The sequence below is a fragment of the Methylorubrum populi genome, from assembly GCF_002355515.1.
GTDB classification, from domain to species: Bacteria; Pseudomonadota; Alphaproteobacteria; order Rhizobiales; family Beijerinckiaceae; genus Methylobacterium; species Methylobacterium populi_A.
Genome location: NZ_AP014809.1, coordinates 5393351 through 5507024, shown reverse-complemented (window position 1 = coordinate 5507024; position 113674 = coordinate 5393351). Strand labels below are relative to the sequence as shown.

At 68.5% G+C, this 113674-nt stretch carries 103 protein-coding genes, 2 tRNA genes, 1 other RNA gene and 1 pseudogene (1 of these 107 only partly in view); 66 read left to right on the top strand and 41 right to left on the bottom strand.

Going from position 1 to position 113674, the window contains the following annotated elements:
• Window positions 1–605 precede the first annotated feature (605 nt).
• A pseudogene (locus tag MPPM_RS25625) lies at window positions 606–1934 on the bottom strand (Y-family DNA polymerase); the annotation flags it as partial.
• Window positions 1931–2386, bottom strand: a complete 456-nt coding sequence (locus tag MPPM_RS25620) for a LexA family protein (protein ID WP_096487490.1) — start codon at window positions 2384–2386, stop codon at window positions 1931–1933. The gene MPPM_RS25620 and the pseudogene MPPM_RS25625, both read right to left, overlap by 4 nt.
• 140 nt (window positions 2387–2526) lie before the next feature.
• Here MPPM_RS25620 and MPPM_RS25615 point away from each other — a divergent pair, with 140 nt between their 5' ends.
• The 3 genes from MPPM_RS25615 to MPPM_RS25605 all read left to right on the top strand — a co-directional run bounded on the left by MPPM_RS25615 (window position 2527) and on the right by MPPM_RS25605 (window position 4228).
• On the top strand, window positions 2527–2781 hold the full coding sequence (locus MPPM_RS25615) for a hypothetical protein (RefSeq protein ID WP_096487489.1): 255 nt from the start codon (window positions 2527–2529) through the stop codon (window positions 2779–2781).
• On the top strand, window positions 2781–3014 hold the full coding sequence (locus tag MPPM_RS25610) for a hypothetical protein (protein WP_244573416.1): 234 nt from the start codon (window positions 2781–2783) through the stop codon (window positions 3012–3014). The genes MPPM_RS25615 and MPPM_RS25610 overlap by 1 nt, the downstream gene beginning before the upstream one ends.
• A gap of 257 nt (window positions 3015–3271) precedes the next feature.
• Complete coding sequence (locus MPPM_RS25605; RefSeq protein WP_096487488.1) at window positions 3272–4228, top strand: FkbM family methyltransferase; 957 nt, start codon at window positions 3272–3274, stop codon at window positions 4226–4228.
• Window positions 4229–4351: 123 nt separating this feature from the next.
• Here the strand turns inward: MPPM_RS25605 and MPPM_RS25600 are convergent, their stop codons facing one another.
• A complete protein-coding gene (locus MPPM_RS25600; RefSeq protein ID WP_244573415.1) occupies window positions 4352–5269 on the bottom strand; it encodes an FkbM family methyltransferase in 918 nt (305 codons plus the stop codon).
• A gap of 311 nt (window positions 5270–5580) precedes the next feature.
• On the opposite strand from MPPM_RS25600, the gene MPPM_RS25595 reads away from it, so the two are divergent.
• The gene (locus MPPM_RS25595) at window positions 5581–6963 is read left to right on the top strand and encodes a galactose-binding domain-containing protein (protein ID WP_096487486.1); all 1383 of its coding nucleotides are present in this window, start codon (window positions 5581–5583) and stop codon (window positions 6961–6963) included.
• Window positions 6964–7328: 365 nt separating this feature from the next.
• Here MPPM_RS25595 and MPPM_RS25590 read toward each other — a convergent pair whose 3' ends face one another.
• From MPPM_RS25590 to MPPM_RS25560, 7 genes are read right to left on the bottom strand one after another with little or no spacing between them, the layout of a single operon-like run.
• Complete coding sequence (locus MPPM_RS25590) at window positions 7329–7667, bottom strand: hypothetical protein (protein ID WP_096485353.1); 339 nt, start codon at window positions 7665–7667, stop codon at window positions 7329–7331.
• 4 nt (window positions 7668–7671) lie between these two features.
• Window positions 7672–8088, bottom strand: a complete 417-nt coding sequence (locus MPPM_RS25585; RefSeq protein ID WP_096487485.1) for a hypothetical protein — start codon at window positions 8086–8088, stop codon at window positions 7672–7674.
• The gene (locus MPPM_RS25580) at window positions 8085–8351 is read right to left on the bottom strand and encodes a hypothetical protein (protein WP_096487484.1); all 267 of its coding nucleotides are present in this window, start codon (window positions 8349–8351) and stop codon (window positions 8085–8087) included. Before MPPM_RS25580 ends, MPPM_RS25585 begins: the two co-directional genes overlap by 4 nt.
• Before the next feature lie 2 nt (window positions 8352–8353).
• Window positions 8354–9217 (bottom strand): N-acetylmuramidase family protein, encoded by an 864-nt coding sequence (locus MPPM_RS25575; RefSeq protein WP_096487483.1) that lies wholly within the window; start codon window positions 9215–9217, stop codon window positions 8354–8356.
• A gap of 17 nt (window positions 9218–9234) precedes the next feature.
• Complete coding sequence (locus MPPM_RS25570; RefSeq protein WP_096487482.1) at window positions 9235–9591, bottom strand: septal ring lytic transglycosylase RlpA family protein; 357 nt, start codon at window positions 9589–9591, stop codon at window positions 9235–9237.
• A gap of 54 nt (window positions 9592–9645) precedes the next feature.
• Window positions 9646–11445: a hypothetical protein gene (locus MPPM_RS28290; protein WP_157914296.1), complete on the bottom strand. Its 1800-nt coding sequence runs from the start codon at window positions 11443–11445 to the stop codon at window positions 9646–9648.
• A complete protein-coding gene (locus MPPM_RS25560) occupies window positions 11445–12092 on the bottom strand; it encodes a hypothetical protein (protein ID WP_157914295.1) in 648 nt (215 codons plus the stop codon). Before MPPM_RS25560 ends, MPPM_RS28290 begins: the two co-directional genes overlap by 1 nt.
• Here MPPM_RS25560 and MPPM_RS29110 point away from each other — a divergent pair.
• The 3 genes from MPPM_RS29110 to MPPM_RS25545 are packed head-to-tail and all read left to right on the top strand — an operon-like array spanning window position 12079 to window position 13790.
• Window positions 12079–12327: a hypothetical protein gene (locus tag MPPM_RS29110; RefSeq protein WP_096487479.1), complete on the top strand. Its 249-nt coding sequence runs from the start codon at window positions 12079–12081 to the stop codon at window positions 12325–12327. The genes MPPM_RS25560 and MPPM_RS29110 overlap by 14 nt on opposite strands.
• On the top strand, window positions 12320–12625 hold the full coding sequence (locus tag MPPM_RS25550; protein WP_096487478.1) for a hypothetical protein: 306 nt from the start codon (window positions 12320–12322) through the stop codon (window positions 12623–12625). Before MPPM_RS29110 ends, MPPM_RS25550 begins: the two co-directional genes overlap by 8 nt.
• Window positions 12588–13790: a site-specific integrase gene (locus MPPM_RS25545; RefSeq protein WP_244573414.1), complete on the top strand. Its 1203-nt coding sequence runs from the start codon at window positions 12588–12590 to the stop codon at window positions 13788–13790. The genes MPPM_RS25550 and MPPM_RS25545 overlap by 38 nt, the downstream gene beginning before the upstream one ends.
• Before the next feature lie 77 nt (window positions 13791–13867).
• Here the strand turns inward: MPPM_RS25545 and MPPM_RS25540 are convergent.
• Window positions 13868–13943: transfer RNA gene (locus tag MPPM_RS25540), tRNA-Asn, on the bottom strand.
• A 247-nt stretch (window positions 13944–14190) separates the two neighbouring features.
• Here MPPM_RS25540 and MPPM_RS25535 point away from each other — a divergent pair.
• The 12 genes from MPPM_RS25535 to MPPM_RS25480 all read left to right on the top strand — a co-directional run bounded on the left by MPPM_RS25535 (window position 14191) and on the right by MPPM_RS25480 (window position 28821).
• A tRNA-Cys gene (locus MPPM_RS25535) sits at window positions 14191–14264 on the top strand.
• A gap of 167 nt (window positions 14265–14431) precedes the next feature.
• A complete protein-coding gene (locus tag MPPM_RS25530) occupies window positions 14432–15082 on the top strand; it encodes a protein-L-isoaspartate O-methyltransferase family protein (protein WP_096487476.1) in 651 nt (216 codons plus the stop codon).
• 368 nt (window positions 15083–15450) lie between these two features.
• A complete protein-coding gene (locus MPPM_RS25525; RefSeq protein ID WP_432419835.1) occupies window positions 15451–16986 on the top strand; it encodes a TolC family outer membrane protein in 1536 nt (511 codons plus the stop codon).
• Window positions 16987–17110: 124 nt separating this feature from the next.
• Window positions 17111–17698, top strand: coding sequence for a PopZ family protein (locus MPPM_RS29275; protein WP_173807958.1), 588 nt, complete (start codon window positions 17111–17113; stop codon window positions 17696–17698).
• Window positions 17699–17832: 134 nt separating this feature from the next.
• On the top strand, window positions 17833–20553 hold the full coding sequence (locus tag MPPM_RS25515; protein WP_096487474.1) for a valine--tRNA ligase: 2721 nt from the start codon (window positions 17833–17835) through the stop codon (window positions 20551–20553).
• Window positions 20550–21287 (top strand): DUF2459 domain-containing protein, encoded by a 738-nt coding sequence (locus tag MPPM_RS25510; protein WP_096487473.1) that lies wholly within the window; start codon window positions 20550–20552, stop codon window positions 21285–21287. The genes MPPM_RS25515 and MPPM_RS25510 overlap by 4 nt, the downstream gene beginning before the upstream one ends.
• A gap of 108 nt (window positions 21288–21395) precedes the next feature.
• A complete protein-coding gene (locus MPPM_RS25505) occupies window positions 21396–22910 on the top strand; it encodes a Do family serine endopeptidase (RefSeq protein WP_096487472.1) in 1515 nt (504 codons plus the stop codon).
• 409 nt (window positions 22911–23319) lie between these two features.
• The gene (locus MPPM_RS25500) at window positions 23320–25251 is read left to right on the top strand and encodes a methyl-accepting chemotaxis protein (protein WP_096487471.1); all 1932 of its coding nucleotides are present in this window, start codon (window positions 23320–23322) and stop codon (window positions 25249–25251) included.
• 115 nt (window positions 25252–25366) lie between these two features.
• Window positions 25367–26248, top strand: coding sequence for an aldo/keto reductase (locus MPPM_RS25495; protein WP_096487470.1), 882 nt, complete (start codon window positions 25367–25369; stop codon window positions 26246–26248).
• Window positions 26249–26355: 107 nt separating this feature from the next.
• Complete coding sequence (locus tag MPPM_RS25490; protein ID WP_096487469.1) at window positions 26356–26805, top strand: hypothetical protein; 450 nt, start codon at window positions 26356–26358, stop codon at window positions 26803–26805.
• A 98-nt stretch (window positions 26806–26903) separates the two neighbouring features.
• The gene (locus MPPM_RS25485; protein ID WP_096487468.1) at window positions 26904–27983 is read left to right on the top strand and encodes a tartrate dehydrogenase; all 1080 of its coding nucleotides are present in this window, start codon (window positions 26904–26906) and stop codon (window positions 27981–27983) included.
• Window positions 27984–27996: 13 nt separating this feature from the next.
• A complete protein-coding gene (locus MPPM_RS25480; protein WP_096487467.1) occupies window positions 27997–28821 on the top strand; it encodes a 3-oxoadipate:acetyl-CoA acetyltransferase in 825 nt (274 codons plus the stop codon).
• A gap of 7 nt (window positions 28822–28828) precedes the next feature.
• On the opposite strand, the gene MPPM_RS25475 is transcribed toward MPPM_RS25480, so the two are convergent.
• Window positions 28829–30181, bottom strand: coding sequence for an MFS family transporter (locus MPPM_RS25475; RefSeq protein WP_096487466.1), 1353 nt, complete (start codon window positions 30179–30181; stop codon window positions 28829–28831).
• Window positions 30182–30658: 477 nt separating this feature from the next.
• Between MPPM_RS25475 and MPPM_RS25470 the strand changes: the two genes are divergently transcribed.
• Together MPPM_RS25470 and lexA are read left to right on the top strand one after the other, a co-directional pair.
• On the top strand, window positions 30659–31525 hold the full coding sequence (locus tag MPPM_RS25470; protein ID WP_096487465.1) for a DUF1236 domain-containing protein: 867 nt from the start codon (window positions 30659–30661) through the stop codon (window positions 31523–31525).
• A 166-nt stretch (window positions 31526–31691) separates the two neighbouring features.
• Window positions 31692–32417 carry a transcriptional repressor LexA gene (gene lexA, locus MPPM_RS25465; protein WP_096487464.1) on the top strand — a complete coding sequence of 242 codons (726 nt, stop codon included), beginning with the start codon at window positions 31692–31694 and terminating at the stop codon, window positions 32415–32417.
• Here the strand turns inward: lexA and MPPM_RS25460 are convergent.
• Window positions 32411–34681, bottom strand: coding sequence for a ComEC/Rec2 family competence protein (locus MPPM_RS25460; RefSeq protein ID WP_096487463.1), 2271 nt, complete (start codon window positions 34679–34681; stop codon window positions 32411–32413). The two genes, lexA and MPPM_RS25460, sit on opposite strands and share 7 nt — an antisense overlap.
• Window positions 34682–34837: 156 nt before the next feature.
• On the opposite strand from MPPM_RS25460, the gene gltX reads away from it, so the two are divergent.
• Window positions 34838–36262 (top strand): glutamate--tRNA ligase, encoded by a 1425-nt coding sequence (gltX, locus tag MPPM_RS25455; RefSeq protein WP_096487462.1) that lies wholly within the window; start codon window positions 34838–34840, stop codon window positions 36260–36262.
• Window positions 36263–36740: 478 nt separating this feature from the next.
• Window positions 36741–38030 carry a citrate synthase gene (gene gltA / locus MPPM_RS25450; protein ID WP_096487461.1) on the top strand — a complete coding sequence of 430 codons (1290 nt, stop codon included), beginning with the start codon at window positions 36741–36743 and terminating at the stop codon, window positions 38028–38030.
• Between the two features lie 45 nt (window positions 38031–38075).
• Here gltA and MPPM_RS25445 read toward each other — a convergent pair whose 3' ends face one another.
• The 12 genes from MPPM_RS25445 to MPPM_RS25390 form a co-directional block, all read right to left on the bottom strand.
• The gene (locus MPPM_RS25445) at window positions 38076–38558 is read right to left on the bottom strand and encodes a YaiI/YqxD family protein (RefSeq protein ID WP_096487460.1); all 483 of its coding nucleotides are present in this window, start codon (window positions 38556–38558) and stop codon (window positions 38076–38078) included.
• The gene (gene lpxB / locus MPPM_RS25440; RefSeq protein WP_096487459.1) at window positions 38555–39715 is read right to left on the bottom strand and encodes a lipid-A-disaccharide synthase; all 1161 of its coding nucleotides are present in this window, start codon (window positions 39713–39715) and stop codon (window positions 38555–38557) included. Before lpxB ends, MPPM_RS25445 begins: the two co-directional genes overlap by 4 nt.
• Complete coding sequence (locus tag MPPM_RS25435; protein ID WP_096487458.1) at window positions 39712–40560, bottom strand: LpxI family protein; 849 nt, start codon at window positions 40558–40560, stop codon at window positions 39712–39714. The genes lpxB and MPPM_RS25435 overlap by 4 nt, the downstream gene beginning before the upstream one ends.
• An 11-nt stretch (window positions 40561–40571) precedes the next feature.
• Entirely contained in the window at window positions 40572–41378 is an 807-nt protein-coding gene (gene lpxA, locus MPPM_RS25430) for an acyl-ACP--UDP-N-acetylglucosamine O-acyltransferase (protein WP_096488031.1), read from the bottom strand.
• Window positions 41379–41383: 5 nt separating this feature from the next.
• The gene (gene fabZ / locus MPPM_RS25425; RefSeq protein WP_096487457.1) at window positions 41384–41845 is read right to left on the bottom strand and encodes a 3-hydroxyacyl-ACP dehydratase FabZ; all 462 of its coding nucleotides are present in this window, start codon (window positions 41843–41845) and stop codon (window positions 41384–41386) included.
• A gap of 264 nt (window positions 41846–42109) precedes the next feature.
• Window positions 42110–43336: a molybdopterin molybdotransferase MoeA gene (locus MPPM_RS25420; RefSeq protein ID WP_096487456.1), complete on the bottom strand. Its 1227-nt coding sequence runs from the start codon at window positions 43334–43336 to the stop codon at window positions 42110–42112.
• Window positions 43333–43818, bottom strand: coding sequence for a cyclic pyranopterin monophosphate synthase MoaC (gene moaC / locus MPPM_RS25415; RefSeq protein WP_096487455.1), 486 nt, complete (start codon window positions 43816–43818; stop codon window positions 43333–43335). The genes MPPM_RS25420 and moaC overlap by 4 nt, the downstream gene beginning before the upstream one ends.
• The gene (trpC, locus tag MPPM_RS25410) at window positions 43815–44672 is read right to left on the bottom strand and encodes an indole-3-glycerol phosphate synthase TrpC (RefSeq protein ID WP_096487454.1); all 858 of its coding nucleotides are present in this window, start codon (window positions 44670–44672) and stop codon (window positions 43815–43817) included. Before trpC ends, moaC begins: the two co-directional genes overlap by 4 nt.
• A gap of 34 nt (window positions 44673–44706) precedes the next feature.
• A complete protein-coding gene (gene trpD / locus MPPM_RS25405) occupies window positions 44707–45720 on the bottom strand; it encodes an anthranilate phosphoribosyltransferase (RefSeq protein ID WP_096487453.1) in 1014 nt (337 codons plus the stop codon).
• A 167-nt stretch (window positions 45721–45887) separates the two neighbouring features.
• Window positions 45888–46490: an anthranilate synthase component II gene (locus MPPM_RS25400; RefSeq protein ID WP_096487452.1), complete on the bottom strand. Its 603-nt coding sequence runs from the start codon at window positions 46488–46490 to the stop codon at window positions 45888–45890.
• A 221-nt stretch (window positions 46491–46711) separates the two neighbouring features.
• Window positions 46712–48232, bottom strand: coding sequence for an anthranilate synthase component I (gene trpE / locus MPPM_RS25395; protein ID WP_096487451.1), 1521 nt, complete (start codon window positions 48230–48232; stop codon window positions 46712–46714).
• Window positions 48233–48240: 8 nt separating this feature from the next.
• Window positions 48241–50145 carry a peptidylprolyl isomerase gene (locus MPPM_RS25390; RefSeq protein ID WP_096487450.1) on the bottom strand — a complete coding sequence of 635 codons (1905 nt, stop codon included), beginning with the start codon at window positions 50143–50145 and terminating at the stop codon, window positions 48241–48243.
• Window positions 50146–50371: 226 nt separating this feature from the next.
• On the opposite strand from MPPM_RS25390, the gene tpiA reads away from it, so the two are divergent.
• Entirely contained in the window at window positions 50372–51136 is a 765-nt protein-coding gene (gene tpiA / locus MPPM_RS25385; protein ID WP_017483435.1) for a triose-phosphate isomerase, read from the top strand.
• Here tpiA and MPPM_RS25380 read toward each other — a convergent pair.
• Window positions 51124–51630 (bottom strand): cysteine hydrolase family protein, encoded by a 507-nt coding sequence (locus MPPM_RS25380; protein ID WP_096487449.1) that lies wholly within the window; start codon window positions 51628–51630, stop codon window positions 51124–51126. The two genes, tpiA and MPPM_RS25380, sit on opposite strands and share 13 nt — an antisense overlap.
• A gap of 22 nt (window positions 51631–51652) precedes the next feature.
• Window positions 51653–51934 carry a hypothetical protein gene (locus MPPM_RS25375; RefSeq protein WP_096487448.1) on the bottom strand — a complete coding sequence of 94 codons (282 nt, stop codon included), beginning with the start codon at window positions 51932–51934 and terminating at the stop codon, window positions 51653–51655.
• A gap of 249 nt (window positions 51935–52183) precedes the next feature.
• Between MPPM_RS25375 and secG the strand changes: the two genes are divergently transcribed.
• From secG to MPPM_RS25350, 5 genes are all read left to right on the top strand, one after another.
• Window positions 52184–52654 (top strand): preprotein translocase subunit SecG, encoded by a 471-nt coding sequence (secG, locus tag MPPM_RS25370; protein WP_096487447.1) that lies wholly within the window; start codon window positions 52184–52186, stop codon window positions 52652–52654.
• Window positions 52655–52846: 192 nt separating this feature from the next.
• Window positions 52847–54475 carry a CTP synthase gene (gene pyrG / locus MPPM_RS25365; RefSeq protein ID WP_096487446.1) on the top strand — a complete coding sequence of 543 codons (1629 nt, stop codon included), beginning with the start codon at window positions 52847–52849 and terminating at the stop codon, window positions 54473–54475.
• A 17-nt stretch (window positions 54476–54492) separates the two neighbouring features.
• Window positions 54493–54891, top strand: coding sequence for a DUF350 domain-containing protein (locus tag MPPM_RS25360; RefSeq protein ID WP_017483440.1), 399 nt, complete (start codon window positions 54493–54495; stop codon window positions 54889–54891).
• A 4-nt stretch (window positions 54892–54895) separates the two neighbouring features.
• Complete coding sequence (locus tag MPPM_RS25355) at window positions 54896–55528, top strand: DUF1190 domain-containing protein (RefSeq protein WP_096487445.1); 633 nt, start codon at window positions 54896–54898, stop codon at window positions 55526–55528.
• Complete coding sequence (locus MPPM_RS25350) at window positions 55528–56694, top strand: glutathionylspermidine synthase family protein (RefSeq protein WP_096487444.1); 1167 nt, start codon at window positions 55528–55530, stop codon at window positions 56692–56694. Before MPPM_RS25355 ends, MPPM_RS25350 begins: the two co-directional genes overlap by 1 nt.
• Window positions 56695–56754: 60 nt before the next feature.
• Here MPPM_RS25350 and MPPM_RS25345 read toward each other — a convergent pair whose 3' ends face one another.
• Window positions 56755–57063: a hypothetical protein gene (locus MPPM_RS25345; RefSeq protein WP_096487443.1), complete on the bottom strand. Its 309-nt coding sequence runs from the start codon at window positions 57061–57063 to the stop codon at window positions 56755–56757.
• 159 nt (window positions 57064–57222) lie between these two features.
• Between MPPM_RS25345 and MPPM_RS25340 the strand changes: the two genes are divergently transcribed.
• From MPPM_RS25340 to MPPM_RS25320, 5 genes are all read left to right on the top strand, one after another.
• Complete coding sequence (locus MPPM_RS25340; protein ID WP_096487442.1) at window positions 57223–57675, top strand: DNA polymerase III subunit chi; 453 nt, start codon at window positions 57223–57225, stop codon at window positions 57673–57675.
• A 71-nt stretch (window positions 57676–57746) separates the two neighbouring features.
• Entirely contained in the window at window positions 57747–59402 is a 1656-nt protein-coding gene (locus MPPM_RS25335) for a S10 family peptidase (protein ID WP_096488030.1), read from the top strand.
• Window positions 59399–59761 carry a hypothetical protein gene (locus MPPM_RS25330; RefSeq protein WP_096487441.1) on the top strand — a complete coding sequence of 121 codons (363 nt, stop codon included), beginning with the start codon at window positions 59399–59401 and terminating at the stop codon, window positions 59759–59761. The genes MPPM_RS25335 and MPPM_RS25330 overlap by 4 nt, the downstream gene beginning before the upstream one ends.
• Before the next feature lie 59 nt (window positions 59762–59820).
• Entirely contained in the window at window positions 59821–60948 is a 1128-nt protein-coding gene (locus tag MPPM_RS25325) for a carboxylate-amine ligase (RefSeq protein WP_096487440.1), read from the top strand.
• Window positions 60949–61034: 86 nt separating this feature from the next.
• Window positions 61035–61577, top strand: coding sequence for a DUF4142 domain-containing protein (locus MPPM_RS25320; RefSeq protein WP_096487439.1), 543 nt, complete (start codon window positions 61035–61037; stop codon window positions 61575–61577).
• A gap of 101 nt (window positions 61578–61678) precedes the next feature.
• Here the strand turns inward: MPPM_RS25320 and MPPM_RS25315 are convergent, their stop codons facing one another.
• Window positions 61679–62725 carry a threonine aldolase family protein gene (locus tag MPPM_RS25315; protein ID WP_096487438.1) on the bottom strand — a complete coding sequence of 349 codons (1047 nt, stop codon included), beginning with the start codon at window positions 62723–62725 and terminating at the stop codon, window positions 61679–61681.
• Window positions 62726–62997: 272 nt separating this feature from the next.
• On the opposite strand from MPPM_RS25315, the gene MPPM_RS25310 reads away from it, so the two are divergent.
• A complete protein-coding gene (locus MPPM_RS25310) occupies window positions 62998–63675 on the top strand; it encodes a GntR family transcriptional regulator (protein WP_096487437.1) in 678 nt (225 codons plus the stop codon).
• A gap of 64 nt (window positions 63676–63739) precedes the next feature.
• Here MPPM_RS25310 and MPPM_RS25305 read toward each other — a convergent pair whose 3' ends face one another.
• On the bottom strand, window positions 63740–64564 hold the full coding sequence (locus MPPM_RS25305) for an enoyl-CoA hydratase (RefSeq protein WP_096487436.1): 825 nt from the start codon (window positions 64562–64564) through the stop codon (window positions 63740–63742).
• A gap of 25 nt (window positions 64565–64589) precedes the next feature.
• Complete coding sequence (locus MPPM_RS25300; protein WP_096487435.1) at window positions 64590–65810, bottom strand: CaiB/BaiF CoA transferase family protein; 1221 nt, start codon at window positions 65808–65810, stop codon at window positions 64590–64592.
• Window positions 65811–66171: 361 nt separating this feature from the next.
• Between MPPM_RS25300 and MPPM_RS25295 the strand changes: the two genes are divergently transcribed.
• Together MPPM_RS25295 and MPPM_RS25290 are read left to right on the top strand one after the other, a co-directional pair.
• Entirely contained in the window at window positions 66172–66639 is a 468-nt protein-coding gene (locus MPPM_RS25295; RefSeq protein ID WP_096487434.1) for a hypothetical protein, read from the top strand.
• Window positions 66640–66705: 66 nt separating this feature from the next.
• Complete coding sequence (locus MPPM_RS25290; protein WP_096487433.1) at window positions 66706–67128, top strand: FKBP-type peptidyl-prolyl cis-trans isomerase; 423 nt, start codon at window positions 66706–66708, stop codon at window positions 67126–67128.
• Between the two features lie 55 nt (window positions 67129–67183).
• On the opposite strand, the gene MPPM_RS25285 is transcribed toward MPPM_RS25290, so the two are convergent.
• The 3 genes from MPPM_RS25285 to MPPM_RS25275 form a co-directional block, all read right to left on the bottom strand.
• On the bottom strand, window positions 67184–68197 hold the full coding sequence (locus MPPM_RS25285) for an adenosine kinase (RefSeq protein WP_096487432.1): 1014 nt from the start codon (window positions 68195–68197) through the stop codon (window positions 67184–67186).
• A 76-nt stretch (window positions 68198–68273) separates the two neighbouring features.
• Window positions 68274–68840, bottom strand: coding sequence for a Uma2 family endonuclease (locus MPPM_RS25280; RefSeq protein WP_096487431.1), 567 nt, complete (start codon window positions 68838–68840; stop codon window positions 68274–68276).
• Between the two features lie 45 nt (window positions 68841–68885).
• Window positions 68886–69206, bottom strand: a complete 321-nt coding sequence (locus MPPM_RS25275; protein WP_096487430.1) for a hypothetical protein — start codon at window positions 69204–69206, stop codon at window positions 68886–68888.
• A 116-nt stretch (window positions 69207–69322) separates the two neighbouring features.
• Here MPPM_RS25275 and ligA point away from each other — a divergent pair, with 116 nt between their 5' ends.
• The 10 genes from ligA (at window position 69323) to MPPM_RS25225 (ending at window position 82274) form a co-directional block, all read left to right on the top strand.
• Window positions 69323–71770 (top strand): NAD-dependent DNA ligase LigA, encoded by a 2448-nt coding sequence (ligA, locus tag MPPM_RS25270; protein WP_096487429.1) that lies wholly within the window; start codon window positions 69323–69325, stop codon window positions 71768–71770.
• A gap of 54 nt (window positions 71771–71824) precedes the next feature.
• Window positions 71825–72227: RNase P RNA component class A (rnpB, locus tag MPPM_RS25265), an RNA gene on the top strand.
• A 464-nt stretch (window positions 72228–72691) separates the two neighbouring features.
• Window positions 72692–73747 (top strand): 16S rRNA (cytosine(1402)-N(4))-methyltransferase RsmH, encoded by a 1056-nt coding sequence (rsmH, locus tag MPPM_RS25260; protein ID WP_096487428.1) that lies wholly within the window; start codon window positions 72692–72694, stop codon window positions 73745–73747.
• Window positions 73744–74175, top strand: coding sequence for a cell division protein FtsL (gene ftsL, locus MPPM_RS25255; RefSeq protein WP_096487427.1), 432 nt, complete (start codon window positions 73744–73746; stop codon window positions 74173–74175). The genes rsmH and ftsL overlap by 4 nt, the downstream gene beginning before the upstream one ends.
• 193 nt (window positions 74176–74368) lie before the next feature.
• Window positions 74369–76078 carry a peptidoglycan D,D-transpeptidase FtsI family protein gene (locus MPPM_RS25250; RefSeq protein ID WP_432419865.1) on the top strand — a complete coding sequence of 570 codons (1710 nt, stop codon included), beginning with the start codon at window positions 74369–74371 and terminating at the stop codon, window positions 76076–76078.
• 57 nt (window positions 76079–76135) lie between these two features.
• A complete protein-coding gene (locus tag MPPM_RS25245) occupies window positions 76136–77599 on the top strand; it encodes a UDP-N-acetylmuramoyl-L-alanyl-D-glutamate--2,6-diaminopimelate ligase (RefSeq protein ID WP_096487425.1) in 1464 nt (487 codons plus the stop codon).
• Complete coding sequence (locus tag MPPM_RS25240; RefSeq protein ID WP_096487424.1) at window positions 77596–79071, top strand: UDP-N-acetylmuramoylalanyl-D-glutamyl-2,6-diaminopimelate--D-alanyl-D-alanine ligase; 1476 nt, start codon at window positions 77596–77598, stop codon at window positions 79069–79071. Before MPPM_RS25245 ends, MPPM_RS25240 begins: the two co-directional genes overlap by 4 nt.
• Before the next feature lie 103 nt (window positions 79072–79174).
• Window positions 79175–80257, top strand: a complete 1083-nt coding sequence (mraY, locus tag MPPM_RS25235) for a phospho-N-acetylmuramoyl-pentapeptide-transferase (RefSeq protein WP_017483463.1) — start codon at window positions 79175–79177, stop codon at window positions 80255–80257.
• Window positions 80258–80282: 25 nt separating this feature from the next.
• Window positions 80283–81659: a UDP-N-acetylmuramoyl-L-alanine--D-glutamate ligase gene (gene murD, locus MPPM_RS25230; RefSeq protein WP_096487423.1), complete on the top strand. Its 1377-nt coding sequence runs from the start codon at window positions 80283–80285 to the stop codon at window positions 81657–81659.
• A 66-nt stretch (window positions 81660–81725) separates the two neighbouring features.
• Window positions 81726–82274, top strand: a complete 549-nt coding sequence (locus MPPM_RS25225) for an acyl-CoA thioesterase (RefSeq protein WP_096487422.1) — start codon at window positions 81726–81728, stop codon at window positions 82272–82274.
• 29 nt (window positions 82275–82303) lie between these two features.
• Here the strand turns inward: MPPM_RS25225 and MPPM_RS25220 are convergent, their stop codons facing one another.
• Window positions 82304–84208 carry a cation:proton antiporter domain-containing protein gene (locus MPPM_RS25220; RefSeq protein WP_096487421.1) on the bottom strand — a complete coding sequence of 635 codons (1905 nt, stop codon included), beginning with the start codon at window positions 84206–84208 and terminating at the stop codon, window positions 82304–82306.
• 299 nt (window positions 84209–84507) lie between these two features.
• On the opposite strand from MPPM_RS25220, the gene MPPM_RS25215 reads away from it, so the two are divergent.
• The 5 genes from MPPM_RS25215 (at window position 84508) to MPPM_RS25205 (ending at window position 89427) form a co-directional block, all read left to right on the top strand.
• A complete protein-coding gene (locus MPPM_RS25215) occupies window positions 84508–85731 on the top strand; it encodes an ATPase (RefSeq protein WP_096487420.1) in 1224 nt (407 codons plus the stop codon).
• Window positions 85732–85755: 24 nt separating this feature from the next.
• A complete protein-coding gene (locus tag MPPM_RS25210; protein ID WP_096487419.1) occupies window positions 85756–86409 on the top strand; it encodes a glycoside hydrolase family 25 domain-containing protein in 654 nt (217 codons plus the stop codon).
• A gap of 151 nt (window positions 86410–86560) precedes the next feature.
• Complete coding sequence (locus MPPM_RS28280) at window positions 86561–86932, top strand: hypothetical protein (RefSeq protein ID WP_157914293.1); 372 nt, start codon at window positions 86561–86563, stop codon at window positions 86930–86932.
• Window positions 86916–88367: a hypothetical protein gene (locus tag MPPM_RS28275; RefSeq protein WP_157914291.1), complete on the top strand. Its 1452-nt coding sequence runs from the start codon at window positions 86916–86918 to the stop codon at window positions 88365–88367. The genes MPPM_RS28280 and MPPM_RS28275 overlap by 17 nt, the downstream gene beginning before the upstream one ends.
• 208 nt (window positions 88368–88575) lie before the next feature.
• Window positions 88576–89427: an AAA family ATPase gene (locus tag MPPM_RS25205; protein ID WP_096487418.1), complete on the top strand. Its 852-nt coding sequence runs from the start codon at window positions 88576–88578 to the stop codon at window positions 89425–89427.
• A 21-nt stretch (window positions 89428–89448) separates the two neighbouring features.
• Here the strand turns inward: MPPM_RS25205 and MPPM_RS25200 are convergent, their stop codons facing one another.
• Complete coding sequence (locus tag MPPM_RS25200) at window positions 89449–90429, bottom strand: catalase family peroxidase (RefSeq protein ID WP_096487417.1); 981 nt, start codon at window positions 90427–90429, stop codon at window positions 89449–89451.
• Between the two features lie 203 nt (window positions 90430–90632).
• Between MPPM_RS25200 and MPPM_RS25195 the strand changes: the two genes are divergently transcribed.
• The 6 genes from MPPM_RS25195 (at window position 90633) to MPPM_RS28620 (ending at window position 100441) form a co-directional block, all read left to right on the top strand.
• Window positions 90633–91613 (top strand): aldo/keto reductase, encoded by a 981-nt coding sequence (locus tag MPPM_RS25195; protein ID WP_096488029.1) that lies wholly within the window; start codon window positions 90633–90635, stop codon window positions 91611–91613.
• Window positions 91613–92140, top strand: coding sequence for a SixA phosphatase family protein (locus MPPM_RS25190; RefSeq protein WP_173807954.1), 528 nt, complete (start codon window positions 91613–91615; stop codon window positions 92138–92140). Before MPPM_RS25195 ends, MPPM_RS25190 begins: the two co-directional genes overlap by 1 nt.
• A gap of 92 nt (window positions 92141–92232) precedes the next feature.
• Window positions 92233–93525 carry a hypothetical protein gene (locus MPPM_RS25185; RefSeq protein ID WP_096487415.1) on the top strand — a complete coding sequence of 431 codons (1293 nt, stop codon included), beginning with the start codon at window positions 92233–92235 and terminating at the stop codon, window positions 93523–93525.
• Window positions 93526–93976: 451 nt separating this feature from the next.
• Window positions 93977–97459 (top strand): non-ribosomal peptide synthetase, encoded by a 3483-nt coding sequence (locus MPPM_RS25180; RefSeq protein WP_096487414.1) that lies wholly within the window; start codon window positions 93977–93979, stop codon window positions 97457–97459.
• Between the two features lie 11 nt (window positions 97460–97470).
• Window positions 97471–100077, top strand: a complete 2607-nt coding sequence (locus MPPM_RS25175) for a condensation domain-containing protein (RefSeq protein WP_096487413.1) — start codon at window positions 97471–97473, stop codon at window positions 100075–100077.
• A 196-nt stretch (window positions 100078–100273) separates the two neighbouring features.
• On the top strand, window positions 100274–100441 hold the full coding sequence (locus MPPM_RS28620; RefSeq protein ID WP_173807953.1) for a hypothetical protein: 168 nt from the start codon (window positions 100274–100276) through the stop codon (window positions 100439–100441).
• Window positions 100442–100543: 102 nt separating this feature from the next.
• Here MPPM_RS28620 and MPPM_RS25165 read toward each other — a convergent pair whose 3' ends face one another.
• The 5 genes from MPPM_RS25165 to MPPM_RS25145 are packed head-to-tail and all read right to left on the bottom strand — an operon-like array spanning window position 100544 to window position 105854.
• Window positions 100544–101716, bottom strand: coding sequence for a glycosyltransferase (locus tag MPPM_RS25165; protein WP_096487411.1), 1173 nt, complete (start codon window positions 101714–101716; stop codon window positions 100544–100546).
• Between the two features lie 11 nt (window positions 101717–101727).
• On the bottom strand, window positions 101728–102606 hold the full coding sequence (locus MPPM_RS25160; RefSeq protein ID WP_096487410.1) for a WecB/TagA/CpsF family glycosyltransferase: 879 nt from the start codon (window positions 102604–102606) through the stop codon (window positions 101728–101730).
• Window positions 102599–103537 carry a GDP-L-fucose synthase gene (fcl, locus tag MPPM_RS25155; RefSeq protein WP_096487409.1) on the bottom strand — a complete coding sequence of 313 codons (939 nt, stop codon included), beginning with the start codon at window positions 103535–103537 and terminating at the stop codon, window positions 102599–102601. Before fcl ends, MPPM_RS25160 begins: the two co-directional genes overlap by 8 nt.
• An 11-nt stretch (window positions 103538–103548) precedes the next feature.
• Entirely contained in the window at window positions 103549–104520 is a 972-nt protein-coding gene (locus MPPM_RS25150) for an NAD-dependent epimerase/dehydratase family protein (protein WP_096487408.1), read from the bottom strand.
• Entirely contained in the window at window positions 104517–105854 is a 1338-nt protein-coding gene (locus MPPM_RS25145) for a nucleotide sugar dehydrogenase (protein ID WP_096487407.1), read from the bottom strand. Before MPPM_RS25145 ends, MPPM_RS25150 begins: the two co-directional genes overlap by 4 nt.
• A 453-nt stretch (window positions 105855–106307) precedes the next feature.
• Between MPPM_RS25145 and MPPM_RS25140 the strand changes: the two genes are divergently transcribed.
• From MPPM_RS25140 to MPPM_RS25105, 8 genes are all read left to right on the top strand, one after another.
• Window positions 106308–106517 (top strand): hypothetical protein, encoded by a 210-nt coding sequence (locus MPPM_RS25140; RefSeq protein ID WP_244573413.1) that lies wholly within the window; start codon window positions 106308–106310, stop codon window positions 106515–106517.
• 340 nt (window positions 106518–106857) lie between these two features.
• Entirely contained in the window at window positions 106858–109785 is a 2928-nt protein-coding gene (locus tag MPPM_RS25135) for a monovalent cation/H+ antiporter subunit A (RefSeq protein ID WP_096487405.1), read from the top strand.
• Window positions 109785–110153: a Na+/H+ antiporter subunit C gene (locus MPPM_RS25130; RefSeq protein WP_096487404.1), complete on the top strand. Its 369-nt coding sequence runs from the start codon at window positions 109785–109787 to the stop codon at window positions 110151–110153. The genes MPPM_RS25135 and MPPM_RS25130 overlap by 1 nt, the downstream gene beginning before the upstream one ends.
• The gene (locus tag MPPM_RS25125) at window positions 110150–111802 is read left to right on the top strand and encodes a monovalent cation/H+ antiporter subunit D (RefSeq protein ID WP_096487403.1); all 1653 of its coding nucleotides are present in this window, start codon (window positions 110150–110152) and stop codon (window positions 111800–111802) included. The genes MPPM_RS25130 and MPPM_RS25125 overlap by 4 nt, the downstream gene beginning before the upstream one ends.
• Complete coding sequence (locus tag MPPM_RS25120; protein ID WP_096487402.1) at window positions 111799–112287, top strand: Na+/H+ antiporter subunit E; 489 nt, start codon at window positions 111799–111801, stop codon at window positions 112285–112287. Before MPPM_RS25125 ends, MPPM_RS25120 begins: the two co-directional genes overlap by 4 nt.
• The gene (locus tag MPPM_RS25115) at window positions 112284–112568 is read left to right on the top strand and encodes a K+/H+ antiporter subunit F (RefSeq protein WP_096487401.1); all 285 of its coding nucleotides are present in this window, start codon (window positions 112284–112286) and stop codon (window positions 112566–112568) included. The genes MPPM_RS25120 and MPPM_RS25115 overlap by 4 nt, the downstream gene beginning before the upstream one ends.
• A complete protein-coding gene (mnhG, locus tag MPPM_RS25110) occupies window positions 112565–112906 on the top strand; it encodes a monovalent cation/H(+) antiporter subunit G (protein WP_096487400.1) in 342 nt (113 codons plus the stop codon). The genes MPPM_RS25115 and mnhG overlap by 4 nt, the downstream gene beginning before the upstream one ends.
• A 363-nt stretch (window positions 112907–113269) precedes the next feature.
• On the top strand, window positions 113270–113674 hold the 5' portion of the coding sequence (locus MPPM_RS25105; RefSeq protein WP_096487399.1) for an OmpA family protein. Its footprint extends 684 nt past the window's final position; only the first 405 of its 1089 coding nucleotides appear in the window; its start codon is at window positions 113270–113272; the stop codon falls past the right edge of the window.

Sequence of the window (113674 nt, the reverse complement as noted above, 5' to 3'; positions counted from 1 at the left end):
GATGCATAAAGGGAATTTTAAGCGTCCCCCGCACCCTGACTGCAGCTTCGGACGAGAGTCGATGAGGCATTCAGAGACTGCCACCCACGCTCATTTCCCACATCACAGCTGCATGGCAGTCGGAGATCAAGGAACTTCGAGACGCGTCCGATTCACGAGGGCGGCAGCATGCTCAATGGGATCTTGAGCGCCGCGATCTTCGTGGCCTCCGTGGTGCGAACCGCCCTCATGCCAACGAGTTGATCCAAGCATGGGGTCAACCGCGCGGTAGTGCGCTGCTCGTTCGGACGAGCGCTGATTGCATCCAAAGAGCCGCCTCGCCGCGCTAGCCTGTCGGAATGTCTGATACTGCCCTCACCGTCGGCGAGCTCTGTAAGGCCAAGGCCGTCACCGATGACGAGGTGAGCGTGGCAGTCGCCGCATATTTTGCGAACCCCGACGCCACCGCCTACCCGATCGCCGTTGGCGACGTGCTCGACTTCGCCGCGGCCGTCGCCGAGCATGGATAGGCGAATCAGGTCGTCGCCAAACGCGAGAGCAGCCCGAGCCTGAAGCGCGGGGCGGTGCGCGCAGCGATCCTGCTCGCGTGGATGCGGAAGGCGTGACGCGTGCGCTGTCGGCAACTCGTCCACCTGCGTCGTATAGCGCGGCGTGCGCATCTCGAACTTCGTCGTCCAGGTGCGCCGCTGCCGCTCCAGCCCGGCCCGCGCCGGCACCACCGCGCCCCGGCCCCAACGGGCGTTGCAGGCATCCATCGCACCCATGAGCCGGCCAGCACGGTCACGATCAAGCCGACCGATCAGCGCCCGCTGCGAGGTGGTGAGCGGCACGAGGTCGACCGTGACCACGCCTGCTTTCGAGTAGCGCCACGGCTGACTGCCCTGCTCGCGCCAGGTGCGGGCCACGCCGTGAAGCGCCGCCGGGATCAGCGCCAGCGTGTCGTTCGTCGCCTCCGGCAGCCTCACCACCGTCGAGACCGAGCGCATCGGCTCTCCGCGGTCGTGCTCGCTCGTGTGATAGAAGACAGTGATGTGATCGGTGCCGAGACCCTCCCGCCGCAGCTTTTCGCCGAGCCGCGTCGCGTGCGCCGCCGCCGCCTGCTCCAGCTCGGCCCTCTCCGTCACCCGACCGGAGAACGAGCGGGTCACGGCGCAGCCCTTGCGCCGCGCCGGCACGAGTTCGAGCCCGAGACAGGAGACGCCGCGCAGCTCGTGGATCATGCGCTCGCCGACCACCGTCAGCGCCTTGCGCACCGGCCGCGGGTCGATGTCGCGCAAGTCCGCCACGGTGTCGATTCCCATCGCCTTGAGCTTCGGCAGCGAGGCGCGACCGACGCCCCACAGCTCGCCGACGTGGATCCGGCAGAGCCAGTGGTCGTAGGCCGCCGGCTCGGTCAGATCGCAGACACCTTCGAGCTCTGGCACCGTCTTGGCGATGTGGTTGGCGAGCTTGGCGAGCGTCTTGGTCGGGCCGATGCCGACGCAGGTCGGGATGCCGGTCCAGGCTCGCACGGTGGCGCGGATGTCCCGGGCGAGCGCGACCCGGTCCCGGCGCACGAAGGCGGTCAGGTCGAGGAAGCTCTCGTCGATCGAGTAGACCTCCACGTCGGGCGTGGCGTCGCGGTAGATCGCGTTGATGCGCGCCGACATGTCCCCGTAGAGGGTGTAGTTCGAGGAGAACACGCGCACGCCCTGCGCCTCGCAGAACCCGCGGATCTTGAAGTAGGGGTCGCCCATCTTGATCCCGAGCGCCTTGGCCTCGGGCGTGCGGGCGATGGCGCAGCCGTCGTTGTTGCTCAGCACGATCACCGGAACGCGGGCGAGCTTGGAATCGAACACGCGCTCGCACGAGCAGTAGAACGAGTTGCCATCAATGAGAGCGAGGGCCCGGCCGCCGCCGATCCGGTCGCGAAGGCGGGCCTCTGCGCTGCTCATCGGCCTTGTCCGGCGCGGGCGACGTGCCAGCGGACGGTGAAGCGCACCACGCCCCAGACATCGACCTCGGCCAGCTCTTCCAGCGCGAAGACCGGCAGATCGGCGTTGTCGAATGCGAGCCCGGCCCGGTTGCCCTCGACGACCATGCGCTTGATCGACATCTCGCCGTCGATGGCCGCGACGACCACGCTGCCGTGACCCGGCTTCAGGCTGCGATCGACGCAGGCGAGATCGCCGTCGAAGATCCCAGCGTCTCGCATCGAATCGCCGGCGATGCGCCAGAGGAAGGTGGCCGGCGGGTTCGGTACGAGCCAGCGCGGCAGCTCGAGCGCGTTCTCGACGAAGTCGTCCGCCGGCGAGGGGAAGCCCGCGCACAGCGACGGACCCATGAGCGGCACACGCACGGTGGAGAAGCCTTGATCCGGTAGTTCGTCGACCCGAAACAGGCTCACGCCGTATCCCTTCCCGCGATAGAACGAAAAGAGAACAAGCAGCCGGGCGGCTCCGGGTCAACGCGAGCGTAATCGTGACCGTCCCGCCCTGTGGAAAACGTGGACAGCGCCCGATTGGGGCTTGGCGGAGCGAATCACCGATGACGGTGCGGACGACCTACCTCGTGCAGACCTTCGTGCTGAAACGGAAGCGGCTGGTCCCCGGCGATCGGCAGGCGTCGCCGACGAGCAGCGGTGCGATGAAGCGGGCCGAAGCGATGGCCGCGCGCATGCCGGGCACCGCTGCCATCCAGATCGTGGCCGATAACGAGACGGGCGAGCTCGAGAGCGCGACGATCCTGAGCCAGTACGGCGAGGTGCCGGAGGATTTCGCCGAGAGCTTGAAGGCAGCGTGATGCGAACTGCGGAAGCGATCGCGGCGCTACCCTACAGCCTGAAGGAAGATGGCGGGCCGGACCGCTTCGCCGTCCTGGTCGGACGCGACGTGGCGGGCCACGTGAGCCCTTGCAGCGAGCATCCCGGCATGTGGCGCGCCGACGGCCTGACGCGTCTCATGGGACGCACCTATCATCGCGAGGAGGCCGCTGCCTTTCTTGCTGCTTGGCACAATGCACGGGATGATGCGTGAACCTAAGTGGTCCGCCGAGGTGCGAAAGCGGATGCTCGCGGCGGCAAGATCGTAGGAGTTGCGCTTCGCACACGGTACGACAAAAATTCCAAAACGAAACCTTCTACCAGTGCTCGACGTGGCACCCGCTGTCATACCCTTCGGCTGGCTCATGCGTCCTCTAAGGTGCCTTATTGGCAAACATAGAGGTGCGAGTCGATAACTCTGCCGACCTACTCTGTCAGTTAAGTTTAGAATGATTAGATGGGAGTTTTAAGATGTCTTCCGAAGTCCAGTCCGAAATAATTGCCACCTTACGCCTAGTCACGGAGCACCACAAGAAGAAAACAGTCGGGACAATTTATCCCTGGCTCGATGTAGCCAATGAATACGTCACAAATACGCATTTATTTCAAAAGGCCTTTGACCGTCTTGCTGACGACGAATCTCGTCAAACATTTTTATGGTTGCTGCGATATAGAATGGCTGGGTATCTCACACAATCGAGAGATGCGGCCGATGAGGTTGCGCCATTTATCATATCGCCACGCGCATGGGCAGATATGAAGAGAATTGCTTCTGAGATGCCAGAGAATGCCATGGAAGGGCATTTGGATCTCGACATTGTAGAAAACTTTGTCCTTGGCGGCTACGATTTGCCTGGCATCTGTGGCGTAGAAGCAGGAGATACGGTTCTAGATCTCGGCGCATTTAATGGAAATTCGACTGTAGTACTTGCGCGGGCGGCAGGAGATAACGGTAAAGTCTTTGCATTTGAGCCCAACCCAAGCACGCGTGAAATGTTGGCTCGAAATATGGAGTTACTCAAAATCAACAACGTTGCAATCATAGGGGCGGGCGTATCAGACGTGAAAGGTACCGCCCGGTTCACACAATCAGGGGCAGCTTCCCGCTTCGACCCAAATGGTTCAATTGAAGTGCCGATCACTACGATTGATCAGTTTGTGAACGATAGCAACATAAGCGTGGACTTCTTGAAATTTGATATTGAAGGTTTCGAAAACCCCGCGCTCGAAGGAACAGTCAAAACAATCGTTCGCGATCGCCCAAAGATGGCTATCAGTATATATCATCTCCACTACGATGCGCACCGTATTCTTAATTTCATAGACTCAATTTGCCCCTGGTATGAATATTACATCCGACACAACAATCACGGCGAGGGGGAGGTGGTTTTGTTCTGTAAGCCAATATCTCGCTTCTACAAAAAATAACATAAAAATAGCCCCGAGGCCGGAGCCTCGGGGCGGCAATGCTGTCAAGGACTGCAAGCGATGACCGTCACAAAAGTACGTGCCGATCCAGTAGCGGCAGTATTAGCTTTATTGAATTGATTGCTAGTATGACCGCAACATCTCAATATCATGGCCACGACAACAATCTCTGAACACGTCCAATTTTTCAACGGGCACAAAAGCATAATTCCAGCCTTTGTCCGGCACAATAATTTTAGTGTATATCACAGCATCTGATCGCATACGAAATGGAATATATTCCAGACGCTCAAGCATCTTCGAGAGATCGAAAAGAGTTTTGTAAGCTCCGCTCAGAACTTCGGCATAAACAATCGGCCGATCCTCGGCTAAGGTCCTGGTTGCGCCGCGCAGAAACGCCGCCTCGTGGCCTTCGATGTCCGCTTTAACTACCGCCAACTTCCGCTGAAGCCTCAAGCTGTCAAGCGTCCGAATTGGCACTTCAATCGTATTTGCGACCGCTTTGAAATCAGCCTCGAGCGATGCGCTTGTTTCGAGTAGACCGTGCCCCGGATCTGGCAGGTGCAAAGCCGCAGTGCCCTCGGCATCGCTTAGAGCGCACTCGCTAATCTCAACCTGATGCAAGACACCGTTCAGCCGCAGGTTATCCGTCAAAACCTTACGGGCCGCTGGCAGGGGTTCGAATGCATAGATGTGCGCGTCGCTTTTGGTCTTCGCTGCCAAAACAGAATATATGCCAATATTAGCTCCCACGTCGCAAAATGCTCCTTCGGTCCGGGAGACAGTTGCCATTAAAAGTATGGGGAGAGGAGTTTCGTACGCTCCAGCGGCAAGGCTTTCGACCGATAAGATCGTCCCAGGATGTTCCGCAAGCTTTAATGAACGGCCAGCGAATGAAAAACTATAGAACTCTGAACCATCTTCACTCCGTTCTTTAGTGTAATTCGACATGTCGTAAACCCCGGGGATGATTTGATCGTCAACGTAATAAAGGGCGACGCCGCCGCGAGCAAGCGCATCGCCCCCCTCTTTCCGACGCACGCGACATTGAACGCGGTGAGTCAACCAGGGAGGCATAGCTGGGCGTAATCCCCGCAACACGCATGCAGCCTCAGCTCGTCGCCTCGCTATCGCTAAGCGAACGTATGGAACGTGATGCGACTCGATAGCGAGATCGACCGCCCTCAAGGTCTGCCGCAGCGAATGGCGGTGACGCGTTGCGCCCAACCATGCTAGCTCGGGCGAACCGGGTGGAGCGCGAATGGAGCGCGTGTCCGTCGCTGCCCACGGGGGCCAAACGAATTGCAGCGTCTACGCCAGTCTGAGCGGATGACGCGGCAAAGGGGCTTTTGATGTCGAAGTATCAGCACGCCATCCTCAACACCTCTCGCTGGGAAAGCGAGACGATTGTCGAATGGTTGCAGTATTATATTTCGCTTGGGTTCGACCACGCTTATATTTATTGCAACGATGATGATCCTTTTGAGATGTATGAAAAGTTGCGTCCTTACATTGAGGGCTCAAATCCTTTCGTTACCTTCCATCACATTCCCTTTCAAGGCCAACAACCAGCTTGCTGGATTCACTTTCTCGAAAACTACAAGCATGAGACTGAGTGGTTTCTGTTCATTGATGCGGATGAATTTCTCGCACTGAAGCCACACAATAGCATTAAGCATTTCATGCTGGAATTTGAGCGAGATTTCGATTGCATACACTTTAACTGGATTTGGTTTGGGCCAGAGAACTTCGACGAAAGACCCAAGGGTAGTACACTACTTCAATTCACCCACCGCGAGGATGAGCGGCGGCAGATGAATTATTTCACGAAGACGATCAATCGCAGCGCCGCCATTGATCCTCGGAAAATCGGACGCCCACCGATTGACATGCTCAACCATCGATGGCCGGCGACAATCTCCGCCAGCTTGCGAGAGGCTAATGTTCTCGGCGAATCTATGGCTGAATTCATGTCGAACTTCCCAGCATCAGCCGAGCATTTCATGTCGGACATCGGCCGACGAGAAAGCATCGTCGCGAAGGCCGTGCTCTATCATTACCTCTTTCGCTCAAAGAAAGACTTCCAACGACGTGTCGAGCGTGGCACTCTTGGGGCTTACTACTTTCAGCCCATGTGGGGCAGCCTTCCGAGCAAGCAGGAAGAATTCGCTGCATTCCTTGGTGGACTTGCGGCTTGTGAGGATTTGTACCTTCACAATTATTGGCAAGGTCAAGTCGAAGCTGTTCGCAGACGATCAAGGGCGACCTCTATTGTTAAGCCACATGGAGGTGCGAACCTTGCGCGATCGGCACGTGCGACTCAGAGTTCAATCTGCCAGTGGTCGAAGGGGCAGACTGTCGAAGAAGATGCACGCGGTGCGATCAACGGCATCATCACTGGCGCCGATGGGTTTCACACCCAGCATGAGCCGAACCCTTGGTGGAGCGTCGACCTCGGCGCACCAGCTTCTGTCGACGAGATAAGGGTTTACAACTCGCTTAAAGATCCAGGCATGGCTGCCCGCGCATACCCGCTGGTGATCGACACCTCGTTAGATGGGCATACGTGGGATCGTCTGTTCTTCAACGCCGGCAGTTCCCCATACGGCGGGGCTGATGGCCACCCGCTCATCGTCCGCGTAGGGCGCGACATTCAGCACGTTAAGCTCTGGCTTGATGCGACCGACTTTTTCCACCTCGACGAGGTCGAGATTTACGGCAAATCCGGAGCTTAGCGACACGGTCATGGATATGGGGTGCAGACCCTGACAGCTTAATTTTTTCCTGCAATGGCTATTGAACGCTCCTAATTAACCGACCACTAAAAAAGGGTCAGTTCGCAGGCATTTTCGCAAGCCTTGATGCGTCCAATGATGCAAGTTCGGTGATCAGCGCTATTCGTTTGCTCAAGGCGACAATCGAGCGATGCGAACTGGCGGATGCCACTGAGGGCGAACCTACAATGCCCGCACTACCGCCCAGGCGGACACAGTAGGCGTTCAGTTTCCCTCATATCGACCCGGCTTGGCGTCACACACGTGAAAAAGGCCCCGGGGCGGAAGCCCCGGGGAGGTGTGTGGACGGATGTGGATAGGGTGGATCAGCCGCCACGCTTGGGCGGCCCATGGCGCTCCTGCCGCGTCTCCCGCAGCAACTCGATCATCATCGACATCTTCTCCTCGATCCGGCCGAACCGCTCCTCGAGCTTCGGCAGCCGGTCCCGGTCGCGCTCCAGGCTCGCTAGGCGCTCGGCGAGGCGGAGATCGTTCTCCGTGAGGCCGGCGATCTTGCTGTCGAGCCCAGCCGTATAGGTGCCGGCCCAGAAGACTTGCCCGCCGAAGGCCAGCGCGAGCCCGCACACCGCCCAGAATGGCGCACGCCGCGGCAGCGTCACGATGCCGTCGGGCGCCTCGCCGGCTGCCTGGATGGTGTCGGACATCGGGTCAGGCTTTCAGCAGGCGGGCGGCGCCGGCACGGGCCAGCGTCGTGAGCGGGGAGGAGACGAAGAACGCCGTCAGGATCGTGGCCTCGATCGGTACGTACTCGGGCGGCAGCGGCTCGATGGGCCAGCCGAGGGCGAAGGTCTTCGAGAGGCAGATCGCCCCGAAGTGGACGGCCGGCGGGATGCCGATGCCGTAGATTAGCCCCTTGAAGGCCGGCGCGATTGCCGCCTTCGCCTGGTTGGCTGCGATCTCTGCCTGCACGACCTGCACCGCCACGTCGCGCTGGGTGTTCTGCCCGTTCTCCATCCCCTTGAGGATCGGCTGCAGGACCGAGTTGCCGAACACCTTGATGATGCCGGAGCCGACGGTGCCGAGGAGGCTTCCGATTGGGTTCGAGAACCAGCCAAGGAGGCTCATCGGGGCAGCTCCCGCGACGGCATGGCCGTCAGCTTCGTCGCATAGGCGCGGGCGGCGAGCCGGGCGACGGCGAGGAAAGCGGCCACCTTCGTACCCGGCAGCCATTCCGGCAGCAGCGGCGCGAGATCGACGCCGGGCAGCGCATCAAGGACATCCGGCAGGGCCATGATGCCGGCGAGCAGGTAGACGCGCCAGCCGGAGGCCGCGCGCCAGCAGCGGCGCAGGCCGAGGCGGGCCCGCGCGAGGAGGGGGAGGCGTGCCATGATCAGGCCTTCCGGAACGAGGTGTGGATCAGATCGTAGAGCCCGGCGAGGCCGGAGCGGACCGCGCCGCCGGTCGCATGGATCCCGGAACGAAGAAGCCCGCCGGTGGGGGCGGGCTGGGAGGAAAGCTTAGGAGGGGAGTTGGGCGCCGAAGGAGGGGAGCTCGACGACGGCGCCGCCGTCATCGGCGCCAGCGGGTCGGCGACCGGCTCGCCCATGCCGGGCGACCAGGGCGTGTCCTTGATCTTCGACCACTTGGCGAAGGCCGCCGCGAGCTTCTTGTCGTAGCCGTGCTTCGCGTACTGCGCCCCGTTGTAGCCGCGGGCGAACCCGGTCCAATCGTGCCGGCGCAGCTCGTCGTCGAGGCCGTTGGTCACGATGAATCGGACCATCGCCGCCAGGTGCTCGGCCTCGCCGCCGTTGCAGAAGGCGAGGACCATCGCCTGCGGGGTCGCGTAGCCGGCCGCGCGGTGGTTCTCGGCGAGGATCTGGCCCAGCCCCCAGGAGGACGCCTTCAGCGCGGCCGTCTCGTTGATCGCCATCGCCTGCATGAGGCGGGGATAGCTGTCGCTCGGATAGGCGCCGGGCTTCCAGGCCGCGTAGGCGAGCCCGAGGGAGACCGCGCGGGTGCGCTCGGCGCCCGAGAGGTTCCGGTAGAAGACGTGCGGCTCGAACAGCATCTTCGGCCGCTTGAGCCGGTCGAAGCCGCCGCCGGAGGCCTCCACTTCCATCACGGCGTGGATCTCGTCCTCGCCCACGCCGATGCTGTGGCCGATCCGGGGAAGGTCGTAATCGGTCAGGCGAGCGGCGGCGCAGACGAAGCCGGCCGCACACAGCTGCGCGAAGGTGGTCGCGTTGGGCGACATGGCACAGGATCTCCGGATCAGAGGACCGACACGCGCACCCGGGCGAGCCCGCGATGCGTGATGCCGAGGGCGCGGGCCGCGCCGAGCGAGAGGTCGATCAGCCGGCCGAGCCGGGGATGCGGGCCGCGGTCGTTGACCCGCACGTCGACGTGGCGGCCGGTGGCGAGGTCGGTGACGCGCACCGGAGTGCCGAGAGGCAGGGTCCAGTGCGCGGCGCCGAGCGCCTCGGGCGTGAACGGCTTGCCATCGGCCCGGAGGCGGCCGGACTCGTGCCCGTAGAAGGACGCGGTTCCGGTCCAGTCGCCGCGGGCGGGCGCGCTCACGAGCACGAGGCAAGCGAGAGCAGCCCGCACCGCGAGGCGTTGCAGGAGCATGGTGGGTCCGATTGTCGAGGAGAGGCGCTCGGGCCGGATGGCGCGGCGAGCGAGTTAGTTGTCGTAGATCACGATCGACACATCAGTGGGGTCCTTCAGAGATGAAGGCGTATCGAAAAGCCGGACTTGCAGTTGGTTTGTATTCTGCCCGAACTGCACCGGCATGACCGGATTGTCGGCGAACACAACCGCTGTCTTCCTGGGGCTGGCGGTGATTTCCGCGAGAGTAATATTGTATGTACCGGCTGAAGATTTGCTGACGCTGGCAACACCGCTCGAACTGATAAGCGGAATGTTTCCACTTGCAACTGTTGTGGGATTGAAGCGAACGCGACCTAATACTCGATTGGTCGGGATCGTAGGATACTCTTGGTTTGCTTGATAAAGAGCACCAGCATCGTTCAGGGTTACAAGGCTGCCTGCTGTAAATGAGATATATGGCCTGCTGCTCGATGGCTGATAATTGTTGTAGCCGCGGAAGGCAGTGCCGGGAACATTGACGACAGCGCTCGCAGAGCCGGCCGGGCTTTCAACGCGAATTGCGTTCGTAGCAAAAAAGTCATCAACGCGGTTGAAGTGGCTTCCAAACACGTTGAGCGTCACAGGGTACTGGCCCATCGACATGAAAAGGTCTGCGCGACCCTGATTGGCCTCAAAGTACACGCCTGTGAATGTCGCGGCGACGCCGCCTTCTCCACCGGGGTTTTCAAGAATGACGCCACCCCGCTCATTACTAGAGCCACCAACACCATTGCCCTCGATTGAACCTCCCGTGTAATTCAGAGAACTTCCACCGACGAGCTTGACTGCGTATTCTGCGTTCAGCCCAAAACGATGCCCGAAGAAGGATAGGGCATTCGGGCCGGAATTGGTTGTCCGATCGGCGTAAAGCCCATAGGTATTGAAGGTTGCCGTTCCTCCAAACCATCGGGTCGAAAGCGTATCTCTGAGAAAGTAGGCATATTTCAAACTTTGCATAAAAACGTCACGAAACGTCAAATCAGCAAGCTTTGAGGTGCAAATACCACGCCCGATGTTACTTGTGCCGGAAATCATCAAATCCGCCACGGTGGCGTTGGCGTGGCCCGCAAAGGCGCTGGCGCCGATTAAATTCAAGGCGCAGACATCGGCGCCGCCAACCCACTTCAGCATCGAGAGCCCGCGACCGGCTCCGGAAATGTCGAACCGCCCAATCTGATCGTCGCCGCGGGCGGAGATATCGACAGTGACGGTGTTCGCGAGCCTCAGGGTCCCCGGTGGGATGAAGAGTTTGGCTCCCCAGACGACAGCCTGATTTGAGGCGGACTGCAAAGCAGCGGAAACATCCGCAGCCCCCGTCAGGTCCAAACAGTATGCGCCCGCATCGAGTACGCCGACCTTGGCAAGTTGCCACCACGCACCGCGGGCGTCTTGAACCGCCATGGGCCCGGTAGATGCCCCGCGGACATAGGCGCTGCCGCGACCGCTATCTCCCTCCACAGTGCAACCGGAGACGGTGAAACGGTTGACGGTGGTCGGGATCGAAACCTGACCGACCTGGCTGCGGAGGATGCCCTGCAGTTGCTGTCCGTTCTTCAGATCCCCCATCCACTGCGCGAGGAGCCGCGCATCGCCGACACCGTCGGCCTTGACCGAGAAGCTGCTGCTATCGCCGGTCGATCCCTCTCCGAGGATCTGCAGGGTGTCCGGCGTGATGACGGTCTTGTTGCCCTGGCGCTTGCCGAGCTTCAGCGCGTTGCCGAACGTGATGTCGCCGTTGGAGCGGATTTCGCCGGGCGGAAGGGCGCGGGTCTGGGCGAGCGCAGGCGCGGCGAGGGCCAGCAACGCGAGGAGAGGGGCGAGGAAGCTCTTCATCACAGGCGGATCCACAGGTTGGCGGCGCCGCGGCGAAAGCGGACGGCCTGATAGGGGGCGAACAGGATGAGTGTCGAGTTCTCCGCGCCGCCGATGGCGTCACCGGTGCTGGGGCCCGGCTGGATGGTGATCGTCAGTGTGTCGGAGCACGCGCCGCTCTCGTCGGCGATCACAAGATCCTGGCCGAGCGGGAAGCTATCCACGTCGGGAAGAGAGAGGACGCGCGGCGCCGTCAACGCAATCACGCCGACCTGAACATCGGTCGCGAGGATCTGATAGTTCGCATCCGAAACTAACGTGTGCCCGAGCTTAGCCGCTGCCGCAACCGCCTTCCCGACCGAAGCCGGGGCGGTGCCGTACGTCTTCCAGGCTGGAAGTCCGCCCGGGCCAGACGCGATCCAGGCCACGGAGTAGATCTGCCCCGGCATGACGTCGCCTGCGGCGAAAACGGCGCCGTCAGCGTCGATCCATTGCCGGGGCTCGCTTCCGTCCACGGACAGGACAGGCCCGGCCGTATTCGTGCGGTCGGCCGTGAAGCACACGGCGACACCCGGCTTCATCTCACCGAAGCTGGAGTTCGTGGCCACCGTGTAGAAATTCCCGACGCCGCCCGAGATCAGCGCGCCGCCCTGGTTGTCCTTCGGCAAGAACCGCAACGCTTCGTGGGTCCATTTCGACATCGCGAAGGGCAAGCGCGCCTTAGCGATCCAGGCCGGCGCGATCGAGACCGATCGCTACGGAGCAAGCTACTTCGATGCGCAACGACGCGGAAACGCCCGTCACGTCGAGCGGATCGAACTTCTACGCAATCGCAACGGCCTGCCGCCCAACGGCTTCCTCGCCGTTTCATCCACCAACACCGCACGAGGTCCCCGTGGGTAGCGCTCGCACCTCGGCTCCGGCCCAGGAGCCATCCTGCCTGTATCCCGACGAGGCCGAACTCGCGCGCGTCGTGCTCGGCCCGAAGCGCGCGAAGGCGTGGGGCGGTCTCGCCGCCGTCCTCGAGCGCAGCGGCCTGCCGAAGGTCGATCCGATGATGGGCGGTCGCTACTGGCCGGCCGTCCGAGAATTTCTGGACCGCTACCACCATACCGGCGACCATGCCTCCACCCGGCAGCAGAGCCGGAGGGAGGAAGGTGTCCATGCCAGCGGAGCACGAGTTGCACGCGCCCGGTCTTAAGCGGATGAAGCGCCACAACGGGCGCGTCGATCTCTATTGGGTGGCCGACGAGAAACTCGTGGCCAAGGGGTTCACGCCGAAGACGGTTCGCCTGTTCGGGGACTGGCCCTCGCAGGAGATCGCGTCGCGCTGCGCGATCCTCCAGGCCGAGATGCTGGAATGGGCCGCCGGCCGCGAGCCGGGCCGGAACGCATTCGCGCTTGGCACCATCGGCTGGATCTGCCGCGCCTTCGAGACCGACCCTGATTCGCCGATCCATGAGCGTCGCCGCGACACGCGCGTCTTCTACGGCAAATATATCCGCCACCTCGTCGAGGCTGCCGGCGACGAGCACATGGCCGACATCATCGGCCGCGACGTGCGCCGCTGGCATCGGGCCTGGACGGACGATCTCGGCGAGCGCGGCGCCTATGCCTGCATCCAGACGCTCCGCCGGGTCGTGAACTACGGCTGCGAGCTGCGGGACCGGGACGCGATCGAGTTGGCGACCGTGCTGTCGAAGACGACGTTCCGGCAGCCGCGCGCCCGCAAGCTCCGCCCGAGCCACGAGATGATCGTCGCGCTTCGTGCCGCTGCTCATGAAGCGGGCCGGCCGAGCATCGCGTTCGCGGTGACGCTGCAGTTCGAGCTCGGGCTTCGTCAGAAGGACGTGATCGGGGAGTGGGACCGCCCGGACGCGGAAGCAAGGGCACGAATCGCTGGGGCCATCACGGACGGCGCATGGGTCTGGGATTGGGGCCTCGTCTGGAACCACATCGACGGGACGATCCTGCGCAAGCCGACGTCGAAGTCGAACGGCAACGAGGTCGCCGAGCACGATCTCAGCCACTACCCCGAACTGCTGGCCGAACTGCCGCCCCGCGGCGTCGGGCCCCTGGTCATCGATGAGCGATCCGGCCTGCCCTGGAGGCGCTCGCATTTCAGCCGGACGTTCCGCGAGATCGCCCGAGCCTCCGGTTGGCCCGACGGCATCTGGAACATGGACAGCAGGGCAGGGGCGGTCAGCGAGGCGTTTGAGGCGGGCGCGGCGCCGGCCGACGTAATGCGCACCGCGACGCACACGCAGATGTCGACGACGATGCTTTATAATCGCGGATCGGTGGTTCAGTCGGGCCGCGTGGCCGAGCTACGAACGGCGCGGCGGAAGACGAAGCCGGCAGGCTGAAAACACCCCGAGAACAACGACGGTAACAGGCGCGGTAACACGCCTCTGCCGGTGTCTAGCTAAGTGCTTGAAAGAATTGGCTCCCCGAGCAGGACTCGAACCTGCGACAAAGCGATTAACAGTCGCTTGCTCTACCAACTGAGCTATCGGGGATCACCCGGCCGCCTCGGCGGCGCTGGCGGGTCATTAGCCTTCGGCGGGGGCGGGCGCAAGGGTGCTTTCGGCGGTTTTTGCACCTTGGTGAGCCGGCGAGGCGATTTTTCCACCGCACCGGCATCGAACCCACCGCCTTCATGTCGATCATGCGACAAGACCGTTGCCGAGCGGGCCGAGCCTCTGCTAGAGACGCCTCGCTCCGGTGCGGCCGCTCGGCCCGGAGCGTTGCGCCTCGGCGCGACGAGGCCTCGTGGCGGAGTGGTTACGCAGAGGACTGCAAATCCTTGCACCCCGGTTCGATTCCGGGCGAGGCCTCCAAAAATTCGCGATCATCCCCCGACAATCCGGCTCGTTCTCTAAGGTGCAGAGCGCTCGCGCGAGCCTTGCAATTCCGGAAGCGATCCACGACAACCCGACCCGCTCGAACCGGGGCCGCTCGACGGGCGAGCAGACCAGCGTCCGATGCGGCAGGGAATGGACGGCTCATGCTCGATTATGCTCAGGCGCGGCGCCTCATGGTCGATTGTCAGCTCCGGACCTTCGACGTGAACGACGTCGCGGTGCTCGACGCCTTCGACTCCGTGCCCCGCGAGCGTTTCGTCCCGCCGGGCCGCGAGGATTTCGCCTATATCGATCAGACCCTGACCTTCGATGCGGGCGATGACGGGATCCGCGCCATGCCCGCCCCGATGGTGCTGGCCCGCATGATCCAGGCGCTCAAGATCCGCCCCGGCTCCCGCGCCCTCGATGTCGGCACTGGCTACGGCTACGGCGCAGCCATCCTTCACCGCCTCGGCGCCGAGGTCGTCGCCCTCGAATCCTCGGCGGATCTCATCGGCGCCGCGCGCGAGCGTCTGGGCGAGACCGCCGACCTCGTTCAGGGCGCCCTGAACGCCCCGGTCAAGGGGGCGCCCTTCGATGCCATCCTGGTCGAGGGCCGCGTCGAGGTCCGGCCCCAGTCCCTGCTCGATCAGCTGGCCGATGAGGGCTGCCTGGTCTGCGTGCTCGGTCCGCACCGGAACGCCAAGGCGACCCTGTTCGTGCGGGCGGGCGATGCCTTCGGATCGCGCGCCCTGTTCGACGCCTCGCTCCCGGCCCTCAAGAGCTTCGCGACCGAACCCGGCTTCGCGTTCTAGGCCGCGCCTCCACGCTTCCTTCCGCCGGAGCGGGAACGATCGACGGCCGGGACGTCCGTGCGGTGCCCGGACGCGGCCTCGACCCCCGACATGCGGCGGAGCGGCGTTCCATCGGAGCATCGCTACCGCACACTCGGAGCGCAGCATCGCGCTTCGCGCCCCTCGCTCACATCGCCATGCACCGGAGGCCGGGGCGGGTCGCTGCGCGGTCCTCGGGGCAATGAGGGATTAAGCCTGTAGGGGTGTCGCTTTTTTGAGGCACCCAGCGCCAATCCAACGCCGCGGCGCGGGAAACTCTGTCGCTGACGGCTCAAGCTCGGCTACTCTGATGCACGAGGCGGGCTGGCCATTCCATCGCACGGGTGTGCATGCGGCACCCCGGTCGCGCCCCTCACGGAGCGGGTCGTCCGGCAGAGGTCCCTAGGGCAACTGCGACGACGACGAACCGGAGCGGACACGGCGGTGCGGCGGGACGGCAAATCGAGAAACCGCAAGGGCTGATCGACGTGAAAGAACGGAACCCTGCGGCGCGGTCCGCGCTTCGGCTGGCTGGTGCCGTCGCATCGGTACTGGTCGTCGCTTGTCCGGCCGCCGCCGAGACCCTTGAGAGCGCGCTGTCCCGCGCCTATCAGGCGAATCCGGCGCTGAACGCGGCGCGGGCGAACCTGCGCGCGACCGACGAGGACGTGAATCGGTTCCAGGCCGGATACCGTCCGAACGCGGCGATCTCCGCGGATATCGGCGTCCAGCAGTTTCAGGGCTCGATCTCCGGACAGCAGATCAACGGCCGCCGCGGGCTCACGGTGCCCGGCGGCGCCGGCCTCACCGTCAACCAGAATCTCTTCGACGGCTTTCAGACGGATAACCGCGTCCGGGCGGCCGAATCGACCGTGCTCGGAACGCGCGAGGGCCTGCGCCAGACCGAGATGAACACGCTGTTCAACGCAGCCCAGGCCTATATGAACGTCCTGAGCGACACCGCGACGCTCGAACTTCAGCGCAACAACGTCGAGGTGCTCGAAGAGCAGTTGCGTCAGACGCGCGACCGCTTCAACGTCGGCGAGGTGACCCGCACCGACGTGGCCCAGGCCGAGGCGCGCCTCGCCGGGGCCCGCTCGCAGGTCAGCGCGGCAGAGGCGGCACTGCGCGCCTCGATCGGTATCTTCCGGCAGATCATCGGCGTCGAGCCACGTCAGCTCGCTCCCGGCCGGCCCCTCGACCGCTACGTGCCCGCCTCGCTCGATCAGGCGATCCTGATCGGTCTGAAGGAGCATCCGCAGATTCTCGCCTCGCTGCACTCCGTGGACGTGGCGGAGCTGCAGGTGAAAGTCGCCGAGGGCGCGCTCTACCCGCAGGCACAGGTGACCGGCGCCGTACAGCAGCGCTACGACCAGCAATTCCCCGGCGACAACGGCGTCACCGCCTCGATCGTCGGACGGGTCAACATTCCGCTCTACCAGGGCGGCGGCGAGTACGCGGCGATCCGGCAGGCCAAGGAGAATGTCGGGCGCGCCCGCCTCATCGCCGATCAGGACCGCGACACGATTCGCGCCTCGATCGTGCGGACCTGGGGCAACCTCGAAGCGTCGAAGGCGCAGGTGATCGCCTCGCAGGCGCAGGTTCAGGCCAACGAGGTGGCGCTGAACGGCGTGCGCGAGGAGGCCCGCGTGGGCCAGCGCACCACGCTGGACGTGCTGAACGCGCAGCAGGAGCTTCTCAGCGCGCGCGTCGCTCTGATCCGCGCGCAGCGCGACCGCGTCGTGAACTCCTACGACGTCGTCCAGGCAGTGGGCCGGCTCACGGTGCGCTTCACCAGCTTGCCGGTCACGCCTTACAGCGCCCGCGAGCACCTCGATCAGGTCCGCGATCTCTGGTTCGGCGTGCGGACGCCCGACGGCCGCTGACGCGCGCGCCGAGACGGCCTTTTCCTGTTGGCCGGCCGCGGACCATGGTTGATGCCGGGCGAGGCGATGAAATAGTTCGTTAACCTAATCATCGTCTTGTCAATCGTCACCGAGTATCGTCCCGATGAGCGCAGCGAGCCCTAAGGTTCAGGACAAGACGCAGGAACCCTCCATGGAGGAGATCCTCGCCTCGATCCGCCGCATCATCGCCGACGACCAGGCGCCGAAGCCCGTCGAGGCCAAGGCGCCGCCCCCGCCGGCTCCTCCGCCGCCGGACGACGACGTGCTCGACCTCGCTGAGGTCGCTGAGCCGCTGCGCAAGCCCGAGCCCGTCGCCTTCGACATGCCCGAGATCGATTTCCGCATGCCGGAATTCGAGTCGGAGCCGGAGCCCGCCTTCGATCCTCCGCCGTCGCAGCCAGACCCGTTCGACTTCGAGCCTGAGTCGCCTCCGAGAGCGAGCGAGCGGATCCGCGCGGCGGTCGAGGAGGAGGCGACGGAGAGACTCGTCTCGTCGAGCACCGTCGAGAGCGTCGGTCAGAACTTCCAGCTCCTCGCCCACACCGTGCTGTCCCAGAACGCCCGCACGCTGGAGGATCTCGTCCAGGAGATGCTGCGGCCGATGCTGAAGGGCTGGCTCGACGAAAACCTTCCGCACATGGTCGAGCGGTTGGTCCGGGCCGAGATCGAGCGGGTCGCCCGCGGGCGCTGACCCGGACGCGATCGCGGGCGGACCGGTCGAACCGTCGGTATGACCCGGCCGACGGTTGACGGCGGCACCGCGGCGGGCCGATAGCGACGGCGAGATTTCTTCAGATCGCCGCTTCGAAAAGCCCGCCTTCGCCCATGATGGACAAGACCTTCGACCCCGCCGCCGTCGAGGCGCGCGTCTCAGCGGCCTGGGAAGAGGGCCAAGCCTTCCGCGCCGGCCGTCCCGAGCGGGCCGGCGCCGAGCCCTTCAGCATCGTGATCCCGCCGCCGAACGTGACGGGCTCGCTGCATATGGGCCACGCGCTGAACAACACGATTCAGGACATCCTCGTCCGCTTCGAGCGGATGCGGGGGAAGGACGTGCTGTGGCAGCCCGGCACGGACCATGCCGGCATCGCCACGCAGATGGTGGTCGAGCGCCGGCTGATGGAGACGCAGCAGCCCGGCCGGCGGGAACTCGGCCGCGAGGAGTTCCTGCGCCGGGTCTGGGCCTGGAAGGAGGAATCCGGCGGCACGATCATCGGTCAGCTCAAGCGGCTCGGCGCCTCCTGCGACTGGTCGCGCGAGCGCTTCACCATGGACGAGGGTCTGAGCCGGGCCGTGCTCAAGACGTTCGTCGACCTGCACGCGCAGGGGCTGATCTACCGCGACAAGCGCCTCGTGAACTGGGATCCGAAGTTCCAGACCGCGATCTCCGACCTCGAAGTCCAGCAGATCGAGGTGAAGGGCCATCTCTGGCACTTCGACTATCCGGTCGTGGACGAGGCCGGCGCGGAGACGGGCGCGGTCATCACGGTGGCCACCACGCGCCCCGAGACGATGCTCGGCGACACGGCGGTCGCCGTCCATCCGGACGACGAGCGCTACCGCGATCTCGTCGGCAAGCGCGTGCGGCTGCCGCTGATCAACCGGCTGATCCCGATCGTCGCCGACGCCTATTCCGATCCGGAGAAGGGCACGGGCGCGGTCAAGATCACCCCGGCCCACGATTTCAACGACTTCGAGGTCGGGCGCCGCAACGGCTGCCGGCCGATCAACGTGCTCGACGCCGAGGCGCGGATCCAGATCGCCGGAAACGCCGATTTCCTCGCCGAGTCGCAGCCGGACGCCGACGCGCTCGCGCTCGACGGCCTCGACCGGTTCGAGGCGCGCAAGCGCGTCGTCGCCCTGATGGAGGAGCGCGGCCTACTGCGCGCGGTCGAGCCCAACACCCACGCAGTGCCGCACGGCGACCGCTCGGGCGTGGTGATCGAGCCCTACCTGACCGACCAGTGGTACGTGAACGTCAAGCCGCTGGCCGAGCGCGCGCTCCAGGCGGTGCGCGACGGCCAGACCAAGTTCGTGCCCGAGAACTACGAAAAAATCTTCTTCCAGTGGCTGGAGAACATCGAGCCGTGGTGCGTCTCGCGCCAGCTCTGGTGGGGCCATCAGATCCCGGTCTGGTACGACGCGGAGGGCGGCATCTTCGTTGCCGAGAGCGAGGCGGACGCCGTCGCGCAGGCGACGGCCAAGCACGGCCGTGAGGTTGCGCTGACCCGGGATCCCGACGTGCTCGACACGTGGTTCTCCTCCGCGCTCTGGCCGTTCTCGACGCTGGGCTGGCCGGACAAGACGCCGGAGCTCGCCCGCTTCTACCCCACCAACACCCTGGTGACGGGCAAGGACATCATCTTCTTCTGGGTCGCCCGGATGATGATGATGGGCCTGCACCTCACCGATCAGGCACCGTTCGAGACCGTCTACCTGCACACCCTCGTCCGCGACGAGAAGGGTGCGAAGATGTCGAAATCGAAGGGCAACGTCGTCGATCCGGTCGATCTGATCGACCGCTTCGGCGCCGATGCCCTGCGCTTCACACTCGCCGCCCTCGCCGCGCCGGGGCGCGATATCAAGCTCGGGCCGCAGCGGGTCGAGGGCTACCGCAACTTCGCGACCAAGCTCTGGAACGCGGCGCGATTCGCCGAGATGAACGGCTGCGAACTCAAGGCCGACTTCCGGCCCGAGGCCGTGCGCGAGACGCTCAACGCCTGGGCGCTCACCGAAGCCGCCAAGGCGGTGGCGGAGGTGGCGCAGGCCATCACCGTCTACCGCTTCAACGATGCGGCGGCCGCCGCCTACCGCTTCGTCTGGAACGTGTTCTGCGACTGGTATCTCGAACTCGCCAAGCCCGTGCTCCAGGGCGAGGGCGTGGATCCGGCCGCGCGCGCCGAGACGCAGGCCACCGTCGCCTTCCTCCTCGACCAGATCGCCAAGCTGCTGCACCCGTTCATGCCCTTCCTCACGGAGGAGCTTTGGGCGATCAAGGGACAGGCGCTGCCGACACCCCGCGGCCTGCTCGCGCTCGAATCCTGGCCGGAGCTGTCGGCCTATCAGAATGCGCAGGCCGAGGCCGAGATCGGCTGGCTGGTCGATCTGATCTCCGAAATCCGCTCGGCCCGCTCCGAGACGAACGTGCCGGCCGGCGCTCAGGTGCCGCTGGTGCTGGTCGCCGCCGACGCCTCGGTGCGCGCCCGGGTCGAGCGCTGGAGCGAGACCCTGACCCGTCTCGCCCGGCTCTCGGAGATCGGCTTCGCCGAGACCGCGCCGAAGAACGCGGTGCAGCTCCTCGTGCGCGGCAGCGTGGCCGCGCTGCCGCTGGAGGGCATCGTCGATCTCGCCGCCGAGGTCGCGCGCCTCAAGAAGGAGGCGGGCAAGGCGACGGCCGAGATCAGCAAGATCGAGGGCAAGCTCGGCAATGCCGACTTCCTCGCCCGCGCTCCCGAAGAGGTGGTGGACGAACAGCGCGAGCGCCGCGACGCGGAAGCCGCCCGTCTCGCCAAGATCGAGGAAGCCCTGGCGCGCCTCAGCGACGCATGAGAGGGCTGCGGCGGCTGGCTCTGGCGCTTGCCAGGCTCGCCGCCGCGCTTCTCGCGCTCACGTTTTGGACGGCGCGGCCCGGCGATCCGAGCCTCTACCCGCCCTCCGACACGGACGGGGAGACGGTGTTCCTCGTCAGCCACGGCTGGCATTCCGGACTCGTCCTGCGCCGCGAGAGCCTGACGGGGGAGGGGGCCGGTGCGGCGCTGCGCAACATCGCGACGCGCTTTCGCGCCTACGATGCGCTGGAATTCGGCTGGGGCGAGGCGCGCTTCTACCGGGCGACACCGACGCTCGCCGCCTTCGACTGGCGACTCGCCCTCTCGGCCCTGTTCACGCCCGGCGGGAGCGAGGGCGTGATCCAGGTGGTCGGGCTGTCGCGCCCAGCGCGCGAGAGCTTTCCGCAGGCCGAGATCGTTCCGGTGCCGCTTTCGCGAAGGGGGCTTTCGCGGTTGCTCGCCCGTCTCGACGCCGGTTTCCGTCTCGCCGACGGTCAGCCCGCGGCTCTCGGGCCGGGGCTCTACGGTCCGAGCCTGTTCTACGCGGGAGAGGGCCGCTTCTCGTACAGCAACGTCTGCAATCATTGGACGGCCGGTCTGCTGAACGCCGCGGGATTGCCGATCACGCCGGTGCTCGACACGCATCCGGCCGGCCTCCTCGCCGACCTGCGCTGGCGGGCGGGCCTGCCCCGCGCGGCGGCCTTAGAGGCCGGTCCGTACCTGTCCAAACCGTAATCTTCACGCCATCCGGCGGTCAGGCTGGGGGCCCTAGGACTCCCTCCACGGATCGCTGCCCGATGCTGACGGGCGGCAGACCCCACGTTCTGTCCGTCGGAGAACCTTATGACCATGACCGTCCGTCGCCGCGCCTTCGCCTCCGTCGCCGCGGCCGCCCTCGTCGCGGGCGGCGCCGCCGGCTTCGGCCTGACCGAGCCCGCCACGCCCGCCTACGCTCAGGCCCTGCCCAAGACCCCGATCGAGGCGCCCGAGCACCCGCCGGGATCCTTCGCCAACGTCGTCGACAAGGTGAAGCCCGGCGTCGTCGCCGTGAAGGTGAAGCTCGACAACAGCCTCGACGACGATGACGACAGCTCCGGCAACCCGAACCTCCAACAGGTGCCGCCGCAACTGCGCGAGTTCTTCAAGCGCTTCGGCCAAGGGGGCGGACAGGGCGGCCCCGGCAGTCGCGGCATGCCCCAGCGCGGCGAGCGCGGCGCGGTCGGCTCCGGCTTCATCATCTCGGCGGACGGCTACGTGGTCACCAACAACCACGTCGTCGACAAGGCCAAGACCGTGCAGGTCACCCTCGACGACGGCCGCACCCTCGATGCCAAGGTGATCGGCAAGGACCCCAAGACCGACATCGCGCTGCTCAAGATCAATGAGAGCGGCAGCTATCCCTACGTCCAGTTCGGCAAGGGCGCCCCCCGCGTCGGCGACTGGGTCGTGGCCATCGGCAACCCGTTCGGCCTCGGCGGCACCGTGACCGCCGGCATCGTCTCGGCCCGCGGCCGCGACATCGGCGCCGGCCCCTACGACGACTTCCTGCAGATCGACGCGCCGATCAACAAGGGCAATTCCGGAGGCCCGACCTTCAACGTCAACGGCGAGGTCGTCGGCGTGAACACGGCGATCGCCTCGCCGTCGGGCGGCTCGGTCGGCCTCGCCTTCGCGATCCCCGCCGAGACCGTGCAGACGGTGGTCGATCAGCTCCGCACCGACGGCAAGGTGGTGCGCGGCTATCTCGGCGTGCAGGTGCAGCCGGTGACCAAGGACATCGCCGAGGGTCTCGGCCTCGACAAAGCGAAGGGCGCCCTGGTCGATCACGCCGAGAGCGGGACGCCGGCCGCCAAGGCCGGGCTGAAGTCGGGCGACGTGATCGAGTCGGTCAACGGTGCGCCGGTCAACGATGCCCGCGACCTGTCGCGCCGCATCGCCGGCCTCAAGCCGGGCACCGAGGTGAAGCTGGCCTACCTGCGCGGCGGCAAGAGCGACGTGGCCACCGTCGAGCTCGGCACGCTGCCGACCGATGGTAAGGTGGCGAGCCGCGGCGACAGCTCATCCGGCGGCCAGCCGCGCCTCGGCCTGAGCCTGGCCCCGGCCAGCGAGATCGGTCTCGGTGACGAGGGTGTGGCGGTGATGGACGTCGATCCGGACGGCCCGGCGGCGGCCAAGGGCATCGCCCAGGGCGACGTGATCCTGGATGTCGCCGGGACCAGCGTATCGAAGCCCTCCGACGTGCAGGCGCAGATCCGCGCGGCGGAGGCGAACGGCCGCAAGGCGGTGCTGATGCGGGTGAAGAGCACCAAGGGCCAGACCCGCTTCGTCGCCGTCGCGCTCAACAAGAAGGAGGGCTGATCTCCTTCGCTCTAGAGCGGAACCAATTCGGCTCCGCTGCCCTTTCTCCACATCCCCTCACTTGGCGCCCGCTCCCTGAGCGGGCGCTTTTTCTTTCTGTCCCCAAGATTGGGCCGTCCTTCGCTCGGCTCGCTCGAGATGCAGCGCGGACCGCCCCGATTGAGACTGAGAAAGGCGGAGCCAAGTTCGATATTCCACCAGGTTGCACAATAACCTTGAAGTATAATCAGCTCCCTTGCTAGGCGATTGCATCATTTTATAGCGAGCACCAGCCTATGTTAATTAACCCGAAAGACATGGATGTGCACAATGTAATTAAACTCGATTAAATGGCTGAAATACAATGAAAGCAAGCATTCGCGCACGTTTGTACGGCGGATTTTCCTTGTTGGTCGCAATATCCTGCGGCATGGGCACATTCGCCTACACGCAGCTCCAAAGTCTCGACGATATGTTTCGGGCAAGGGCTCAGCTCGAGACAGCCGCTAGAAATCTCTACACGATCAATGGGCTATCTGATCGATTGGTCGGCCAAGCGGCTCAGTACAGACTGACCCAGGAGCCGGATCACACCACGGGCATGTTTGCTTCCCTCGATGGGATCCGGCAGAAGTCCGAGCAGCTCATCGCAACCACGCCGAGCGCGGAGCGCCGGGCAGCCTACGAGCGGCTGCGGGAGCAATCCATGGAACTCCGCCAGACGCTGCCGAGGCTGGTCGAGCTCGGCGCCCAGATCCGGGAGAACCGCGCCAGCGTCTACGTGAACGGGGACGAATTGACCAAGGCCTCCGGCGCCCTGATCGCCCAGATGCGGGCCACCGGCCAGGACGCGGTGATCGCCCAGGCCGTGGAGGTCGAGCGGACGCTGCTCCTCTTCCGCATCATGAACTGGCGCTTCCTCGCCACGAAGGATCCCAAGGGGCGGGGCCTCTCCGCCGGCGCCTTCGCCAATGCCGAGGCCGCTCTGGCGAAGCTGAATGGTCTCAACCTCACCGTTGCCGACCAAAAGACGCTGAAGGTCGTCGGCGAGGCCCTGAATCGGCTCAACTCGAGCTTCGTCGCCGCGTCCCGGGCCATCGTCGAGAGCGAAGCCTTGTTCGACGAGACGCTGAAGCCGAAGGTCGACGGCATCAATGCCGTTGGTCTGGCCGTGCGCGGCAAGCTCGAAGCGGCGCTGAAGGAAGGGGTCGATCAGAGCAACGCCCTGATGCAACGGGCCATGACCGTTCAGCTCGTCCTGCTCGGCCTGATCCTGGCCGCGGGCGCCGCACTGGCCTTCCTGATCGCGCGAAGCCTGATCCGGCCGATCGCGGGGATGACCGCTGCCATGAGCCGCCTCGCCGCGGGCGAGACGGCGATCATGGTCCCGTCCCAGGATGCAACCGACGAAATGGGCCAGATGGCCCAGGCCGTGGAGGTGTTCCGCCAGAACGCAGTGGCGCGCATCGCGCTCGAAGCGGAACAGGTCTCGCAAACCTCCGCTCGCCAGCGCCGGGCCGATCGCGTCGACGGGCTCGTACGCGGCTTCGAGGAGAGGATCGCCGCATCCATCGCGATCGTGACCTCGGCCGCGACCGAACTGGACTCCACCGCCCGCTCGATGTCGCAGGTCGCGGAGAGCACCAATGGCCGGGCGGTCTCCTCCAGCGCCGCGGCCGAGGAAGCCACAATGAACGTGCAGACGGTGGCTGCGGCGGCCGAGGAGATGGTCGCCTCGCTCGCCGAGATCGAACGGCGTGTCCAGCAATCCAACGACGTGGCCAGCCACGCCAGCCACGAGGCGCGCGCGACCACCGTCTCGATGACCGAACTCACCCAGGCGGCGGAGAAGATCGGTGAGGCGGTGACGATGATCTCGGGGCTTGCCGGCCAGACGAACCTGCTCGCCCTCAACGCCACCATCGAGGCGGCGCGGGCCGGGGAGGCGGGACGCGGCTTTGCCGTCGTCGCCACCGAGGTCAAGGAACTCGCCGCGCAGACCGCGCGCACGACGGAGGCGATCTCCGATCAGGTCACCGCGATCCAATCGGCATCCGCACAGGCGCTCGGCGCGATTCAGCAGATCAACCGGACCATCGTCTCGGTCAACGACATCACCGGGTCGATCGCGGCGACCGTCGTCCAGCAAACGGCCGCCACCAACGAGATCGCCCGCAACGCCTCCGAAGCGGCCCGCGGCACGCAGGACGTCTCGATGAGCGTCGCGCAGGTACAGGCGCTGTCAAGCGAGACCGGATCGGCGGCGCAGCAGGTGATGATGGCCTCGTCCGAACTCTCGACCCAATCCGAGAACGTGCGGCGCGACGTCGAGGATTTCCTCGCCGCGATCCGGGCCGCCTGAGGGGCCCGCCCCGCGCCCGGCCCGCCGGTTTGCAGGCTTCGATCCGACGGGCGGACCCGGCATCGCCGTTCCGGGTTCTCCCCCTCGACGGGCACTCTGCGAGAGGAAGACAGGCATGGCGAGCGTCGAGGCATCGGGCACCTTCGCGATCGGCGGAGATCTTACCGTTCACCGGCTCGGATTCGGCGCGATGCGCATCACCGGGGCGGGCATCTGGGGCGATCCGCCGGATCGCGAGCGGGCGAAGGCGACCCTGCGCGCGGTCCCCGGCCTCGGGATCGACCTGATCGACACCGCCGACAGCTACGGCCCCTTCGTCAGCGAGGATCTGATCCGCGAGACGCTCCATCCCTACAAGGGTCTCGTCATCGCCACCAAAGGCGGCCTGACCCGGCACGGCCCCGACATCTGGCGGCCCGTCGGCAATCCCGACTACCTGCGCCAATGCGTGCTGATGAGCCTGCGGCGCCTCGGGCTCGAGCGCATCGACCTGTGGCAGCTCCACCGGATCGGGCCGGACTGCCCCCGCGAGGTGCAGTTCGAAGCGATCGCCCGCATGCGGGAGGAGGGGCTGATCCGACATGTCGGCCTCTCCGAGGTCGCCGTCGAGGACATCGAGGCGGCCCGGAAATACTTCCCCGTCGCCAGCGTGCAGAACCGCTACAACCTGGTCGATCGGACCAGCGAGGCCGTGCTGGCCCATTGCGAGCAGCACGGCATCGGCTTCATCCCCTGGGCTCCCCTCGACAAGGGGTCGCTCACCGGCCCGGGCTCGGCGCTGGAATCGATCGCCAGGCGTCTCAACGCGAGCGGCGGCGCGGTGGCGCTCGCTTGGCTCTTGAAGCGCTCGCCGGTGATGCTGCCGATCCCCGGGACCGGCGATCCGGACCACCTCGCGCAGAACGTGGCCGGCGCCGAACTGCGCCTGAGCGACGAGGATTTCGCCACCCTCGACCGCGCGGGCCAAGAGGCGTGGCAGAGCCAGAGCGCCGGATAGGTAAGACGTGCTGAGACACACGTCGCGGCCGGGAGCGGACGGAACCTGACTTGGCGCGATTCTTTCTTGTCCGAGGCGGCGCGGACCGCCGGGAGGAAAGAAGCGACATGACATCAGCCGGCCACCTCGCTCGAACCGGGTTCCTCGGTGGTCTCGCGCTTCTCCTCGCGGCCGCTGTTCCGGCCTCGGCACAGCCGCGCTGGATCGCCGGCACCTACATCTATGCCGACCTCTGCACCGTGGCGGGGGACGGCGCCCGAACCGGCCGGCGCATCACCCTCAAGCGCTGGCCAGGGGGCGACAATCTCGTCTACGAGGGCGCCGGCCTGCCCGCGCCGATCGAGGCGGCCGTGACGATCGACGACAGCACCAAGGCCGTCGCCTTCCAGGTGGAGACGAGCGCCGGCCCCGTCAGCTTCCGCGGCACCGCCGGCCCCGACGCGCTCGTCGGCACCGTGGACGGCGCCGACGGAACGCAGCCGCTGCGCCTGAAGCGCGTGCTGCGCGCGCGTGCGCAGGAGATCTGCCCCGGCGAGATCACCGGCTCGATCAACTGAGCCGACGCCGACTGCTCGCGCCCGACTTTCTCGCTTACCATTGACGCCGACGGCTGCCGGCGCGAGTGAGGCGCGGGGGTCGAGACGAGGCAACGAGCATGGGCGAGACGAAGCGCAGCTACCGGATCGCGGTGATTCCCGGCGACGGCATCGGCAAGGAGGTGGTGCCGGAGGGCGTGCGGGTGCTGGAACGGGCCGCCGCCCGGCACGGCTTCGAGATCGTTCAGGACTGGTTCGATTTCGCTTCCTGCGACTACTACGAGGCGCACGGGCGGATGATGCCCGAGGATTGGAAGGAGCGCATCGGCTCGCACGATGCGATCTTCTTCGGCGCCGTCGGCATGCCCGAGCGCGTGCCCGACCACATCTCACTCTGGGGCTCGCTGATCCAGTTCCGGCGCGAGTTCGACCAGTACGTCAATCTGCGCCCGGTGCGGCTGATGCCCGGCGTCGCCAGCCCGCTCGCCGGCCGCAAGCCCGGTGACATCGACTTCTGGGTGGTTCGCGAGAACACCGAGGGCGAGTACTCGAATGCCGGCGGGCGGATGTTTCCGGGCACGGAGCGCGAGTTCGCGGTGCAGGAATCGATCTTTACCCGCTTCGGCGTTGATCGCGTCCTGAAATTCGCCTTCGAGCTGGCCCAGAGCCGGCCGAAGAAGCATCTGACCTCGGCCACCAAATCGAACGGCATCTCGATCACCATGCCGTACTGGGACGAGCGGGTTCGGGCGGTGGCGCAGGACTACCCCGATATCCGCTGGGACCAGTACCACATCGACATCCTGACCGCGCATTTCGTGCTGAACCCGGACCGGTTCGACGTGGTAGTGGCCTCGAACCTCTTCGGCGACATCCTCTCCGATCTCGGACCGGCCTGCACCGGCACCATCGGCATCGCGCCGTCCGGCAACATCAATCCGGACAGGCTCTTCCCGTCGGTCTTCGAGCCGGTGCACGGCTCGGCCCCCGACATCGCAGGGCAGGGGATCGCCAACCCGATCGGCCAGATCTGGTCGGGGGCGATGATGCTGGAGCATCTCGGCGAGTGCGAGGCCGCGGCCGAGATCGTCGCCGGCATCGAGCGGGTGCTCTCCGAGCAGGCGCTGCGCACCCGGGACCTCGGCGGCAACGCCGACACGCAGGCCTGCGGCCGCGCCGTCGAGCAGGCCCTGGGCTGAAGGGCTGGCAGCGATGAGACCCGTCGTCGTCACCGTGGCGATCACCGGCTCAGTCGCGCGCAAGGCCGACAACCCGACCGTGCCGATCACGCCGTCCGAGCAGATCGAATCCACCCACGCCGCCTACGAGGCCGGCGCGGCGCTGGCGCATATCCACGTGCGCGCGGACGACGAGAGCCCGTCACTCGATCCGGAGCGGTTCGGCCGGGTGCAAGAGGGCATCCGCCGGCATTGCCCGGATATGATCGTGCAGTTCTCCACGAGCGGCGGCGGCTCGGACCCGTTGGAACGGGGCGCCTGCCTGATCCACCGCCCCGACATGGCTTCCCTCACCACGGGCTCGGTCAATTTCGGCGAAGGAGTCTACGAGAACCCGGCGGCGTCGTTCACGAGCCTCGCCCGGCGGATGCGCGAGGAGGGGGTGGGCCCTGAGATCGAGGTGTTCGATCTCACCCACATCCACAACGCCCGCCGCCTCGTGGACGAGGGCGTGATCGGGGCGGCTCCGCACGTGCAGTTCGTGATGGGCATCCGCAACGCCCTGCCACCGGATCCCCATCTCCTCGACATCCTCCTCGCCGAGACTCGGCGCCTGCTGCCGGGTGCGACGTGGGGCGCTTTCGGTATCGGCCGCTTCCAGAGCCCGGTGATGGGCTGGGCGCTGGCGCGGGGCGCACAGGGCGTGCGCACCGGTCTCGAGGATAACGTCCGCCTCTCCAAGGAGCGGCTCGCCGACGGCAATGCCGCCCTCGTCCGGCTGGCCGCCTCGATCTGCGCCGAGCACGGGGCGCGACCGGCGACGCCGACCGAGGCGCGGGCGATGCTGCGCCTCGGCTGATCGTCGGTCAGGCCAGGGCGGGGCGTGTCTTGCGCTGCAGGGCCTCCTCGACGGTGCCGTCACCATCGAGATAGCCGTGGCGCTTCGGGTTCGGCATCAGCAGCGAGGCGACGAACGCGACCGCGAGCATCACGGCGACGTACCAGAAGAAGCTGCTCTCCGCGCCCACCTGCTTGAGCCAGAGCGCGATCGCCTCGGCCGTGCCGCCGAACACCGAGTTGGCGATGGCGTAGGACAGCCCGACGCCCAGCGCCCGCACCTGCGTCGGGAACAGCTCCGCTTTCACGATGCCGCTGATGCCGGTGTAGAAGCTGATGACGACCAGCCCGGTCATGATCAGGCAGAAGGAGAGGATCGGGCTGGTGGTGGCGCCGATCGCCGTCATCAGCGGAACGATCATCACCGTGCCGAGCCCGCTGAACAGGATCATGCTCGTCTTCCGGCCGATGCGGTCCGAGAGCCAGCCGAAGAAGGGCTGGATCACCATGTAGACGAACAGGGCCACCGTCGTGAGCTGCGAGGCGGTCACCTTGTCCATATGGGCGGTGTTGACGATGTACTTCTGCATGTAAGTCGTCAGCGTGTAAAACGAGAGCGATCCGCCGGCGGTGATGGCAAACACGACGGCGAAGGCGCGCCAGTGCTTGAACAGTCCGGCGAAGGTGCCCGATTCCTTCGAGTCCCTGTTCTCCTCGCTCATCGTCTCGGACAGCGAGCGGCGCAGGAACAGGGCGACCACCGCCGCCAGGGCCCCGATGACGAAGGGGATGCGCCAGCCCCAGGCGGTGAGCTGCTCCGCCGTGAGCAGACCCTGGAGCACGACGAGCACCAGCGAGGCGAGAAGCTGGCCGCCGATCAGCGTGACGTACTGAAACGAGGCGTAGAAACCCCGCTGCCCCTTGGCGGCGACCTCGCTCATGTAGGTGGCGCTGGTGCCGTACTCGCCGCCGACCGAGAGGCCCTGCACCATGCGGGCGAGGACGAGAAGCACCGGCGCGAGATGGCCGACGGTGGCGTAGGTCGGCAGCAGGGCGATGGCGAGCGAGCCACCGCACATCATCAGCACCGAGATCATCAGCGAGGTCTTGCGGCCGAGCCGGTCGGCGATGCGCCCGAACAGCCATCCGCCGATCGGCCGCATGAAGAAGCCCACCGCGAAGACCGCCGCCGATTTGAGAAGCTGCCCGGTGCTGTCGCCTTCGGGGAAGAAGACCGGAGCGAAGTAGAGCGCGAAGAAGGCGTAGCAGTAGAAGTCGTACCACTCGACGAGATTGCCCGACGAGGAACCGACGATCGCCATGATGCGGCGCCGACGGTCGGCCGCCTCGTCCTGCGCCGCCGTCGCAGTAATGTCCTGCATGCGCTGTCCCTGATCGGCCGGCCTCGCGGCCCCGTGATCCCTCTCGCGGCTGCGTAACTAATCGTGAGTGGCACGCTGCCGACGCGGCACGCGCCCGTTCCGTGACAGAAATCGGCAAACGTTGCACCCGGCCCATTCGATCGCTCCGAAGCCGGCCGGAGGAACCTGTGACGCGGGCGAAGATCCTCTGTGCGGCGCGCCCGTTTCGCTCAGCCGCAGACCGGCACAAGCGAGCATCGGCACGTCGCTCGATAATATTCTGCAAGAAACATGAATGATCTTTGGAACGTTGATCCACCGTTCCTCGGACAATCATTCGGTATCGAACAAAGTCATACACGCATTGCCACGCTTATCCCGAACAACACGGCGCTCGGCACGGTGCAATGCATCTTTTCGGAACGGTTTTCCCCGGTCCGCCGTTGCGAGCCGGTTCTCGGCGCCGCGTCGGCAGCCGGCAGAAGACAGGGATGGAACATGACCAAGTTCTTTCGCAGCACGGCGACGGCCGCGATTCTTGTGCTCGGCGCGGCGACCGCTCTCGCTCAGGGTGGCGGCGCCGGCGCAGGCGGTGCCGGCGGGGGCGCGGCCGGAGGAGCAGGCGGGGCCGCAGGGGGCGGTGCCGGGATGGGAGCCGGCGGCGCGGGCGGCGCCGGGGGAGCGGCCGGAGGAGCGGCCGGAGGAGCGGGCAGCGGGGCGGCGAGCGGCCCGCGCGGCGGAGCCGGTGAAGCGGGCGGGGCCGGTGGCGCCCGCGGCGGCGAGGTCGGCGGCGGCGCACGCGGAGGCGAGACCGGCGGGGCGGCGAGCGGCGCCGGTCGCGGCGGCGAGCCGGGAGAGGCCGGGACACGCGGAGGCCGCGAAGGCGGCCCGGCCCGCGCCGGAGAGACGGGTGATCGCGGCAACCGCGACGGCAACCGCGACACGGGCCGGGACGGCGCCGGCGAGCGCGAAGGCCGGGGTGGCCGTGACGCGGCCGGGGAGCGCGGCAACCGTGACACGGGCCGCGACGGCGCGGGGGAACGCGGAGCACGCGACGGGGCCGGCGAGCGGGGTAGTCGCGGGGCCGCCGCCGAGGCGCGCGGGGCCTCGAAGAGCCTGAGTTCGACCCAGCGCACCGAGTTCCGGCAGTCGATCACCCGCTCCAATGTCCGGGCGGTCACGAACGTGAACTTCGCGGTCCGCGTCGGCACGGCGATCCCGCGCTCGGTTTCGCTGCACCCGCTTCCCCCGGCGATCCTCTCCCTGGTGCCGGCCTATCGCGGCCTGCAGTTCATCCTGGTCGGCGACGACATCGTCATCATCGATCCCGACACCTACGAAATCGTGGACGTGTTCCCGGCCTGATCCGGCCTCTGCCACATTGCAACGGAGGGCGGTGGCGCTGCGGCGTCGCCGCCCTTTGCGTGTTCGGGCTCGTCTTGCGGAACAGGAGAGGAACGGCTAGGCTGTTCGTGCTTTGTTTTCAACGATTCTGCGGCGCCCCCGGCCCGCGGTCGACAGCAGGTGCCGCATGCTGACCCGCAAGCAACTCGAACTGCTCCAGTTCATCCAGCAGAGGATGCAGGAGAGCGGCGTGCCGCCGTCTTTCGACGAAATGAAGGACGCGCTCGATCTCAAATCCAAATCCGGCATCCACCGCCTGATCATGGCGCTGGAGGAACGCGGCTTCCTGCGCCGCCTGCCGAACCGGGCCCGTGCCATCGAGATCCTGCGCATGCCCGACCTAGCGGCAGCCAAGTCCGCGCCCGCCTCCGAGCCCCGCCGATTCACCCCGAGCGTGGTCGAGGGGGGCTTGTCGGGCAAGCCGCCCGCGCCGAAGCCGGCGATGCTGCAGGCCCATGACGGCAACGGCCAGTCGGTGATGGTGCCGGTGATGGGCCGGATCGCCGCCGGTACGCCGATCTCGGCGATCGAGAGCCAGAGCCACTCGATCTCGATGTCTCCCGACTTCCTCTCGGGCGGCGAGCACTACGCGCTGGAAGTGCGCGGCGACTCGATGATCGAGGCCGGCATCCTCGACGGCGATCTCGTGGTGATCCACAAGCAGGACACCGCCAATAACGGCGACATCATCGTAGCGCTCATCGACGACGAAGAGGCGACTCTCAAGCGCCTGCGCCGCCGCGGCTCCTCGATCGCCCTCGAGGCGGCCAATCCGTCCTACGAGACCCGCGTGCTCGGTCCGGATCGGGTGCGCATCCAGGGCAAGCTCGTGAGCCTCGTGCGCCGCTACTGAGGGACCTCGGCCTGCGGCAGGTCCGACGGATCCGTCGCGCTCGGGTCGCTCGATGATTGCGGTTCCGACCGGGCAGCCGGTGTCTCCGTGCCGGTCGCTTTGGACTGTAAGGCCGGCTGCCACGGCTTCGGTTGGCCGGTCCCGCGAGCGGTGGCAAGTTCCGGCCCCGCCGTTCCGAGGCGGATGGCGGTGGCGCCCTGCGCAGCCAGGAAGGTGCGGTCGGCGATCAGCGGCGCGGCGCAGCCCGGCGGCGCCCGCAGGCGGGTGATCAGGATGTCGGCCCGGGCGCAGTCCTCGGCGAAGGCGCGCTTGTCGGTGACGAGCGCGACGGCGCGGCCATCGACGGCCACGAGCGTGCAGCCGAGACGGTCGCAGCGCGGTCCAGGATCTCCGGTGAGGGATTCCGGGCGGCGCCCGTCGCCGTCAGCCTTCAGCCACTGTTCCAGCACGAAGCCGGGCGGACGGCCGAGGACGACGAGGCGGCCGTCCCTACCGCGGACCGCGGCGCCGGCCCCGTCCCGGTCGATGTAGATGTCGTAGCGCGACGGGCTCGCGGCGAGCGCGATGCCGACCCCCGCCGGCAGCAGGGCGAGCAGCCGCAGACGCGACACCGGCAGGGTCGCGAGGAGCAGGGCGGCCGCGAGAAGCGTCAGGGCGCCCGTTCCGAAGGCCGGCAACACCACGTTGGCCTGTCCGAACCCGGCGATCCAGGCCGAGATGTCGAGCATGCCGCGCACCGCGAGCCCCATCAGCCACCAGACCGGACGATCAAGGGCGAACGGGTAGGCCAGCATCCCGAGCACTGCCGCGGGCATGACCGCCAGCGATACGAGGGGCAGCGTCAGGGCATTGCCGACGAGGCCGAAGGGCTGCACGGTCTGGAAGTGGTAGGTCGCGAAGGGCGCAGTGGCGATCTGTGCCACCAGCGTCGTGGCCAATGTGCCGACCACCGCCGTCGCCAGCCACGATGCGGCCCGTGCGACGCGGGAGGAACGCTCGGTTCGGAAGACGCGCCCATCGATGAGCGGCGCGCAGGCGATCAGGCCGGCCACCGCCCCGAACGACATCTGGAAGCTCGGACCGAGCAGTGCCTCCGGCTCGCGGGCGAGTGCCAGGATGGCAGCGAGCGCGAGATTGCGCATGCTGAGCGCCGGACGATCGACGAGGATCGCGCCGAGCATCACAAGCGTCATGATCAGCGCCCGTTCGGCCGCGACATCCCAGCCGGAGAAGGCGCAGTAGGCGGTCACGCCCAGCATCGCCGCGCCGGCCGCGATCTTCTTGATCGGCCAAGCGAGGACCAGCACCGGAACCAGCGCGAGCCCGGCCCGCACCAGCCAGAACACCACGCCGGCCGCGAGCACCATGTGGAGCCCGGAGATCGAGACGACGTGATAGATGCCGGCCGCCCGCAGGATGTCGTTCGTCTCGTTCGCGATCAGTCCGCGCTTTCCCGTGACGAGCGCGGCCGCGACGGCGCCGGCCTGGCCGCCGATCGCGTCGGTGATCCGGCGGGTGAAGGCATTGCGGGCCGCGTCGATGTCGGCCCCCAGTCGCAAGGACCAGGGGAGCGGTTCGGCCGGCGCCCCGATCTCGACCTTGCCCACCAGCGATCCCACCGCGCCGATCCCGCGGAAATACGCGTCGCGCGCGAAGTCGTAGCCGCCCGGCCGCACCGCCTCGGGCGGTGGCAGCAACCGTGCGGTGGCTCGGATCGTGTCGCCCGGCCTCACCGCCTGCGCCGCGCGGTAGGACACGCGCACCCGGCGCGGACGTTGCGCCGGGGCGAGGTCGCCGAAGCTCTCGACGCGGACGATCAGCCGCGCGCCGCCCTCCCGCTCTTCGAGTCCCTCGACCAGGCCGGCGAGCGGCGCGATGGTCACGCGGCTCAGCACCGGCCCTGCGACGGAGGCGACCCTCCAGACGGCGGCCGCATAGCCGAGGAAGAGGGCAGCGAGGGCGAGCGTCAGCGCGAGTGCGATCGGGCGCGCCCGCAGGGTCAGCGTGACGAGAAGACAGAGGGCGGCGGCGATCAGCGGGGCAGCGAGGAGGGCCTCCCCGTCGGCGGCCGTGAAGAAGACCAGGATGCCGGCCCCGAAGGCGACGGCAAGCCACGGAAACAGCCGGCGCTGCTCGGCCTCGCGGGCGAGACCCGCGCCCAGTCCCTCGATCGTCGCCCGCCAGAGCTGCGACAGGGCGGGAACGCGGCCGGCGAGGAGGGCTGGAGCCGCCCCGCTCACCGCTCTGCCGCCGCCCTGCGCCATGCCCCGCCACGTCCCGAGACCTGCGATGCCCGCGCGACGGGCACACGTGACGGATTCTTAACGCATCCGCTCGCTCGTGCTACACGCCCGGCGAGACCGGCTGCGGCCGCCCTCGCGCCATCCCGCACTTTTTTCGAAGAAGCCTCTCAGCCGCCGATGTCGTCACCGGTCGTCACGCGCTTTGCGCCCTCGCCCACGGGCTTCCTGCATATCGGGGGAGCGCGCACGGCCCTGTTCAATTGGCTCTACGCCCGCCGGTTCGGCGGCCGAATGCTGCTGCGCATTGAGGACACCGATCGGGAGCGCTCGACGCAAGGAGCGATCGACGCGATCCTCGACGGGATGCGCTGGCTCGGCCTCGATTGGGACGGCGAGGTAATCTATCAGTTCGCCCGCGCCGAGCGCCACCGCGCGGTGGCGGAGAGCCTGCTCGCCTCGGGCAACGCCTACCATTGCTACGCCAGCGCCGAGGAGCTGGCGCAGATGCGCGAGACCGCCCGCGCCGAGGGCCGTGCCCCGCGCTACGATGGCCGCTGGCGCGACCGCGACCCGTCCGAGGCGCCTCCCGGCGTGAAGCCGGTGATCCGCCTGCGCGCGCCGACCGAGGGCGAGACCGTGGTGGAGGACGCCGTGCAGGGCCGCGTCACCTGGGCGAACCGCGATCTCGACGATCTCGTGCTGCTGCGCTCCGACGGCACTCCGACCTACATGCTCGCCGTCGTGGTGGACGATCACGACATGGGCGTCACCCAGGTGATCCGCGGCGACGACCATCTCACCAATGCCGCGCGCCAGAGCCAGATCTACCGGGCGCTCGGCTGGGACGTGCCGGCGATGGCGCATATCCCGCTGATCCACGGAGCGGACGGGGCCAAGCTGTCCAAGCGACACGGCGCGCTCGGGGTCGAGGAGTACCGCGATCGCGGCTACCTCCCGGCGGCCCTGCGCAACTACCTCGTCCGACTCGGCTGGAGCCACGGCGACCAGGAAGTCTTTTCCACCGAGGAGATGATCGCCGCCTTCGACCTGAAGGCGATCGGTCGCTCGGCCGCGCGCTTCGACTTCACGAAGCTGGAGAGCCTGAACGGGCTCTATATCCGCGGCAGCGACGACGCCGTTCTGGTCGATGCGGTCGACGCGATTCTGCCGGCCCGCGGTCCCGAACGCGGCCTGCCGACCGCCCTCACGCCGGATCTGCGTGAGAAGCTCCTGTCCGCGATGCCGGGGCTGAAAGAGCGCGCCAAGACGCTCGTCGAACTCCTCGACAGCGCCTACTACCTCTATGCCCCCCGTCCGCTCATCCTCGACGCCAAGGCGGAAGGCCTGCTCGCCGGCGAGGCGCCGGAGCGGCTGCGCGCCCTTCTTCCCGCCTTGGAGGCCCTGCCCGAGTGGAGCGCCGCGTCGACGGAGGCCGCCGTGCGCGGCTTTGCCGAGAGCCAGGGCGTCAAGCTCGGCCAAGTCGCTCAGCCGCTGCGGGCCGCGCTCACGGGCCGCGCCACCTCGCCGCCGGTCTTCGACGTGATGGCCGTGCTGGGCCGTGACGAAGCGCTCGCCCGCCTGCGGGATCGCCTTCCGGCCTAACGCCCGACCACGCGACGGATCAACGCATCTGACCGCAGGACGCGTTGATCCACCCTGCGCCGCCGACCGCCGTGACGCCGATGCCGCCATGCGCACGACGAGCGGAGTGACAACTCGACATAAATGACAGCACCGATCTTCCGCAGCTGACCGTCACGCGGCCCGAAGGCGGAAAGTCTTGTCCTTTCCCGCGTTTTGGCATCATCTTCGAGCCAGCGGTACGCTCGGACCGCGCGAAATCCGGGGGATGAGGCAGATCAGAATCGACGCCATCGTGCTCCGACAGTGACAGAGGCGGCCCGTTCTTCGCATATGCGAAGAAGCGGAAGGCACCCTGCCGTTGCTGGGCGTCGACCGATCCGTTAACCCGGTGCTTCAGTGAGCGGGCGCAGTGCTCTGCTGCGGCGCCACAACGGAGCGGGAGGCGACGCCTTCCGCTCCCGTGCTGTTCCCGTCGCGAGAAAGGGTCCGCGATCCCATGAGCGCTTCCGCCAGCACCATCATCGTGGGCGACAAGAACGTCGAACTGCCCATCAAGACCGGAACGATCGGCCCGGATGTGGTCGATATCGGCAAGCTCTACGCCCAGACCGGGAAGTTCACCTTCGATCCCGGCTTCACCTCGACCGCCTCCTGCGAGTCGAAGATCACCTATATCGACGGCGACGAGGGCGTGCTGCTCTATCGCGGCTACCCGATCGAGCAACTCGCCGAGCAGGGCGACTTCCTCGAGACCGCCTACCTGATGCTGTTCGGCGAATTGCCGTCCTCCGCCCAGAAGGCCGACTTCGATTACCGGGTCACGCGCCACACCATGGTGCATGACCAGATGAACCGCTTCTTCCAGGGCTTCCGCCGCGACGCCCACCCGATGGCGGTGATGGTCGCCTGTGTCGGCGCACTCTCGGCCTTCTACCACGACTCGACCGACATCTCGGACGAGTCGCAGCGGATGATCGCCTCGCTGCGCATGATCGCGAAGATGCCGACGCTCGCGGCGATGGCCTACAAGTACACGATCGGCCAGCCTTTCGTATATCCGAAGAACGATCTCGACTACACGTCGAATTTTCTGCGGATGTGCTTTGCCGTTCCGTGCGAAGAGTACGCGATCAATCCGATCTATGCGCGGGCGCTCGACAAAATCTTCATCCTGCACGCGGACCACGAGCAGAACGCCTCGACCTCGACGGTCCGGCTCGCCGGCTCCTCGGGCGCCAATCCCTTCGCCTGCATCGCCGCCGGCATCGCCTGCCTGTGGGGTCCCGCCCATGGCGGCGCCAACGAGGCGGCGCTGAAGATGCTGATGGAAATCGGCCACCCCGAGAACGTGCAGAAATACGTCGCCAAGGCGAAGGACAAGAACGACCCCTTCCGCCTGATGGGCTTCGGCCATCGGGTCTACAAGAACTACGACCCGCGCGCGCGCATCATGCAGAAGACCACCCACGAGGTCTTGAACGAGCTCGGGCTGAAGGACGACCTGCTGGAGGTCGCGGTGCAGCTCGAGAAGATCGCCCTCGAGGACGAGTACTTCATCGAGAAGAAGCTCTACCCGAACATCGACTTCTACTCGGGCATCACCCTCAAGGCGCTCGGCTTCCCGACCTCGATGTTCACGGTGCTGTTCGCGCTCGCCCGCACCGTCGGCTGGATCGCGCAATGGGCCGAGATGATCGAGGACCCGTCCCAGAAGATCGGCCGCCCGCGCCAGCTTTATATCGGCCCGGACCGCCGCGACTACATCCCGATCGGCCAGCGTGGCTGATTAAGCCCTCGCCCCCGAGCCTCGCGGCCCGGGGGCATCACGGCCTCAGAGCCCGAGATCGCGCTTCAGTCGGACCACCGCCCGGTCGAGAGCGCCGAGAAAAGCGGAGCGGTCCTTCGGCGAGAACGGCTTCGGGCCGCCGGTGATGGCCCCGGCCTCCCGCAGGTCCTGCATCAGGTTGCGGGTGGCGAGCGCGAGACCGACCGAGGATTCCGTGAAGGCCTTGCCGTTCGGCGCGATCGCCGCCGCGCCGGCCTTCACGCAGCGGCTGGCCAGGGGCACGTCGGCCGTGACGACGATGGCGCCGCGATCCGCCCGCTCCGCGATCCAGTCGTCGGCCGCGTCGAATTTGTCACCGACGATCACCCGCTCGATCCAGGGCTCGCGCGGCAGGTTCAGAAAGCTGTTCGAGACGACGAAGACGTGGAGGCCGTAGCGCCCGGCGACACGGTACACCTCGTCCTTCACCGGACAGGCATCGGCATCGACGAAGATCCGGATCACCAGCATCGCCGCCTCCTCGCTCATGCCGCCCGCCGCGCCTCCAGCACGATCCGGGCCGCCGCGCGGCTCGGCTCCTCGTCGCCGGCCAGCCGCATCCGGCCGTCGATGCGGGCAAGCGCCTCGAGCTGGGTCCGCCGCGCCGGGCCGCCCGCGAGAAGGGGCGCCAGCGTCCCGGCCAGCCGCTCCGGCGTGCAGTCGGCCTGCACGAATTCCGGCATGGCGTTCTCGGACAGGATCAGGTTCGGCAGAACGATCGTCGGCACCTGGATCAAGCGCCGGGCGATCACCTCCTCGACCCGCGAGACCTTGTAGGCCACCACCATCGGCACGCCGGCAAGCGCGAGCTCGAGCGTCACGGTGCCGGAAGCCGCAAGCGCGGCGCGCGCCCGGCGGAAGGTGGCGTATTTGTCGGCCTCGCCGTGGACGACCCGCGGATGCCGCTCCCAGGCGGCGGCGAGCCGCTCGATCAGGGCGCGGTGGCGGCTCACCGCCGGCAGCTCCACTTCGAACGGGCCGATGCGCCGGGTGAGCTCCGCGACGGTGCGCCCGAAGACCGGCATCAGCCGCTCGATCTCCGAGCGGCGCGAGCCCGGCAGGACAGCGAGGACGGGCGGGCGCCCCTCGCGAATCGCCGCCTCCTCGGGGGAGGGGCGCAGTTCGGCCAATCGCTCGATCAGCGGGTGGCCGACATAGGAGCAGGGCGGCCCGCCGAGCCGCCGATGCGCCTCCGGCTCGAAAGGCAGTAGGGCGAGCACGTGGTCGATGAAGGGCACCATGCCCTTCGCCCGCCAGGGCCGCCACGCCCAGACACTCGGCGAGACGTAATCGACGATCGGCAGCTCCGGCAGGCGCTTGCGCACGCGGGTCGCCACGGCATGGGTGAAGCCGGGGCTGTCGATGATCACGAGCACGTCGGGCCGTGCCGCCACGACATCGTCCACCGTCTCGCGGATGCGCCGCAGCAGGGTTCGGGCGCGGGCAAGAACGGGCAGGTAGCCCATCACCGCGACGTCATCGATGGGGAAGAGCGAGCGGAAGCCTTCCGCCTCCATCGCCTCGCCGCCGACGCCGCCGAGCGTCGGAGGCTCGGACGAAAGCGCCCGCAAGGCCCGGATCAGCTTGGCGCCAAGTTGATCGCCGGAATCCTCGCCCGCGACGAGCCAGATCCGCCGGTGCGTCACGGGGCGACCTCCACGCCGATCAGGAACAGACCGAGCGCATCCGCGGCCGCGACGGTGCGCTCGGCGTCGATCACCAGGGTATGGCCCGCCCCAATGGCAATCCCGGCGCAGCCGGCCTCCGCCGCGCGGCGGACGGTGCGCGGCCCGATGGCCGGCAGATCGATGCGCAGATCCTGTCCGACCTTCGGCAGCTTGACGAGCACGGTGCCCTTGGCGGGCGCACCGCGCCCGAACGGCTTGCGATTGAGCGAGCGGGCACGGGCGAGCATGCGATCCGTGCCCTCGGGCCCTTCCACGGCGATGACCCGCTCGGCCGCCACCACGGCGGCCTGCCCCACATCGAACGGACTCAAGGCGGCGAGCATCGCACGTCCGGTGGCGATCGAGAGGGCTGCGTCGGAATCGGGCTCGCACCTGCCGAGGCGGCCGAGACGACCGAGGAGGTCGGGCGCGACCTCGTGGACGCCGAGCACCCGGTGCCCGTTCTCCTCCAGCAGCGAGAGCACGGCCCGCAGCAGCCTGTCGTCGCCGCCGGCGAGGCTCTTCAGGAGGTCCCGGTTGCGCACCGCATGCGCGGCATTGAGGAGGGCGGCCGGGCTCGGGCGGGTGACGCCGCCGGCCGGTACCACGGCGGCAGGCGCCCATTCCTTCAGGATGCGCAGGGTGCCGGGGATGTCGAGGAGATCGACCACCGCGTCCGCACGCCGCCGCATCGCCCGCTCGGTGAAGCCGCGCACGGCGAGGATCCTGAACGGCCGGCGCGCCCGATCGAGGGAGGCCGCGACCAGTTCCGGCAGATGGCCCGCGCCGGCCACCAGGGCGAGGGGCCGGGCGGGATCGATCACGGCGCGTCGCCTCAGGATGCCGCGGCGACGGCGCGCGGCGTGCAGATCGAGCGCTTTCCGCCCGCGCGGATGAAGGTGACGATCTCGTGGATCGCCGGATGGGTGTCGAACTCGGCCGCCACGTCCTCGACCCGCTCCATCAGCGTGCCTTCCTGGGCGAAGAGCAGCCGGTAGGCCCGACGGAGCGCATGGATGTCCTCGCGCGAGAAGCCGCGGCGCTGCAGGCCGATGATGTTGAGCCCCGAGAGATAGGCCCGGTTGCCGAGCACCATGCCGTAGGGGATGCAGTCGTTCTCCAGCCCCGAGAGGCCGCCGACGAAGGCGTGGTCGCCGACGCGGGCGAACTGGATCACCGCCGCACCGCCGCCGAGGATGGCATAGTTGCCGACCGTGCAATGGCCGGCGAGCATGACGTTGTTGGAGAAGATGACGTGATTGCCGACCCGGCAATCGTGGCCGACATGGCTGTTGGCGAGGAAGGCGCAGCCATTGCCGACCACCGTCTCCAGGCCGCCGCCGGCCGTTCCGGGATTCATCGTCACGCCTTCGCGGATCAGGCAATCCGAGCCGATGGCGAGCGTCGAGGGCTCACCGCGGAACTTCAGATCCTGCGGCGGGTGGCCGATCGAGGCGAAGGGATAGATCTTCGTGCGCGCGCCGACCGTGGTGCGGCCGGCGACCACGACGTGGCTGATCAGCTCGCAACCGTCGCCCAGCACGACGTCGGGCCCGACATGGCAGAACGGGCCGATCCGCACGCCGTCCCCGAGCCGGGCACCGTCCTCGACGACGCTGCTCGGGTGAATGTCTTCCCGCACCGCGCTCACTCCGTCACCAGCATGGCGCCGATCTCGGCCTGCGCCACCAGCGCGCCGTCGACGCGGGCCTCGCCGCGGAACCACCACATGGTCTTGCGCTGGTTCATCTTCGTCATGTGGAAGCGGACCTGGTCGCCGGGCACGACGGGCTTGCGGAACTTGCACTTGTCGATCGTCATGAAGAAGACCTGCTTGGTCTTCAGCTCGTCGCTCATGATGTGGCGGCAGCAGATCGCGCCCGCCGTCTGGGCCATGCCCTCGATCAGGAGCACGCCGGGGAAGACCGGGAGGCCCGGGAAGTGGCCGGTGAATTGCGGCTCGTTCGCCGTGACGTTCTTGATGCCGATGCAGCTCTCGTCGCGGTCGATCTCGATGATGCGGTCGATCATCAGGAAGGGATAGCGGTGGGGCAGCAATTCCAGCACCTTCTGGATATCGGCCGAACCCAGCTCCCGCGTCTCGCTCATCGGTCCCAACGCTCCCCGCCCATGCTTGTCCGGCGGCATTTGCCGCGACCCGGTGGCCTCTATCCGGTGAAGGCCGCCCTCTTCGGCAGAAAATCGGGCGGATGCAAGACTTTTACACCCTACGACGCGACCGGCGGCCCGGCCTCGAAGCGGATTGGCGCCAAATCCGGTCGATCCCGCCGGGATGTTCGGATTCAGGGTTCGCCCGCGCGCGACGCGGGGAAAAGCCGATCCAGGGCCCGCTTCGGTCGAGCGGCGGCCGGCTCAGACGATCCGCCGGTCCAGCCGGATGATGCGGCACGGATCTCCCGCCCTGGCCGGACCGGCATGCGGCGGGCGGATCAGCAGGGCTTCGCTGGAGCCGAGCACCGAGAGCATCGAGGAATCCTGGCGCGTCTCGGGATGGACGACCGGCAACCGGTCGGGTGCCGTGTCGAGGCGCGCGCGCAGATAGTCCTGGCGGGCGTCGTTTACCGGCATGTCGCGGCCGAGAAGAGCCGGCTCGCTGCGATCCTGGCCCGCACGCGGATCGCCGAGGAGCGCTCGGATCGCCGGCACCACGAAGAGCAGGCCGCAGACGATCGAGGAGACCGGGTTGCCCGGCAGGCCGATCACCGTCATCGCCCCGATCCGGCCGTGCATCAGCGGCTTGCCGGGGCGGAGCGCCACCCGCCAGAAGCCGAGCTCCATTCCCTCCGCGCCGAGGGCCGCCTGGACGAGGTCGTGGTCGCCGACCGAGGCGCCGCCGAGCGTGACGAGCAGGTCGGCCTCCGCCGCGCGGGCCCGGCCGACCGCCTCGCGCAGGGCGCCGAGATCGTCGCGGACGATCCCGAGATCGATGACCTCGCCCCCCGCTTCCCGGCTGAGCGCGCCGAGCGCGAGGCCGTTCGAGGCGACGATCTGGTCCCACGCCGCCGGCTCGCCCGGCCGCACCAGCTCGTCGCCGGTCGCGAGCACGGCCACGCGCGGCTTGCGCCGAACCGGCAGCACGGCGTGCCCGGCGCCGGCCGCCAGCGCGAGGCGGCGCGCGTCGAGGGTGTCGCCGGCCCGCACGAGCGTCTCGCCCTCGCAAAAGTCGAGTCCGGCCCGACGCAGGAAGCGGCCCGCCGCCACGGGGTCCTGCGCGGTGACGGTCTCACCCTCGGCCTCGGCGTTCTCCTGAATCAGGATGGCGTCGGCCCCCTCGGGCACGGGTGCGCCGGTGAAGATGCGCACCGCCTCGCCCGGCTCCAGCGTTCCGGCATATCCGTGCCCGGCCGCGCTGGTGCCGATCAGGCGCAGGCGCGCCGGAACGGTCGCCACATCGGCGGAGCGCACGGCGTAGCCGTCCATGGCGGAGGCCGGGAAGGGAGGCTGGGTGCGCCGGGCCGTGAGATCGGCGGCGAGGGTGCGGCCGGCGCCTTGGGCGACGGGGATCTCTTCCATCGCCACCGGTCCGGGGATGGCGGCAAGGATCTTCTCGAGCGCTTCGGCGACTGCGAGCAGGCTCATGAAGCGGCGCTCCAGGCGCCGGACTTGCCGCCCTCCTTCGACAGGAGGCGAATGCCTTCGATGCGCATGCCGCGGTCGGCGGCCTTCACCATGTCGTAGACGGTCAGGCAGGCCACCGAGACGGCGGTCAGCGCCTCCATCTCGACGCCGGTCTGGCCCTGCACCTTCACCTCCGCGGTCAGCCGCAGGCCGGGCAGGGAATCGTCGGGCTCGCAGGTGAGGCGCACCTTGGTGATCAGCAGCGGGTGGCAGAGCGGGATCAGCTCGTGGGTGCGCTTGGCCGCCATGATGCCGGCGAGCCGGGCGGTGCCGATGACGTCGCCCTTCTTGGCGTCGCCCTCGCGGATCAGCGCCAGGGTCTCGGGCCGCATCACCACCACGCCCTCGGCGATCGCCGTGCGCGAGGTCGCGGCCTTGTCGGAAACGTCGACCATGTTGGCCGCGCCGGTCCGGTCGATGTGGGTGAGGGTGGTGCCGCTCACCGGCCCTGATCTCCGAACAGCAGCGCCCGCGTCGCCGCGGTCACGTCCGACTGCCGCATCAGGCTCTCGCCGACGAGGATGGTGTCGAGACCGTGCTCCCGCAGCCGTAACACGTCGGCATGCGTGCCGATGCCGCTCTCGGCCACCGCGATCCGGTCGGCCGGGATGCCGGGCTTGAGCCGGATCGCCGTCTCGAACGAGACCTCGAAGGTCTTGAGGTTGCGGTTGTTGACGCCGACCAGCCGGGTGCCGAGCGGCAGGGCCCGCTCCAGCTCCTGCGCGTCATGGACCTCGACCAGCACGTCCATGCCGAGATCATGCGCCGTCTCGGTGATGGCGGCGGCCTCGGCATCGTCGAGGCAGGCCATGATGACGAGGACGCAATCGGCGCCCCAGGCACGGGCCTCGTAGACCTGATACGGCTCGAACAGGAAATCCTTGCGGAGGACCGGCAGGTCGCACGCGGCGCGGGCCTCGACCAAGAATTCCGGCGCCCCCTGGAAGGACGGAGTATCGGTCAGCACCGAAAGGCAGGTGGCGCCGCCCTCGGCATAGGCCCTGGCCAGCGTCTTCGGATCGAAATCAGCGCGGATCAGCCCCTTGGAGGGCGAGGCCTTCTTGATCTCGGCGATCAGGGCCGAACGGCCCTCGCCGACATGCCGGGCGATGGCGTCGGCAAAGCCGCGGGGCGCCTCCGCCTTCGCGACCTGCTTCTCCAGCTTGGCCAGCGGCAGCCGCAGCTTCGCCTCGGCGATCTCACGGCGCTTGTAGGCCTCGATTCGCGCCAGCACGCTCGCCCGCTCCGGAGCCGTCGCGGCGGGCCCGACGGTCACGTCGGCCACGATGTCGTCCATCGGTGATGTCCCTGGAACCGTTCGAGGCCGTCTATCACGCATTCGACACGGCGACGAGACGCGCCAGCGTCCCCCGCGCCGCGCCGGAGTCGATTGCCGCCTGCGCCCGCGCAACGCCCTCGGCGAGCGAGCCGGCGGCGCCCGCCACCACGAGGCCGGCACCGGCATTCAGCACGGCGATGTCGCGATAGGCGTTGCGGGCGCCCTCCAGCACCGCGCCGAGCGCGGCGGCGTTGTGCTCGGGGTCGCCCCCGCGCAGGTCGTCGAGGGTCGCGAGCCGCAGGCCGACGTCGCGCGGATCGATGGTGAACCGCGAGAGCGCGCCGTCCTCCAGCGCGACCACCGCTGTGGGACCGGTGGTGGTGATCTCGTCGAGACCGTCGGAGCCGTGCACGGTCCAGACCCGGCGGCTGCCGAGCGTCGCCAGCACCCGCGTCAGCGGCTCGGCCCAGGCCGGCCGCGAGACGCCGAACACCTGCGCGGTGACGCCGGCCGGATTCGAGAGCGGCCCGAGCATGTTGAAGATGGTGCGGAACGGCAGTTCGGTGCGCACCGGCGCGACGTGACGCATGGCGCCGTGATGCGTCTGCGCGAACATGAAGCAGAGCCCGGCCTCAGAGAGGCAGCGCGCCAGGGCGTCGGGCGGGAGCCCGATTTTCACGCCGAGTGCCGACAGCACGTCGGCCGCGCCGGAACGGGAGGTGGCGGCGCGGTTGCCGTGCTTGGCCACCGGCACGCCGCAGGCGGCGGCGAGGATCGCGGCCAGGGTCGAGACGTTGTAGCTGCCCGAATGGTCGCCGCCGGTGCCGACGATGTCGATGGCGCCCTCGGGAGCCGCCACGGGAAGCATCCGCGCCCGCATCGCCGAGACCGCGCCGACGATCTCGTCCTCGCTCTCGCCGCGTACCGACAGGGCGGTGAGGAAGGCACCCGCCTGGATCGGCGTGACCTCGCCGGAGAGCAGGTCGTCGAAGGCGGCGCGGGCCTGCTCGCGGCTCAGCGGAGCGCCGGAGGCGACGGCCGCGAGATGAGTTTTGAAGGACTCCATGGATCCAAGGTCATCCGTTGGAAGCCCTCTCCCCTCCGCGGGAGAGGGTGGCCCCGAAGGGGTCGGGTGAGGGGAGCGACGTGTCCGGAGGCGTCGCCCCCTCTCCCGCCTCGCAGAGGGGGAGGGAATAGGGTAAGCCCCGTCAATGCACGCCGCGGCCGGCCTTGTCACGCTCGGGCCGCGGACTCCTTGCGCCAAGCGGCGGCGATATCGAGGAAGTTGCGCAGGATCTGCGTGCCGTGGTTCGAGAGGATGCTCTCGGGGTGGAACTGCACGCCGTGGACCGGCAATTCGCGGTGCTGGAGCCCCATGATGAGCCCGTCGGCCTCGGCCGTGACCGCGAGATCCTGCGGGCAGCTCGCGCGGTCCACCACCAGCGAGTGATAGCGGGTGGCGGCAAAGCCCTCGTTGATGCCCCGGAACACGCCCTTGGCCTCGTGGCGGATGGTCGAGACCTTGCCGTGCATGGGAGAGGGCGCGCGCACCACGTCGCCGCCATAGGCCTGCCCGATGGTCTGGAGCCCGAGGCACACGCCGAAGATCGGGAGCTCGGCGCCCAATTCCTTCACCGCGTCGAGGCAGATGCCGGCCTCGTTCGGCGTGCAGGGTCCGGGCGAGAGCACGAGCGCGTCCGGCGCCCGCTCGCGGATGCCGGCGACGTCGATCTGATCGTTGCGCACCACATCGATCCGCTCGCAGAGCGGGCCGATCAAGTGGACGAGATTCCAGGTGAAGGAATCGTAATTGTCGATGACGAGGACGTTGGACATCGAACTCAGCCGTAGCGCCTTGCGTCCCGCTCACATCCGCATCCCGAGATGCCGCGTCGGCGGCCTCGTCGGATCCTCCTGGGATCGCGCGGGATCCGGAACATCCTTCGAGGCCGACGCTTGCGCGCCGGCATCTCGGGATGCGGGTGAAGAAGGGATAACCGTTCTCAGAAGGGGTGGCGACGGGAAGCCGGCAAGTCAAGGCGGTTCACCCGCGCCGCCTACTGCCCGCGCTTCGCCCGGCTCGCGAACTGCACCGCATCCTCGGCTGCCCGGAACAAGGCCTTCGCCTTGTTCACGCATTCCTGCTGCTCCGACTGCGGATCGGAGTCGTAGACGATGCCGGCACCCGCCTGCACGTGCATGCGGCCATCCTTCACGATCGCCGTGCGCAGGACGATGCAGGTGTCCATCTCGCCGCGTGCGCCGAAATAGCCGATGCAGCCGCCATAGGGCCCGCGCTTCTCGCGCTCCAGCTCGTCGATGATCTCCATCGCCCGAACCTTCGGCGCGCCGGAGACGGTGCCGGCAGGGAATCCTGCGGCCAGCGCCGAGAGCGCGTCGTGCCGCGGGTCGAGATCGCCCTCGACGTTCGAGACGATGTGCATGACCTGGGAATAGTATTCGAGGAAGAACGAGTCGGTGACGGTGACGCTGCCGATCTTCGAGACCCGGCCGACATCGTTGCGGCCGAGGTCGAGCAACATCAGGTGCTCGGAGCGCTCCTTCGGATCGGCCAGCAGCTCGTCGGCGAGCGCCCGGTCCTCGGCCGGAGTGGCGCCACGGCGGCGGGTGCCGGCGATCGGGCGGATCGTCACCTTGCCCTCGCGCACGCGAACGAGGATCTCCGGCGACGAGCAGACAACCTGAAACGCCTCGAAATCGAGGTAGCACAGGAACGGTGCCGGGTTGGTGCGGCGAAGGCTGCGGTAGAGCGCGAAGGCCGGCAGGGTGAAGGGCGCCTCGAAGCGCTGCGACAGCACCACCTGGAAGATGTCGCCCGCGACGATGTACTCCTTGGCCTTGGCCACCATGCCGAGGAAGGCCTCGGGCTCGGTATTCGAGACCGGAGAGGGCAGCGGGAGGCTCGATGCGTCCAGGCGAGCCTCGACCGGCAGGGGGCCTTCGAGGATCTCGGCGACGCGATCGAGTCGGGCCTGCGAGGCCTCCAGCGCGGCGCGCGCGCTCACGCCATCGGCCGGGCGCACGGGGGTGACCACGGTGAGCGCGTCGGCGACCGCGTCGAACACCACCATCACCCGCGGACGCATCAGGATCGCGTCCGGCACGCCGAGCGGATCGGGGTTCGGCTCGGGGAGCCGCTCCATGGCACGGACCATGTCGTAGCCGAGATAGCCGAAAAGGCCGGCCGCCATCGGCGGCAGCGCGGCGCTCTCGGCATCGTCGCCCACCGCGCTCTCGGCGATGAGGGCGCGCAGCGAGGCCAGCGGCGCCTGCGCGTCGGGCACGAAGTCGGTGAGGCTCGCGTCGCGGGCGATCTCCGGGCGCCCGTCGCGGCAGCGCCAGATCAGGTCGGGGTCGAGGCCGATCATCGAGTAGCGCCCGCGCACCGCGCCGCCCTCGACCGATTCGAGCAGGAAGCCCGGACCGGCATGTCCCGCCTTCAGCTTGAGGAAGGCGGCGACCGGGGTCTCCAGGTCGGCCACCAGGGTCAGGCCGAGCAGGCTCGCCCGTCCGGCCTCGTAGGCGCGCGCGACCGCCTCGTGCGCAGGCTCGGTCATGATCGGCCTCAATACTCGCCGCCGAGCGCCCGGCGCAGGGCGGTCTGGTTCACGTTGACACCCGCATTCTTCTGCACCTCGGCGATGAACTCGCCGAGCAGGTCGTCGGCGAGCGCCGTGCGCAGGGAGTTCACGAGCTGCCCGTCGCTCGGCGTGCCGGGAACGAAGGCCGGCACGGTCGCGGCGGTGACCTTGAACACCGCGCGGCCCTCGCCGGCGGGCGCCGAGGCCGCCTTGCCGACGGGCGTCGTGAAGATGCGCTCGACGATATCGGACGAGAGATCGTCCTTGTTCTGGTTGCGGGCGATCTCGGTGACGGTCTTGAGCGGGAGACCCGCCTCCTGCGCCACGGTCTCGATCGCCTCGCCCTTGTCCAGGCGCTCGGCCAGCTCCTTGGACTTCGCCACGAGGCGCTTCTCGATCTCGGCCCTGGTCCAGCCCTTCACCGCCTCGTCGCGCACCTCCACGAGCGGCTTCTCGTGCGAGGGATCGATCTTGACGACGTCGTACCAGATCGCGCCGCCGGTCTTGGTGCGCAGCACCTCGGTGTCGTTGCCGACATCGGCGCGGAAGGCGGCCGGCAGCGTGGTCTCCTTGTCCGGAATACCGGCGACCGGCTGGCCGGACGGGTCGTTGCCCTGGCCGTCGACCGCCGGGATGCTGAGCAGCGTCAGCCCCTGGTCCTTGGCGATCTCGGCCAGCGGCTTGGCGGCCGAGCGGGCATCCTCGATCGCGTCCTGCACCTTGTCGAAGCCGCCGTCGCGCACCCGCCGCAGGGCGATCTCCCGACGGATCTCGTCCTTCACCTCGTCGAACGGCTTGACCGTGCCGGGCTGGATCGCCGTGACGCGCAGGAGCACGGTGCCGAAGCGGCCCTTCACGGGCTCGCTCACCTTGCCCTGCTCGAGGGCGAAGGCGGCGTTGCCGACCGCCGGATCGAACAGCTCCGCCTTGGTCAGGGTGCCGAGGTCGAGCTGCTTCGGGTCGAGCCCGCGCTCGGCGGCCACCGCCTCGAACGGCGTCTCGCCGCTCTCGATCTTGGCCCGCGCCTCTCGTGCGGCGGCCTCGTCGGGGAAGCTGATCTGCTGGATGGTGCGCCGCTCGGCCTGGCCGAACCGGCTCTGGTTGGCATCGTAGACCTTGCGCGCCTCCTCCTCGGAGACTTCGTCCGGCTTGGCGAGGGCGGCGGGGTCGAGCACCAGCAGGTTGAGGCTGCGGTATTCGGGGGCGCGAAACGAGGACTTGTTGTTGTCGTAGTAGACCTTGAGCTCGTCGTCGGTCGGCGCGGGGATCTCGCCGGCGGCGGAGGGCGCCAGCGTCAGCACCGCGGCGTCGCGGCGTTCGGTCGAGTAGCGGTGGACCGCGTCGCGCATGGCCTGCGGCACAGGCGGATCGGCGACGATGGCGTCGGCCAGCTGCAGGCGGGCGATGACGGAGCGCTGCTCGCGCACGAACATCGCCTCGTTCAGGCCCGCCCGCTGGAGCGTCTGGAAGAACAGCACGCGGTCGAAGCTGCCGTTGGCGTTCTTGAAGCTCGGCTCGTCCTGGATCGCCCGCAGCACCGCCGCGTCGGAGACGGCGAGTCCGAGATCGTGGGTCTTCTGGTCGAGCGCCGCCTCGGTGATGAGCTGAGCCAGCACCTGCCGCTCCAGGCCCATCGCCCTGGCCTGATCCGGCGTCAGCGTCCGCTTGAGCTGGGACTGGTAGCGCTGGAGCTGGTTCTGGTAGGCGGTGCGCACCTCCTCGGCCGAGATCGGCGTCTTGCCGACCGTGGCAACCGTCGTGCTCGAGCCGCCGCGGAAGAATTCCTCCACGCCGAAGATCGCGACGCCCGCGATCAGGAAGGTGAAGATCACCGTCAGCACGACCTTGCCGAGCCAATGCTGGCTGGCACTGCGAATGGACTGGAGCATCGGACGCCCGGGCCTAGATTTCTTCAAACCGCCCCGACCCGCGGGACGGGGAACCACATTCGAGCCCCGCGATAGACGATCGGGGCGGCGGCGCAAAGGGCATGTGTCCCGCGCGCCGGAACGGAGACGGGATGGCCGCAAAGGTCGTTTGCGCGCCTAAGCTTGCTCTGCTAGGTCCCCGCACACGTTGAAGCCCTTGGATCGAGACACGGAGAACCGGGACGCCATGGCAAGCGAGGGACGCCGTCCGCTGGTTGCCGGCAACTGGAAGATGAACGGTCTGCGCTCCTCGGTTCCGATCGTCGAGGCGATCCGCGACGGCCTCTCGCCCGCGCTGACCGACAAGATCGACGTGCTGATCTGCCCGCCCGCGACGCTGATCTCCTCCTGCGTGGCCGCCGTCTACGGCTCGCCCGTCGCCATCGGCGGCCAGAACCTGCATGCCCGCCCGAGCGGCGCCTTCACCGGATCGATCTCGGCGGAGATGTTCGCCGATCTCGGCGCCACCTACGTCATCGTCGGCCATTCCGAGCGGCGCGCCTACCATTACGAGACCGATGACGGCGTTCACGCGAAGGCGCTGGGCGCCCGCCGGGCAGGCTTGCGCGGCATCATCTGCGTCGGCGAGACGATGGAGGAGCGCCAGCAGGGCCGGGCGCTCGACATCGTGCGCGCGCAGCTCGCCATCGGCCTGCCGAAGGGCGCCACCGGCGAAGACACGGTGATCGCCTACGAGCCGGTCTGGGCGATCGGTTCGGGCCGCACGCCGACCGCGAAGGAGATCGCCGAGGTCCACGCCTCCCTGCGCGAGATGCTCGACAAGCTCGTCGGCGAGGAGGCGCACAAGATCCGCATCCTCTATGGCGGCTCGGTGAAGCCGGCCAATGCCCGCGAACTGATGGCGGTCGAGAATGTCGACGGCGCGCTCGTCGGCGGCGCCAGCCTCGTGGCGGAGGATTTCCTGGGAATCTGCCGCGCCTACGAGGGGTAGGGCAGGGGCTCCAGACCGAGCTGCAACTCCTCGGGGCCGTCCAGAACGCTGCCGAAATGATGGCGCCAGATCGCGGCGCCGAGAGCGGCCGAGCGGTCGAGGGACGATCCGACGCTGAGCCATCTGAGCAGGGTCGGCTGCAGGCCCGCATCGAACAGCATGAAGCCGGCCGCGAGGCAGCAGGTCTCGGCCTGCACCCCGCAGACGAGGACGCGCTCGACGCCGAGCGCCCTGAAATGCTCGATCAGAGCGGGCGGCGGCAGGTAGCCGTGCTTCACGAAGAGGCGGTCGGCCGGGACCAGCGGCGCCTCATCGACGGGCGGCCTCCAGCCGAGCTGCCGCGCGAACGGCGTCACGGCCTCGTCGTGCCGCTCGACGGTCGCGACCGTGTGCAGACTTCGGCTCAGGGCGGCGATGCCCGCGACCACCGCCTCTGGCACGCCGAAGCTCGCCTGGACATCGACGACGAGAAGGGCCTGTCGTTCCGGCGCCATGCGAGCGGGGTCCGGCCCGCCCTCAGCCCTGGCGGGCCGGCGCCTTCGCCACGGCCTCCCGGGTCCGCTCGATCATCGACAGCACGGCGACGTAGAACGCCTGCTGCAGCGGACTCATGCCGTCCGGTCGGATCCGATCGGAGAGGGCGGCCTGGATCTGGTCCATGGCCTGCGCACGCCCGGCCGGGTCGGGCCGCTGGAGGGCGACCCGCAGGAGATCGGACTGGATGGCGGCCATCTCCTCCCGGTCGGCGCGGTCGATGAAGGCGGCGAGCCGCCCGGCTTCGTGCTGGAAATCGCTCATCCCCGACCCTCGCACGGGCCGGGCCCCGATGGCCATGCGCGGTACGGCGTTTTCCCGGGCGCTCGGCCGCTCGCGCCGCACACGAGCGACGCTTGTCCCGCCCCGAACGCGCGAAGGCCGGTTGGCGCGGGTGGGCAAACGGTGTAGGAGCCCCCACTTCGTGCAGCGGATACGCGGGCGCGCTGCTTTTGCGCGCGCCTCCCGTCCGGCACACCGACAGCGTCCGCGCGAGCGGGCACCGGAATCGCTATGCAGACCGTCCTCATCGTCGTCCACCTCATCATCGTGCTGGCGCTCATCGCCGTGGTGCTGCTGCAGCGCTCGGAGGGCGGGCTCGGGCTCGGCGGCGGCGGAAGCGGCGGCGTCTCGGGCTTCATGACCGGCCGGGGCCAGGCGAACGCGCTCACCCGCGCCACCGCGATCCTGGCGGCCCTGTTCTTCACCACCAGCATCGCCCTGGCGATCATGGCGCACCGCAGCGCCGCGCCCCGCTCGATCCTCGACGAGGCCGGAACGCAGCAGGGTCAGACGCCGCCGGCCAACAAGCCGGTCAACGCGGACAACCTCCTCGACACGCTGCGCGGCGGCGGGGCGCAGGGTGGCCAGCCGGCCTCGGTTCCGACCGACGCGCCCGCCACGCCGGCAACGCCCGCACCGGCGCCCGCTCCGAGCGCGCCGCCGGCCGCCCCGGCCACGCCTGACGCACCGCAATCGCGCTGAGTGCGGCGCGGCCGAGCCGCACCGCCTGCGGATAAGACCCTTGCGGCCGGCGCATCGGCCGCGAGGACGTGAAAGACGAATTCCTCAACGGCATGAGGGGCATCGCCCCATGCCGCCTCCCGTGCGGCCAGCGGGGTGCGGCAACCGTTGCGGTTTGGCGAATCGCTTGAGCCCCTTTATGGACCAAAGCCCATGACGCGGTACGTCTTCATCACCGGCGGCGTGGTTTCCTCCCTCGGCAAGGGTCTCGCCTCCGCAGCCCTCGCGGCCCTGCTCCAGGCCCGCGGCTACCGGGTGCGCCTGCGCAAGCTCGACCCCTATCTCAACGTCGATCCGGGCACGATGAGCCCGACCCAGCACGGCGAGGTGTTCGTCACCGACGACGGCGCCGAGACCGACCTCGATCTCGGCCATTACGAGCGCTTCACCGGCCTGCCTGCCTCGCGCGCCGACAACGTGACGACGGGCCGGATCTATCTCGACATCATCACCAAGGAGCGGCGCGGCGACTATCTCGGCGCCACGATCCAGGTGATCCCGCACGTCACCAACGCCATCAAGGCGTTCGTGCTCGACGGCAACGACGATTACGACTTCGTGCTGGTCGAGATCGGCGGCACGGTCGGCGATATCGAGGGCCTGCCCTTCTTCGAGGCGATCCGCCAGATCGGCCAGGAGCGCCCACGCGGCAGCGTCTGCTACCTACACCTGACGCTTCTGCCCTACATCCCCTCCGCCGGCGAGCTGAAGACCAAGCCGACGCAGCACTCCGTCAAGGAGCTGCGCTCCATCGGCATCCAGCCCGACATCCTGCTCTGCCGCTGCGACCGGCCGATCCCGGTGGACGAGCGGCGCAAGCTCGGACTGTTCTGCAACGTGCGGGAGAGCGCGGTCATCGAGGCGCGCGACGTCGACACGATCTACGCCGTGCCGCTCTCCTACCGCGAGGCCGGGCTCGACCGGGAGATCCTGGCGCATTTCCAGATGGAGCCCGAGGGCGAGCCGAAGCTCGACCGCTGGCAGAACATCCTCGAGCGGGTGCGCAACCCCGAGGGCGAGGTCACCATCGCCATCGTCGGCAAGTACACGGGGCTGAAGGACGCCTACAAGTCGCTCACCGAGGCGCTGACCCACGGCGGCATCGCCAACAACGTGCGCGTCAACCTCGAATGGATCGAGGCGGAGGTGTTCGAGCGCGAGGACCCGGCGCCGTTCCTCGAAGGCCTGCACGGCATCCTCGTGCCCGGCGGCTTCGGCCAGCGCGGCGCCGAGGGCAAGATCCGCGCGGCCCGCTACGCGCGGGAGCGCAACATCCCGTATTTCGGCATCTGCTTCGGCATGCAGATGGCGGTGATCGAGGCGGCGCGCTCGCTTGCCGGCATCACGGACGCGAACTCCACCGAGTTCGGCGACACGCGGGAGCCGGTGGTCGGCCTCCTGACCGAGTGGATGCGCGGCAACGAGCTGGAGCGGCGCGCGGCCGAGAGCGACCTTGGCGGCACGATGCGGCTCGGCGCCTACAAGGCGACGCTCGCAACCGGCACGAAGATCGCGCAGATGTACGGCGACACCGAGATCTCGGAGCGCCACCGGCACCGCTACGAGGTCAACATGGCCTATCGCGAGTGCCTGGAGGCCAAGGGCCTGCGCTTCTCCGGCACCTCCCCGGACGGTCTCCTGCCCGAGACGGTTGAACACGAGGGCCATCCGTGGTTCATCGGCGTGCAGTTCCACCCGGAGTTGAAGTCGCGCCCCTTCGAGCCGCACCCGCTGTTCAAGGGCTTCATCGCCGCCGCGATCGAGCAGAGCCGCTTGGTCTGACCTGAGAGGGAATCCGGTTGACGACGATCTCGGGCCTGCCGGCCTTTCTCGCCTACTTCGTCGTCTCCCTCGGCCTCACCGCCCTCTACCTCGTGACCTACCTCACCGCGACGGCGCACCGGGAGATCGCCCTGGTGCGCGAGGGCAACCTCGCCGCCGCCCTGGCGCTGGGCGGGAGCCTGCTCGGCTACTCGATCCCGCTCTCGGCGGCGGTGCGCTACGCCGGCTCGCTCCTCGACTGCATCGTCTGGGGCCTGGTCGCGCTGGTCGTGCAAGTCGCGATCTACTGGCTGATGCGGCCGCTGCTGCCGAACCTGTCGCGGCGCATCGACGAGGGCGAGACCGCGCCCGCGGTCCTGCTCGGGGCCGCCTCCCTGGCGGGCGGCCTCGTGAACGCCGCCTGCATGAGCTACTGAGACCGTGGCGGACGACCGCGAGGCTCAGGCCGATTTCGGGCGGCGCAGACCGGCCGAGCCGGCACCGGCCGTCACGCCGCCCGACAGGAGCGCGAGCAAGCGCTCGCAGACCGTCTCCACGGTGCTGGTGGCGAGTGCGGGCCTCGCCGCACTCGGCCTCGGCTCTCTCGACCGGACCGCGCCGTCCAAGGATGTCCTCGTCTACGTCGACGCGGCGGCCTGTGCCGCCAACGGCATCCGCCCGGCGGACGAGTGCCGCAGCGACTATGCCACCGCCCGCGCCGCCTATCCCTCGACCGCACCGCATTACGGCTCATCGACGGAGTGCGAGGGGCATCACGGGACGTCGCACTGCCTGCCCGATCCGAATGCGCCGACGCAATTCGTTCCCCGCATGGCCGGATACCTGCTCGGGCGCCGCGCCGCCGACTGGGTGACGCCCGAGCCCGTCTACGACCACCGCCAGGGCTACGGCAGTCATCACGGCAGTTACTGCACCGGGTCGGGGGGCAAGGTCTCGACCGGGAGCGGAGGCCACGCCTCCTCGGCTAAGCTCAAGCCCGCCGCCGCGAAGGCAACCTCTTTCGGCGGCTTCGGCGGAAGCGGCAAGAGCTTCTCCTCCTTCGGCAGCAGCTGATGCGCCGCTTCGCCTGCGGAGAGCGGCCGGGCTGGCGGGAGATCGCACGGGAGGCAGGCTTCGCCTTCCACACCATCGACGGCGCCCCCTACTGGGACGAGAGCCACGCCTACGCCTTCACGCTCACGGAGATCGAGGAGGTGATCGAGGCGCCGAGCGGGGAGTTGCACGCCCTCTGCCTCGCCTTCGCCGCCGACGCGGTGGAGGACGAGCGCATCCTGGCCTCGCTCGCCATTCCCGAACCGGTCCGGGACACGGTGCGGGCGAGCTGGCGCCGGGGCGATCCGAGCCTCTACGGGCGCCTCGACTTCTCCTATGGCGGCTCGGGCCCGGCCAAGCTCCTCGAATACAACGCGGACACGCCCACCGCACTCTACGAGACCGCCGTGTTCCAATGGCTCTGGCTCGAACAGGGGCTGGCGGAGGGGCGCCTGCCCGCGGGCAGCGACCAGTTCAATGCGGTTCACGAGCGGCTGATCGCGCGGCTGAGGGAGATCGCGCCGCCGGGCCTGTTCGCCTTCGCCGCCGATTCGAGCGGCCCGGAGGACCTCGGCACCGCCAGCTACCTTCAGGACTGCGCGGTGCAGGCCGGCTGCGAGACGATCCTGCTCGACCTCGGCCAGATCGGCCTGCGCGCGGACGGCGCCTTCTGCGGCCCGGACGAGCGACCCTTCGCCGCCCTGTTCAAGCTCTACCCGTGGGAATGGGCGTTTCAGGACGCGTTCGGCCCTGCGGTCGTGGCCGCGCCGACGCGCTTCCTCGAACCGCCCTGGAAGATGGTGCTCTCGAACAAGGGCCTGCTCGCCCATCTCTGGGCCCGCGAACCGGGCCATCCGAATCTGCTGCCGGCCTATTTCGAGGGCGATCCTGCCTGCGCGAGCCTGGGCGCCTTCGTGCGCAAGCCACTGCTCTCGCGCGAGGGTGCCAATGTCGAGATGTTCTCGGCCGAGGGCACGCGGCTCGCCGGCGAAGCGGGGCCCTACGGCGCGGAGGGCTACATCCGGCAGGGTCTGGCAGAACTGCCCTGCTTCGACGGCCGCCGCCCGCTCCTCGGCGCCTGGATCGTCGGGGATGCGCCGGCCGGCCTCTGCATCCGCGAGTCGGAGGGCCCGATCACCGGTGACGGCGCGCTGTTCGTGCCGCACCTGATCGAGCCGGCTCGATGAGGGTCACGAAAAGAGGGGCCGGATAGGCTCCGGCCCCTCACGTGCTCGCCTGTCTGTCGCTCAGCGGCCAGCGGCGCTGTTGCCGCCCCCGGCGCTGCCGGCGCCGCCGCCCATGGTGCCGCCGGGCGCATTACCGGTCGCACCGGTCGTCGAGCCCGTCGTGGCGCCGGGAGCCATGGTCCCGGTCGAGCCGGCGGTCGCGCCTGTTCCCGTCGTGGGCCGCATGCTGTTGCCGGTGTTGTTGCGCATCGGGCTGGCACTGTCCGTGGTGCCTCCGGTCCCGCCCTTGCCGGTGTTCGACTGGGCGAGGGCCCCGCCGGACACGGCAAGGGTCAGTGCGGCGGCCAGGGCGATGGTTTTGGTCGGCATGGCTCGTTCCTTCCCTGTTATCGATCGTGGAAGGCGAACCCGCCGCTGGCGGCATTGTTCAGAGCAGACGCCCTCGCGCGGTGCCGGTCCGGGACGGAATGGCCGCGACGCTGCGTCCGCCCTGCCACGGCGTCGCCGAACCCTATATGCAGCGGAGCCGTGACCGAGATTCTGTTCTACCACCTCCAGCGCCAGCCCCTTGAGAAGGTGCTGCCGAACCTCCTCGAGAAGTCGCTGGAGCGCGGCTGGCAGGCGGCCATCCAGGCGGTAAGCGAGGAGCGGCTCCAAGCGCTCGACGACGGCCTCTGGACCTACACGGACGAGAGCTTCCTGCCCCACGGCACGGATCGCGACGCGGACGCGGCGACACAGCCGGTGGTCCTGACCCTGCGGGAGACCAATCCCAACGCCGCCTCGATCCGCTTCCTCGTCGAGGGCGCGGAACTGCCGGAGGATGCGGGGAGCTACCAGCGCATCTGCATCCTGTTCGACGGCACCGACACCGACGCCCTGCTTCATGCCCGCGAGCAGTGGCGCGGCGCCAAGGCCGCCGGCCACGCCGTCGCCTACTGGCAGCAGGACGAGAGCGGGCGCTGGACCAAGAAGGCGTGAGATCAATGCGCCGTCCGACGGGAAGGCGCGACAACACGCACGAGCAACCGCCCGAGGATCGCGAGAACCCGATGACGCCAGCCCTGTCTCCCTCTTCCCGGACCGCGACGAGCCGGCTCTGCCTCGCCGGCCTCCTTTCCCTCGCGGTCGGGCTGGGACCGCTGCCGGCCCTCGCCCAGCACGGTCCGCAGGGTGATGGGCCGGGCCAGACGCAAGCGAAGGGACAGGCTCAGCCGCCGCGCAAGGCGCCGGAAGGGCGCCGCCTGCCGCCGGACGCCACCACCGAGCACAGCATCGACCTGTCGAACGGGCGCACGCTCGCCTTCACGGCCACCGCCGGCAGCCTCGCCCTCGTGGACGAGGAGGGCAAGCTCCAGTCCGAGATCGCCTTCATCGCCTACACCAAGGCGGGCAAGCCGGAGGAGCAGGCCGCCCGGCCGGTCACCTTCGGCGTCAATGGCGGGCCGGGCGCGGCCTCGGCCTATCTCAATATCGGCGCGATCGGCCCCTGGCGCCTGCCGACCGACGGCGCCTCGATCAGCCCGTCGCAGACGATCGCACTCCAGCCGAACCCGACGACCTGGCTCGACTTCACCGATCTCGTCTTCATCGATCCCGTCGGGACCGGCTACAGCCGCGCGGCCGACGGCGACGGCAAGAAGTACTGGAGCGTCGATGCCGACGCCTCCGTGCTGGCGGCGGCCATTGCCCGCTATCTTCGCCAGAACGACCGGCTCGCCTCGCCGAAATTCTTCGTGGGCGAGAGCTACGGCGGCTTCCGCGGCCCGCTGATCGCGCAGAAGCTGCAGCAGGATGTCGGCGTCGGCCTGTCGGGGCTGGTGCTGCTCTCCCCCGTGCTCGACTTCGCGTGGCTGCAGCCGGCCCGCACCACGCCCTGGGGGTTCGTCACCAAGCTGCCCTCCTTCGCCGCCGCGGCGCTGGAGCGCGCGGGCACGACGCCGAGCCGCGAGCTGATGAAGGAGGCCGAGACCTACGCCACCGGCGCCTATCTCACCGACCTCCTCAAAGGACCGTCCGACCGCGAGGCCGTTGCGCGGCTCGCCGAGAAGGTCTCGGCGCTGACCGGGCTCGATCCGGAGACCGTGCGGCGTCAGGCCGGGCGGCTCACCGCCCACAGCTACCAGCGCGAGATCGGGCGGGATGTCGGCCGCGTCCTCTCGGCCTACGATACCGGCGTGACCGGTTGGGATCCGGACCCGACCGCCCCGCAATCGGGCTTCGAGGATCCGGTGCTCGACGCGCTGCAGGCGCCGCTCACCACCGCCATGGTGCAGCTCTACCAGACCCGCCTCGGCTGGCGCGTCGAGAACATGCGCTACGAACTGCTCAACGGCGCGGTCAACCGCGGCTGGACCTGGGGCTCGGGCCGCTCGGCCCCGGAGGCGATGGGTGCCCTGAAGGACGTGCTGGCGCTCGACGGGCGGATGCGGGTGCTCGTCGCCCACGGCTTCACCGATCTCGTGACGCCCTACTTCACCTCGAAGATGCTGCTCGACCAGATGCCGGTCTACGGCTCGGCGGACCGGCTGAAGCTCTCGGTTTATCCCGGCGGCCACATGTTCTACACGCGGCCCGACTCGCGAAACGCCTTCCACGACGACGCCGCCGACCTGTTCGCCCGGGCGCTGGAAACGCGCTCGAACGGAAGCGCGAAGGGCGAGGGCGCGTCGGGCGCGACCGTGCCGGAGAAGAGACCGACGCCTTGAGACTGATTCTGGGACTTCTGCCCGCCCTGCTGCTGGCGGGCTGCAACAGCGCCGAGCGCCGCGAACCGATCCAGCCGCCGCCTCCGCCGAGCGCGGTGCTGCCCGCGGCGCCGGCCGCCGCCCTCGGCCCCGTGCTCGACGGGAACGGCGCCTGCACCGGCCCGGTACCGGGGACGGCCGCCGCCATCGAAACCGGCATCGGCGAGTGCGATCTCGTGCGGCTCAAGGGCCGCCCGCCGACCGACGTGCTGGTCGGGGAGGGCCGGTCCGGCCGCGAGGTGCAGGTGCTCTACACCGAGCCCGGCGCCAAGGAGCTGTATTTCTTCGTGAACAACCGGCTCGATCGTATCGTTCGTTAACGCGCGGATCGATTGGGCCCGCACTTGCTTCCGCTCCGGACGGGCAGGCGGGACTCACGATGGCACACGCGTATCGGTTCGGCATCGAGGAAGAGCTGTTCCTGGCGAGCAGCCGGACCCGGGCCGCGCCGCGCGAATCGGTCTCGGCCTTCCACAAGGCGGCGCGCAGCCGCCTGGAGGGCGTCGAGCGAGAGATGCTGGAGAGCCAGGCCGAGATCTGCTCCAAGCCCTCGGCGAGCTTCGCGGAGACGCACGAGGCGCTGGCCAAGCTGCGCACCGGCCTGTGCGCCATCGGCCGCGAGCACGGCCTGAAGGTCTTCGCCGCCGGCACCCATCCCACAGCGATCTGGACCGACCAGCGCGAGACCGCCAAGGTCCGCTACCGCAAGATGATCGAGACCCTGCAGATGGTGGGGCGCCGCTCCATCGTCAGCGGCCTGCACGTCCATGTCGAGGTGCCCGATCCGGACCAGCGCATCGACCTGATCAACCGGCTGATGCCGTTCCTGCCGGTGCTGCTCGCGCTCTCCACCTCCTCGCCCTTCTACGAGCGCCACCGCACGGGGCTCGCCGGCTACCGCCTGCGGGCCTATGCCGAGCTGCCGCGCACCGGCCTGCCCGAGCTGTTCGATGGGGCGGGGGATTTCGAGCGCTACGTGCGGGTGATGACCCAGGCAGGAGCGATCGAGGACGCGACCTATCTGTGGTGGCACATCCGTCCGTCGATCCGCTACCCGACCCTCGAATTGCGGGTCGCCGATAGCTGCACCCGGCTCAAGGACACGCTCGCCATCGCCGCGCTCTACCGCTGCCTCGTGCGACTCTGTGTGCGCCGGCCCGACCTCAACGGCACGCCGACCGGCGCCTCGCGGGGCTTCGTGATGGAGAACCTCTGGCGGGCGCAGCGCGACGGGATCCACGCCGCCCTGATCGACGAGGTCAAGGAAGAGGCGGTGCCGGTGCGCCGGCTCGTCGAGCAGGTGCTCGACCTCGTGGCGGAGGATGCCGCGGCCCTCGGCTGCGCCGCCCAGGTCGCCCACGCGCTCACCATCGCCGAGTGCGGCTCCAGCGCCGACGGGCAGATCCGCGCCTACGAGGCATCGCTCGCCGCGGGCGGAAGCGAGCGCAAGGCGCTCTCCTGTGTCATCGACTGGCTCGCCCGCGAGACGGCGAACTGCGACGCGTGACGGCGCCTGGCCAGAGACCCTTTCAGGAACATCGCACGCCCGCTCAGGTTGCTCCGACAGGTCTGAATTTGCCTGAGGAGACGTCCATGAGAACGACACTCACCGCCGCCGCCTGCCTGCTCCTGCTGGGCGCGGCGGGGATGCCGGCCCATGCCCAGTCCGTCGGCGAGAAGACCGGCGTGAACTCGCTGATCGGCGTCGCCCCTTCGAGCCAGGATTTCGTGACGCAGGCCGTCATCAGCGACATGTTCGAGAACCAGTCGAGCAAGCTCGCTCTTGAGAAGTCCGACGAGAAGACCAAGGCCTTCGCCCAGAAGATGATCGACGACCACAAGAAGACCTCGGACGAGCTGAAATCCGTGGTCCAGACCGGCGACATGAAGCTCACCCTGCCGACCGAGCTGGATTCGAGCCACCAGAGCAAGCTCGACAAGCTCAAGAGCCTGAGCGGCGAGGACTTCACCAAGCAGTATCACGACGATCAGGTCACGGCGCACAAGAACGCCACCGACCTCTACAAGCGCTACGCCGAGGGCGGCGACAACGCGGCCCTGAAGGCCTTCGCCATCAAGACCAAGCCGCATCTCGACGAGCACCTGAAGATGGCTCAGGATCTCAACAAGAAGTAGATTTCTGCCATTCGGGCGGCGCCCTTCGGAGGTGCCGCCCACCGTCGAGGCTCAAACGGGCCAAGCCCGCATAGGCCTGGAGTGAAATCGGGGAGCTCCCGTCACTCGGCCCTTGCCGCGAACTGCGCCGCCTTCGCCCGGATCACCTCGGCGGCGCGATCGATGCCGGCGCCGTCCACATCGAGATTGGCGGTGGCGCGGATCTGATGGGTGCCGATCGCCCGCACCCGCACCCCCTCTTCGAGACAGGCGTTGGCGAAGGTCGATGCGGTGATGCCGAGCGCCTCCACCGTGAAGCACAGGATGTTCGACTGCCCTGCCGTCGGGTCGAAGGCCAGCCCCGGCGCGTCGGCGATCGCCCGGTGCAGCCGGCCGGCATGGGCGTTGTCCGCGGCGAGCTGGGTCATGTGGTGGTCGAGGGCGTAGAGCCCGGCCGCGGCCAGCACGCCCGACTGGCGCATGGCGCCGCCGAGCCGGTACTTCCACTGCCACGCCTGCTCGACGAAGTCCCGCGTGCCGCAGAGAACCGCGCCGACCGGACAGCCGAGCCCCTTGCTGAGATCGATCCAGGCGCTGTCGAACCCGGCAGCGTAGTCCGCCGCCGGGATGCCGGTCGCCACCACCGCGTTGAGCAAGCGCGCCCCGTCGATATGCGCCTTGAGGCCCCGCGCCTGGGCGTAGTCGCGGATCAGGCGCATCGTGCCGATGTCCCAGACGGTGCCCCCGGAAAAGCTCGTGGTCTGCTCGATCGAGACCAGCCGCGAGCGCGGCGCCGTGCGCTGCGGAACCCGGATCGCCCCTTCGACCTGGGCGAGGGTGAACAGGCCGACCCGCGTCGGCAGGGGCTTCACCGAGACGCCGCCGATCGCCGCGGCGCCCGCGGCCTCGGTGTTGTAGATGTGGGACTGGTCGTCGACGATGATCTCGTCGCCGGGCCGGCAATGGACGAGGATCGAGGCGAGGTTGCACATCGTGCCCGAGGGCATGAACACGGCCGCCTCCTGACCGAGCATTTCGGCCACCCGCTCGCACAGCGCGTTGGTGGTCGGATCGGATCCCGACTGCTCGTCGCCGACTTCGGCCCGGGCCATGGCCTCGCGCATGCCCGGCGTCGGCCGCGTCTGGGTGTCGCTGAACAGGTCAATCATGGTGCATCCATGCGGTGTTGGACGTCCGGCCGGCCCCGTCATCGCCCTCGAAGCCGAGGCTTCCATGCCGCGGCTAAATGCATGAAAAATTCAGTTGATCGCAAGCCGCCGCGACCGCGGAGTCGGGCCCTCCGGATCGATCGCGGCCTGACGGCGCAACACTTTCCATGTGGCTCACGAAGGTGGGAACGGTCACGTATCTCGACAGGCGGTAGCCGCAAGCCTAGAAATTACGATGCGAAGTCTCGCATTTAAAATTCTTTGAGAGCTCGATGAATAGAATTGAGCCCAGTATCGGGATCAGCCGCCGCTACCTTCACGACGAGGTGGCGGACCGGATGCGTGAACTGATCAATGAGGGCGAACTGGAGCCGCGCGCGCGCGTCAACGAAAGCGAGCTGACCGAACGGTTCGGGATTTCCCGCACGCCCCTGCGCGAAGCGATCAAGATCCTCGCGACGGAAGGGCTGCTGGAACTGCTGCCCAACCGCGGGGCGCGCGTCGCGAGCATCTCGCGCAACGAGCTCGAGGAGATGATCGAGGTCATCGCTGGGCTGGAGGCGACGGCCTGCGAACTCGCCTGCCGGTCGGTGACCGAGGAGGAGCTGACCGCGATCGAGGCGATGCATCGCGACATGGTAGCGGCGTGGCAGGGGCGCGACGAGGCGAACTACTTCCGCCTCAACCGCGAGATTCACGAAGCCATCATGCTGGCGAGCCGCAACAGCAAGTTGCGCAGCCTCTATCTCGGCCTCACCGGCCGCATCCAGCGCTCCCGCTACAGCGCGCACCAGACCGAGGCGCAATGGGCGCAGGCGGTCGAGGAGCACGAGCGCATGATCCCGCTGCTGCGCGCCCGCGACGCCGACGGCCTCGCCGCCCTGATGCGTCGGCATATCCGGGCGAAGAAGCCGGTGATCGCGGCGATGTACGGCGAGGAGGGGAACTGAGGCGGCCCTGGAAGGGCGCCGCCGTCGCGCTGCGGAGCGGAAGCGTTGACGCGGACGAAGCGCCCTATCGCCCCTTGAAGTTCGGCGGACGCTTTCCGAGGAAGGCTTCCATACCCTCGCGGAAGTCCTCGCTCATGTAGGTCATCAGGATCAGGTCGTCGCCGGGCCGTTCGCCCTCGCCGGGCTCCGGCGCGCCTTCCTCGGCGATGCGGCGAAGCCCTTCCTTGGTCGCCTGAAGGGTGAGCGGCGCGTGGCTCGCGAGCAGGGCGGCGAGCGCGTCGGCGCGGGCCGCGACGGCGGTGGCATCCTCCACCACCTCGTTGACGAAGCCGATCGCCAGCGCCTCCTGCGCCTCAACGAGCCGGGCGGTGAACAGGATGTCCTTCACACGAGGACCGCCGATGAGATTCGCGAGGCGCCGCAGGGTGTTCTGCGACAGGCAATTGCCGAGCGTCCGGGCGATCGGAAAGCCGAAGCGGGCGTCACGGCTGGCGATGCGCATGTCGCAGGCGGCGGCGATGGCCGCGCCGCCGCCGGTGCAGGCCCCGGCGATCGCCGCGATGGTCGGTACCCGCAGCCGCTCCAGCCCTCCGAGCACCCGGTCCATGAAGCGCTCGTAGCCGATGGCGTCCTCCGGTTTGCTGAAGCTGCGGAACTGGGCGATGTCGGTGCCGGCCGCGAACGCCTTGTCGCCGGCGCCGGTGATGATCACCGCCTTGACCGCGCGATCCGCCTCGATCCGCTCGCACAGTTCGACCAGCCCGCGATACATGGCGAAGGTCAGGGCGTTGCGCGCCTTCGGCCGGTTGAGCGTGATGCGGGCGATGCCCTCCGCGTCCACCGCGAAGAGCAGTTCGTCGGTCGAGGCGGTCTCGGCGTCGGCGTTCATGCAGCGGCTCCTCGTCAAGCGTCTCTCAGGCCGTCGTCTCGCGCACGACGCCCCGGGCGATCAGATCGTCGATCGCCGCCCCGTCATAGCCGGCTTGCGCCAGGATGGCGCGGCTATGTTCGCCCAGCAGCGGCGCGGGGCCGTGCACCCGTCCCGGCGTCGCGGAGAACTTCACCGGAAGGCCGAGGGTGCTCATCCGCCCGGCGCGACCGTGCTCGACCTCGACGACCATCTCGCGGGCCCGCGCCTGCGGGTCGGCCTGCATGGCGAGCACGTCGAGGACCGGCCCGGCCGGCACGCCGCCGGCCTCCAGCCGCGCGAGCCAATCGGCCGAGGACGCGGTGCGGAAATGCGGGGCGAGCGCCGCGGCCAGCGCTTCCCGGTTCGCCATGCGGTCGCGGTTGGTCGAGAAGCGCGGATCGTCGGCGAGATCCTCGGCGCCGAGCACCGCCAGCAGCCGCAGCCAGTTGGTCTGGTTGGCGGCTCCGATGGTGATCCAGCCGTCCTGCGTCTCGAACGCCTCGTAGGGCGCATTGAGTGGATGGGCCGAGCCCATCGGCCCCGGCGCCGTGCCGGTCGCCATGGCGATGGCTGATTGCCAGTAGGTGAGGGTGATGCCGGCCTCGAACAGTGAGGTGTCGACGATCTGCCCCTCGCCGGTTTTCAGCTTGTGGACATGAGCGGCGAGCACGCCCATCGCCGCCAGGATGCCGGCGGTGATGTCGGTGACCGGCGGCCCGCACTTCATCGGCGGGCGACCCGGCCGCTCGCCGGTGATGCTCATCAGCCCGCTCATGCCCTGCGCCACGAGGTCGAAGCCCGCCCGCTCGGCGTAGGGGCCCGATCGGCCGAAGCCGGAGAGGGAGCAGTAGATCAGCCCCGGAAATTCCTGGCGGAGCACCTCGTAGCCGAGATCGAGGCGCTCCATCGTCCCCGCGCGGTAGTTCTCAATCAGCACGTCCGCATCGGCGAGCAGGCGGCGCAGCACCGCCTTGCCGTCCGCGCTCTTGAGGTCGAGGGCGATCCCGCGCTTGCCGCGATTCATCATCATGTAGGCGGCGCTCTCGCCCGCGATCGCGGGGGGAACGGAGCGGCGGGTGTCGTCGCCGCCCTCGATCTTCTCGACCTTGATGACCTCGGCACCCATGTCGCCGAGCATCAGCCCGCAGACCGGGCCGGCCATGATGTGAGCGAGTTCGACGACCTTCACGCCGACCAGCGGGCCGGATTTCAAAGCCTCCGTCATCGGCTCAGCCGCGCGCCGCGACGAGTTCGCACGCACAAGGCGAGTCGCCAGTTCCCTCGGATGCCTGACAGCAATCCATCGGACGAATCTCCCGTTCTGAGCGAGCCGTCCCGCGGCAGCGCCGTTTGCGGTCCCGCGCCCCGCTGGACTCGCCCGCATTTTGAATTGTTTTTACGGGTCGCTCCGAGGTCAAGGCAACCCGTTTTGCATGCGATTTGCGGATCAGGGATCGGAGGCCTGTCACGCAAGCTGCGATCGATGGAACGCGTGGGCCGGCTCCCGGTTGTCGGCGAAAGCGTGGCCGTCGGGAAGCGCACCTTTCCGGAGTCGGCGAGCGTCGGGTGAGCGAGCGGAGGGATTGATGCGTAAGTTGAGCACGGCACTCGGACTTGCGGCGGCCCTCGCCGTTGCGGCGACAGGGATTACGTCCGCGGACGCGTCCTGCGCCCGGCGCATCGTCAACAAGTCGGGCTACATCGCCCTCGTCAGCCGCGACGGCGGCCCCTGGGTCGCGGTGCGGCCGGGCCGCTCGCAGACGATCAACTATTACCAATCCGGCCGCATCGACGTGGCGCTGACCTGCGGCCCCGGAGCGTTGCCGGAGCAGGCCGCCTACCGGGCGAGCTACGACACGGTGGCGATCATCGACCGCTGCTACATCCGCTTCGGCGACGGCTTCTTCGAGGACCAGCTCGGCGGCGGCTTCATCGGCCGGAAGGAGACGGGACCGCTCGCCCTCAACAATCCGCGGCAGGGCGACCTCGTCGTCGGCCCGCAGGCCGGCGCCTGCCCGGCGATCGAGCGAGGGGCCGTCAGCGCCCGCTATTAGCCTTGCGGCCGGGCGCGTGCTAACCCGCGCGCCCCGTCGTCAGCGACGACGCGCCGAGACGAAACCATGCGCTCGATCCTTCCCATAGCCGGAGCCATCGCCCTCGCCATGACCAGTGCCGCTTCCGCCGCCCAGCCCGTGACGCTGCCCTCGGGCCTCAGCTACACCGACGAGGTGATCGGCACCGGCCCCGAGCCGAAGACCGGCCAGCAGGTCACCGTCCACTACACCGGCTGGCTCGACGAGGGCGGCGGCAAGCGGGGCAAGAAGTTCGACTCGTCGCGCGACCGCGGCCAGCCCTTCTCCTTCACCATCGGCGCGGGCCAGGTAATCCGCGGCTGGGACGAAGGCGTCGCCACGATGAAGGCCGGCGGCCGCCGCATCCTGACGATCCCGCCGGCGCTCGGCTACGGCGCCCGCGGCGCCGGCGGCGTGATCCCGCCGAACGCGACGCTGATCTTCGACGTCGAGCTGATCGGCTCGCGCTGATCGTCGCGTCCCGTCCGGCGCCCCTAAAGGGCGCCGGATCCCGTCAACGGGGGCCTCAGATGAGCCGGTGCTCGCGGGCCAGGGCCAGAAGATCCCGCTGCGGCCGGGCGCCGATATGCTCGATCACCTCGGCCGCCGCGAGCGCACCGAGACGGGCCGAGGCCACGTAATCGATGCCGCGGGTGTAGCCGGCCAGGAAGCCCGCCGCGAACAGATCGCCCGCTCCCGTGGTGTCGACCACCTCGCGCGCCGGGAAGGCGTCCACCGCCCGCACCTCGCCGCCGCGCACCACGAGCGCGCCCTGAGCCGAGCGGGTGACGAGGCCGAGCAGGTGCGTGCCCTTGACGCCGCGCTCCTCGCGCAGCGCCGCGACCGCCGCATCCGGGTCGTCCGTTTGGTAGAGGCTCTGCAGCTCGCCGATATTGGCGAACAGGATGTCGATGCTGCCGTTGCGGATGAGTTCGAGGAACTCGTCGCGGTAGCGGCCGACGCAGAAGGCGTCCGACAGGGTCAGCGCGACGGCGTTGCCGGCGGAATGCGCGACCTTCACCGCCTTGCGGAACGCATCCTTGGCGGCGGGCGGATCCCACAGATAACCTTCGAGATAGGTGACGCGGGCCGAGCGGACCGTGGCCTCGTCCACGTCGTCGGGGGAGAGGCCCTGGCAGGCGCCGAGATAGGTGTTCATGGTGCGCTCGCCATCGGGCGTCACCAGGATGAAGCAGCGGGCGGTGGCCGGGCCCTCGGTGGCGGCGGGCACGTCGAAGCGCACGCCGGTCGCCTTCAGGTCGTGGCTGAACAGCCGGCCGAGTTCGTCCTCGTGCACCTTGCCGACGAAGCCGGTCTTGGCGCCGAGCAGCGCCGCGCCGACCGCCGTGTTGGCGCCCGAGCCGCCAGAGACGACGGTGGCCGGCCCCATCACCTCGAAGAGGTTCTCGGCCCGCGGCTCGTCGATGAGCTGCATCGCGCCCTTCGCCACGCCCTGCTGGACGAGGAAATCCTCGTCGGCATGGGCGATGAGATCGACGATGGCGTTGCCGAGGACGAGAAGGTCGAGGGATTGGGACATCGGGCCGTCCGGTCTCGCGTGACAGATGGGCCGGGCCTGTCGCACCCCGCTCGACGAGCGTCAAGCAAGGGCCGCCTCAAGGCTCCGCGAACAGGGCCGCGACGGGGAGCGTGAGCCCGGGCGGATCGAGCGAAAGATCGCCGGATGCGACGATCCGGGTCTCGATCAGATCGCCTGTGCTGCGGCGGTGGTGGATCACCGTGCGCCGCTCGGTGTCGAGGATGAGGTAATGGCGCAGGCTCGGCAGGCGGAAGTAGCCGAGGAGCTTGGCGCCGGTATCGACGTGCTTCGTGCTTGGGGAGATGACTTCGACCACGATCACCGGCGCGTCGGCTTCAATCGCGCTGTCCGCGAGACGCTCGCCGCAGCGGACGAGGGCATCCGGCTCGAAGGACGTATCGTCATCGACGCGAACGACCATCCCGTCGGGAAACATCTCGCACGGCAGGCCGGCCGCCGCGATCGCTCGGTCGAGGGCACGATGAACCCGATACTTCACGCGGGCATGAACCGCCCGCTGGGGCGACATCGCGAATACCTCACCATCGAGGAGTTCGTGCCGCCCCGGCCGGCCCTCGGCCCAGGTCAGGAACTCATCGACGGTCATACGGGCTGTCGGCCCGACCTTGGGCTGCACGCTCATAGGCTTGAGCCTATCACCATTCCCGATGCCGGCGAAGGCGGGACGCTACTGCTGCAGCGCCTTCACCTCGCACTGCGCGTAGTCCGAACTCGCCTTCACATACGCGTTGAGCTTCTGGACGTAAGCCCCTGCGATCGATTGGAAAGCCTGGGCCTGGGCGTTGTAGGCCTTGATCGCGTCGTTGTAGCTGTAGGCCTCCCAGCCGGGGCAGCCGTCCTTCTTGTCGAGGCAGGCGGGTTTTTCCGGAAGCTTCGGCTTTTCCGGCCGCGCCTCGGCCGGCGGGGGCGTCGGCGGGATGCAGGGGGCGGCGAAGACCGGCCCCGCGAGGCCGGCCAGCGCCAAAGCCGTGAAGATGCGTCCTGCCATGATCCGTCCCCGAGCCGTTCCTGCGACGGTTCTGGCCGCCGAGTTGTGGCGGGAATGGGGTCGCCCCGGCGCCAGCGTTAACGCACCGTCGCGCGAGATCGGTTAGAACGCGTTCCATGCCGCGCACGCCCCCCTCCGCCGCCGTCGAATCCCTGAGCGAGGACGCCGCCCAGGCACGCCACGCCGAGCTGTCCCGGGCGATCGAGCGGGCAAACCACCTCTACTACAACGAGGACGCGCCCGAGCTGACGGACGCCGAATACGACGCCCTGCGCCAGGAGCTGGAGGCGATCGAGGCGCGCTTTCCCGCGCTGACCGGCACCACCGAGGCGAGCGCGGGCGTCGGCGCCAAGCCGTCGGAAAAGTTCGCCAAGGTCCGGCACGCGGTGCCGATGCTCTCGCTGGGCAACGCCTTCGCCGACGAGGACGTCGAGGAATTCGTCGCCCGCGTGCGCCGCTTCCTCAACCTGACGGCCGACGAGCCCGTCGCCTTCACCGCCGAGCCGAAGATCGACGGGCTGTCGCTGTCGCTGCGCTACGAGGGGGGAAAACTCGTCACGGCGGCGACGCGCGGCGACGGCGAGGTCGGCGAGAACGTCACTGCCAACGCGCTGACGGTGGAGGACATCCCCGAGACGCTGTCGGGCGAAAACATTCCCGAGGTGCTGGAGGTGCGCGGCGAGGTCTACCTATCGCACGCCGATTTCGCAGGCATCAACGCGCGCCAGGAGGCGGCGGGCAAGCCGCTCTTCGCCAATCCGCGCAACGCGGCGGCCGGGTCGCTGCGCCAGCTCGATCCGGCGATCACCGCCTCGCGGCCCCTGCGCTTCTTCGCCTATGCCTGGGGCGAGGTCTCCGAACCCTTCGCCGACACGCAGTCGGCGGTGCTCGAGCGGTTCCGCGGCTGGGGCCTGCCGGTCAATCCGCGGACCAAGCTGTGCCGTTCGGCGGAGGAGATGATCGCCCATTACCGCGCCATCGAGGCGGAGCGGGCCGGTCTCGGCTACGACATCGACGGCGTCGTCTACAAGGTGGACGATCTCGGTTTCCAGCGACGCCTCGGCTTCGTCAGCCGGGCGCCGCGCTGGGCGCTGGCGCACAAATTCGCGGCGCAAGAGGCGATCACCGAACTTCTCGCCATCGACATCAATGTCGGCCGCACCGGCTCGCTCAACCCGCTGGCCCGCCTCAAGCCCGTCACCGTCGGCGGCGTCGTGGTCTCGAACGCGACCCTGCACAACGAGGGCTACGTCCAGGGCGTCGGCGCGGATGGCGAGCCGATCCGCGAGGGCCGCGACATCCGCGTCGGCGACACCGTGATCGTGGTACGCGCCGGCGACGTGATCCCGAAGGTCATGGACGTGGTGCTCGACAAGCGCCCGGCCGACGCCGTGCCCTACGTCTTCCCCGAAACCTGCCCGGCCTGCGGCAGCCGGGCGGTGCGCGAGTTGAACCCGCGCACGAAAAAACTCGATGCGATCCGCCGCTGTACCGGCGGTCTGATCTGCCCGGCGCAGGGGGTGGAGCGGCTCAAGCACTTCGTCTCGCGCAACGGCTTCGATCTCGAAGGGTTCGGCCAGACCTATATCGAGGTGCTGTTCGAGGCGGGCCTCGTGAAGCAGCCCGCCGACCTGTTCCGGCTCGAATTCGAGCCGCTGAAGGCCGCCATCGTCGCCCGGCGCGAGGCCCTCTCCGCGCAGCGCCGCGCCGAGGGCGAGCCGGCGCCGAAGAAGCCGACCAAGAAGAAGGGCGAGGAGGAGGACAAGGCGATCAAGAACCTGCTCGCCTCGCTGGAGGCGCGCCGGAAGATCCCGCTCAACCGCTTCCTGTTCGCCCTCGGCATCCCGCAGATCGGCGAATCGACCGCCAAGGCGCTCGCGAAGCGCTTCCCCGACATGCCCGCGCTGATGGCGGCCCTCGACGCGGCGACGCGGGAGCAGGCGGGCCGCGACTGGCTCGAACTCTCGGCGCTGCCCCGGATCGGGCCCGGCACCCGCGACCGGCTGTTCGAGACACTCGATCCGCTGCCGGGCGAGGCGATGCAGGACCTGAGCCTCGGCGCCCGCCTGCGCGGACGGCTCACCCCCTCGCAGCGCGAGGCGGTGCTCGCCCATTACGGGAGCGAAGCAGAGGCCGACGCGGCGCTTGAACGGGCGGCCTCGCAGCGGCCGGGCGACGCCTACCGGCTGTTCGCCGACGATGGCGAGATCGGCCCCGTGGCGACGGATTCGCTGATCCAGTTCTTCTCCGAACCCCACAACGATGCGGCGGTCCAGGCGCTGCTCGAAGAGGTCACCACGGAGCCGCTGGCCGCCCCGACCGCCTCGGCCGCGGCCTTTGCCGGCAAGACCGTGGTCTTCACCGGCACCTTGGAGAAGATGACCCGCAGCGAGGCCAAAGCCACCGCTGAGCGGCTCGGCGCCAAGGTCTCGGGCTCGGTCTCGGCCAAGACCGACCTCGTGGTCGCGGGGCCCGGCGCCGGCTCGAAGCTCAAGGACGCCGAACGGCACGGGGTGAAGGTGGTCTCCGAGGACGATTGGCTGGCGATGCTGGCGAAGGTGTAATTTCGGCCTCCAGCCTTGACCCCGCGTCCCCCGCGGCGCAATCCGTGCCCCGGATCAGCCGGCCGGGCGGCCGCTCCGTCGTCAGACGGGGAGGAAAGTCCGGGCTCCATGGAGAGGCGGTGCCGGATAACCTCCGGCGGGGGCGACCCCAGGGACAGTGCCACAGAGAGCAGACCGCCCCGCAAGGCTCGTCCTTCGCGGGGTCAGGGTGAAAGGGTGCGGTAAGAGCGCACCGCGGACGCGGCAACGCGGACGGCACGGCAAACCCCACCGGGAGCAAAACCGAATAGGGGCGACACGCCTTCTCCGCGAGGAGAGGGCAGGCCCGCTCTCCAGGCTCGTCGCCCGGGTTGGTTGCTCGAGGCGGCCGGCAACGGCCGTCCCAGAGGAATGGCTGCCACGTCCGTGGGCTTGCCCACGGGCCCTACAGAACCCGGCTTACAGGCCGGCTGATCCACCCGGCGCATGCCCCAACCGCGCGAAGAGTGCTTTCCATTTTTGGCGCGTCGAAGTGCTTCCCGGACTTCGCGAAATCCGGCAGCGCGGAACCGGCTCCGAAGCATGGGTTGCCGCTCGCCCCGCTTGGTAAACCTCAAGAAAATGTCGGTGCCATTGACGCTCGGTTAACCTTGATGCGGTCAGATCAGAGCAGCCTGCACGGTCAAGCTCGTTGACGCGTTTCGAGGGCCCATGTTACCCCGAGCCATCCCGTTGACGCCCTATTCTGGATCGGCCAACACTCGCTCAGGTTGCCTCGCGGGGCTGCGCGCGCATGGCCGGAACCCCTCGCGGATCGGCGTCGCCACATCCGACCGGGTCGCCCTCCGGTCCGTCCATTCAGCAGGCCCTCATGACTCGTCCCTCGCCGGATGGCGCCCGAGCTTTCTCCGGATTCCGCGAGAGCGGCGCGGGGCAGCGCCGATGAGCCGGGCGCCGCGGACGGCGAAGGGCGAAACGGCCAGGACCGAATCCGCCCGCCACGTTCCCGTGCTCCTCGCCGAGGTTCTCGCCGCGCTCGCCCTCGACCGGCCGGGACTGGCCGTGGACGGTACCTTCGGTGCGGGCGGCTACACCCGCGCGCTGCTCGACGCCGGGCCGGAAATGCGCGTCATCGCCATCGACCGCGACCCGACCGCGATCCGTAGCGGCGCGGATCTGGTCGAGGCCTCCGGGGGCCGCCTGCGGCTGGTTCAGGGCCGCTTCGGCGATCTCGACACCCTGCTCGCCGACCAGGGCGAGGCGCAGGCCGACTGGGTCGTGCTCGATATCGGCGTGTCCTCGATGCAGCTCGACGAGGCGCATCGCGGCTTCTCGTTCCGGCAGGACGGGCCGCTCGACATGCGCATGGGTGGCGAGGGACCGTCCGCGGCCGACCTCGTGAACGGCGAGGAGGAGAGCACGCTTGCCGACATCCTCTACCATTTCGGCGAGGAGCGCCGCTCGCGGGCGGTGGCCCGAGCCATCGTCGAGGCACGCCGCCGCGCCCCGATCGAGACGACGGCGCAGCTCGCCGACCTCATCGCCGGCGTGGTGCGGCCCGAGCCCGGAAGCCCGATCCATCCGGCGACCCGCAGCTTCCAGGGCCTGCGGATCGCGGTGAACGACGAACTCGGCGAACTGGTGCGCGGCCTGCACGCCGCCGAGCGGGTGCTGAGGCCCGGCGGCCGTCTCGCCGTGGTGACGTTCCACTCGCTCGAAGACCGCATCGTGAAGCAGTTCTTCTCCGCCCGCAGCGGCCGGGCGGCCCAGGCCTCCCGCCACCTGCCGGGCGTCGAGCGGCCGGCGCCCAAGAGCTTTCAGCTCGTGACCAAGGGGCCGGTCCTGCCCTCGGAGGCGGAGACGGACGTCAATCCGCGGGCGCGCTCGGCCAAGCTGCGCGCCGGAGAGCGGACCGAGGCACCGCCGCCGCCGCCGCTGAGCGCCATCGAGACGCTGGCAAGCCTGCCGGCTCCGCAGGGACGGGGGGTGCGGCGGTGATCCGGCTTCTCAACGTGCTGGCGATCGTCGGCCTGATCGGCTCGGCGGTCTACGCCTACTCGATCAAGTACGACACGCTCTATCAGGCGGGCCAGGTCTCCAAGCTGAAGACCGCCCTGCACAAGGAGCGGCAGGCCATCGCCGTGCTGCGCGCCGAATGGCAGCTCCTGACCCGGCCCGACCGGCTCCAGGCGGCGGTCGAGCGGCACCTCACCCTCGAGCCCATCGGGGACGGGCATCTCGCCCGGCTCTCCGACCTGCCGAACCGGCCCGACCGCGGTGACGAGATCGGCCGCCTCCTGGCCTCCACGGCGACCCCGACCGCGACGCCGAAGGACAAGCCGGCGAGCGCCCGCGACGAGCCGCGCACGACGGGCTCGGTCACCACCCGCACCGTCTCCACCCGCCCGCCGGCGGTTTCGAGGTAGCGTTCCCGTGTCCCAAGATCCGTCGCACGATCCCTCGCACGATCCGTTGCCTGCTCCCTCGCACGATCCGTCGCCGGAGGGGTCGAGCGCGGTTGCGCAAGATACCGCCCTCTCGCAGGCCGCTCCGGACCCGATTCCGGAGCGCGTGGTGACGAGCGAGCCGCCGGCCACGGCGCTGACGCGGGTCGCCCGGATGATGTTTCGCCTCGCGATCGAGCGGTCGCATGCCCGCGTGGCGCTGGTCGGCCTCGCCTTCACGGCGGTGTTCATGACGATCGGCGTGCGGCTGATCGTGATCGCGGCCACGCCCGCCAACAACAGCGACGAGCACCGCGTGGCGGCCGCCGCCACCACCGCGATCCGTCCGGACATCATCGACCGCAACGGCGAGATTCTGGCCACCGACATCCGCACCGTCTCGGTCTTCGCCGAGCCGAAGCGGATGGCGCGCACCTTCGACACCGACGAGGCAGTGGAACTCCTGACCGCGGTTCTGCCGGAGCTGAACGCCGCGGAGTTGCGCTCGAAGCTGTCCTCGAAGAAGGGTTTCGTCTGGATCAAGCGCGAGATCACGCCGAAGCAGCAGCTCGAAGTCCACCGCCTCGGCATTCCCGGCGTCGGCTTCCTGCCCGACCACAAGCGCGTCTACCCGAACGGGGTGGCGGCGGCGCACATCATCGGCGCGACCAACCTCGACAATATCGGCATCGCCGGGATCGAGAAGTACATCGACAACCGCGGCAACAAGGCGCTCAACGAGTTCGGGCTCGTGGCCAAGCAGACCGACCTCTCGCCGATCCAGCTCTCCCTCGACCTGCGCGCCCAGTTCGCCGTGCGCGACGAGCTCGTGAAGGGCGTGGAGAAGTTCAAGGCGAAGGCCGGCGCCTCAATGATCCTCGACGTGACCACCGGCGAGGTGATCGCGCTCGCCTCCTACCCGGATTTCGACCCCAACGAGCCGAAGGACGCGCTGTCCGACGACCGCATCAACCGGATGAATGTCGGCGTCTACGAGATGGGCTCGACCTTCAAGGCGATGACCCTCGCCATGGCGCTCGATTCCGGCAAGTACAACGTCAACTCGACCTTCGACACCCGCGGCGGCGTGCTGCATTGGGGCCGGCAGAAGATCCACGACTACCACGCCACCGGCCGCGTGCTGACCATGCCGGAGGTGTTCACCCACTCCTCCAACATTGGCTCGGCCAAGATGGCGCTCGGCGTCGGCGTGCCCGGCCACCGCGCCTTCCTCAAGAAGATGGGCCTGCTCGACCGGATGCGCACCGAGCTGCCGGAATCGGCCGCGCCGATCCTTCCGCCGCGCTGGGCCGAGATCAACACCATCACGATCGCCTTCGGCCACGGCATCGCGGTGGCGCCGATCCAGGCGGCGGCGGCGGTGGCGGCGATCATCAACGGCGGCGACCTGATGACGCCAACCTTCCTCAAGAGCGACGAGGCGACCGCGCGGGCGAAGGCGAGCCACGTGCTGAAGCCCGAGGCCAGCGAGGCCATGCGCTTCATCATGCGCCTCAACGCCACCGAGGGCTCGGCCAAGAAGGCGTCGGTCCCGCTCTACTATGTCGGCGGCAAGACCGGCACGGCGGAGAAGGTCATCAACGGGCGCTACGCCAAGAACCGCCTGTTCACGACCTTCATGGCGGCCGCCCCCATGGACAAGCCGAAATACCTGTTCCTGACCATCATGGACGAGCCGCAGGGCCTGCCCGAGACCGGCGGCTACGCCACCGCCGCCTACAATTCCGGTACGGTGACGGGCAAGATCATCGAGCGGGCCGCGCCGATCCTCGGGCTGGCGCCGCGCTTCGACCCGCCGGTCAAGCCCTTCCCGCTCATGGTGAAGCTCGGCGCCTACCATGCGACCATGGTGGACGGACAGTGACGATGGCCTGTACCCGGTCGGCCTGACCCGCACGGACTCTTCCGAGGATTCTTCCCGATGAGCCAGCCGACGCTTGCTGACCTGTTCCCGGAGGCGGACCCGGCGATCGCCGCCCGACCCGTCGCCGGCCTCACCGCCGACAGCCGCCGGGTCGTGCCCGGCGGCGTGTTCGTGGCCGTGCCCGGCACGACCGCCGACGGCCGACTCTTCGCCGCAGCCGCGGCAGCGGCCGGGGCGGTCGCCGTGGCCGGGGAGGGGAGGCGCCCGGCGGACCTGCCCGAGGCGACCGCCTGGATCGAGGTGGCGGAGGCCCGCCGGGCGCTCGCCCTCGCCGCCGCCCGCCTGTCCGGGCGCCAGCCGGAGACGGTGGTGGCGGTCACCGGCACGAGCGGCAAAAGCTCGGTCGCCGATTTCGTACGGCAGATCCTGTCGCGGCTCGGCCGGGACGCGGCCAGCCTCGGCACCGTCGGCATCGTCACGAACCGGGGCGCGGCCTACGGCTCCCTGACGACCCCCGATCCCGTGACGCTGCATGAGACCCTGGCGCGGCTGGCGGAGGAGGGCATCACCGATCTCGCCATGGAGGCCTCCTCCCACGGCATCGAGCAGCGCCGCCTCGACGGGGTCGCGCTGACGGCCGCCGCCTTCACCAATCTCGGCCGCGACCACCTCGATTATCACCCGACGATCGAGGATTATCTCGAGGCCAAGCTCCGGCTGTTCACGACACTGCTGCCGAAAGGCCGCCCGGCCGTCGTCAACGCCGACGGCGCCTATGCCGAGCGCGTCATCGGCACCGCCGATGCCGCCGGGCACGCGGTCCTGACCACCGGACGCGGCGGCGACTTCATCCGCCTGATCGACGCCGGCACGGCTGGCTTCTCGCAGAGCCTGACGCTGGCCCATGGCGGCCGCGATTACCGCGTGCGCCTGCCGCTGGTGGGCGGCTTCCAGGTCGAGAACGCGCTCGTCGCGGCAGGTCTCGCGCTGGCGACGCCGGCGGGCGCGGCCGATCCGGCGGGCGTCTTCGCCGCCCTCGAAGGGCTGACCGGCGTGCCGGGCCGGATGGAGCGGATCGGCGAGGCGAACGGGGGCCTGTGCCTCGTCGACTACGCCCACAAGCCGGAGGCGCTGGAGCATGTGCTGACGGCTTTGCGTCCCTTCGCCAGCGGGCGCCTCGTCGTGGTGTTCGGCTGCGGCGGCAACCGCGACGCCGGCAAGCGGCCGATCATGGGCGCCATCGCCGAGCGCCTCGCCGACCGGGTCATCGTCACCGACGACAACCCCCGCAACGAGGAGCCCGCCGCGATCCGCGCCGCGATCCTCGCCGCGGCGCCGGGCGCGGAAGAGATCGGCGACCGGGCCGAGGCGATCCGGGCCGGCGTGCGCGCTCTGAGCGCCGGCGACGTGCTGGTGGTGGCCGGCAAAGGTCATGAAACCGGCCAGATCGTCGGGTCACGCGTGCTCCCGTTCTCGGATCACGACACCCTGCGCGCCGCGATCGCGGAGTTGAACGGATGAGCGACGCCCCCCTCTGGACCCCGGATTCCCTGGAAGCGGCCACCGGCGGACGCCTGATCGGCGCGCCCCGCGCGGTCACCGGCGCGTCGATCGACACCCGCAGCCTGGAGCCCGGCGACCTGTTCTTCGCCATCCGCGGCGAGGCGCGGGACGGCCACGACTTCGTACCGGCTGCCCTTGAGAAGGGCGCGGGCGCCGCCGTGGTCGCCGCCTCGCGCGCGGCTGAGTTCGAAAAGATCGGTCCGGTGCTGGCCGTGCCGGAGGAGGGCGACGATCCGGTTCTGGAGGCGATGCGCCGCCTCGGCCTGGCCGCCCGCGCCCGCACCGGGGCCGCCATCGTCGCGGTGACCGGCTCCGTCGGCAAGACCGGCACCAAGGAGGCCCTGCGCCACGTGCTGTCGGCGCAGGGGAAAACGCACGCCTCGGTCGCCTCCTACAACAATCACTGGGGTGTGCCGCTGACGCTGGCGCGGATGCCGGCGGACAGCCGCTTCGGCGTGTTCGAGATCGGCATGAACCACGGCGCCGAGATCCTGCCGCTCACCGCGATGGTGCGGCCGGACGTGGCGCTGATCACCACGGTCGAGCCGGTGCATATCGAGCATTTCCGCTCGCTCTCGGCCATCGCCGACGCCAAGGGCGAGATCTTTTCCGGGTTGAAGCCCGGCGGCGTCGCGGTGATCAACCGCGACAACCCGAACTACGAGCGGATGCTCGCCCACGCCCATGCCTCGCGGGCCGGACGCATCATCACCTTCGGCGAGCACGCGGCGGCGGATGTGCGGGCCAACCGCATCCTGACCCGGCCCGACGTCTCGGTGGTCGATGCCACAGTGATGGGCGTTCCCGTCACCTACCAGCTCGGCACGCCCGGCCGGCACGTGGCGATGAACTCGCTCGGCGTGCTGGCCTGCATCCACGCCCTGGGCGCCGACCTCGCCCGCGCCGCCCTGTCGCTGGCGGGCCTGAAGCCGCCGGTCGGGCGCGGCGAGCGCACGGCGCTCCGGATCGAGCAAGGGGCTGGGGAAGCCGAAGCCTTCCTCATCGACGAGAGCTACAACGCCAACCCGGCCTCCATCCGCGCCGCCCTGGCGACGCTCGCCGGTATCGAGACCGGCGCCAGGGGCCGGCGCATCGCCGTGCTCGGCGACATGAAGGAGCTGGGCGCGGCGGGCGAAACCCTCCACCGCGAGCTTGCGGAGGCGGTCGCCGCGAACGGCATCGATCTCGTCTTCGCCGTCGGCCCGCAGATGGCGCACCTGTTCGAGGCGCTGCCGATGCCGGTGCGGGGGGCGGCCGGCCTCACCGCCGCGGACGTCACCGACGCCGTGCTCGCGACCCTGCGTCCGGGCGATGCGGTGATGGTGAAGGGCTCCAACTCCATGCGCATGGTCCGCATTGTCGAAGCGGTCAAAGCCCGCTACGCGGTCGCGCCGGACCCGCGCGAAGCCTCGCTGAACGCGGTCCGCTGACCGTCATCCACCGACCGGGCCACGCGCCCGGCCGTTCCTTCCGGCCGCGCGCGACGCCGTGCCGGGCGTGTCGACAAAGAACCTGCCGCGGGCGGACGAACGCATGCTCTATCTGCTGTCGGAACTGAGCGGCACGCTCACGCCCCTCAACGTGTTCCGCTACATCACCTTCCGCACCGGCGGCGCGCTGTTCACGGCGGGCTTCTTCGTGTTCTGGTTCGGCCCCTGGATCATCTCGCTGCTGCGCCTGCGCCAGGGCAAGGGCCAGCCGATCCGCGAGGACGGCCCGGCGACCCACCTGACCAAGCGCGGCACCCCGACCATGGGCGGCCTGATGATCCTGGCCGGCGCCGTGGTCTCGATCCTGCTCTGGACCAACCCGCACAACCACTACGTCTGGGTGACGCTGGCCGTGACCCTCGGCTTCGGCGCGATCGGCTTCTATGACGACTACCTCAAGGTGACGAAGCAGTCGCACAAGGGCTTTTCCGGCCGCTTCCGCCTCCTGCTCGAGTTTGCGATCGCCGGCGCGGCTTGCCTGATGATCTCGATCTACTCGCCGCCCGCCCTGCAGAACCAGCTCGCCTTCCCCGTCTTCAAGGATGCGCTGCTGAATCTCGGCTGGTTCTGGGTGCCATTCGCCGCCTTCGTGATCGTGGGCGCGGGAAACGCGGTGAACATCACCGACGGCCTCGACGGGCTCGCCATCGTGCCCGTCATGATCGCCTGCGCCACCTTCGGCGTGATCGCCTACCTCGTCGGCAACGTCATCTACGCCAGCTACCTGCAGGTGAACTATGTCCGCGACACCGGCGAGCTCGCCGTGGTCTGCGGTGCGGTGATCGGGGCGGGTCTCGGCTTCCTCTGGTTCAACGCACCGCCGGCGCAGATCTTCATGGGCGACACCGGCTCGCTCGCGCTCGGCGGCCTGCTCGGCTCGATCGCGGTGGCGGCCAAGCACGAGATCGTGCTCGCCATCGTCGGCGGCCTGTTCGTGCTCGAGATCATGTCGGTGATCATCCAGGTCCTGTCGTTCAAGCTCACGGGCAAGCGCGTCTTCCGCATGGCGCCGATCCACCACCACTTCGAACAGAAGGGCTGGAAGGAGCCGCAGGTCGTGATCCGCTTCTGGATCATCGCCGTCATCCTTGCGCTGGTCGGGCTCGCCACGCTGAAGCTGCGCTGAGCGCCGGGAGCGCGAGGGACGAACCATGACGCCAGCCACCACCTTCGCCGGCCGGAAGGTCGCCCTGTTCGGCCTCGGCGGCTCCGGTCTCGCCACCGTCCGCTCGCTGCTCGCCGGCGGCGCGGACGTGCTGGCCTGGGACGACAACGCGGGCAGCCGCGACCGCGCCCGCGAGCAGGGCATCACCGTCACGGATCTCAACGAGGCCGATTGGTCGGGCTTCACCGCCCTGGTTCTGGCGCCCGGCGTGCCGCTGACTCATCCCGAGCCGCACTGGACGGTCGGATTGGCGCGGGGGGCCGGCATCCCGATCATCGGCGACATCGAGATCTTCTGCCGCGAGCGCGCGGCGCTGGCGCCGGGGGCGCCGTTCGTGGCGATCACCGGCACCAACGGCAAGTCCACCACCACCGCGCTCACCGCCCATCTGCTGCGCCATGCCGGCCGCGACGTGCAGATGGGCGGCAATATCGGCACCGCAATCCTGTCGCTGGAGCCGCCGGCGGCGAACCGCGTCCACGTGGTCGAGCTGTCCTCGTTCCAGATCGACCTGACCCCGTCGCTGAAACCCGGCGTCGGCATCCTGCTCAACCTGACGCCGGACCATCTCGACCGTCACGGCACCATGGAGAACTATGCCGCGATCAAGGAGCGGCTGGTGGCGGGTGCGGATCTCGCGGTCATCGGCGTCGACGATGCCTATTGCGCCGCCATCGCCGGGCGCCGCACGGGCGAACGCATCCGCCTCCATGTCGAGGGCCACGGCGACGCGGCGGGCGACTATGTCTGCGCCGCCGGCAGGGTGCGCGATTCCGACGGCGCCGTGATCGCGGAGATCTCGGGCATCCCATCCCTGCTCGGCGACCACAACCTCCAGAACGCCGCCGCGGCCGTCGTCGCCGCGATCCGGCTCGGCCTCTCCCGCGAGGAGATCGCCGCCGGCCTGAACAGCTTTCCGGGGCTCGCGCACCGGATGGAGCCCCTGCGCCGGATCGGCCCGACGCTGTTCGTCAACGATTCCAAGGCGACCAACGCCGATTCCACCGAGAAGGCGCTGCTCGCCTTCCGCGACATCCACTGGATCGTCGGGGGCAAGGCGAAGGAGGGCGGCATCGAACCGCTCGCGCCGCTCTTCGACCGCGTCACCCACGCCTATCTGATCGGCGCATCGAGCGACGCCTTCGCCGCGACGCTGGAGGGACGCGTCCCCTTCACCCAATGCGGCACGCTGGAAGCCGCGACCGCCGCCGCCGCGGACGCCGCCCGCACGTCCGGCACGGAGGCGCCGGTGGTGCTGCTGTCGCCGGCCTGCGCCTCCTACGACCAGTTCCCGAACTTCGAGGTCCGCGGCGACCGGTTTCGCGATCTGGTCTCCGCCCTGTCCGACGAAAACGCGGTTTAGCACTGGACAAAGCGCGGCCGCCGGGGGAGGTGCCGGATCCTGTCCGGCCCACCACCGTCGTGATTCATGAACCTCTGGCTCCGCCTCCTCTGGTTGATCGCCACCGCATGGCGGCGACCGAGGATTGACCTGCCCTTCGCCCACTCGTCCCTGAGGTTCCGCGTCTGGCCGCACGACCTCGACACCTCGCTGCACCTCAATAACGGCCGGTACTGGACCCTGATGGATCTCGGCCGGACCGACCTGATGATTCGATCCGGATTGTGGCGCCCCGTGCTGCGGAACGGCTGGACCCCGGTCGTCAGTGCCGGACAGATCCGCTTCCGCCGGGAGCTCCGTCCCTTCCAGGCCTTCGATCTGGAAACACGGCTGCTGCACTGGGACGCCACCCGTGTCGTCATGGAACATCGCCTGATCGCCGCGAAGACCGACACGATCGCCGCGATCGCGCTGGTTCAGGCGGGCCTGTACGACCGGAAGCGGCGAAGCTTCGTCCCCGTGCATCGTCTGATGGAAGCGATCGGCGTCGTGGCGCACAGCCCGCAAGCGACGCCGGAGGTCGAGGCCTTCCTGTCCGCCGGAGACACCCTGCGCCGGGCTACCGCCTCGGACTGAGCATCCCGCTCTCCCGACGATCGGCGCGGTCAGGCGCTCTTCCCGATCGGCCGCGCCTCGACCGGCGCCTCGCTGGCTTTGTGGTCGGCGGCGCTCTCGCGCTCGGCCGGACGCGTCTTGCCGACCGTGCGGCGCGCGCGGAAGACGGGCCGCGTCTCCGCCTCCTTGCGCTTCAGCATGGTGCGGAACTCGTCGCGTCGCTCGTGGATCGAGGCGATGACGTGGCCCATCGGCACGCCGACATCGACCAGCACCGCCTCCGAGAGCTGCAGCGAGGCCTCGATCGTCTCCGGCACCGCGTCGTCGACACCCATCTCGTAGAGCTGCGTCGCGTGGCGCGCGTCGCGGGCGCGGGCGACGATGGTCAGATCCGGCCGCTCGGCGCGGGCCGCCTGAACCACCGCCTCCACCGCGCGGGGATTGTCGAGGGTGACCACGAGGGCGCGGGCCGTGGCGATGTCGCAGCGGCGCAGCATCTCGGTGTTGGCCGAATCGCCGAAATAGACCGGGCTGCCGAGCCGGCGCTGCTCGGCGACCCGGACGGGGTCCGAGTCGAGGGCGATGTAGGCAATGGCGTGGCGCTTGAGCATCTCGCCGACGAGCCGGCCGACCCGGCCGTAGCCCGCGACGATCACCCGGTTCTGCTGCGGGTCCGGCACCGGCTCGGCCCGCGCCCGGCCAAGCCCTTCCTTCGGCACCCGCCGTCCGATCCGGCGGCCGAGGGACGCAAGGCCCGGAATCGCGATCATGGTCACGGTGGTGACGATGAGGGCGGCGCCGCCCACCGGCTCCGGAACGAGGCCCGCGATCATGGCGCCGCCGATCAGCACGAAGGCGAACTCGCCGCCCGGACCAAGCAGAAGCGCCGTCTCCAGCGCCACCGGGCCCGGGATCCCCATGATACGCCCGCCCGCCAGCACCACGGCGCCCTTGATCAGAAGCAGCCCGAGCGACAGGCCGAGAATCGCGCCCGGCGCGGCGACGAGCTGGGCCGGGTCGAGGTTCATGCCGACCGAGACGAAGAACACGCCGAGCAGCAGGCCCTTGAACGGGTCGATCGTCGCCTCGATCGCCCGGCGATACTCGGTCTCGGCGAGAAGCAGGCCGGCGACGAAGGCGCCGAGCGTCATCGACAGGCCGCTGCCGGCCGCCACCAGCGCCGTCGCCACGATGACGAGCAGGCAAGCGGCCATGAACAATTCCGGCGAGCGGGTGCGCGCCACGAGTTGGAAGAGCGGGCGCAGAGCCACGCGGCCGGCCACCACGATCACCACCAGGGCAATTACCGCCTGACCGAGCGCGAGGGCGAGCGCGCCGCCGAGATCGCCGCCGTCCTTCCGGCCGAGCACGGCGATGGCGAACAGGATCGGGGCGACCGCCAGATCCTGGAACAACAGGATCGCGAAGCTGGTGCGCCCGGCCGGCGTGCCGAGCCGCTTCTGCTCGGCGAGCACCGGCAGCACGACTGCCGTGGAGGAGAGGGCCAGCGCCAGCCCGACCAGAACCGCCCCGGCCACCGGCTGATCCAGCACGACGAGGATCCCGGCGATGACGGCCGCGGACGCCGCCACCTGGATCGCGCCGAGGCCGAAGACGAGCCGGCGCAGCACCCGCAGGCGCTCCCAGGACAGCTCGATCCCGATCATGAACATCAGGAAGATGACGCCGAACTCGGCGAGATGCGCGATCTCAGAGCGGTTGCCGATGGTGAAGGGAGCAAGCCAGGGATGCGCGTCGGCGAACCGCCCGAGTCCGAACGGACCGAGCAACGCGCCCGCACCGAGAAAGCCGAGCACCGGGCTGATCCGCAGGCGGTGGAACAGCGGCACGACGATGCCGGCGGTGACGAGAAAGAGGATCGCCTCCCGGTAGCCGCCCGCATGCGCGCCCGCCTGCGCGGCGATCTGGGTTCCGGCCTGCACGGGGTCGGTCATCGGGACGCTGCGCTGACGCTTCGGTCGAGGGAAGAGGCGTCCTGCAGCTTCGATGCCGCGGACGTGATCGCCATCATGGGGGGTGGGCCCGCCACACGGCAACCGGTTTTCGGCCGATGCAGCAGCTTTCCCGCTCCGGTTTCATTGTCTGAGGGCGGCAATCGATACCGACTGCCATCCACCGCTCATCGCTGCGGCCGGCACAACTTCGGCACAATACGCGCTTACGCTCGGGTAACGCGATGTTAGGAGGTGGTGGGTCCGCCGCCTCCGGAGGCCCGCAGCAGTCCAAGAAGCGCATGAATTTCTTCCGCAGACAGCCTCCGATCCGGGACGTGCAGCGCGAGCGGCGCGAATGGGTGCTCGACCAGCAGCGCTGGAAGCACCAGCGCGATATCGAGCGCGGCTACCGCATCAAGTGGGGCTACGTCGCCATCGCCTATCTCGTCGAGTTCATGGTGATCGGCGCCTCGCTCGCCGGGGCGTGGCTGTTCGCGGGCTATTACAGCGACGGCGACGACCGGGCGTTCTACTTCATGCTGCTCGCGCCGCTGGTCTACGCCGCGGTGGAGCTGTGCCGCGTGCCGCTCGGGATCCTGGCGCGCACGCAGCGCTCGTGGTTCGTGAAAGGCTTGGCCATCATCGGCATCGTGTTCGCCGCGGGCGTGACCACCAAGTCGGTGTCGCAGCTCGGCGAGATGATGTTCCATCCTCGCCTGATGGACGCCGCCAAGGCCAAGACCGCGCTCAAGGACGCGCAGGCCGACCGCGACAGCATCGACACCCGCATCGCCGCCGCCAATGCCCGCGTCGAGCAGTACACGAACGAGCTGGAGCAGATCGAGAAGCGCTCGGCCGAGAATGCCTCGCAGCTCGCCGGGCTGCCGGCCCAGCGCTGCGAGCGGGTCTACGGCACCAACAGCCGCGGCATGCGCTACTCGAACCTCAAATGCGTGACCGACCCGCGCACCGCGACCCTCAACGCCGCGGTGGCCAAGGCGGGCACCGACCGCAGCGCCATCGTCAAGGAGCTGGAGGAGGCGCGCAAGGCACGCGGTCTCCTCGACCGGGGTGCGGCCGACCGCAAGGTGGCCGATGCCGAGCAGGCCTACCGCAACTCGGTCAACCGCTCGCAGCTGCACTCCTTCACCGCCATGGTCTACGGCGTCGATCCGATCGACGTGAGCGACGCGCAGGTCCACGCCTTCCTGCGCATCTTCGTGTTCGTGCCGGCGCTCTGCGCCGCCTTCGCCTCGACAATCCTGGCGCTCTCGGCCGTCTCGGTGCGCAAGACCTTCATGGACGAGGACGACCTCGGCGCCGCCGTGAACCCGGAAGCGACGCCCTATCTGCTCGCCTCCATCGCCGAGGGCGTGCGCCAGGAGATGGCGCTGGCCCAGCCGAGACCGGTCGCGCGCGACGCCTCGGTGATCCCGCTGGAGCGGCGGACCGCGCCGGTGGTGCCGCCGCCCCCGCCCCCCGCCAACACCTCCGGCACCGCCCCGACCGGCGTGACGGCGTAAGTTTTTCGAGTCGAGCGCCCGGCCATGAGCATCCACACCGAGGGCACGCACGAGAACATCGTGCTCGCGCAGCACGTCAACGGCCGCCTGCGGGCGGAGGCGCGGATGCACTTCGCCCGCGCCTTCCTTCTGCGGGCGATCGGGGCCGGCGCCTTCTCGGCGCTGGCCGGGATCGGCATCGGCGCCGCCTGCTACGGCTACGCCTACATGAACCAGTTCGACTCGGCGGCGGAGAAGATCGCCAGCGCGATGCAGACGGCGCTCGCCGACGTGACGCTCAAGACCAAGGGCGAGGTCACGCTCACCGACAACACCCTGAAGATCGAGGCCCTGCCGACGCAGAAGGCCAATGCCGTGCCGACGCCGACCAAGGCGCAGCTCGGCACCGACGCCGCACCGGCTTCCCAGGCCCCGGTGAACACCACCTTCACGGTGTTCAAGCAGGTGCCCTATCTCGACGGGCAGATCGTGACCGGCTGGAACTTCAAGGCCAACGAGGAGCGGCCGTTCCAGCAATACTGCTACTTCTCCCGCCGCTCGAACGAGTCGAAGGGGCAGGTCGAGATCAAGATCGACCTCGCCATGGACGGCAAGACCCTGCCGCAGCCGCAGAAGTCGGACGTGAACCTCGGTATCCTGGCCACCAACTGCGTGTGGCACGACGGGAAGACACTATGAACGCAAACGCACAAATGTAAAAAATTCATAATTGCTGTTTTGCTCGTCGCCAACACGGAAAAGCTGCACAAGATAACGTTTACACAGAAAACTTTTTGTGCTCCTTTGTGAGCGCGGGATTATTCATATCCGCGATTCTGGATTCGCTGACATGGATCAACATCAAATTTCCGTTGAGTTGGGAAATTCCAACGCCACGAGTAGTCAAGACGCATCCGAACTACGTGAATTTATAAATCAAATCGCCGTCAGGCATGGTCTCGATAAACAAATTGGTATCGACATCATCAAGGATCGGACCGATACGCAAGATTTTGGCGCCACTCTTGCTATCTTATTTGGAACACCCGCTGCCATAGCCATAGCGAAAGGCATACACGATTTCATCGCAAAGAGCGGCAGCCGAGTGACGATCAATCACAAAAACGGCACGGTGATTGCGGTTGGCGATCCAGCGAAGAACATTGATATTGCAGCAGTTGTAAAATACTTGCAGGGACTGTCCGATGATCGCCCCCAATAATAGAGGCAACTTTTCACTCATCATTATTGGCTCGGATATATTCGAATTTCTCCCTCCTTCCTTTTCGAAACAAGCATTTAAAAATTCTGCGGGTGCATTTTATGAATATATGACTACATTTCCGAGCGGACCCAGAATTGAATCCAGTCAAGTATTAAATTTATTTGCAAGTCCTCTAAAGATAGACGAGCAAGACGAGCGGATAACTGATTTTATCAGAAATATGCCAAGCGAATGTAATTCCATTATAATATATTACGTAGGACATGGTGATTTCCTTTCAGACCGGCAGTACTATTTGAGCGTTAAGAAGACAGATCGCAATCGTCGGCACTTTACTGGACTTAAGGTTCGCGACCTTGCGGAAACTCTTAAGCTTAACGCTCCTGGAAAGCGGATTTATTTAATACTCGATTGTTGTTTCGCAGGAGCTGCCGTATCTGAGTTCATGAGTCAAGATCTATCGATTCATATCGAAAATCAGACTTTTTCTAATTTTCCCGAATTAGGAACAGCATTGCTGGTCGCTGCATCTCGAAATGAACCAGCGCTTACGCCTGACGGCAATGCGTTTACAATGCTCTCTGAAAATCTTATCGAAGTCCTTAAAACAGGATCCGCAAGCAAGGGGGCCTATCTGAGCATTCGTGATATCGGAGATCTCGTCGCAAGGAAAATAAGAGCTAAGTATGGCAGCTCTGCCGTTATACCAGAGATCCACGCACCCAAACAGATAAACAGCGACATTTCAGACAGGCCGCTGTTTATCAATAGCTCATTCGATCCATATAAACCCAAAGAAAATGGGTACGATTATCATATTTTTTACGACAGCAACAAAGAATCTGTCGAATTTCAATCTTGGATCACAATAAAGCCGAACGTGCCAGGCCTACCGGAGGTGGCTGAAATCGACAGAAGCGAGGGGTATAGGGTCTTTGCAATCAGTTCCAAAGGCAATGGCAAAGTCGGTGTCAACAAATATATCCCTTTTCTGAAGGGTCGCGTAGATTTTGAATATAAAATTTCTTCCCACCACAATGAGAACATTGTATTTTCACTTTTACCTTTGCATTTAAAAACTAAGGACGAGTTTGACAATGCATGGGAAGGTATTAGAGGATACTCCATGCTCTACGATGATTTCAAAAACAGCCGCCAAATCACAGCAAATCTCATCAAACGATCCCGCCACATTATCAAAAATAAACCAGACCCAAATGCGGAAATTTCTCACATTATGTTGATGCACAGACCAATCTTGACCGATACGTCAAATTGGATCACCTGCTCGATTGACTTTGACTTCGAGGAAATTAACGAAGCTGATTACTGTGTATTTTGTATTAGAATGAATGAGTGGACTGACACTAAAGGCCCCGGGCGCCTACTGTTTAGGAGAGTAAAAATATTTGAATATCGCCGAAATCTATAGATAGCCGACATATCCTGTCGGTCGATTTGCATTACACTGGCAAACAAGTATATGGGCAGGAAGACAAATGCAGGCGACTGAACATCCAAATCCCATATTCTCTATCATTTTCTTCATTATGCGTCGGTAATCTAAGCTCCCGTGGCCGCCTTGCACACGCCGACATAGCCGGGTTAGTCGAGGTCAGCTTTCTTCGACGCGAGGCCCCATGCGCTTCACCGGAACCGAGTCCTACGTCGCGCCGCCCGACCTCACCACGGCGGTCAACGCCGCGATCGTGCTGGAGCGCCCACTCCTAGTGAAGGGCGAGCCCGGCACCGGCAAGACGGTGCTGGCGGAGGAGATCGCCCGGGGCTTGAGCGCGCCGCTGCTGACCTGGAACATCAAGTCGACGACCAAGGCGCAGCAGGGCCTCTACGAGTACGATGCGGTCTCGCGGCTGCGCGACTCGCAGCTCGGCGACCCGCGCGTGTCGGACATCGCCAACTACATCCGCCGCGGCAAGCTGTGGGAGGCGTTCACCGCCCCGCAACGGCCGGTGCTGCTGATCGACGAGATCGACAAGGCCGACATCGAGTTTCCCAACGACCTGCTGACCGAACTCGACCGGATGGAGTTCCACGTCTACGAGACCGGTGAGACGATCCGGGCGGAAAACCGCCCCATCGTCATCATCACCTCGAACAACGAGAAGGAACTGCCGGACGCCTTCCTGCGCCGCTGCTTCTTCCACTACATCAAGTTCCCCGACGCCGAGACGCTGCAACGCATCGTCGAGGTGCATTATCCGGGCATCAAGCACCGTCTGGTCGAGGAGGCTTTGCGCGTCTTCCTGGAGACCCGCGAGGTGCCGGGTCTCAAGAAGAAGCCCTCGACCTCGGAATTGCTCGACTGGCTCAAGCTCCTCGTCTCCGAGGACGTCTCGCCCGAGACCCTGCGCGAGCGCGACGGCCGCAGGCTGATCCCGCCGCTGCACGGCGCGCTCCTGAAGAACGAGCAGGATGTCGGCCTGTTCGAGAAGCTCGCCTTCATGATGCGCCGGGAGGGCAGGGGCGGCTGAGCCGCCCCCGTCCGTGGACGGTCAATTCGTCCGGCGCGAGAGCGAGACCGCGTAGGCCGGGGAGCGGATCGCGAACATCGGGTCGTCGCCCGGGCCGGCGATGCCCTCCGGCAGTTCCGCCACCGGATCGAAGGTGCGCGCGTCGCAGGTGGCATCGGGCTCGATCGCCGTGATCGCGAGGGTGCCGAGCGTCTCGGTCTTCCGCTGCTCCTCCGGCCACTGGACGGTCGGGTCGGTCGTCGAATCGCCCGGCTCGGCCCGGATGGCGACGAGGTCGAACCGGGCCGGCCCGCGGCCCAGACGCTCCTTCAATTCGTCGGCATAGAAGCTGTCGGGCTTAGCCTTCAGCTCGTCGTCACTGAGGCCGGCCTTGTCGGCGGCCACGAATTTCAGCCTTGCCGTCGTCGCCTCGCCCTTCGCGTTCGTGAGCGTGTAGGCGTGGACGCCCCAGTAATCGACGCCCGCAAAGCTCGCCGGCACCGGCCGGGCGTTGAGCCAGGCGGCCTGCCGCGTGGTCTCCGGATTCGCCGCCGCGAAGGCCTTGACCTTCTCGGCATCGGGCTTGCCGTCCGGCCCCGGCGCACGGGCCTGGAGGGAGGCCAGAAGCTGCTCCGGCGTGCGCGTCGAGAAGACGGGGGCGGAGATCACCACGAACACCATGTCGCCGGACGGGTCGCTCATCCGCATCGCGAAGCCGCGGGTGACGGGCTTGGCCTTGTCCGAGACCTTCGGGTTGCTGCCGCCCATGGAGAAGCGGGCCGTCACCGGCACCGCCTTCTGGAAGTGGGGCGCCTTGGAGAGGGCGGCGGCACCGGATGCGGGGGTGAACTCACCCGTGAGGCAGACGCCCTTGGCGCCACTGGCGCGCACGCCGGTATGGTTGCCGCCGGCGGCGAAAAGCCCGGCGACGATAGCGGCCGGATCGGCCTCCTCGGCCGCGGCCGGGCCGAGGAGACACGCCAGCGCGGTGGTGCAACCGAGGAGCATGGGGAGCCGGATCATGGGACACTCTCTCGATTTCGAATCGCGCCGAGCGGAACGCTCCCTTTCATGAGTTGTGCACAATCTTTTTGCAAGCGCGGTGTCCGTCACGGAGGCGTCATTGGGTGTTCGATCTCTGGAGGAGCGAAGCGGTCGATCCTGCGGTGACGATCGGCGGCAACGCCCCATGTAAGGGCGCGTCGTCCACCCGCGTGATGCACCCCATGCAGACAAAAAAACTCGGCCGCAGCGGCCTCGATATCTCGCCCCTCTGCCTCGGCTGCATGACCTACGGCGTTCCGGAGCGGGGACCGCATCCGTGGACGATGCGGGAGGAGGAGAGCCGCCCACTGATCAAGCGGGCACTCGACCTCGGGATCAACTTCTTCGACACCGCGAACTACTATTCCGACGGCACCTCGGAGGAGATCGTCGGGCGCGCGCTCAAGGATTACGCGGATCGCGACAGCATCGTGCTGGCGACCAAGGTGTACTATCCGCTCAAGAGCCAGCCCAATGCCGGCGGCCTCTCGCGCAAGGCGATCTTTTCCGCGATCGACGCCTCGCTCAAGCGCCTCGGCACCGACTACGTCGATCTCTACCAGATCCACCGCTGGGACTACGCCACGCCGATCGAGGTGACGCTGGAGGCGCTCCACGACGTCGTGAAGGCGGGCAAGGCGCGCTACATCGGCGCCTCCTCCATGTTCGCGTGGCAATTCTCTAAGGCGCTCTACACCGCCGACCTGAACGGCTGGACGCGGTTTTCGACCATGCAGAACCATCTCAACCTTCTCCACCGCGAGGAGGAGCGCGAGATGATCCCGCTCTGTGCCGACCAGGGCGTCCCGCTTCTGCCCTGGAGCCCGCTCGCCCGCGGCCGGCTCACCCGCGATTTCGACACAGGGAGCGCCCGGCAGGAGAGCGATCTCGTCGGAAAGAACCTCTACGACGCCACGGTCGGGGCCGACCGCAAGGTGGTCGAGGCGGTCGCAGAGGTGGCGGAGAACCGCGGCGTGCCGCGGGCGCAGGTCGCGCTCGCCTGGGTGATCCAGAAGCCGGGCGTCGCGGCTCCGATCATCGGCGCGTCGAAGCCGCAGCATCTCGACGATGCGGCGGCGGCCCTCGACCTGAAGCTGACGCCGGACGAGATTGCGCGGCTCGAAGCCCCCTACGTTCCGCACCCCGTGGTCGGGTTCCAGTGATGCGCCGCCTGCTGCTCCTGCGCCACGCCAAATCCGCCTACCCGCAGGGCGTGGGCGACATCGACCGCCCGCTCAATACCCGCGGCCGCGAGGCCGCACCGCTGATGGGCGCCTATATCGCCCGCGAGGCACTGACGCCCGACCATGTCATGGTCTCGCCGGCCCGCCGCACGCAGGAGACCTGGGAGGCGGTGCGTGCGGAGATGCCCGGGACGCCCATGGAAACGGTGCCCTCGATCTACGAGGCGCCGGCCGGCCGCATCCTCGATGCGATCCGCTCCGCGCCGGCCGAGGCGCGGAGCCTGCTCGTGATCGGCCACAACCCCGGCCTCGGCGATCTCGCCCTGCGGCTCGCCGGAGAGGGGCCGAAGGACTTGCAGCGCGATCTTCGCGAGAAGTTTCCAACGGCGGCGCTCGCCGTGCTGGAGTTCGACGCGGAGCGCTGGGAGGACATCGCTGCCGGCGCCGGGCGTCTCGTGCGGTACGTGCGACCGCGTCAGCTCGCGGCGGAGATGGACGACGATTGACGGGTTTCGGCGCGGGCCATCGAACCCTTCGCCGGCTCGCACCGTTCCCTGACGAGAACAGCCGAGCTGACACCGCGTGAGGGACGACCGGCGTGCTTCTCGAAACGCTCCTCGCCGTGACGATGCTGGTCCCGCGGATCGAGCCCGGGCTCGGGTCCGCGATCGATTCCGCGCGGGCCCGCCTGCCGGCTCTTCCACGCCCCGCGGACGCGCAGCCCGCGCCGGCCCCGAGCTTCAGCCAAGTCGCGCGGGCCGTCTCCAACTGGCGGGAACAGGCGGGCGAGAACCTCGCGCCGGGCACGCTCGCCTTCGTCGTCCGGTACGCGGCGAGCGAGCCCGGCTTCGTCGCCCGCTGCGTGCGGCTCAACAATTACTGGTGCATCAAGCAGGCGGGCTGGACCGGCGAACTCGGCGGCGACGCGGAGGGCCATACCGGCTTCGCCACCGCCGCCGACGGGGCGGATGCGGCGGTCCAGCTCCTTCGCCGCTACCAGCGCGATTTCGGGCGGCGCTCGGCGCTCGCGATCGTGCGCCGCTGGGCCCCCTCGGAATGCAGTGCGCCGCGGCCGGTCTTGACCGCGGCCGCAGGAGCTGCCGCCGGATCGGCTGGACGCGCGGTCAAGCTGCCGGCCCGGCGAGTGCCGGGGGCCGCGGTCTCGAAGACGATCGCGCCGCAGGGCATCGGCGGCACGCTGCGCGCCCGGTTCCTCGCCCGGCACGGACGGGGCGGAGTCGCGCGGGCGGCCCCCGTCGCCACGGGCGGCTTGCGGGTGCAGCCCTGGTCGGCCCGCGCGCGGCTCGCCGGACATCTCGGTCGCGCCCCCCGGGCCGTGGCGAGAGCCGCCATTCCCCTGCCGAAGCCGGCCGCCGACATCGCGACGGGCCTGACCGGGACGACCACCGCAAACGCCGCGACGACGCCGAAGGTGGCGCATATGGCGGCCTCGAAGTCACCGGTGCCGCCGGCGTCCGCGATCCGTTCGCCCGTCTCCTCCGGCGCGGCGGATCCCGCCGCCCTCTTGGCGCCCGACCGGCTGGCGGCGGAAGCGGCGGCATTGCCCTCGATCGCGGCCTCGCTGCCGAAGGGCAGCCTGCTCGATCTGAGCCTGCCGGCCCCGGTCTGCGCCAGCGACGAGACGCGGATCCGCAACTACGCGGCGCGGATCGCCGGCAGCGTCGGCCTCAAGCCCGATGACGATCTCCGACTCTTCCGCGACGACGGCCACCCGACCGACAACCTCGTTCCGGTGATGCTGGCGATGTCCTCGGTCGAACTCGGCACGCTGCACGCCTCGAAGGCCCTGGTCGGTGCGGCAATCGAACGGTTGCAGGCGCGCCTCTCCGGCACCGCCTCGTCGCAGTCGCGATCGAACTCCGCGCTCTAGAACCGTGTCCAGCCCGACCGCATCGGGCCGGCGTCTGCAGACCTTCGTCTTGACGCGCATTTTCTGGATGAAACGGTGACCACAGCGTCGGCAGGCGCTTCGAGGATGGACCGCGCACCGGACCGTATCGGCGCCGTCGAGGGTGAATAGTGGAGAAGCACTACTCCCAACGAGGCGGATGATCGCTCTCGTCCCGCTGATATGGTCACGGCAACGTCTTCCGGGGGCTCGACGGAAACCGGCCGAGACAACGGCCTTCGCACTCCTGGAGACGCGATGATGCGTCTGCTCATCACGCGAAGGCAGGTATGCCTCGTCGGACGCCCGATCGTCGCGAGCGCCCGGCTGGAAGCCGGCGGCGCGGTGGGCGTCCGGTCAGGGATGCCCGGCGGATCGTGCATCCGCCGTCCTCTTCGCCGCCGATGGGCCGCTCGGCCAGACGGGGATCGGGATGTCCTGCATCGACGGCGAGGCTGTTGTTCACGCGGTTGCGGCTCCGACCGCCGCGCCCGATGGAGATGGGCCGAGCCGGCCCTTCGCACGGCCCGCAACGCTGACGCCACAGGAGTTGCAGGAGGACTTCCGGCACCAGCTCGATGCCGTATGCCGGGTCGTGGAGGAGCAGCTTCGCACGCTCACCCGAGCCCGCGCGGTCGCGCGGGTGAGCCCGTCCGGGCCGCCGGAATCGCCTGAGACGCCGCCGACCCCCGTGCCGGCGGATTGCGGAGCGCCGCGGCTCCTCACCGATCGCGAGGCCGAGATCTGGCTGGCCGCGCAGTTCGGAGCGGACGCCAACGCCGCGATGACCGAGATCGTCACCCTCCGGCTCGACGGCCCCCTCGACATGGAGCGCCTTCTGGCCGCCCTGCGCTCGGTGCTCGGCCGCCACGAGGCCCTGTGCGGTCGCTTCTCCCCGAGCGGCGAGACGGTGCGGGTCGATCCCGCGGGGACCGCGCCGGTGCGCCGGGCCGATCTCGCGGGCGAGGCGGATCCGGAGGCCGCGCTCTGCGCCAAGCTCCACGAGCTCGCCGGCCTGTCGTTCGATCCCGTCGCCGGCCCTGTGGCGCGGGCCGACCTCCTCCGCCTCGGCGAGAGGCAGCACGTCCTTGTTCTCTCGGCGCACCACATCGCCTGCGACGGCTGGTCCTTCGCGGCTCTGGTCGACGAGATCGCCCAGGCCTACCGCTCCGGCCCGGAGCGGCTGGCGCCGGCCCCGCAGGCGGATGCCGGCGTCGCTTCGGGGGCAGAGGTGGACCGAGCGCTGGCCTATTGGGCCGAACGCCATGCCCAACCGGCCGAGCCGCTCGACCTGCCGACCGATCATCCGCGGCCGAAGCTGCGCGGCTTTGCCGGCGATACGCGCAGCGCAGCCCTGCCGCCGCCGCTGGTTGCCGCCGTGCGGGCACTCGCGGCGCGGCAGGGGCAGACGCTGACCGCCACGCTGCTCGCGGCCTTCCACGTGCTGCTCGCGCGGCTCTGCGGCCAGGACGACCTCGTCGTCGGCGTGCCGGCGGCGGGGCAGCCGCGCCTCGACCGGCTCGGACTCGTCGGCCACCATGCCGACCTGCTGCCGCTGCGGGCCCGGCTCGACCCGGCGGAGCCCTTCGCCGCCCATCTCGCCCGCACCGGCTCGGCCCTGGCCGAGGCTGGGGACCATGCCGACTGCACGCTCGGTCGGCTGCTGCGCCAGCTCGACCGGCCGCACGACCCCGCGCGGCCGCCCCTGGTGCAGGCGCAGTTCAACCTTCAGCGCTTTCCCGACGCGATCGATTTCGGAGACGATCTGCGCGGCGTCCTCGCACCGGGCCCGAAGCGCTTCTCGACCTTCGAACTCACCGTGAGCCTGCGCGAGACGACGGACGGACTGACGCTCGACGCCATCTACAACCGCGCCCTGTTCGAGCCCGCCACGATCGAGCGCTGGATCGGGCACTACGTCACCCTGCTCGGGCACCTCGCCCGCGATCCCGCTCAGCCGGTCGGGCGTGTCCCGCTCCTCGATGCGGCGCAGCGGCGGACCATGCTGGTGGACTGGAACGCCACTGAAACCGCCCATCCGCTCAAGGTCGGGGCGATGCGCGCCTTTCAGCTCCACGCGCGGCGCGCCCCGGACCGGATCGCGATCCGCTTCGGCGAGGAGACCGTCTCCTACGGTGCCCTCGATGGCTGGGCCGACCGCATCGCCGCCGCCCTGCTCGGATCCGGCCTGCCCGAGGGTGCTCGCGTCGGCCTCCTGATGCGCCGTTCGCCTGGCCTCGTCGCGGCAATGCTCGGCGCCTTGCGGGCCGGCATCCCCTACGTCCCACTCGACCCGGCCATGCCGCCAGCCCGCCGCACGGGGATCGTCGCCGATGCCGGGATCGGAGCGATGCTCACCCTCGCCGCCGACCGGGCGCTCTCCTCCGAGGGGGGCCCGGGCATCATCGAGGTCGACCAGCTCGACGGGTCGACCCCGCGCCGCTTCCCGCGCGTTCCGGCGGATCGGACCGCCTATCTGATCTACACCTCGAGCACGACCGGCGCGCCGAAGGGCGTCGAGGTGCCCCATCGCGGCCTCTCTAACCTGCTGTTCTCGATGGCGCGGGCGCCTGGGCTCGGACCGGAGGACCGCCTGCTCGCGGTGACGACGGCGACCTTCGACATTGCCGGGCTCGAATTGCTGCTGCCGCTGATCCGTGGCGCTCAGATCGTGCTAGCTTCCACCGAGGAGGCGCGCGACGGCCACGCCCTCCTCGCCCGGCTCGAACGGAGCGGGGCCACCGTGCTCCAGGCGACGCCGATGACGTGGCGGCTCCTGCTGGAGGCGGGTTTCCGCTCTCGGCGCAGCTTCAAGATGCTGTGCGGCGGTGAGGCGCTGCCGCTCGATCTCGCCCGGCGCCTGACCGAGGGCGGTGGCGAGTTGTGGAACCTCTACGGGCCGACCGAGACGACGATCTGGTCCTCGGCCGCGCGGATCGACCCGGGTGAGGAGACGGTTACGGTCGGCCGGCCGATCGACAATACCAGTCTGTTCATCCTCGACGCGCAGGGCGAGCCGGTACCGGTCGGCGTCACGGGCGAGTTGCTGATCGGCGGCGTCGGGCTCGCCCGCAGCTATCTCGGGCGGCCGGACCTGACGCAGCGGAGTTTCATCGCGAGCGCCCTGCCGGAATGCGCCGGGGCGCGGCTCTACCGGACCGGCGACCGCGCCCGATACCGGCCGGACGGCCGCATCGAGATCCTGGGACGGGCCGACCATCAGATCAAGCTGCGGGGGTACCGGATCGAGCCGGGCGAGATCGAGGCGGTGCTGCTGCGCCAGACCGGGCTGCACGCCGTCGTGGTGCTGCGCCCCGACGCGGCCGGCGAGGATCGCCTGGTCTGCTACTTCGTCCTTCCGGCGGACGAGGCGGCCCCCACGCTGCGAAACCTGCGCGCCGCCCTCGCGCGCGAACTCCCGGATTACATGATTCCCTCGCAATGGGTCCGGCTCCCGGAACTGCCGCTGACGGCGAGCGGCAAGATCGACCGCAAGGCGCTGCCTGCCCCGGAAACCCGACCCCGCGTCCTCTCCGCCGCCGAGTCGGCCGCTCCGATCCCGGTTCCGCTCAAGCCGGCTCCAGGCAGCCCCCCGGATGACGGCCCGGAGGCGAGGCTGGCCGCGATCTGGCGGGAGGTGCTGGGCCTGTCGGCGGTCGCGCGCGACGACGATCTCATCGCCCTCGGCGCGGACTCGCTCACCGTGTTCCGCATCGTCGCGCGGGCACGACGGGAGAACCTGCCGCTGAGCGCGGGGGACCTGTTCCAGGAGCGCACCATCGCCCGGGTCGCCGCGCTGCTGCACGGCCGCGCGGAGGAGGGCGGGGACGCGGCGACCGCGCCGCGGGTGCCGATCGCGCCGATCCGGCGCCCGCGTCCGGCGGAGACCGAGCGTGCCGCGGTCGGGCAGGGGTGAGGGCCGGCGGCATGCGGCATTTCACGCAGGAAACACCGGCGGGGCCGGGCGAGGCTCACGGGGGCGATGCCTTCACCGCTCGCTGTTCCCACAGCCAGACGCGGTTCTGGCTGCTCGACCGGCTGCGCTCGGGGGATCCGAGCCTGCACGTCGCGGCCCGCTGGCGCATCGCCGGACGGCTCGACGCCGACATCCTCACCCGCAGCTTCCGCCTCCTCGTCGACCGGCACGAGGCCCTTCGCACCGCGATCGTCGCGGAGGGCGGACGACCGGTGCAGCGGATTGCCGGATCGGTGGCGCTGCCGTTCTCCGAGATCGATCTCTCGGGCCTGCCCGGAGATCGTCTGGAGGAGGCCCGGGAAATCGCCGATTCGGACGCCCGGAAGCCGTTCGATCTGGCGCGCGCGCCGCTGCTTCGCGTGACGCTGCTGCGGCTCGGGCGCGGGGACTCCCTGCTGCTCGTCACCGCCCATCACAGCGTCTGCGACGGCTGGTCGATGGTGGTGCTGGCACGGGAATTCGTGGCGATCTACGGCGCCCTGGGCCGGGGGCAGGCACCCGCTCCGCCGCCGGTCCTGCAATACGCCGACTTCGCCGAGTGGGAGATCTCATCCGCAATCGCCGCCGCAGCGGAGCGGGACCTCGCATTCTGGGCGCAGTCGCTGCGCGATCTCGCACCGTTCGAGCTGCCGTCGGATCATGCGCGCCGTCCCGACCGGGAGCGGCGCTTCGCCGCCGAGACCCGCCAGCTTCCCGCCGAACTCAGCGCCCGCATGGAGGACTGCGCGCGTGAGCACGGCGCCACGCCCTTCATCCTCGCCTGCACGATCCTATTCGGGCTCCTCAGCGCGCGGACGGGACGCAGCGACATCGCCATCGGCACGCAGGTGCTCGGGCGCGACGAGGTCGAACTCGAAGGGGTCGTCGGCACCTTCGTGAACACGCTGGTCCTGCGGATCGACCTCGGAGCTGAACGGAGCTTTGCCCAACGGCTCGCGGCGACGCGGCGAACGGTCCTCGATGCGTGCGACCGCGCGCTCGCCCCGTTCGACCGGGTGGTACAGGCGCTGGCGCCCTGTCGCGACGGTCTGCGGCCGCCGCTGGTCTCGGTCAACGTCCGGCTGCGCCCGATGCCTGAGAGCGCACGACCGGCCGCCGCATCGGCTGAGGGGTCGCCGATCCGCCTGGTCGACCTCGACTATGCCGCGAGCGGCAGCTTCTTCGATCTCGATCTCGAACTGGCGCCGACCGCGGCGGGCTGGCGTCTGGTCTGCGAGTATGATGCAGGCCTCTACGAGGCGGCGACCGTGGCCGGTCTGCTCGCGGATTTCGAGCGCTCCGCCTGCGCGGCGGTCGGCGCGCGCCTGCCGGATCCGGCGCCGTTCGTCGGCAAGGCCTCGGGCGGTCCGGCCGGTGCCAAGCCCGAGGATGCTAAGCCCGAGGATGCCAAACCCGAGGATGGCAAACCCGAGGATGCCTTGCCCGAGGCCACCGGGCCGGATCGGACCTTCGATGGGGTCGACCGCGCGGCCGGCCGGCCTGAAACGGGCGCGGAGCCCAGCGGCGGCTCCGGCGATCTCTCAGCGGCGGTGCGGGCGATCTGGCGCGCGATGCTGGGCCGCCCGGATCTCTCCGACGAGGACGACTTCTTCGCCTCGGGCGGAGACTCGCTGTTGGCGGCCCGCCTCGTCGCCCGAATCGAGGCGGCAACGGGCCGATCGGTTTCGCTCTGGTCCTTCTTCGAAGCGGGCACGGTGGCGCGGCTCTGCGCCCTGCTTGAGGGCGAGGTCCCAGCGGGCGTGCGGCTTCGCTGGCTCCAACAGGCACCGAGGGCGGAAGAACGGCCCGGCTTCACCGCGATCCATCACGCCGCGGCCGACCACGAACTCTACCGGCCGCTGGCCGAGGCCCTGGGTGCCGATCAGCCCTTCGCGACGCTGCGGCTCGAGAACCGGCTTCCGCTACACGATGCGACGCTCGAGCGGCTCGCGGGCGCCTACCGCGCCGCCATCAATGCCGCGCAGCCGCGAGGGCCGATCCGCCTCGTCGGCTTCAACCGCTCCGGCATCCTCGCCTTCGAAATCGCCCGCCAATTCGCGGAAGGGGGCCGCGAGGTCGCGCTCGTCGTCCTCATCGATTGCTGGGAGCCCGGCTATTTCCGGCGTCTGGCGACGCGCGAGCGCGTCCGGGCCGCCTTCGCCTACCGGCGCGGGCGCCTCGCCGCGCTCCTGCGCCATCTGCGCCGCGACGGAGCCGCCTACCTCGTCTCGCGGATGCATCTCCGGCTTCGCTCGAGCCGGGCTTGGCGGCGGCTGCGGCGCCTCCTGTATCGCGCGGGGGCCGCATCACCGAATCCCGAGGAGACGTTCCGGCAGATGACGGACGATCTCGACGCGCTTGCGCTGGCCTACGAGCCGCGTTCCTATTCCGGGCCGGTCCTGGTCGTGCGCAGCGAGAGTATCCCGGTCGGCCCCGCCCTCGATCCGATGCTGGGCTGGCGCGCCTTCGCCGGGAACGGCGAGACCGTCAGCGTTCCGGGCTTCGGCCACGAAGGCGCCTTCTCCGCGACCGGATGCCGGGTGATAGCCGCCAAGATCAGCCTGATGGCTTTGCGATGACAGCACCCGCAGCCGGACGATCGCCGACCCGGTCCGTTCGATCCTGCAAGGTGACGGATCCGGGCTTCGCTCAAGCGCGGCGGGCCGAGAGCGCCGCCATCGGCCGCCGCGTCGGAATCGGGCCAAGAGTCGCTTGCATCCAATCCTTGGCCGTGAGTAACTTTGATTAATGAAAATCGAATGATTGCAGGGGCCGATGACGAGCGTCTCGCTGGTGATCTGGGGAGCGACCGGTATCGGTCTTCTGGCGATGCTGTTTCTCCTGCGTGAGATCAGAAACGCGCCCTACGACGACGAGCCGGAGCGGGAGCGGGCTCTGTCCGAGGTCGAAAAGCAGAGATTGCGCTACCTGTCCTTGGATTAGGGGTTCGGGATCAGCCTCACACGCCGTATCGATCGAAAATCTCGTTCGAATGGGACCTACTGCTTCTCCGTGCGCTCGCCGATCCGCGCCGGGAGCCGGCCGTCACGCGCTCTCGCGCTGGTCCCGCGGACGCGCGGCGAGCGCCGTCCGGTAGATCGTCAGCAGCGCGGCGGTCGTCGCCTCCTCGGTCCAGTCGCGCAGATAGGCGGAGCGGGCGGCCGCGCCCATCCGCCGGGCCTCGTCCGGCTGGGCACGCAGCCGCTCGATCGCGCCGGCGAGGGCAGCGGAATCGCCCGGCGTCACCAGCAGGCCCGTCACGCCGTCCTCGACGAGGCTGGCCAGCGCGCCGATCCGCGAGGCGATGACCGGCGTGCCCGCGGCATAAGCCTCCGCCACGACCATCGGCAGCCCCTCGTACCAGAGGGAGGGCACGACGAGCGCTGTGGCCCGGCCGATCCGGGCCCGCATCTCGGCGCGGGGCAGGGCGCCCAGAAGGGTAAGCCCCGGCGCCCCCTCCAGGCTCTCCCGCAGCGGTCCCTCGCCCGCGACGTCGACAGGGGCGGCGAGCCGTGCGGCGGCCTGCTTCAGGATCTCGACGCCCTTCTCCGGGCTGAGGCGGCCGGCGAACAGGATGCCCGCGCGCGGGCCGTCGTCGGGCGGCCCCGGATCGGGCAGGCCGTTCGGCTTCACGAAGATGCGGTGCGCCGGCAGACCCGCCGCGACGAAGCGGCCGCGGGCGAATTCGGTGAGCGCGACGAAGGCATCGACGTCCCGCGTCCAGGTGCCAGCCTTCCGGTGGCGGTCGATCATCCGCGCCACCGCCAGCGTCCCGAGCCGCGAGCCGCGGTAGCAGCCGTGGCGCACGGCGGCGTAGGAGGAGCCGGTGAGGCAGGTCTCGCAGGGGGCACCGTCGCGCATCAGCATCGCGCCGGCGCAGGCGAGGCGGAAATTGTGCAGCGTCTGCACCGTCACCGGCCCGAGCGCCCGCACCGCCCCGTGCATGGCGGGCGAGACCAGGGGGAAGGTGTTGTGGGCGTGGACCACGTCCGGCCGGAAGCGCTCCACCGCCGCGACGACGCGGGCGATCCCGCGGGGCGCGTGCGGCGCCTCGAAGGCCGTGCGCAGGCGGTCGAGCGGGGTGCGGATGTCGTCGTTGTGGAAAGCCAGCGTCTCGACCGTGCAGCCGGCCGCGGCCAGCGCCGCAGCCTCGTGCTCGACCACCGCGTCCTCGCCGCCCCGGATCTGGTAGTGGTTGTGGACGATGAGGACGCGCAACGCTCCGCTCCTCAGGACCGGCGCGGCGCGGGCTGACGGGCCATCTTCCAGAGAAAGACCGGCGCCATCACGAGGTAGCGCCGCCACAGGCGCCGAGGCTCGCTGAAGAGCCGGTGCAGCCATTCGAGCGCCAGCACCTGCATGAGTTTCGGCGCGCGCTTCACCGCTCCGGAATGGAAGTCGAAGGCGGCGCCGACCCCGATCAGCACCGTGCCCGGAAGCCGGTCGAGGTGGTCGTTCATCCAGATGTCCTGCTTCGGCGTCGACATGCCGACCCAGACGATGTGAGGCTCGGCCGCCTTGATCGCGTCGGTGAGCCGCGCGTCGAGATCGGGTGCGACGGCGCCGAAGGGCGGGCAGGCGAGCCCGCAGACCTGCGTGCCGGGATATTTGCGGGCGAAGTTTTCCGCGACCTGCTCGGCCACGCCCTCCTTGCCGCCGTAGAGGTAGTGGCGGATGCCGGTGTTCTGGGTGGCCGCGAACATCTCCTCCATCAGCGAGGGGCCCGGCACGCGGCCGGTGCCGTGGGCGCGGAAGAACCGGCTGATGATGGTGAGCGGCGCGCCGTCCGGGGTGATCATGCTGGCCCGCTCGTGCGCGACCCTCAGGTCGGGCTGGTCCTGGGCGCACATGATGCCGTGGACGTCGCGCACGCAGACCATGCTGGTGCGCCGCGCCCGCGCCCAGCCGATGAGGGTGCGGACCGCGAACGGCATGTCGATGACGCTCACCGGCACGCCGAGGATGCGGGTCGCGGGCAGGCGGTGCGCCCCCGGCCCGTCCGCGGGGACGAAGTGGGGATCGGCCCGGTTAATCCGAAGCGCGTAGGGCTCCGACGCCGGAACGGAAGCGGCCTCGCTCATGGGCAGGCTTCCCTCGATCTCAGGCATCGGCCACATTCTCCCGGAACCACGCGTAGGTCGCGGCGATGCCGTCGCGCAGCGGCACCTTCGGCGCCCAGCCGAGGCCGCGCAGCCGGTCCGCCGACATCAGCTTGCGCGGGGTGCCGTCGGGCTTGCCCGGATCGCGCACGATCTCGCCCTCGAACCCGACGACCTCGCAGACGAGGCGGGTCAGGTCGTAGATCGGAATGTCCTCGCCCGAGCCGACATTGACGTGCTCGGCCTCCGAATAGGTCTTCATCAGGTGGAGGCAGGCATCGGCGCAGTCGTCGACGTGCAGGAACTCGCGTCGCGGCGATCCGGTGCCCCAGATCACCATCTCCTTGGCCCCGTTGCGCTTGGCCTCGTGCGCCTTGCGGATCAGCGCCGGCAGGACGTGGCTGGAGTTGAGATCGAAATTGTCGCCCGGCCCGTAGAGGTTGGTCGGCATGGCCGAGATGAAATCGCGGCCGTGCTGCTGGCGATAGGCCTGGGCGAGCTTGATCCCGGCGATCTTGGCGACCGCGTACCACTCGTTGGTCGGCTCCAGAGAGCCGGTGAGCAGGCTCGACTCGACGATCGGCTGCTCGGCGAATTTCGGGTAGATGCAGCTCGATCCGAGGAACAAAAGCTTGCCGACATCGGCGCGGAACGCCGCCTCGATGACGTTGGCCTCGATCATGAGGTTTTCGTAGAGGAAGTCGGCCGGATAGGTCGCGTTGGCGAGGATTCCACCGACCTTGGCGGCTGCCAGGAACACCGCGTCCGGACGCCGGTCGCGCATCCAGGCGCGCACGGCCGCCTGATCGCACAGGTCGAGTTCCGCGCGGGTGGCGGTGAGGATCTCGCAATCCTCCCCCGCGAGCCGCCGCACCAGGGCGCTGCCGACGAGGCCGCGATGGCCCGCCACGAAAACGGTCTTGCCGGCCAGACTGTACATGGCGCCGTTCCTCACAGAAGCGGGTTGGAATCGGTCGGCGCCGGGTTCTCGCAATACCACGCGACCGTGCGCTCGATGCCCTGGACCAGGGAGATCGCGGGCGCGTAGCCGATCGCCCGCATCTTGCCGATGTCGGGGCAGCGGCGCGGCGTCGCCCCGGCGGCGGCCGGACCGGCGACGAGATCGACCCGGACGCCGAGCGCCTCCGCGGTGATGCGGGCGAGATCGCGGATCGCGACCTCCTCCATCGAGCCGATATGGTAGACGTTCATGCTCTCGCCCGAGCGCCACATCCGGACGATGCCGTCCACGACGTCGCTGACGTAGCAGAAGGCGCGGGTCTCGCTGCCGTCGCCCTGGAGCGTGATCGAGCCGCCGTCACCGGCGGCGACGATCTTCTCGATCAGTTGCGGCACCACGTGCTTCCAGCCCATGTCGGGTCCGTAGACGTTGTGCGGCCGGAAGACCTGGATCTTGCGCAGCTTGTCACGGCCATAATTGAAGGCGATCAGCTCCGAGATCAGCTTCGAGCCGCCGTACGAGTAGCGCGGGTTGAGCGAGTCGGGGATCACCATCTCGATGTCCTCGTTCGTCGGCACCACGCGCGGGGTCTGGTAGACCTCGGCCGAGGAGGCGACGACGAGATCGGGCACGCCGGCCTCGATGCAGGCCTCGGTGACGGCCAGCGCGCCGCGAACGCCGACATCGAGCACGAGCTGCGGCTGCTTATAGAAGTTCTCGGTGCCGTTGACGGCGGCCAGATGGAACACGCACTCGACGCCCTTCAGCGCCGCGACCAGCGCATCCTTGTCGCGCACGTCGAGGGTCGCCCGCTCGATCGCACCCTTGGCGTCGGCGAGGCGCGAGGCCTGGCCGCGGATGTAGTTGTCGATGGCGACGACCTCGTGCCCTTGCGTCAGGAGCGCGCGGGTAAGATGGGCGCCGATGAATCCGCCCGCGCCGGTGATAGCCAGTCTGCTCATTGAAACTTACCCACGAGGTTGCCCACGGTGACGTAGCGATTTTCCAGGATCTCAGCCGGCATCTCGCTGAGGTTGTTCCAGTAATCGTAGACGAAGGCGTCATCCGACATGGTAGCGATGATCGTTTCCAGATCGATCTTCGAATATTCCGGGTGATTGTTGGCGATCACCAGAACGTCGGCGCCCGCGCAGGCGGCGGCGAGGCTGTCGTAGGGCGTCAGCCCCGACGAGATCGCCCGGACATGCTCCATCGGCACCACGCCGTCATAGACGCGGATTTCGGCGAATTGCTCGGTCGCCATCATCTCGCGGATGACGTGGAGCGACATCGACCCGCGCAGGTCGTCGGTTTCCGGGCGGCCCTTGAAGGCGAGGCCGGCAACCACCGCCTTGAACGGCCCGGAGCGGCGCGCCCGCAGCCGCTCGACGAGGCTTGCCACCGTCTCCGCCGGCTGGCGCTCGTTGACGAGGCGCGAGGCCGCGGTGATCTCGAGATTCACGCCCTTGCCCGAGACCGAGGAGAGCAGGATGTGCGGATCCTTCTCCAGGCAGGGGCCACCGACGAGGCCGGGGGCGGCGACGTTGGTGCGGGTATAGCCGAGCTTGCCGTAGCGGATGACGTCGTTGGCGTTGATGCCGAGCGCATCGCAGGCCCGCGCCACCTCGTTGGCGAAGGCGAAGTGGACGTCGCGCGAGGTGTTGTCGACGAGCTTGATCATCTCCGCCGTCTCCGGGCTCGCGACCCGGACGATGGTGTGGGTCAGCCGGCTGAACAGGGCGGCGGCCGCGTCGGAGGCGTCCGGCGTCTCACCGCCGACGATCTGCGGCAGGTTGATGAGCTCGCGCATGGCGTCGCCCTCGAGCGTCCGCTCGGGGCACATGGCGAGATGATAGTCCGTGCCGGTGCGGTCGAGGATCGGCTTCACCACGCCGGTCGTCGTGCCGATCCGCACGGTCGAGCGCAGGATCACCGTCGCGCCGTCGGTGAAGTGCTCTGCCACCTCGCGGGTCGCCTCCTCGATCATGTCGAGGCGCGGCTCGTGCGAGCCGGGATAGAGCGGCGTGCCGACGGTGATGATGTAGTACTCGGCCCGCGGCACGTCCCGCGTCGTGGTGCTGGCGACGAAGCGGCCCTTCTTCACCACGTCGGCGAGCGCCGCCCGGAGCCCCACCTCGGCGAAGTGCGGGACGCCGGCATTGGTCTTCTCGACGACGTCCGGCCGCTTCTCGATGCCGTAGACCTGGACGCCACGGCGCGCGAGGGCGACGGAGAGGGTCAGGCCGACGTAACCGAGACCGATGATGACGACGTTCGGAGCTTTTCTCGCGTCCATGATGGGGTCCCGTCTGCGATCAATCTTCGAAATCTCTGACCTGACCTGAATTCCGGCGCGGTGCAGGCGCGGCGTCATCCTTCATCCTCGGGCGGTCGAAACGCCTGAGGACGGAGTCACGCCGGTTCAGCAATGTGCGTGCCTTGGGAAAGTCGTATCAAACCGGGATCGACGGCCCGTTTGCGGACACTTTGATCGCGCCGCGTGAAGATTTCGGGACTTCGAATGGTCAACGATCGGCATCCGGCGAACCGAGCATTTGCCGTTCCCGGACAGGCCGGGGGAAGCGGTCGCGCGCCGACATCAATCCCGCCCTCATTGCGCGGCCCATAGCCTCAGCCCTTTCCCTGCCGGCCGAAGCAACGCTTCGCACCGAGCTTCGTTCGTCCTGCCGGAGACGGCGGCGCATCGGGCGCCGCCGGGCCTTCGAGGGAGAGGCGGATGCCGGTTCGGATGACCCAGGAAACGCAGGACGTGATCGACGGCCAGCGGCAGGTAGTGGTGCGGGTCCATTTCGGCCGGCCGGATGCCGGGCGCGACGTCGTCGAGGTCGCCGCGACCGTTCGGGTACCGGCCATCGAATCGCAGGCGCAGACCGAAGCCGCCGCGCGGCAGATGGCGCGACGGGCGCTCGAACAGGCATTGTCGGCCTTCCCGCTCTGAGGCCGAAGCCGAGGGCCGGGTGCCGCACGCCCGGCGTCGAGCCGGGATAGTAGAGCAAGAGGCGCCGGATCCGTCGCCTGAGCGATCGCGGGGCGGAGAGGGCGCGCGATCGGCGGTCCCGCAAGGCTCGGGGGATCCGGCCGGCGACGTGTGGATTCTCACGCCGCGCAACCATCGGATCGATTTCGCCTTTTCTCGCGCTTCACTTGCGGCCGGGCCTTCGGGCATGCCTTAAGTGCGAGCACGAGTGCCGCGCCCGCCCCGGCGAGCGGCCTCGATCGCATGCGCCGCCCCTCCTCGCCACTCAGGCCGCTCCCGAGCCTGCATCTCGCCCGGGTTGATGTCGTCCAACGCTCTTCTTGCCGCCGCCGCGATCCTTCCCTTCGTGGGCTCCGTGCTCACGGGAGCCCTGCCGAGCCATGCCCGCACGGCCGCCGCCCTGCTCGCCGGATTCGTGACGCTGGCCAGCCTCGGCTGCATCCTCGCGCTGACGCCGCAGCTGGCCGGAGGCAGCACCGTCGTCCATGCGGTCGAGTGGCTGCCGAGCCTCGGCGTCAACCTCGTGCTGCGGCTCGACGGCCTCGCCTGGTTGTTCTGCGTGCTGGTGCTCGCCATCGGCGCGCTCGTGGTTCTCTACGCGCGCTACTACATGGCCGCCGCCGATCCCGTGCCGCGGCTGTTCTCCTATTTTCTCGCCTTCGTCGGCGCGATGCTCGGCATCGTGCTGTCCGGCAACCTGATCCAGCTGGTCCTGTTCTGGGAGCTGACGAGCATCGTCTCGTTCCTGCTGATCGGCTACTGGTACGATAACGCAGCGGCCCGCGACGGCGCGCGGATGTCGCTGACGATCACCGCGGCGGGCGGTCTGTGCCTTCTCGTCGGTACGATCCTGATCGGGCGCATCGTCGGCAGCTACGACCTCGACACGGTGCTGGCCTCCGGCGACACGATCCGCAACAGCCCGCTCTATCTGCCGGCCCTGGTGCTGGTGCTCATGGGCGCGCTCACCAAGTCGGCCCAATTCCCGTTCCACATCTGGCTGCCCCGCGCCATGGCGGCGCCGACGCCGATCAGCGCCTACCTGCACTCGGCCACCATGGTGAAGGCCGGCATCTTCCTGATGATCCGCCTGTGGCCGGTGCTCTCGGGCACCGAGCAATGGTACTGGATCGTCGGCAGCGCCGGCATGGCGACCCTGCTGGTCGGCTCGTGGAGCGCGATCTTCCAGCACGACCTGAAAGGTCTGCTCGCCTACTCGACCATCAGCCATCTCGGGCTGATCACGCTGCTGCTCGGCCTCAACTCGCCGCTCGCCGTGGTCGCGGCGATCTTCCACACGGTGAACCACGCCACCTTCAAGGCGTCGCTGTTCATGGCGGTGGGCATCATCGACCACGAGACGGGGACGCGCGACATGCGCCGCCTCTCGGGCCTGTGGCGGGCGATGCCCTACACGGGCACGCTCGCCATGGTCGCCGCCGCGGCGATGGCCGGCGTGCCGCTGCTCAACGGCTTCCTCTCCAAGGAGATGTTCCTGTCCGAGGCGGTCGACAACATGGGCGACCACCCGATCCACATCGCCCTGCCGGTTCTGGCGACGCTCGCCAGCGCCTTCACCATGCTCTACTCGCTGCGCTTCATCCGCCAGACCTTCTTCGGCCCGCCGCCGCACGACCTGCCGCACGAGCCGCACGAGCCGGTTCGGTGGATGCGCATCCCGATCGAATTGCTCGTCCTCACCTGCATCGCCATCGGCCTCGTGCCGAACCTGACCATCGGTCCGGCGCTCGAGCGTGCCGTGAGCGCGGTGTTCGGCGCGGACGCCCCGACCTACAGCCTGGCGATCTGGCACGGCTTTAACCTGCCGCTGGTGCTTAGCATGACCGCCCTCGTCGGCGGCGTGCTGCTCTACGTCCTGTTCGGCAAGCGCATCGACACCAATCCCCGCGGCGGTCCCTGGCTGATGGACCGGCTCGACGGCGGCCGGCTGTTCGAGCGGCTGATGACCGGCCTGACCAAGGGCGCCCGCGTCCTGGAGCAGTGGTTCGGCGCCGAGCGGCTCCAGCCGCAACTGCGCATCCTGTTCCTCGCCGCCCTCCTCGCGGCGCTCGCGGCGGGCATGGCCCGCGGGCTCGACCTGTTCGCGCCGGGCCGACTGACGCCCTTCGATCCGGCCTTCGCGCTGATGTGGATCGTCGGCGCGGCCTGCGCGGTCGGCGCGGCGGAGCGGGCGAAGTACCATCGCCTCTCGGCCACGATCTTCGTCGGCGGAGCGGGTCTGGTGAGCAGCCTGACCTTCCTCTGGCTCTCGGCGCCGGATCTCGCGGTGACGCAGATCCTCGTCGAGATCGTCACCACGGTCATGCTGCTGCTGGGCCTGCGTTGGCTGCCCAAGCGCGACGCGGCGATCCCCGCTCCGCCCTCGGAACGGGCGCGGGCGCGCCGCCGCCGCATCATCGATCTCTGCATCGCCGCCTGCGTCGGCCTCGGTCTCGCCGGGCTCGCCTACGCGGTGATGACCCGCCCGGCCGGCGACGGCATCGCCCGCTGGTTCATCGAGGAGGCCTATCCGCAGGCCGGCGGACGCAACGTCGTCAACGTGCTGCTGGTCGATTTCCGCGCCTTCGACACGCTGGGCGAGATCTCGGTGCTCGGCATCGTCGGGCTCACGGTATTCGCCCTGCTGCGCCGTTTCCGCCCGGCGCCGGACAGCTTGGAGCGGCCGAAGCAGCAGCACAGTCACGACGCCTATGACCGCGCCCGCGAGGGCCGCAAGCCCGGCGACACCGCCGCCGACGCGCTGCTCGTGCCGCGGGTGGTGATGACGTGGCTGTTCCCCTTCATCATCCTCCTGTCGCTGCACCTGTTCCTGCGCGGGCACGACCTGCCCGGCGGCGGCTTCGCCGCCGGCATCGCGCTCACCATCGCCTTCATCCTGCAATACATGGCCTGCGGCGCGCAGTGGGTGGAGGAGCGCCTGCGGATCCAGCCGATCGCGTGGATCGGCCTCGGCCTGCTGATCGCGGTCGCGGCCGGAGCGGCCTCCTGGGTGTTCGGACGGCCCTTCCTCACCGCCTATTTCGCCTATTGGGAGCTGCCTCTGCTCGGAAAGGTGCCGGCGGCGAGCGCCCTGGTGTTCGATCTCGGGATCATGGTGCTGGTGGTCGGCGCGAGCGCCCTGATGCTGGTGGCGCTCGCCCACCAATCCCTGCGCCGCACCCGCAGCAGCGAGGCGGAAGCCGAGCGGGCCGCCGAGGAGACGGCGTAATGGAGATCGTGCTGTCGGCCGGAATCGGCATTCTGGCCGCCTCCGGCGTATGGCTGATGCTGCGCCCGCGCACCTTCCAGGTGGCGCTCGGGCTGTCGCTGCTGAGCTACGCCGTCAACCTGTTCATCTTCGCCATGGGCCGGCTCACCGTCGGCGCACCGCCGGTGTTGGGGAAGGGCGCCGAGGTCGTCTCGGTCGACGATCCGGTGCCGCAGGCGCTGGTGCTCACCGCGCTGGTGATCAGCTTCGCGCTCACCGCCCTGTTCCTCGTCGTGCTGCTCGCCGCCCGCGGCGTCACCGGCAACGACCACGTCGACGGCCGCGAGCCGCACCACGCCGAGCCGACACCGGAGAACCCGCATCCATGACCGCGCCTCTCCTGAGCGGACCCGGCGCGGTCCTGTGGTCCGACCATCTCATCGTGCTGCCGATCGTGCTGCCGATCGCAGTCGCCGGCGCCATGTTCCTGATGGACGAGCGGCGCCACCGCCTGAAGTCGGCGCTCAGCCTCGCCACGGTGCTGGCGATGCTCGCCACCGCCCTCGTCCTCGTGACCCGGGTCACTCAGGCGCCGGAGGTCTACCGCCTCGGCAACTGGGCCGCGCCCTACGGCATCGTGCTGGTGGCCGACCGGCTCTCGGCGATGATGCTGACGCTGTCCGGCGTGCTGGGGCTGTCCGCCCTCGTCTTCTCCTTCGCCCGCTGGGGCCGGGCGGGACCGCGCTTCCACGGCCTGTTCCTGCTGCTCCTGATGGGGGTGAACGGCGCCTTCCTCACCGGCGACGTGTTCAACCTGTTCGTGTTCTTCGAGGTGATGCTGGCCGCCTCCTACGGGCTCGTGCTGCACGGCTCGGGCGAGACGCGCATCCGCGCCGGGCTCGGTTACATCGCCGTCAACCTCGTCGCCTCGCTGTTCTTCCTCGTCGGCGTCAGCCTGATCTACGGCACGACGGGAACGCTCAACATGGCCGACCTCGCCCGGCGCCTCGCCGGTCCGCCCGGCGAGGCCGCGCTGTTCGAGGTCGGCTGCGCCGTGCTCGGCGTCGCCTTCCTCATCAAGTGCAGCGCCTGGCCCCTCGGCTTCTGGCTGCCGACCACCTACGCCGCCGCCACGGCCCCAGCGGCGGCGATCCTGGCGATCCTCAGCAAGGTCGGCGTCTACGTCGTGATCCGCCTGAGCCTGCTCCTGTTCGGGGCCGGCAGCTCGGAGGGGTTCGGCCAGACCTGGATCCTCGCGACCGGTCTCGCGACGATCGCCTTCGGAACGATTGGGATCCTCGCCGCGCGCGAGCTGACGCGGGCAGCGGGCTATGCCGTGATGATCTCCTCGGGCACCGTGCTCGCGGCGCTCGGCACAGGCAGCGACGGGGCGCTCTCGGGCGCGCTCTACTACCTCGTCGGCTCGACCTTCGCCGCCGCCGCCCTGTTCCTGCTGGCCGAGATCCTCCAGCGCGGCCGCGATCCGGCGGACGCGGCGCAGCCCGTCTTCGCCGACGAGTATCGCGACCCGTTCGACGATGCCGGCGCCACCGAAATCGGCCGGGCAATCCCCGCCGCCGTGGCGATCCTCGGCGGCGGCTTCCTGCTCTGCACGCTGATGCTCGCCGGCATTCCGCCGCTCGCCGGCTTCGTCGGCAAGCTCGCGATGTTCTCGGGCCTCGCCTCCGGCACGATGACCGCCGCGGCCTGGTGGCTGATCGCCGTGCTCACGCTGTCGAGCCTCGGCACCCTGATTCCTCTGGTCCGCCTCGGAATCTTCAGCCTCTGGGTGCCGCACGACGACCCGCCCCCGGTGCTGCGCTCGCCGGAACTCGCGAGCCTGAGCGTCCTGCTCGCGGCCTGCGTGGCGCTCGCTCTCTGGGCCGGGCCGGCGCTGGCCTACACCGAGGCCACGGTGCGCTGGCTGTCGCAACCGCAGGACTATGTCCGCGCCGTGCTCGACTCGGGTGCGGGCAAAGGTGCCAGTACCGGGGCCGGCAAGGATGCCGCTCGAAGCAAGGCGGGAGCGGGATCGTGAGCACCGTGCTGCCCCATCCCTTCCTTTCCGCCGGCCTCACCCTGATGTGGCTGGTGCTGAACGCGCCTCCGAGCCCGGGCAACATCGTGCTCGCGCTCCTGATCGGGCTGACCGTGCCCGCGGTGATGCGGGCGCTGCGCCCCGCGCCGGTCCGGGTCCGCCGACCCGGCCTCGCCGTCCGGCTGCTGTTCACCGTGCTCTACGACATGCTGCGCTCCAACCTCGACGTCGCCAGCATCATCCTCGGCCTGCACCGCGGCGAGCGGCGCACCGGCTTCGTCTCGGTCCCCCTCGACATGCGGTCGTCCTTCGGCCTGTCGGTGCTGTCGATCATTCTGACCGCCACGCCCGGCACCCTCTGGGTCCAGTACGATTCCCATACCGGGCGCCTGCTCATGCACCTCCTCGACGACACCGACAGCGAGGGCTGGGTCCGCCGCGTCAAGGACCGCTACGAGCGTCCACTGATGGAGATCTTCGCGTGAGCGCCGCCGCCGTCCTCGACTGGGGCCTCGGCCTCGCCCAAGGCATGCTGGTGCTGGCGATGGCGCTCGCCGCGTGGCGGATGCTGCGCGGCCCCCGCGCCCAGGACCGCATCCTCGGCCTCGACACGCTCTACCTCAACGGCATGCTGGCGATCGTCGTCCACGGCATGCGCACCGGCAGCGGGCTCTATTTCGAGGCAGCACTGATCCTCGGCATGATCGGCTTCACCGCCACGGTAGCGCTGGCCAAGTTCCTGATGCAGGGCGAGGTGATCCAATGAACGGTCCCGACCTGCCCGCCTGGGTAGCCTGGATCGTCGTGGTGCTGGCGGTCGGCGGCGCCGGCTTCTCGCTGACCGGGGCGCTGGGGCTGATCCGCCTGAAGTCCTTCTACGAGCGCGTCCATGCCCCGACGCTCGGAGCGACGCTGGGCGCCTTCCTCATCCTGGCCGGCTCGATGCTGCTGCTCTCGTTCGTCGAGGGTCACATCGTCCTCCGCGATACGCTGATCGGCCTGTTCATCACGCTCACGACGCCGGTGACGATGCTGCTGCTCGCCCGCGCCGCTGCCCATCGCGACCGCACCGAGAAGAATCCGGGCGCGCCGCCGGAGCCGTGAACCTGCGACGGTCGAGCAGCATGGCTCAGCTCGGCACCGCCATCGATCAACGCGCGGCGTCGAGCGGCCGAAACCGGCATTCGATCCCGCGCTCAATCGACGCGAACCTTCCCATCTGATCGATTTTAATCTTATAAGCGATTGAATACAGAAATTTAAAAAATTCAGATCAAAACGTCACATCCACAAAGGGCATTTTGCCGCAAAATACTTGAAATTTATGAAATATGCCGGAATATTTATTCAAATAAAAAAATTCTACCTCAATGATCAATCTTATTCCGCGTCGCCGCTCGCAGCATTGATTTGTCGAATCGCAGCGAAGTCAGTATACGCCACGGCCGGACTGACGACGAGGATACGATGAAGCGCCTGTTCGCATGCGCCGCGCTGCTGCTGATGGCGGCGGGGCCGCCGCCGGCGCGGCCAGCCTCGCCGCCGCTCAAGGCGGGCGCGATCCCGCCCGGCGATGCCCCCGGCGCGCGCGATGCATCGGTCCTGCCCCGCTATGCCGGCGGGATCCTGCTGGAGAGCCGGGACAGCGCCTTCGACGAGATCCGTCTTCCGAACGCACCGCTGGAGCGGCAATCCGACAAGGTGGACGCTCACAACAACGACGTCTACCTGCCCCCGGAGCCCCTGACCGTCGAGGGACGGCTCACGCGGATGAGCTATCTGCAGCCGGAAGGCCGCTCGGCCCTCGAGGTCGTGCGAGGCTATCAGCAGGCGGTCAAGGATGCGGGCGGCAGCGTGCTGTTCGAGTGCAGC

Bases quoted from the DNA above. Each gene is read 5' to 3' on its own strand.
- MPPM_RS25615 (WP_096487489.1), top strand. From the start codon at position 2,527: ATGACGGTGCGGACGACCTACCTCGTGCAGACCTTCGTGCTGAAACGG.
- MPPM_RS25610 (WP_244573416.1), top strand. From the start codon at position 2,781: ATGCGAACTGCGGAAGCGATCGCGGCGCTACCCTACAGCCTGAAGGAA.
- MPPM_RS25605 (WP_096487488.1), top strand. From the start codon at position 3,272: ATGTCTTCCGAAGTCCAGTCCGAAATAATTGCCACCTTACGCCTAGTC.
- MPPM_RS25595 (WP_096487486.1), top strand. From the start codon at position 5,581: ATGTCGAAGTATCAGCACGCCATCCTCAACACCTCTCGCTGGGAAAGC.
- MPPM_RS25590 (WP_096485353.1), bottom strand. From the start codon at position 7,667: ATGTCCGACACCATCCAGGCAGCCGGCGAGGCGCCCGACGGCATCGTG.
- MPPM_RS25585 (WP_096487485.1), bottom strand. From the start codon at position 8,088: ATGAGCCTCCTTGGCTGGTTCTCGAACCCAATCGGAAGCCTCCTCGGC.
- MPPM_RS25580 (WP_096487484.1), bottom strand. From the start codon at position 8,351: ATGGCACGCCTCCCCCTCCTCGCGCGGGCCCGCCTCGGCCTGCGCCGC.
- MPPM_RS25575 (WP_096487483.1), bottom strand. From the start codon at position 9,217: ATGTCGCCCAACGCGACCACCTTCGCGCAGCTGTGTGCGGCCGGCTTC.
- MPPM_RS25570 (WP_096487482.1), bottom strand. From the start codon at position 9,591: ATGCTCCTGCAACGCCTCGCGGTGCGGGCTGCTCTCGCTTGCCTCGTG.
- MPPM_RS28290 (WP_157914296.1), bottom strand. From the start codon at position 11,445: ATGAAGAGCTTCCTCGCCCCTCTCCTCGCGTTGCTGGCCCTCGCCGCG.
- MPPM_RS25545 (WP_244573414.1), top strand. From the start codon at position 12,588: ATGCCAGCGGAGCACGAGTTGCACGCGCCCGGTCTTAAGCGGATGAAG.
- MPPM_RS25530 (WP_096487476.1), top strand. From the start codon at position 14,432: ATGCTCGATTATGCTCAGGCGCGGCGCCTCATGGTCGATTGTCAGCTC.
- MPPM_RS25525 (WP_432419835.1), top strand. From the start codon at position 15,451: ATGCGGCACCCCGGTCGCGCCCCTCACGGAGCGGGTCGTCCGGCAGAG.
- MPPM_RS29275 (WP_173807958.1), top strand. From the start codon at position 17,111: ATGAGCGCAGCGAGCCCTAAGGTTCAGGACAAGACGCAGGAACCCTCC.
- MPPM_RS25515 (WP_096487474.1), top strand. From the start codon at position 17,833: ATGATGGACAAGACCTTCGACCCCGCCGCCGTCGAGGCGCGCGTCTCA.
- MPPM_RS25510 (WP_096487473.1), top strand. From the start codon at position 20,550: ATGAGAGGGCTGCGGCGGCTGGCTCTGGCGCTTGCCAGGCTCGCCGCC.
- MPPM_RS25505 (WP_096487472.1), top strand. From the start codon at position 21,396: ATGACCATGACCGTCCGTCGCCGCGCCTTCGCCTCCGTCGCCGCGGCC.
- MPPM_RS25500 (WP_096487471.1), top strand. From the start codon at position 23,320: ATGGGCACATTCGCCTACACGCAGCTCCAAAGTCTCGACGATATGTTT.
- MPPM_RS25495 (WP_096487470.1), top strand. From the start codon at position 25,367: ATGGCGAGCGTCGAGGCATCGGGCACCTTCGCGATCGGCGGAGATCTT.
- MPPM_RS25490 (WP_096487469.1), top strand. From the start codon at position 26,356: ATGACATCAGCCGGCCACCTCGCTCGAACCGGGTTCCTCGGTGGTCTC.
- MPPM_RS25485 (WP_096487468.1), top strand. From the start codon at position 26,904: ATGGGCGAGACGAAGCGCAGCTACCGGATCGCGGTGATTCCCGGCGAC.
- MPPM_RS25480 (WP_096487467.1), top strand. From the start codon at position 27,997: ATGAGACCCGTCGTCGTCACCGTGGCGATCACCGGCTCAGTCGCGCGC.
- MPPM_RS25475 (WP_096487466.1), bottom strand. From the start codon at position 30,181: ATGCAGGACATTACTGCGACGGCGGCGCAGGACGAGGCGGCCGACCGT.
- MPPM_RS25470 (WP_096487465.1), top strand. From the start codon at position 30,659: ATGACCAAGTTCTTTCGCAGCACGGCGACGGCCGCGATTCTTGTGCTC.
- lexA (WP_096487464.1), top strand. From the start codon at position 31,692: ATGCTGACCCGCAAGCAACTCGAACTGCTCCAGTTCATCCAGCAGAGG.
- MPPM_RS25460 (WP_096487463.1), bottom strand. From the start codon at position 34,681: ATGGCGCAGGGCGGCGGCAGAGCGGTGAGCGGGGCGGCTCCAGCCCTC.
- gltX (WP_096487462.1), top strand. From the start codon at position 34,838: ATGTCGTCACCGGTCGTCACGCGCTTTGCGCCCTCGCCCACGGGCTTC.
- gltA (WP_096487461.1), top strand. From the start codon at position 36,741: ATGAGCGCTTCCGCCAGCACCATCATCGTGGGCGACAAGAACGTCGAA.
- MPPM_RS25445 (WP_096487460.1), bottom strand. From the start codon at position 38,558: ATGAGCGAGGAGGCGGCGATGCTGGTGATCCGGATCTTCGTCGATGCC.
- fabZ (WP_096487457.1), bottom strand. From the start codon at position 41,845: ATGAGCGAGACGCGGGAGCTGGGTTCGGCCGATATCCAGAAGGTGCTG.
- MPPM_RS25420 (WP_096487456.1), bottom strand. From the start codon at position 43,336: ATGAGCCTGCTCGCAGTCGCCGAAGCGCTCGAGAAGATCCTTGCCGCC.
- trpC (WP_096487454.1), bottom strand. From the start codon at position 44,672: ATGGACGACATCGTGGCCGACGTGACCGTCGGGCCCGCCGCGACGGCT.
- trpD (WP_096487453.1), bottom strand. From the start codon at position 45,720: ATGGAGTCCTTCAAAACTCATCTCGCGGCCGTCGCCTCCGGCGCTCCG.
- MPPM_RS25400 (WP_096487452.1), bottom strand. From the start codon at position 46,490: ATGTCCAACGTCCTCGTCATCGACAATTACGATTCCTTCACCTGGAAT.
- trpE (WP_096487451.1), bottom strand. From the start codon at position 48,232: ATGACCGAGCCTGCGCACGAGGCGGTCGCGCGCGCCTACGAGGCCGGA.
- MPPM_RS25390 (WP_096487450.1), bottom strand. From the start codon at position 50,145: ATGCTCCAGTCCATTCGCAGTGCCAGCCAGCATTGGCTCGGCAAGGTC.
- tpiA (WP_017483435.1), top strand. From the start codon at position 50,372: ATGGCAAGCGAGGGACGCCGTCCGCTGGTTGCCGGCAACTGGAAGATG.
- MPPM_RS25380 (WP_096487449.1), bottom strand. From the start codon at position 51,630: ATGGCGCCGGAACGACAGGCCCTTCTCGTCGTCGATGTCCAGGCGAGC.
- MPPM_RS25375 (WP_096487448.1), bottom strand. From the start codon at position 51,934: ATGAGCGATTTCCAGCACGAAGCCGGGCGGCTCGCCGCCTTCATCGAC.
- secG (WP_096487447.1), top strand. From the start codon at position 52,184: ATGCAGACCGTCCTCATCGTCGTCCACCTCATCATCGTGCTGGCGCTC.
- pyrG (WP_096487446.1), top strand. From the start codon at position 52,847: ATGACGCGGTACGTCTTCATCACCGGCGGCGTGGTTTCCTCCCTCGGC.
- MPPM_RS25350 (WP_096487444.1), top strand. From the start codon at position 55,528: ATGCGCCGCTTCGCCTGCGGAGAGCGGCCGGGCTGGCGGGAGATCGCA.
- MPPM_RS25345 (WP_096487443.1), bottom strand. From the start codon at position 57,063: ATGCCGACCAAAACCATCGCCCTGGCCGCCGCACTGACCCTTGCCGTG.
- MPPM_RS25335 (WP_096488030.1), top strand. From the start codon at position 57,747: ATGACGCCAGCCCTGTCTCCCTCTTCCCGGACCGCGACGAGCCGGCTC.
- MPPM_RS25325 (WP_096487440.1), top strand. From the start codon at position 59,821: ATGGCACACGCGTATCGGTTCGGCATCGAGGAAGAGCTGTTCCTGGCG.
- MPPM_RS25320 (WP_096487439.1), top strand. From the start codon at position 61,035: ATGAGAACGACACTCACCGCCGCCGCCTGCCTGCTCCTGCTGGGCGCG.
- MPPM_RS25315 (WP_096487438.1), bottom strand. From the start codon at position 62,725: ATGATTGACCTGTTCAGCGACACCCAGACGCGGCCGACGCCGGGCATG.
- MPPM_RS25310 (WP_096487437.1), top strand. From the start codon at position 62,998: ATGAATAGAATTGAGCCCAGTATCGGGATCAGCCGCCGCTACCTTCAC.
- MPPM_RS25305 (WP_096487436.1), bottom strand. From the start codon at position 64,564: ATGAACGCCGACGCCGAGACCGCCTCGACCGACGAACTGCTCTTCGCG.
- MPPM_RS25300 (WP_096487435.1), bottom strand. From the start codon at position 65,810: ATGACGGAGGCTTTGAAATCCGGCCCGCTGGTCGGCGTGAAGGTCGTC.
- MPPM_RS25295 (WP_096487434.1), top strand. From the start codon at position 66,172: ATGCGTAAGTTGAGCACGGCACTCGGACTTGCGGCGGCCCTCGCCGTT.
- MPPM_RS25290 (WP_096487433.1), top strand. From the start codon at position 66,706: ATGCGCTCGATCCTTCCCATAGCCGGAGCCATCGCCCTCGCCATGACC.
- MPPM_RS25285 (WP_096487432.1), bottom strand. From the start codon at position 68,197: ATGTCCCAATCCCTCGACCTTCTCGTCCTCGGCAACGCCATCGTCGAT.
- MPPM_RS25280 (WP_096487431.1), bottom strand. From the start codon at position 68,840: ATGAGCGTGCAGCCCAAGGTCGGGCCGACAGCCCGTATGACCGTCGAT.
- MPPM_RS25275 (WP_096487430.1), bottom strand. From the start codon at position 69,206: ATGGCAGGACGCATCTTCACGGCTTTGGCGCTGGCCGGCCTCGCGGGG.
- ligA (WP_096487429.1), top strand. From the start codon at position 69,323: ATGCCGCGCACGCCCCCCTCCGCCGCCGTCGAATCCCTGAGCGAGGAC.
- rsmH (WP_096487428.1), top strand. From the start codon at position 72,692: ATGAGCCGGGCGCCGCGGACGGCGAAGGGCGAAACGGCCAGGACCGAA.
- MPPM_RS25250 (WP_432419865.1), top strand. From the start codon at position 74,369: ATGATGTTTCGCCTCGCGATCGAGCGGTCGCATGCCCGCGTGGCGCTG.
- MPPM_RS25245 (WP_096487425.1), top strand. From the start codon at position 76,136: ATGAGCCAGCCGACGCTTGCTGACCTGTTCCCGGAGGCGGACCCGGCG.
- MPPM_RS25240 (WP_096487424.1), top strand. From the start codon at position 77,596: ATGAGCGACGCCCCCCTCTGGACCCCGGATTCCCTGGAAGCGGCCACC.
- mraY (WP_017483463.1), top strand. From the start codon at position 79,175: ATGCTCTATCTGCTGTCGGAACTGAGCGGCACGCTCACGCCCCTCAAC.
- murD (WP_096487423.1), top strand. From the start codon at position 80,283: ATGACGCCAGCCACCACCTTCGCCGGCCGGAAGGTCGCCCTGTTCGGC.
- MPPM_RS25225 (WP_096487422.1), top strand. From the start codon at position 81,726: ATGAACCTCTGGCTCCGCCTCCTCTGGTTGATCGCCACCGCATGGCGG.
- MPPM_RS25220 (WP_096487421.1), bottom strand. From the start codon at position 84,208: ATGACCGACCCCGTGCAGGCCGGAACCCAGATCGCCGCGCAGGCGGGC.
- MPPM_RS25215 (WP_096487420.1), top strand. From the start codon at position 84,508: ATGAATTTCTTCCGCAGACAGCCTCCGATCCGGGACGTGCAGCGCGAG.
- MPPM_RS25210 (WP_096487419.1), top strand. From the start codon at position 85,756: ATGAGCATCCACACCGAGGGCACGCACGAGAACATCGTGCTCGCGCAG.
- MPPM_RS28280 (WP_157914293.1), top strand. From the start codon at position 86,561: ATGGATCAACATCAAATTTCCGTTGAGTTGGGAAATTCCAACGCCACG.
- MPPM_RS28275 (WP_157914291.1), top strand. From the start codon at position 86,916: ATGATCGCCCCCAATAATAGAGGCAACTTTTCACTCATCATTATTGGC.
- MPPM_RS25205 (WP_096487418.1), top strand. From the start codon at position 88,576: ATGCGCTTCACCGGAACCGAGTCCTACGTCGCGCCGCCCGACCTCACC.
- MPPM_RS25200 (WP_096487417.1), bottom strand. From the start codon at position 90,429: ATGATCCGGCTCCCCATGCTCCTCGGTTGCACCACCGCGCTGGCGTGT.
- MPPM_RS25195 (WP_096488029.1), top strand. From the start codon at position 90,633: ATGCAGACAAAAAAACTCGGCCGCAGCGGCCTCGATATCTCGCCCCTC.
- MPPM_RS25190 (WP_173807954.1), top strand. From the start codon at position 91,613: ATGCGCCGCCTGCTGCTCCTGCGCCACGCCAAATCCGCCTACCCGCAG.
- MPPM_RS25180 (WP_096487414.1), top strand. From the start codon at position 93,977: ATGTCCTGCATCGACGGCGAGGCTGTTGTTCACGCGGTTGCGGCTCCG.
- MPPM_RS25175 (WP_096487413.1), top strand. From the start codon at position 97,471: ATGCGGCATTTCACGCAGGAAACACCGGCGGGGCCGGGCGAGGCTCAC.
- MPPM_RS28620 (WP_173807953.1), top strand. From the start codon at position 100,274: ATGACGAGCGTCTCGCTGGTGATCTGGGGAGCGACCGGTATCGGTCTT.
- MPPM_RS25160 (WP_096487410.1), bottom strand. From the start codon at position 102,606: ATGCCTGAGATCGAGGGAAGCCTGCCCATGAGCGAGGCCGCTTCCGTT.
- fcl (WP_096487409.1), bottom strand. From the start codon at position 103,537: ATGTACAGTCTGGCCGGCAAGACCGTTTTCGTGGCGGGCCATCGCGGC.
- MPPM_RS25150 (WP_096487408.1), bottom strand. From the start codon at position 104,520: ATGAGCAGACTGGCTATCACCGGCGCGGGCGGATTCATCGGCGCCCAT.
- MPPM_RS25145 (WP_096487407.1), bottom strand. From the start codon at position 105,854: ATGGACGCGAGAAAAGCTCCGAACGTCGTCATCATCGGTCTCGGTTAC.
- MPPM_RS25140 (WP_244573413.1), top strand. From the start codon at position 106,308: ATGACCCAGGAAACGCAGGACGTGATCGACGGCCAGCGGCAGGTAGTG.
- MPPM_RS25135 (WP_096487405.1), top strand. From the start codon at position 106,858: ATGTCGTCCAACGCTCTTCTTGCCGCCGCCGCGATCCTTCCCTTCGTG.
- MPPM_RS25130 (WP_096487404.1), top strand. From the start codon at position 109,785: ATGGAGATCGTGCTGTCGGCCGGAATCGGCATTCTGGCCGCCTCCGGC.
- MPPM_RS25125 (WP_096487403.1), top strand. From the start codon at position 110,150: ATGACCGCGCCTCTCCTGAGCGGACCCGGCGCGGTCCTGTGGTCCGAC.
- mnhG (WP_096487400.1), top strand. From the start codon at position 112,565: ATGAACGGTCCCGACCTGCCCGCCTGGGTAGCCTGGATCGTCGTGGTG.